Origin of the sequence: Streptomyces sp. NPDC052396 (assembly GCF_044593195.1) — a bacterium.
In the GTDB taxonomy this organism is placed as follows: Bacteria; Actinomycetota; Actinomycetes; order Streptomycetales; family Streptomycetaceae; genus Streptomyces.
On sequence record NZ_JBIUAW010000002.1, the window covers coordinates 462348 to 577690 of the forward strand.

Annotated in this window: 100 protein-coding genes, 5 tRNA genes and 1 riboswitch (2 of these 106 cut by a window edge); of the genes, 76 read left to right on the forward strand and 29 right to left on the reverse strand. The window is 71.1% G+C overall.

Features of this window, described 5'->3' with window-relative positions; translation table 11 throughout:
• The 3 genes in view from ACIHFE_RS07180 to ACIHFE_RS07190 are tightly spaced (each overlapping or abutting the next) and all read left to right on the forward strand, a layout consistent with a single transcriptional unit that may run on beyond the window.
• A protein-coding gene (locus ACIHFE_RS07180; protein ID WP_400104806.1) for an iron ABC transporter substrate-binding protein crosses the window boundary here: on the forward strand, positions 1-944 show its 3' portion. It extends 127 nt beyond the left edge of the window; the window shows 944 of its 1071 coding nt (coding positions 128-1071); its start codon lies beyond the left edge, outside the window; the stop codon is at positions 942-944.
• A complete protein-coding gene (locus ACIHFE_RS07185; RefSeq protein WP_400104807.1) occupies positions 941-2488 on the forward strand; it encodes an ABC transporter permease in 1548 nt (515 codons plus the stop codon). Before ACIHFE_RS07180 ends, ACIHFE_RS07185 begins: the two co-directional genes overlap by 4 nt.
• Positions 2485-3552, forward strand: coding sequence for an ABC transporter ATP-binding protein (locus ACIHFE_RS07190; RefSeq protein WP_400104808.1), 1068 nt, complete (start codon positions 2485-2487; stop codon positions 3550-3552). The genes ACIHFE_RS07185 and ACIHFE_RS07190 overlap by 4 nt, the downstream gene beginning before the upstream one ends.
• On the opposite strand, the gene ACIHFE_RS07195 is transcribed toward ACIHFE_RS07190, so the two are convergent.
• From ACIHFE_RS07195 to gcvT, 4 genes are all read right to left on the reverse strand, one after another.
• Positions 3539-4921 carry an L-serine ammonia-lyase gene (locus tag ACIHFE_RS07195; RefSeq protein WP_400104809.1) on the reverse strand — a complete coding sequence of 461 codons (1383 nt, stop codon included), beginning with the start codon at positions 4919-4921 and terminating at the stop codon, positions 3539-3541. The genes ACIHFE_RS07190 and ACIHFE_RS07195 overlap by 14 nt on opposite strands.
• Before the next feature lie 167 nt (positions 4922-5088).
• On the reverse strand, positions 5089-6351 hold the full coding sequence (gene glyA, locus ACIHFE_RS07200) for a serine hydroxymethyltransferase (protein ID WP_400104810.1): 1263 nt from the start codon (positions 6349-6351) through the stop codon (positions 5089-5091).
• 39 nt (positions 6352-6390) lie between these two features.
• Positions 6391-6768, reverse strand: a complete 378-nt coding sequence (gene gcvH, locus ACIHFE_RS07205; RefSeq protein ID WP_400104811.1) for a glycine cleavage system protein GcvH — start codon at positions 6766-6768, stop codon at positions 6391-6393.
• Positions 6769-6822: 54 nt separating this feature from the next.
• Positions 6823-7938, reverse strand: a complete 1116-nt coding sequence (gcvT, locus tag ACIHFE_RS07210; RefSeq protein ID WP_400104812.1) for a glycine cleavage system aminomethyltransferase GcvT — start codon at positions 7936-7938, stop codon at positions 6823-6825.
• 138 nt (positions 7939-8076) lie between these two features.
• Positions 8077-8168: riboswitch (glycine riboswitch) on the reverse strand.
• A 221-nt stretch (positions 8169-8389) separates the two neighbouring features.
• Here gcvT and ACIHFE_RS07215 point away from each other — a divergent pair.
• The 9 genes from ACIHFE_RS07215 to ACIHFE_RS07255 all read left to right on the forward strand — a co-directional run bounded on the left by ACIHFE_RS07215 (position 8390) and on the right by ACIHFE_RS07255 (position 18537).
• Positions 8390-9121: an enhanced serine sensitivity protein SseB gene (locus tag ACIHFE_RS07215; RefSeq protein WP_400104813.1), complete on the forward strand. Its 732-nt coding sequence runs from the start codon at positions 8390-8392 to the stop codon at positions 9119-9121.
• A 99-nt stretch (positions 9122-9220) separates the two neighbouring features.
• Positions 9221-10000, forward strand: a complete 780-nt coding sequence (locus ACIHFE_RS07220) for an enhanced serine sensitivity protein SseB C-terminal domain-containing protein (RefSeq protein WP_400104814.1) — start codon at positions 9221-9223, stop codon at positions 9998-10000.
• Between the two features lie 240 nt (positions 10001-10240).
• Positions 10241-11233, forward strand: coding sequence for an ABC transporter permease (locus tag ACIHFE_RS07225; protein ID WP_400104815.1), 993 nt, complete (start codon positions 10241-10243; stop codon positions 11231-11233).
• Between the two features lie 73 nt (positions 11234-11306).
• Complete coding sequence (locus ACIHFE_RS07230) at positions 11307-13076, forward strand: ABC transporter substrate-binding protein (RefSeq protein WP_400104816.1); 1770 nt, start codon at positions 11307-11309, stop codon at positions 13074-13076.
• 113 nt (positions 13077-13189) lie between these two features.
• A complete protein-coding gene (locus ACIHFE_RS07235) occupies positions 13190-14188 on the forward strand; it encodes an ABC transporter permease (RefSeq protein ID WP_400104817.1) in 999 nt (332 codons plus the stop codon).
• A complete protein-coding gene (locus tag ACIHFE_RS07240; protein WP_400104818.1) occupies positions 14185-15264 on the forward strand; it encodes an ABC transporter ATP-binding protein in 1080 nt (359 codons plus the stop codon). Before ACIHFE_RS07235 ends, ACIHFE_RS07240 begins: the two co-directional genes overlap by 4 nt.
• An 11-nt stretch (positions 15265-15275) precedes the next feature.
• Positions 15276-16307 carry an ABC transporter ATP-binding protein gene (locus tag ACIHFE_RS07245; protein WP_400104819.1) on the forward strand — a complete coding sequence of 344 codons (1032 nt, stop codon included), beginning with the start codon at positions 15276-15278 and terminating at the stop codon, positions 16305-16307.
• A gap of 75 nt (positions 16308-16382) precedes the next feature.
• On the forward strand, positions 16383-17810 hold the full coding sequence (locus tag ACIHFE_RS07250) for a M1 family metallopeptidase (protein WP_400104820.1): 1428 nt from the start codon (positions 16383-16385) through the stop codon (positions 17808-17810).
• Positions 17811-17871: 61 nt separating this feature from the next.
• Positions 17872-18537, forward strand: a complete 666-nt coding sequence (locus ACIHFE_RS07255) for a trimeric intracellular cation channel family protein (protein ID WP_400104821.1) — start codon at positions 17872-17874, stop codon at positions 18535-18537.
• A 34-nt stretch (positions 18538-18571) separates the two neighbouring features.
• Here ACIHFE_RS07255 and ACIHFE_RS07260 read toward each other — a convergent pair whose 3' ends face one another.
• A complete protein-coding gene (locus tag ACIHFE_RS07260) occupies positions 18572-19012 on the reverse strand; it encodes a carboxymuconolactone decarboxylase family protein (protein ID WP_400104822.1) in 441 nt (146 codons plus the stop codon).
• Between the two features lie 87 nt (positions 19013-19099).
• Here ACIHFE_RS07260 and ACIHFE_RS07265 point away from each other — a divergent pair, with 87 nt between their 5' ends.
• Positions 19100-20269: a cysteine desulfurase family protein gene (locus ACIHFE_RS07265; protein WP_400104823.1), complete on the forward strand. Its 1170-nt coding sequence runs from the start codon at positions 19100-19102 to the stop codon at positions 20267-20269.
• Positions 20270-20325: 56 nt separating this feature from the next.
• The gene (mnmA, locus tag ACIHFE_RS07270) at positions 20326-21480 is read left to right on the forward strand and encodes a tRNA 2-thiouridine(34) synthase MnmA (RefSeq protein ID WP_400104824.1); all 1155 of its coding nucleotides are present in this window, start codon (positions 20326-20328) and stop codon (positions 21478-21480) included.
• Between the two features lie 30 nt (positions 21481-21510).
• On the opposite strand, the gene ACIHFE_RS07275 is transcribed toward mnmA, so the two are convergent.
• The gene (locus ACIHFE_RS07275) at positions 21511-22071 is read right to left on the reverse strand and encodes a Uma2 family endonuclease (protein WP_400104825.1); all 561 of its coding nucleotides are present in this window, start codon (positions 22069-22071) and stop codon (positions 21511-21513) included.
• A gap of 274 nt (positions 22072-22345) precedes the next feature.
• On the opposite strand from ACIHFE_RS07275, the gene ACIHFE_RS07280 reads away from it, so the two are divergent.
• Both ACIHFE_RS07280 and ACIHFE_RS07285 read left to right on the forward strand, forming a co-directional pair.
• On the forward strand, positions 22346-23002 hold the full coding sequence (locus ACIHFE_RS07280; RefSeq protein ID WP_400104826.1) for a hypothetical protein: 657 nt from the start codon (positions 22346-22348) through the stop codon (positions 23000-23002).
• Positions 22995-23870, forward strand: coding sequence for a hypothetical protein (locus ACIHFE_RS07285; RefSeq protein ID WP_400104827.1), 876 nt, complete (start codon positions 22995-22997; stop codon positions 23868-23870). Before ACIHFE_RS07280 ends, ACIHFE_RS07285 begins: the two co-directional genes overlap by 8 nt.
• Before the next feature lie 60 nt (positions 23871-23930).
• Here the strand turns inward: ACIHFE_RS07285 and ACIHFE_RS07290 are convergent, their stop codons facing one another.
• Complete coding sequence (locus ACIHFE_RS07290; protein ID WP_400104828.1) at positions 23931-24329, reverse strand: nuclear transport factor 2 family protein; 399 nt, start codon at positions 24327-24329, stop codon at positions 23931-23933.
• A gap of 89 nt (positions 24330-24418) precedes the next feature.
• Here ACIHFE_RS07290 and ACIHFE_RS07295 point away from each other — a divergent pair, with 89 nt between their 5' ends.
• The 16 genes from ACIHFE_RS07295 to ACIHFE_RS07370 all read left to right on the forward strand — a co-directional run bounded on the left by ACIHFE_RS07295 (position 24419) and on the right by ACIHFE_RS07370 (position 44361).
• A complete protein-coding gene (locus ACIHFE_RS07295) occupies positions 24419-24952 on the forward strand; it encodes a TIGR00730 family Rossman fold protein (protein WP_400104829.1) in 534 nt (177 codons plus the stop codon).
• A gap of 60 nt (positions 24953-25012) precedes the next feature.
• Positions 25013-25702, forward strand: a complete 690-nt coding sequence (locus tag ACIHFE_RS07300) for an SDR family oxidoreductase (RefSeq protein ID WP_400104830.1) — start codon at positions 25013-25015, stop codon at positions 25700-25702.
• A 23-nt stretch (positions 25703-25725) separates the two neighbouring features.
• Positions 25726-26160: a MarR family winged helix-turn-helix transcriptional regulator gene (locus tag ACIHFE_RS07305; RefSeq protein ID WP_400104831.1), complete on the forward strand. Its 435-nt coding sequence runs from the start codon at positions 25726-25728 to the stop codon at positions 26158-26160.
• A gap of 116 nt (positions 26161-26276) precedes the next feature.
• A complete protein-coding gene (locus tag ACIHFE_RS07310) occupies positions 26277-27689 on the forward strand; it encodes a DHA2 family efflux MFS transporter permease subunit (RefSeq protein WP_400104832.1) in 1413 nt (470 codons plus the stop codon).
• A gap of 46 nt (positions 27690-27735) precedes the next feature.
• Positions 27736-28752, forward strand: a complete 1017-nt coding sequence (locus ACIHFE_RS07315; RefSeq protein WP_400104833.1) for a methionine synthase — start codon at positions 27736-27738, stop codon at positions 28750-28752.
• Positions 28753-28784: 32 nt separating this feature from the next.
• Complete coding sequence (gene ligA / locus ACIHFE_RS07320) at positions 28785-31007, forward strand: NAD-dependent DNA ligase LigA (protein ID WP_400104834.1); 2223 nt, start codon at positions 28785-28787, stop codon at positions 31005-31007.
• Positions 31008-31180: 173 nt separating this feature from the next.
• Positions 31181-33274 (forward strand): putative bifunctional diguanylate cyclase/phosphodiesterase, encoded by a 2094-nt coding sequence (locus ACIHFE_RS07325; RefSeq protein WP_400104835.1) that lies wholly within the window; start codon positions 31181-31183, stop codon positions 33272-33274.
• Between the two features lie 229 nt (positions 33275-33503).
• Positions 33504-33800: an Asp-tRNA(Asn)/Glu-tRNA(Gln) amidotransferase subunit GatC gene (gene gatC / locus ACIHFE_RS07330; protein ID WP_400104836.1), complete on the forward strand. Its 297-nt coding sequence runs from the start codon at positions 33504-33506 to the stop codon at positions 33798-33800.
• A gap of 2 nt (positions 33801-33802) precedes the next feature.
• Positions 33803-35299 carry an Asp-tRNA(Asn)/Glu-tRNA(Gln) amidotransferase subunit GatA gene (gene gatA, locus ACIHFE_RS07335; protein WP_400104837.1) on the forward strand — a complete coding sequence of 499 codons (1497 nt, stop codon included), beginning with the start codon at positions 33803-33805 and terminating at the stop codon, positions 35297-35299.
• The gene (locus ACIHFE_RS07340) at positions 35296-35535 is read left to right on the forward strand and encodes a hypothetical protein (protein ID WP_400104838.1); all 240 of its coding nucleotides are present in this window, start codon (positions 35296-35298) and stop codon (positions 35533-35535) included. Before gatA ends, ACIHFE_RS07340 begins: the two co-directional genes overlap by 4 nt.
• A gap of 25 nt (positions 35536-35560) precedes the next feature.
• The gene (gene gatB, locus ACIHFE_RS07345; RefSeq protein WP_400104839.1) at positions 35561-37069 is read left to right on the forward strand and encodes an Asp-tRNA(Asn)/Glu-tRNA(Gln) amidotransferase subunit GatB; all 1509 of its coding nucleotides are present in this window, start codon (positions 35561-35563) and stop codon (positions 37067-37069) included.
• 190 nt (positions 37070-37259) lie between these two features.
• Complete coding sequence (locus ACIHFE_RS07350; protein WP_400104840.1) at positions 37260-37841, forward strand: hypothetical protein; 582 nt, start codon at positions 37260-37262, stop codon at positions 37839-37841.
• Positions 37842-38085: 244 nt separating this feature from the next.
• Positions 38086-40269, forward strand: a complete 2184-nt coding sequence (locus ACIHFE_RS07355) for an MMPL family transporter (protein ID WP_400104841.1) — start codon at positions 38086-38088, stop codon at positions 40267-40269.
• Positions 40270-40490: 221 nt separating this feature from the next.
• Positions 40491-40670, forward strand: coding sequence for a hypothetical protein (locus tag ACIHFE_RS07360; protein ID WP_400104842.1), 180 nt, complete (start codon positions 40491-40493; stop codon positions 40668-40670).
• Positions 40671-43718, forward strand: a complete 3048-nt coding sequence (locus ACIHFE_RS07365; RefSeq protein ID WP_400104843.1) for an AAA family ATPase — start codon at positions 40671-40673, stop codon at positions 43716-43718.
• A gap of 46 nt (positions 43719-43764) precedes the next feature.
• Complete coding sequence (locus ACIHFE_RS07370) at positions 43765-44361, forward strand: DUF4865 family protein (RefSeq protein ID WP_400104844.1); 597 nt, start codon at positions 43765-43767, stop codon at positions 44359-44361.
• A 3-nt stretch (positions 44362-44364) separates the two neighbouring features.
• On the opposite strand, the gene ACIHFE_RS07375 is transcribed toward ACIHFE_RS07370, so the two are convergent.
• The gene (locus tag ACIHFE_RS07375; RefSeq protein WP_400104845.1) at positions 44365-45357 is read right to left on the reverse strand and encodes an aldo/keto reductase; all 993 of its coding nucleotides are present in this window, start codon (positions 45355-45357) and stop codon (positions 44365-44367) included.
• Positions 45358-45443: 86 nt separating this feature from the next.
• Here ACIHFE_RS07375 and ACIHFE_RS07380 point away from each other — a divergent pair, with 86 nt between their 5' ends.
• From ACIHFE_RS07380 to serA, 6 genes are all read left to right on the forward strand, one after another.
• Positions 45444-46421 carry a 2-hydroxyacid dehydrogenase gene (locus tag ACIHFE_RS07380; RefSeq protein WP_400104846.1) on the forward strand — a complete coding sequence of 326 codons (978 nt, stop codon included), beginning with the start codon at positions 45444-45446 and terminating at the stop codon, positions 46419-46421.
• Between the two features lie 306 nt (positions 46422-46727).
• A complete protein-coding gene (locus ACIHFE_RS07385) occupies positions 46728-49640 on the forward strand; it encodes a putative bifunctional diguanylate cyclase/phosphodiesterase (protein ID WP_400105030.1) in 2913 nt (970 codons plus the stop codon).
• A gap of 246 nt (positions 49641-49886) precedes the next feature.
• Positions 49887-51764 (forward strand): acetolactate synthase large subunit, encoded by a 1878-nt coding sequence (locus tag ACIHFE_RS07390; protein ID WP_400104847.1) that lies wholly within the window; start codon positions 49887-49889, stop codon positions 51762-51764.
• A gap of 20 nt (positions 51765-51784) precedes the next feature.
• Positions 51785-52309, forward strand: coding sequence for an acetolactate synthase small subunit (ilvN, locus tag ACIHFE_RS07395; RefSeq protein WP_109283424.1), 525 nt, complete (start codon positions 51785-51787; stop codon positions 52307-52309).
• 116 nt (positions 52310-52425) lie between these two features.
• Positions 52426-53427 carry a ketol-acid reductoisomerase gene (gene ilvC / locus ACIHFE_RS07400; RefSeq protein ID WP_400104848.1) on the forward strand — a complete coding sequence of 334 codons (1002 nt, stop codon included), beginning with the start codon at positions 52426-52428 and terminating at the stop codon, positions 53425-53427.
• A 257-nt stretch (positions 53428-53684) separates the two neighbouring features.
• Positions 53685-55289: a phosphoglycerate dehydrogenase gene (serA, locus tag ACIHFE_RS07405; RefSeq protein WP_400104849.1), complete on the forward strand. Its 1605-nt coding sequence runs from the start codon at positions 53685-53687 to the stop codon at positions 55287-55289.
• A 337-nt stretch (positions 55290-55626) separates the two neighbouring features.
• On the opposite strand, the gene ACIHFE_RS07410 is transcribed toward serA, so the two are convergent.
• On the reverse strand, positions 55627-56499 hold the full coding sequence (locus tag ACIHFE_RS07410) for a helix-turn-helix domain-containing protein (RefSeq protein ID WP_400104850.1): 873 nt from the start codon (positions 56497-56499) through the stop codon (positions 55627-55629).
• A gap of 192 nt (positions 56500-56691) precedes the next feature.
• Here ACIHFE_RS07410 and ACIHFE_RS07415 point away from each other — a divergent pair, with 192 nt between their 5' ends.
• The 3 genes from ACIHFE_RS07415 (at position 56692) to ACIHFE_RS07425 (ending at position 59673) form a co-directional block, all read left to right on the forward strand.
• Complete coding sequence (locus tag ACIHFE_RS07415) at positions 56692-57720, forward strand: aldo/keto reductase (protein WP_400104851.1); 1029 nt, start codon at positions 56692-56694, stop codon at positions 57718-57720.
• 94 nt (positions 57721-57814) lie between these two features.
• Positions 57815-59224, forward strand: coding sequence for an MFS transporter (locus tag ACIHFE_RS07420; RefSeq protein ID WP_400104852.1), 1410 nt, complete (start codon positions 57815-57817; stop codon positions 59222-59224).
• Positions 59221-59673: a MarR family winged helix-turn-helix transcriptional regulator gene (locus tag ACIHFE_RS07425; RefSeq protein ID WP_400104853.1), complete on the forward strand. Its 453-nt coding sequence runs from the start codon at positions 59221-59223 to the stop codon at positions 59671-59673. Before ACIHFE_RS07420 ends, ACIHFE_RS07425 begins: the two co-directional genes overlap by 4 nt.
• A 10-nt stretch (positions 59674-59683) precedes the next feature.
• Here ACIHFE_RS07425 and ACIHFE_RS07430 read toward each other — a convergent pair whose 3' ends face one another.
• Positions 59684-61264: an MFS transporter gene (locus ACIHFE_RS07430; protein ID WP_400104854.1), complete on the reverse strand. Its 1581-nt coding sequence runs from the start codon at positions 61262-61264 to the stop codon at positions 59684-59686.
• A 145-nt stretch (positions 61265-61409) separates the two neighbouring features.
• Between ACIHFE_RS07430 and ACIHFE_RS07435 the strand changes: the two genes are divergently transcribed.
• From ACIHFE_RS07435 to ACIHFE_RS07445, 3 genes are all read left to right on the forward strand, one after another.
• On the forward strand, positions 61410-62381 hold the full coding sequence (locus ACIHFE_RS07435; RefSeq protein ID WP_400104855.1) for a TetR/AcrR family transcriptional regulator C-terminal domain-containing protein: 972 nt from the start codon (positions 61410-61412) through the stop codon (positions 62379-62381).
• A 114-nt stretch (positions 62382-62495) separates the two neighbouring features.
• A complete protein-coding gene (locus ACIHFE_RS07440) occupies positions 62496-63716 on the forward strand; it encodes a cytochrome P450 (protein ID WP_400104856.1) in 1221 nt (406 codons plus the stop codon).
• 20 nt (positions 63717-63736) lie between these two features.
• Positions 63737-63931: a ferredoxin gene (locus tag ACIHFE_RS07445; protein WP_400104857.1), complete on the forward strand. Its 195-nt coding sequence runs from the start codon at positions 63737-63739 to the stop codon at positions 63929-63931.
• Here the strand turns inward: ACIHFE_RS07445 and ACIHFE_RS07450 are convergent.
• Positions 63928-65145 carry a PucR family transcriptional regulator gene (locus tag ACIHFE_RS07450; protein ID WP_400104858.1) on the reverse strand — a complete coding sequence of 406 codons (1218 nt, stop codon included), beginning with the start codon at positions 65143-65145 and terminating at the stop codon, positions 63928-63930. The genes ACIHFE_RS07445 and ACIHFE_RS07450 overlap by 4 nt on opposite strands.
• Before the next feature lie 178 nt (positions 65146-65323).
• On the opposite strand from ACIHFE_RS07450, the gene ACIHFE_RS07455 reads away from it, so the two are divergent.
• From ACIHFE_RS07455 to ACIHFE_RS07465, 3 genes are all read left to right on the forward strand, one after another.
• The gene (locus ACIHFE_RS07455) at positions 65324-66250 is read left to right on the forward strand and encodes a proline dehydrogenase family protein (RefSeq protein ID WP_400104859.1); all 927 of its coding nucleotides are present in this window, start codon (positions 65324-65326) and stop codon (positions 66248-66250) included.
• A gap of 165 nt (positions 66251-66415) precedes the next feature.
• Positions 66416-68047: an L-glutamate gamma-semialdehyde dehydrogenase gene (gene pruA / locus ACIHFE_RS07460; protein WP_400104860.1), complete on the forward strand. Its 1632-nt coding sequence runs from the start codon at positions 66416-66418 to the stop codon at positions 68045-68047.
• A gap of 317 nt (positions 68048-68364) precedes the next feature.
• Positions 68365-68508 (forward strand): hypothetical protein, encoded by a 144-nt coding sequence (locus ACIHFE_RS07465; RefSeq protein ID WP_400104861.1) that lies wholly within the window; start codon positions 68365-68367, stop codon positions 68506-68508.
• Positions 68509-68620: 112 nt separating this feature from the next.
• On the opposite strand, the gene ACIHFE_RS07470 is transcribed toward ACIHFE_RS07465, so the two are convergent.
• Positions 68621-70207 (reverse strand): purple acid phosphatase family protein, encoded by a 1587-nt coding sequence (locus ACIHFE_RS07470; RefSeq protein WP_400104862.1) that lies wholly within the window; start codon positions 70205-70207, stop codon positions 68621-68623.
• Positions 70208-70337: 130 nt separating this feature from the next.
• Between ACIHFE_RS07470 and ACIHFE_RS07475 the strand changes: the two genes are divergently transcribed.
• The 4 genes from ACIHFE_RS07475 to cimA all read left to right on the forward strand — a co-directional run bounded on the left by ACIHFE_RS07475 (position 70338) and on the right by cimA (position 75942).
• A complete protein-coding gene (locus ACIHFE_RS07475) occupies positions 70338-71378 on the forward strand; it encodes a 3-isopropylmalate dehydrogenase (RefSeq protein ID WP_400104863.1) in 1041 nt (346 codons plus the stop codon).
• Positions 71379-71539: 161 nt separating this feature from the next.
• Complete coding sequence (locus ACIHFE_RS07480) at positions 71540-72631, forward strand: branched-chain amino acid aminotransferase (RefSeq protein WP_400104864.1); 1092 nt, start codon at positions 71540-71542, stop codon at positions 72629-72631.
• A 101-nt stretch (positions 72632-72732) separates the two neighbouring features.
• Positions 72733-74043, forward strand: a complete 1311-nt coding sequence (locus tag ACIHFE_RS07485) for an MFS transporter (RefSeq protein WP_400104865.1) — start codon at positions 72733-72735, stop codon at positions 74041-74043.
• Between the two features lie 282 nt (positions 74044-74325).
• Positions 74326-75942 carry a citramalate synthase gene (cimA, locus tag ACIHFE_RS07490; protein WP_400104866.1) on the forward strand — a complete coding sequence of 539 codons (1617 nt, stop codon included), beginning with the start codon at positions 74326-74328 and terminating at the stop codon, positions 75940-75942.
• A gap of 1 nt (position 75943) precedes the next feature.
• Here the strand turns inward: cimA and ACIHFE_RS07495 are convergent, their stop codons facing one another.
• The gene (locus tag ACIHFE_RS07495; RefSeq protein ID WP_400104867.1) at positions 75944-76588 is read right to left on the reverse strand and encodes a TetR/AcrR family transcriptional regulator; all 645 of its coding nucleotides are present in this window, start codon (positions 76586-76588) and stop codon (positions 75944-75946) included.
• Between the two features lie 86 nt (positions 76589-76674).
• Between ACIHFE_RS07495 and ACIHFE_RS07500 the strand changes: the two genes are divergently transcribed.
• Entirely contained in the window at positions 76675-78135 is a 1461-nt protein-coding gene (locus ACIHFE_RS07500; protein WP_400104868.1) for an FAD-dependent monooxygenase, read from the forward strand.
• A gap of 14 nt (positions 78136-78149) precedes the next feature.
• Here the strand turns inward: ACIHFE_RS07500 and ACIHFE_RS07505 are convergent, their stop codons facing one another.
• On the reverse strand, positions 78150-78773 hold the full coding sequence (locus ACIHFE_RS07505; RefSeq protein ID WP_400104869.1) for a YceI family protein: 624 nt from the start codon (positions 78771-78773) through the stop codon (positions 78150-78152).
• A 180-nt stretch (positions 78774-78953) separates the two neighbouring features.
• Between ACIHFE_RS07505 and ACIHFE_RS07510 the strand changes: the two genes are divergently transcribed.
• The 3 genes from ACIHFE_RS07510 to ACIHFE_RS07520 all read left to right on the forward strand — a co-directional run bounded on the left by ACIHFE_RS07510 (position 78954) and on the right by ACIHFE_RS07520 (position 83339).
• The gene (locus ACIHFE_RS07510; RefSeq protein WP_400104870.1) at positions 78954-81302 is read left to right on the forward strand and encodes a polysaccharide lyase 8 family protein; all 2349 of its coding nucleotides are present in this window, start codon (positions 78954-78956) and stop codon (positions 81300-81302) included.
• A gap of 244 nt (positions 81303-81546) precedes the next feature.
• Positions 81547-83130 carry an acyl-CoA carboxylase subunit beta gene (locus ACIHFE_RS07515; protein ID WP_400104871.1) on the forward strand — a complete coding sequence of 528 codons (1584 nt, stop codon included), beginning with the start codon at positions 81547-81549 and terminating at the stop codon, positions 83128-83130.
• A 14-nt stretch (positions 83131-83144) separates the two neighbouring features.
• Positions 83145-83339 (forward strand): acyl-CoA carboxylase epsilon subunit, encoded by a 195-nt coding sequence (locus ACIHFE_RS07520; protein ID WP_400104872.1) that lies wholly within the window; start codon positions 83145-83147, stop codon positions 83337-83339.
• Positions 83340-83458: 119 nt separating this feature from the next.
• On the opposite strand, the gene ACIHFE_RS07525 is transcribed toward ACIHFE_RS07520, so the two are convergent.
• The 8 genes from ACIHFE_RS07525 to ACIHFE_RS07560 form a co-directional block, all read right to left on the reverse strand.
• Positions 83459-84040, reverse strand: a complete 582-nt coding sequence (locus ACIHFE_RS07525; RefSeq protein ID WP_400104873.1) for a GTP-binding protein — start codon at positions 84038-84040, stop codon at positions 83459-83461.
• Positions 84021-84578, reverse strand: coding sequence for a DUF742 domain-containing protein (locus ACIHFE_RS07530; RefSeq protein ID WP_400104874.1), 558 nt, complete (start codon positions 84576-84578; stop codon positions 84021-84023). Before ACIHFE_RS07530 ends, ACIHFE_RS07525 begins: the two co-directional genes overlap by 20 nt.
• A gap of 84 nt (positions 84579-84662) precedes the next feature.
• Positions 84663-85085, reverse strand: a complete 423-nt coding sequence (locus ACIHFE_RS07535) for a roadblock/LC7 domain-containing protein (protein ID WP_344031778.1) — start codon at positions 85083-85085, stop codon at positions 84663-84665.
• Position 85086: 1 nt separating this feature from the next.
• The gene (locus ACIHFE_RS07540; protein WP_400104875.1) at positions 85087-88104 is read right to left on the reverse strand and encodes a nitrate- and nitrite sensing domain-containing protein; all 3018 of its coding nucleotides are present in this window, start codon (positions 88102-88104) and stop codon (positions 85087-85089) included.
• Positions 88105-88422: 318 nt separating this feature from the next.
• Positions 88423-89004: a GTP-binding protein gene (locus tag ACIHFE_RS07545; protein WP_400104876.1), complete on the reverse strand. Its 582-nt coding sequence runs from the start codon at positions 89002-89004 to the stop codon at positions 88423-88425.
• Positions 88985-89392, reverse strand: a complete 408-nt coding sequence (locus tag ACIHFE_RS07550) for a DUF742 domain-containing protein (protein WP_400104877.1) — start codon at positions 89390-89392, stop codon at positions 88985-88987. Before ACIHFE_RS07550 ends, ACIHFE_RS07545 begins: the two co-directional genes overlap by 20 nt.
• A gap of 103 nt (positions 89393-89495) precedes the next feature.
• A complete protein-coding gene (locus ACIHFE_RS07555; RefSeq protein WP_400105031.1) occupies positions 89496-89909 on the reverse strand; it encodes a roadblock/LC7 domain-containing protein in 414 nt (137 codons plus the stop codon).
• A gap of 9 nt (positions 89910-89918) precedes the next feature.
• Complete coding sequence (locus ACIHFE_RS07560) at positions 89919-93698, reverse strand: nitrate- and nitrite sensing domain-containing protein (RefSeq protein ID WP_400104878.1); 3780 nt, start codon at positions 93696-93698, stop codon at positions 89919-89921.
• A 479-nt stretch (positions 93699-94177) separates the two neighbouring features.
• On the opposite strand from ACIHFE_RS07560, the gene ACIHFE_RS07565 reads away from it, so the two are divergent.
• From ACIHFE_RS07565 to ACIHFE_RS07605, 9 genes are all read left to right on the forward strand, one after another.
• A complete protein-coding gene (locus ACIHFE_RS07565) occupies positions 94178-94363 on the forward strand; it encodes a hypothetical protein (protein WP_400104879.1) in 186 nt (61 codons plus the stop codon).
• Positions 94364-94486: 123 nt separating this feature from the next.
• The gene (locus ACIHFE_RS07570; RefSeq protein ID WP_400104880.1) at positions 94487-95269 is read left to right on the forward strand and encodes a fumarylacetoacetate hydrolase family protein; all 783 of its coding nucleotides are present in this window, start codon (positions 94487-94489) and stop codon (positions 95267-95269) included.
• Entirely contained in the window at positions 95262-96734 is a 1473-nt protein-coding gene (gene gltX / locus ACIHFE_RS07575; RefSeq protein ID WP_400104881.1) for a glutamate--tRNA ligase, read from the forward strand. The genes ACIHFE_RS07570 and gltX overlap by 8 nt, the downstream gene beginning before the upstream one ends.
• A 294-nt stretch (positions 96735-97028) precedes the next feature.
• Positions 97029-97100 (forward strand) — tRNA-Gln (locus tag ACIHFE_RS07580).
• A 56-nt stretch (positions 97101-97156) separates the two neighbouring features.
• A tRNA-Glu gene (locus tag ACIHFE_RS07585) sits at positions 97157-97229 on the forward strand.
• Positions 97230-97288: 59 nt separating this feature from the next.
• Positions 97289-97361: transfer RNA gene (locus ACIHFE_RS07590), tRNA-Glu, on the forward strand.
• Between the two features lie 13 nt (positions 97362-97374).
• A tRNA-Gln gene (locus ACIHFE_RS07595) sits at positions 97375-97446 on the forward strand.
• 36 nt (positions 97447-97482) lie between these two features.
• Positions 97483-97555, forward strand: a tRNA-Glu gene (locus ACIHFE_RS07600).
• Positions 97556-97664: 109 nt separating this feature from the next.
• The gene (locus tag ACIHFE_RS07605; RefSeq protein ID WP_400104882.1) at positions 97665-98123 is read left to right on the forward strand and encodes an STAS domain-containing protein; all 459 of its coding nucleotides are present in this window, start codon (positions 97665-97667) and stop codon (positions 98121-98123) included.
• A 540-nt stretch (positions 98124-98663) separates the two neighbouring features.
• On the opposite strand, the gene ACIHFE_RS07610 is transcribed toward ACIHFE_RS07605, so the two are convergent.
• Entirely contained in the window at positions 98664-99314 is a 651-nt protein-coding gene (locus tag ACIHFE_RS07610) for a MerR family transcriptional regulator (protein ID WP_400104883.1), read from the reverse strand.
• Between the two features lie 76 nt (positions 99315-99390).
• On the opposite strand from ACIHFE_RS07610, the gene ACIHFE_RS07615 reads away from it, so the two are divergent.
• Positions 99391-99882: a DUF4188 domain-containing protein gene (locus ACIHFE_RS07615; RefSeq protein ID WP_400104884.1), complete on the forward strand. Its 492-nt coding sequence runs from the start codon at positions 99391-99393 to the stop codon at positions 99880-99882.
• A gap of 294 nt (positions 99883-100176) precedes the next feature.
• Here ACIHFE_RS07615 and ACIHFE_RS07620 read toward each other — a convergent pair whose 3' ends face one another.
• A complete protein-coding gene (locus ACIHFE_RS07620) occupies positions 100177-100905 on the reverse strand; it encodes an IclR family transcriptional regulator (RefSeq protein WP_400104885.1) in 729 nt (242 codons plus the stop codon).
• A gap of 106 nt (positions 100906-101011) precedes the next feature.
• Here ACIHFE_RS07620 and leuC point away from each other — a divergent pair, with 106 nt between their 5' ends.
• From leuC to ACIHFE_RS07640, 4 genes are all read left to right on the forward strand, one after another.
• Positions 101012-102433 carry a 3-isopropylmalate dehydratase large subunit gene (leuC, locus tag ACIHFE_RS07625; protein ID WP_400104886.1) on the forward strand — a complete coding sequence of 474 codons (1422 nt, stop codon included), beginning with the start codon at positions 101012-101014 and terminating at the stop codon, positions 102431-102433.
• Positions 102434-102494: 61 nt separating this feature from the next.
• Entirely contained in the window at positions 102495-103088 is a 594-nt protein-coding gene (gene leuD / locus ACIHFE_RS07630; RefSeq protein WP_400104887.1) for a 3-isopropylmalate dehydratase small subunit, read from the forward strand.
• 169 nt (positions 103089-103257) lie between these two features.
• Entirely contained in the window at positions 103258-103503 is a 246-nt protein-coding gene (locus tag ACIHFE_RS07635; protein ID WP_400104888.1) for a hypothetical protein, read from the forward strand.
• 121 nt (positions 103504-103624) lie between these two features.
• Positions 103625-104275, forward strand: coding sequence for an HU family DNA-binding protein (locus ACIHFE_RS07640; RefSeq protein ID WP_400104889.1), 651 nt, complete (start codon positions 103625-103627; stop codon positions 104273-104275).
• Positions 104276-104465: 190 nt separating this feature from the next.
• Here the strand turns inward: ACIHFE_RS07640 and ACIHFE_RS07645 are convergent, their stop codons facing one another.
• Both ACIHFE_RS07645 and cofC read right to left on the reverse strand, forming a co-directional pair.
• Positions 104466-104699 carry a hypothetical protein gene (locus ACIHFE_RS07645; RefSeq protein ID WP_400104890.1) on the reverse strand — a complete coding sequence of 78 codons (234 nt, stop codon included), beginning with the start codon at positions 104697-104699 and terminating at the stop codon, positions 104466-104468.
• 9 nt (positions 104700-104708) lie between these two features.
• A complete protein-coding gene (cofC, locus tag ACIHFE_RS07650; protein WP_400104891.1) occupies positions 104709-105335 on the reverse strand; it encodes a 2-phospho-L-lactate guanylyltransferase in 627 nt (208 codons plus the stop codon).
• Between the two features lie 174 nt (positions 105336-105509).
• Here cofC and ACIHFE_RS07655 point away from each other — a divergent pair, with 174 nt between their 5' ends.
• Genes ACIHFE_RS07655 through ACIHFE_RS07665 form a run of 3 tightly spaced genes read left to right on the forward strand, consistent with a single transcriptional unit; the run spans position 105510 to position 108452 of the window.
• Positions 105510-106271 (forward strand): lysophospholipid acyltransferase family protein, encoded by a 762-nt coding sequence (locus ACIHFE_RS07655; RefSeq protein ID WP_400104892.1) that lies wholly within the window; start codon positions 105510-105512, stop codon positions 106269-106271.
• Positions 106268-107269, forward strand: coding sequence for an NAD(P)H-dependent glycerol-3-phosphate dehydrogenase (locus tag ACIHFE_RS07660; RefSeq protein WP_400104893.1), 1002 nt, complete (start codon positions 106268-106270; stop codon positions 107267-107269). Before ACIHFE_RS07655 ends, ACIHFE_RS07660 begins: the two co-directional genes overlap by 4 nt.
• Before the next feature lie 34 nt (positions 107270-107303).
• Positions 107304-108452 (forward strand): D-alanine--D-alanine ligase family protein, encoded by a 1149-nt coding sequence (locus ACIHFE_RS07665; RefSeq protein WP_400104894.1) that lies wholly within the window; start codon positions 107304-107306, stop codon positions 108450-108452.
• Between the two features lie 14 nt (positions 108453-108466).
• Here ACIHFE_RS07665 and ACIHFE_RS07670 read toward each other — a convergent pair whose 3' ends face one another.
• Positions 108467-108955 carry a DUF3515 domain-containing protein gene (locus ACIHFE_RS07670; protein ID WP_400104895.1) on the reverse strand — a complete coding sequence of 163 codons (489 nt, stop codon included), beginning with the start codon at positions 108953-108955 and terminating at the stop codon, positions 108467-108469.
• Between the two features lie 20 nt (positions 108956-108975).
• On the reverse strand, positions 108976-109209 hold the full coding sequence (locus tag ACIHFE_RS07675) for an Lrp/AsnC ligand binding domain-containing protein (RefSeq protein ID WP_400104896.1): 234 nt from the start codon (positions 109207-109209) through the stop codon (positions 108976-108978).
• Between the two features lie 134 nt (positions 109210-109343).
• On the opposite strand from ACIHFE_RS07675, the gene ACIHFE_RS07680 reads away from it, so the two are divergent.
• Together ACIHFE_RS07680 and thiD are read left to right on the forward strand one after the other, a co-directional pair.
• Positions 109344-110315 (forward strand): thiamine-phosphate kinase, encoded by a 972-nt coding sequence (locus ACIHFE_RS07680; protein WP_400104897.1) that lies wholly within the window; start codon positions 109344-109346, stop codon positions 110313-110315.
• Positions 110316-110326: 11 nt separating this feature from the next.
• Positions 110327-111124: a bifunctional hydroxymethylpyrimidine kinase/phosphomethylpyrimidine kinase gene (gene thiD, locus ACIHFE_RS07685; RefSeq protein ID WP_400104898.1), complete on the forward strand. Its 798-nt coding sequence runs from the start codon at positions 110327-110329 to the stop codon at positions 111122-111124.
• Between the two features lie 108 nt (positions 111125-111232).
• On the opposite strand, the gene rpmB is transcribed toward thiD, so the two are convergent.
• Positions 111233-111418: a 50S ribosomal protein L28 gene (gene rpmB / locus ACIHFE_RS07690; RefSeq protein WP_400104899.1), complete on the reverse strand. Its 186-nt coding sequence runs from the start codon at positions 111416-111418 to the stop codon at positions 111233-111235.
• Positions 111419-111691: 273 nt separating this feature from the next.
• Between rpmB and ACIHFE_RS07695 the strand changes: the two genes are divergently transcribed.
• Both ACIHFE_RS07695 and recG read left to right on the forward strand, forming a co-directional pair.
• Positions 111692-113341, forward strand: a complete 1650-nt coding sequence (locus ACIHFE_RS07695) for a DAK2 domain-containing protein (protein ID WP_400104900.1) — start codon at positions 111692-111694, stop codon at positions 113339-113341.
• Positions 113342-113433: 92 nt separating this feature from the next.
• Positions 113434-115343, forward strand: the 5' portion of a protein-coding gene (recG, locus tag ACIHFE_RS07700) for an ATP-dependent DNA helicase RecG (RefSeq protein WP_400105032.1). The gene runs 226 nt beyond the window's last position; only the first 1910 of its 2136 coding nucleotides appear in the window; the start codon lies at positions 113434-113436; the stop codon falls past the right edge of the window.

Below are 115343 nucleotides of genomic sequence, written 5' to 3' on the forward strand. Positions count from 1 at the left end.
GCGGTTCGCTCAAGGGGCAGACCATCACCGTCTACAGCGGCCAGCACGAGCAGACCGTCAGCGCGCTGGTGAAGGACTTCAAGGCACGGACCGGGATCACCGCCAAGGTCCGCTCGGGCGACGAGGCGGAACTGGCCAACCAGCTGCTCACCGAGGGCCCGGCCTCCCCGGCGGATGTGTTCTTCGCGGAGAACCCGCCCGCGCTGACCACGCTGGAGGACAAGGGGCTGCTGGCCAAAACCGACACCCCCACCCTGTCCGCCGTGCCGGCCGAGGACAGCTCGGCCAAGGGTGACTGGGTGGGCGTCTCGGCACGCGAGGCCGCGTTCGTCTATGACACCGGCAAGCTCAAGGGCTCCCAAGTCCCGCAGTCCGTCAAGGACTTGGCCGACCCGGCCTGGAAGGGGAAGCTGGGCGTCGCGCCCAGCGAGACCGACTTCACCCCGATCGTCACCAGGATGATCAAGAGCCTGGGCAAGGACGGCGCCAAGAGCTGGCTCGAGGGCCTCAAGGCCAACAGCAAGGTCTACGGCAGCAATGAGGACCTGGTCGCCGCCGTGAACCGGGGCGAGGTCGAGGGCGGAGTCATCGACCACTACTACTGGTACCGGCTGCGCGACGAGCAGGGCGCCGCCAAGACCAGGAGCGCACTGGGCTACTTCAAGCAGGGCGACCCCGGCGCGCTGGTGGACGTCTCCGGCGCCGCGGCCCTCTCCCACAGCAAGCACAAGGCGGCGGCCCAGGCGTTCCTGTCCTACCTGGTCTCCAAGCCGGCCCAGCAGATCATCGCCGGCTCGGAGAGCTATGAGTACCCGCTCCTGGCCGGTGTGAAGAACACCAAGGTCAGCCGGGCGCTGGCGGACTCCGGCCCGGTCGCCCGGGCGGCCGAGCTCGGCGACGGCAAGGACGCGCTGGACCTGCTCAAGTCCACCGGCCTGCTGTGAGGCTCCCGCGCCGGTTCCCCGGCCCGCTGCCCCTGACGGCGGGCCTGATCGCCCTGCTGGTGGCCTCCCCGCTGGCGTTTGTGGCGCTCCAGGCCGCCCAGGCGGGCGGCGACACCCTGCACCGGCTGCTGGCCCGCCCCCTGGTGGGCACCCTGTTGTGGCACACCGTCGCCCTGACCACCATGGTCACCGCCATCACCCTGGTCCTTGGATTCACCGCCGCCTACCTGGTGGAACGCACCGACCTGCCCGGCCGCCGGGCCTGGACCGTGGCCCTGGCGATGCCGCTGGCGGTACCGGAGTTCGTCCACGGCTACTGCTGGGTCTCGCTCTTCCCCCAGGTGCAGGGCTACTGGGGCGCGGTGCTGGTGATGGCCTCCTCGCTCTACCCGCTGGTGTTCCTCCCGGTGGCCGCCGCCCTGCGGCACGGCGACGCCTCCGCCGAGGAGGTGGCCCGCAGCCTGGGCCGCGGCCGGGCGGCCATCCTGTGGCGGGTGACCCTGCCGCTGACCCGCCCCGCGCTGGCCGGCGGCGCCCTGCTGGTGTCGCTCTATCTGCTGGGCGAATACGGGGCGTTCGCCATGCTCCGCTACACCACCTTTGCCACCGCCGTGTTCACCGAGTACCAGACCAGCTTCGACATCGCCTCGGCCAGCCTGCTGACCCTGGTCCTGGTCGCCCTGGCACTGCTGCTCGTCACCCTGGACGCCCGGGCCGCCCGGCGCGGACGCGTGGTGCGCGAGGGCGACACCGGCCGCCGCTGCGCCCCGCTGGCCCTGGGCCGCTGGACGGCCCCCGCCCTGCTGGGGCTGGCCGCCATGGTGGGAGTGACGCTCGGGGTGCCGGTGTACGCCCTGGTCCACTGGCTGCTGGCCGGCAGCTCCAGCACCCTGCCCTCCGCATCCATCCTCGGCGCCACCGCCACCACCCTCGGCTATGCGCTGACCGCGGCGGCCGTGGCCACCGCGGTGGCGGTGCCGGTGGCCCTCTACTCCTGGCGGCGCCCCACCCGCACCGCCCGCGCCGTGGCCCACGCCGCCTATCTGACCCGGGCGCTGCCCGGCATCGCCGTCGCCCTGTCGGTGGTCTACTTCGCCATCCGCTACGCCCAACCCCTCTACCAGCAGCCGCCGTTGCTGGTGGCCGGCTATGTGGTGCTGTTCTTCCCGCTGGCCCTGACCTCGGTGCGCGCCTCACTCGCCCGGGTACCGCGGGGAGTCGAGGAGGCGGCGCGCTCCCTGGGCGTGCGCCGCGCTGCGGTACTGGCCCGGGTCACCCTGCCGCTGATCCTGCCCGGCCTGGGCGCGGCCTGCGCCATGGTCGCCCTGACCGCCAGCACCGAACTGACCGCCACCCTGCTGCTGCGCCCCACCGGCACCGAGACCCTGGCCACCCGCTTCTGGGCCTACACCACCGGCCTGTCCTACGGAGCCGCCGCCCCCTACGCCGCGGTGATGGTCGCCCTGTCGGTGCCCGCCGTGCTGATCCTCACCCGCCGCACCTTCGGCCCCCACCCCGCCAACAGCCACGGAGAGACCAGATGAGCGGCCAGCCGGGCCTGTCGATCGAGCAACTGCACGCGGTCCACGGCCGCACCCCGGTGCTGACCGGCCTCGACCTGACCGTCGAGGACGGGGCGCTGGCCTGTGTGCTGGGACCCTCCGGCTGCGGCAAGAGCACCCTGCTGCGGATCGTCGCCGGCTTCCATCCGGCCACCGGCGGCCGGGTCACCCTGCGCGGCCGGGTCCTGGACGACCAGCGCTCCCGGATCCCCGCCGAGCGCCGGCGCATCGGCTATGTGCCGCAGGACGGGGCGCTGTTCCCGCATCTGACCGTCGCCGCCAACATCGGCTTCGGCCTGCCCCGCCGCCAACGGCCGCAGCGCGTCCGGGAGATGCTGGCCCTGGTCGGGCTCGACGGGCTGGCCGACCGCCACCCGCACCAGCTCTCCGGCGGGCAGCAGCAGCGCGTCGCGCTGGCCCGCGCCCTGGCCCCCGAGCCCCAACTGCTGCTGCTGGACGAGCCCTTCGCCGCCCTGGACGCGGCGCTGCGCACCGAACTGCGCGCCGAGATAGCCGCCACCCTGCGCCGGGCGGGCGCCACCGCCGTCCTGGTCACCCATGATGTGGACGAGGCGCTGGCCTTCGCCGATGTGATCGCCGTGCTGCGGGACGGCCGGGTCGCCCAGGCCGGCACCCCGCACACCCTCTACCACCGGCCGGCCGACGCGGGCATCGCCCAGACCCTGGGCGAGGCCAATCTGCTGCCCGCCGAGTTCGCCGACGGGCACGCCAGCACCGCCTTCGGCCCGCTGCCGCTGACCGAGGAAACCGGCGCCACCGACCGGGGCACCGTGCTGCTGCGCCCCCACCAGCTGCGCCCGGCCGCCGGACCCGGGCCGCACACGGTACGGGCCCGGGTGCTCGCCAGCCGCTTCCGGGGCCATGACCACCGGGTGGAACTGGCCCCGGCCGAGGGCCGGGGCATGCCCGAACGCCTGGTGGTCTATCTGGCCACCACCCCGCCGCAGACCGGCGGTGACATCCACCTGGCCGCCCAGGGGCCGGCCCATCCGGTGGCCGGGGGCGGCGAGCTCAGCACTCGATGACGTTGACGGCCAGGCCGCCGCGCGCCGTCTCCTTGTACTTGACCTTCATATCGGCGCCGGTCTCCTTCATGGTCTTGATGACCTTGTCCAGGGAGACATGGTGGCGGCCGTCGCCGCGCAGGGCCATCCGGGCCGCGGTGACGGCCTTGGCGGCGGCCATGCCATTGCGCTCGATGCACGGGATCTGCACCAGGCCGCCGACCGGGTCGCAGGTCAGGCCCAGGTTGTGCTCCATGCCGATCTCGGCCGCGTTCTCCACCTGCTCCGGGGTGCCGCCGAGCACCTCGGCCAGGCCGCCGGAGGCCATCGAGCAGGCCGAGCCCACCTCGCCCTGGCAGCCGACCTCGGCGCCCGAGATGGAGGCGTTTTCCTTGAAGAGCATGCCGATGGCACCCGCGGCCAGCAGGAAGCGGACGATGCCGTCCTCGTCGGCGCCGGGCACAAAGTTCATGTAGTAGTGCAGCACGGCCGGGATGATGCCGGCGGCGCCATTGGTGGGGGCGGTCACCACCCGGCCGCCGGCCGCGTTCTCCTCGTTGACCGCCATGGCGTAGATGGTGATCCACTCCATGGCACGGGCCTGCGGGTCGCCCTCGGCGCGCAGCTGGCGGGCCGAAGTGGCCGCGCGGCGGCGGACCTTGAGGCCGCCGGGGAGGATGCCCTCGCGGGACATGCCGCGGGTGACACAGGCCTGCATCACGCGCCAGATCTCCAGCAGACCCTCGCGGATCTCGGTCTCGGTGCGCCAGGCCTTCTCGTTCTCCAGCATCAGCGCGGAGATCGACAGGCCGGTCTCCCGGGAGAGCCGCAGCAGCTCGTCACCGGTGCGGAAGGGGTACTTCAGGACGGTGTCGTCCAGGACGATGCGGTCCTGGCCCACCGCGTCCTCGTCGACCACGAAGCCGCCGCCGACCGAGTAGTAGGTCTTCTCCAGCAGGGGCGCGCCGGCCTCGTCGTAGGCGAACAGCGTCATGCCGTTGGCGTGGTACGGCAGGGCGCGGCGGCGGTGCAGGATCAGCTGGGTGGACTCATCGAAGTCGATCTCGTGGGCGGAGCCGATCTCGGTGCCCAGGAGCCGGAGGCGCTTGGTGGTGCGGATGCGCTCCACCTCGTCGTCGGCGGTCTCCACATCGACGGTGCGCGGGGAGTGGCCTTCCAGGCCCAGCAGCACGGCCTTGGGGGTGCCATGGCCGTGGCCGGTGGCGCCCAGCGAGCCGAAGAGCTCGGCGCGCACCGAGGCGGTGTGGGCCAGCAGGCCCTCGTTCTTCAGGCGTCCTACGAACATGCGCGCCGCCCGCATCGGACCCACCGTGTGGGAGCTGGACGGGCCTATGCCGATCGAGAACAGATCGAATACGGAGATGGCCACGGTGGCAGCTCCTTGCGAAATCGGGGGTGGTGCGGGGAGGGGAGGGAGTGCCCGCACTTCAGTGTGCGTGATGCGGGCGGATTTATGCCGTTGGGCGGCCGTGATACGGGGCACCCCGCCCACCTGTCAGTGTGCGTGATGCCCCGTACCGGAGGGTTAACCCGGGGTTACTTCAGGCCGGGGTACAGCGGGTGCTTGTCGGCCAGCGCCGTGACCCGGGCGCGCAGCGCCACCGCGTCATAGGCCGGCTTGAGCGCCTCGGCGATGATGTCGGCGACCTCGCGGAAGTCCTCCGCCTGGAAGCCGCGGGTGGCCAGCGCCGGGGTCCCGATGCGCAGACCCGAGGTGATCATCGGGGGGCGCGGGTCGTTGGGGATGGCGTTGCGGTTGACGGTGATGCCGACCTCGTGGAGGCGGTCCTCCGCCTGCTGGCCGTCCAGCTCGCTGTTGCGCAGGTCGACCAGGACCAGGTGGACGTCGGTGCCGCCGGACAGCACGGAGACGCCGGCCTCCTTGGCGTCGTCCTGGACCAGGCGCTCGGCCAGGATCCGGGCGCCCTCCAGGGTGCGGCGCTGGCGGTCCTTGAACTCCTCGGTGGCCGCGACCTTGAAGGCGACCGCCTTGGCGGCGATCACATGCTCCAGCGGACCACCCTGCTGACCGGGGAAGACCGCGGAGTTGATCTTCTTGGCCAGTTCGGCGGTGGACAGGATCACACCGCCGCGCGGGCCGCCCAGGGTCTTGTGGGTGGTGGTGGTCACCACATGGGCGTGCGGCACCGGGGAGGGGTGCAGCCCGGCGGCCACCAGACCCGCGAAGTGGGCCATGTCCACCATCAGGTAGGCGCCCACCTCGTCCGCGATCCGGCGGAAGGCGGCGAAGTCCAGCTGGCGCGGGTAGGCGGACCAGCCGGCCACGATCAGCTTCGGGCGGTGCTCCTTGGCGAGCCGCTCGACCTCCTCCATGTCGACCAGGTTGGTCTTCTCGTCCACGTGGTAGGCGACCACGTTGTAGAGCTTGCCGGAGAAGTTGATCTTCATGCCATGGGTGAGGTGCCCGCCGTGGGCGAGGTTCAGACCCAGGATGGTGTCACCGGGGGAGAGCAGGGCGAACATGGCGGCCGCGTTGGCCTGGGCGCCGGAGTGCGGCTGGACGTTCGCGTGCTCGGCGCCGAACAGCGCCTTGATCCGGTCGATGGCGATCTGCTCGACGACGTCGACGTGCTCGCAACCGCCGTAGTAGCGGCGGCCCGGGTAGCCCTCGGCGTACTTGTTGGTGAGGACCGAGCCCTGGGCCTCCATGACCGCGACCGGAGCGAAGTTCTCCGAGGCGATCATCTCGAGGGTGGACTGCTGGCGGTGGAGTTCGGCGTCGACAGCGGCGGCGACGTCGGGGTCGAGCTCATGGAGGGAGCTGTTCAGCAGAGACATGAGTTCTTCCTGGACTTCCTGGGCGGGAGGCGGACGGAATCAGCCGGCGAAGTCGGTGTACTCGTCGGCGGAGAGGAGGTCCGCCGGCTCGTCGGTGACCTTCACCTTGAACAGCCAGCCGCCCTCGAAGGGGGCGGAGTTCACCAGCGCCGGGTCGTCCACCACGTCCTGGTTGGCCGCGACCACCTCGCCCGTGACGGGGGAGTAGAGGTCGCTGACCGACTTGGTGGACTCCAGCTCGCCACAGGTCTCGCCCGCGGTGACCGTGTCGCCCACCGCGGGGAGCTGGGCGTAGACCACGTCACCGAGCGAGTTGGCCGCGAACTCGGTGATACCGACCGTGGCGACGCCGTTCTCGTCGGCGGCCGACAGCCACTCGTGCTCCTTGCTGTAGCGCAGCTGCTGGGGGTTGCTCATGGGTTGATTCTCCTGTACGTGCGGGTGTGCTGGTGAACGGGGCTTGGCCTGGGGTCAGCGCGAACGCTTGTAGAAGGGCAGGGCCACCACCTGGTACGGCTCGTGGCTGCCGCGGATGTCCACCGCCACGCCCTCGGTGCCGGGCGCCGCGTGGGCCGCGTCCACATAGGCGATGGCGATGGGCTTGCCGAGGGTGGGGGAGGGGGCGCCGGAGGTCACCTCACCGATGATCTCGCCGCCCGCGACTACCTGATATCCGGCGCGCGGAACGCGGCGGCCGTCCGCCACCAGGCCGACCAGCTTGCGCGGCGGGGCCGTCTCGGCCCGCTCGGCGGCCTCCTGGAGCGCCGCCCTGCCCACGAAGTCGCCGGGCTTGTCGAACTTCACCACCCGGCCCAGGCCCGCGTCGAAGGGCGTGGTGGCGGTGGTCAGCTCATTCCCGTACAGCGGCATGCCCGCCTCCAGGCGCAGGGTGTCCCGGCAGGACAGCCCGCAGGGCGCCAGACCGGCCTCGGCGCCCGCCTCGGTCAGTGCCTGCCAGAGCTTCTCGGCGTCGGCCGGGGAGACAAACAGCTCGAAGCCGTCCTCGCCGGTGTAGCCGGTGCGGGCGATCAGCGCGTCCACGCCCGCCACGGTGCCGGGCAGGCCCGCGTAGTACTTCAGGCCGTCCAGATCGGCGTCGGTGAGCGACTTGACGATGGCGGGGGAGGCCGGGCCCTGGACGGCGATCAGCGCGTAGTTCTCGCGGTCGTCACGGACAGCGGCGTCGAAGCCGGCGGCGCGCTCGGTGAGGGCGTCCAGCACGGTCTGGGCGTTGGAGGCGTTGGCCACCACCATGAACTCCTGCTCGCCCAGGCGGTAGACGATCAGGTCGTCCAGGATGCCGCCGCGCTCGTCGCAGATCATGGTGTAGCGGGCGCGGCCCACGGCCAGCACGGAGAGGTGGCCGACCAGGGCGTGATCCAGGGCCTCGCCGGCCTGCGGGCCGGTGAGGGTGATCTCGCCCATGTGCGAGAGGTCGAAGAGCCCGGCGCGGGTGCGTACCGCCTGGTGCTCATCGCGCTCGCTGCCGTAGCGCAGCGGCATCTCCCAGCCGGCGAAGTCGGTCATGGTGGCGCCCAGCGCGCGGTGCAGCGCGTCAAGGGCAGTGCGGCGGGGGACAGCGGTCATCATCGGGCTCCCGGGCAGACGTCGCGAGGATCGGCCTCCCCATCTGTCATCGGAACCTGAGAGGTTCACCAAGAGCCCGGGGGCCTCGGCTTGCACCTTGGGTGGGGCCGCGCAGGCGGCCCGCTTTTCAGATCTGCCTCATCGCACGCGGTACGGGGCCTGAGAGATTCAAGGGAGGGACTTGCTCCTTCGGCGCCCGGTGCGACCCGGGACTCTCCCGCGCGGATTCGAGCGGCCGGTATGCAGTTGTGCCGGTTGGCGCGCACATCATTGCACGTATGGGTGGCCCATGGATCGTCTGTGCGTTGTGAATTTGGCCGCGGGTGGGTGGGGCCGGCCGCGTCCACGCGGCGGAACCGCATGGTGCAGCCGTCCCGCGCCCCTTGGGGGGCGCGGCATCCGTTATCGTGCGGGCGTCTGAACGCAACAACGCGCACGGGGTGGGACAGCGATGACTTGGCCGGGGAACGAACTGGAGCGGACGTTCGCGGCAGCCGTCGGCGCGCCCGACGCCGGCCCGCGCATCGTCGACGCCCTCGGCCGCGCCCATCTGTGGATACCCCTGCCGGGCGGCGGCGGACCGGACAGCCGTGAACTGGACCTGCCCACCGTGGAACTCGGCGGTGCCGCCTTTGTCCCGGTGTTCAGCTCCGAGCAGGAGTTCCGGCGGGTGGCCGGTGAGCAGATGCCCTATGCGGTCGCCCCCGCCGTGGAGTTCGCCCGCGGGCTGCCCCCGCAGGTCGGCATCGTGGTCAATCACGAGGGAACGGTCACCGTGCCCCTGCCGCCGGCCGCCGTGGCCGAGCTGTGCCGGGCCGGCCGGGTACGGCTGCCCGGCGAGCCCAACGGCGGCCGGGTGCGGCTGCGCGAGCCCGACTGGCAGGAGGAGCCCACCGGCTTCCTGGCCGCCGCCGGGCTGGAGTTCGCCGGCATCCAGATGGTGCGCACCGCCCGCCGGGCGCTGGCCGAGGTCGAGTGCGAGGCGCCCGCGCTGTTCGTCGGCGTCGAACTCGACCTGCCCGACGACGCCTCCCGGGCCGCCGCCCTGGAGGCGGTGGGCCGGGCCCTGGGCGCGGCCCCGGTGCCCTGGCCGGTGCAACTGGTCTTTCTGGATGTGGCCCAGGACCCGGTCGCGGAGTGGCTGCTGGGCCGGGTCCGTCCGTTCTACGACCGTGACCGGTGACCGCGCCACAGGCAGCGCACGCCTCGTAAGCTGGAGGGACTCAACGGCCCGGACGGGGCCGAGGGACCCGGAAACGGCCGGAAGAAGAGGCGGAATCAGGTGAGCGCGGGCGCGGAGGGCGGCGTGGAGCAGGTGCTGCGCCAAGTGGCGCCCGGGCGGTACGAGACCTATGAGGCACTGCTGCACGCCATAGCCGAGGACCGGCTGTGGCTGCTGCTGTGGCACGGCCAGGCCGGCTCCCCGGACGCCCAGTACGGCAACATGGAGGTGGACGGCCTGGGTTACGCCCCCTGTGTCACCTCCGCCGCCGAACTGGCCGCCAGCGGCTGGAACCGCGCCCATGAGGTCGTCCCCGGCCGCCGGCTGGCCGCCTCGCTCTATCCCGGCCACTGGGGCCTGTGGCTCAACCCGCACGCCCCGGGCGGCGGAGTGGGCATCCCCTGGCTCGATCTGCGCCGTATCGCCGGCGGCCTGGACCGGCTGCCCGCCGGGCCGCTGCAGTTGAGCGAACCCACCACCGAGACCGGGGACGCCGGGCGGTTCTACGCCCTGCTCACCCAGCACGCCCAGCGCACCCCGGCGGTGCGGGCGCTGCGCCGCGCCTGGGTGCGTCCGGCGCTGGGCGCCCCGTACCTGGCCATTGGGCTGGATCTGTACGACGGCTCCCAAGCCACCGTGGAAGCCGTGCAGTTGATGATGCGTCAGGCGATTGACGCGGTGCCGGACGGGGTGCCGGTGTCCACCGTGGCGATGTCGGACGACTATGACCCGGTGGTGATGTGGATGCGGGTCAACGCCGCTCCCTTCTACGACCGGCAGGGGCACGGCGGAGCCGTGCCGGTGCCCGGTTATGGCTATCCGCACCAGCCTTCCCACTAGGACTTGTCCGGATAACGGAATCCCCTTCCGCACATCACGGTTGCGCATCCATTGGTTGCCGGGTCTGGCGGGTGATCGCTAACGCGTTGAAGACTCCCGCTCCAAGGACCCGTCGGTCCGGTACGACCTGCTCCGCGTGAACGTCCCGCACTACCGCACCACTTGCACCAGTGATGTGAACCAGCCGCTGTCAGCGGTCAGGCGTGCGCCGGCCCTGCGCCGGTTGAGAGGGGTCCCACGATGACGGCACCGTTGCCCGAGACCAGTCCGGCCGATCCGATGGACGTCGTCGGCGACGCACCCGCCAAGGCCATCGAGGGACGCTCTCCCTGGCGGATCTCCTGGATGCGCCTCAAGCGCGACAAATGGGCGCTGGGTGGCGGGGCGGTGGTCCTGCTGCTGATCCTGTTGGCGGTCTTCGCGCCGGTGATCGTGCATCTGCTGGGGCATCCGCCCAATGACTTCCACGAGGACCGGATCAACGCCTTCGACGGCATGCCCAAGGGCTCCTGGGGCGGTATCAACTCGGACTTCCTGTTCGGAGTTGAGCCCACCAACGGCCGGGATGTGTTCAGCCGGGTGGTCTACGGGGCGCGGGTCTCGCTGCTGGTGGCCTTTCTGTCCGCCGTGGTGGCGGTGGCCATCGGCACCGTCTTCGGCATCATCGCCGGCTACTTCGGCGGCTGGGTCGACTCGCTGATCAGCCGGGTGATGGACGCCCTGCTGGCCTTCCCCCAGCTGCTGTTCATCATCGCGCTGATCTCGGTGGTGCCCAACGAGCTGTGGGGGCTGAGCGGTTCGGGCGTGCGGATGGCCGTACTGATCGCGGTGATCGGTTTCTTCGGCTGGCCCTATGTGGGCCGCATTGTGCGCGGCCAGACCCTCTCGCTGCGGGAGCGCGAGTATGTGGAGGCGGCGCGCAGCCTGGGCGCGGGGCGGCGCTACATCCTCTTCCGGGAGCTGCTGCCCAACCTGGTGGCGCCGATCACCGTGTACGCCACCCTGATGATCCCCACCAATGTGCTCACCGAGGCCGCGCTGAGCTTCCTGGGCGCCGGGGTCAAGGCACCCACCGCCTCCTGGGGGCAGATGCTCTCCCGGGCCGTACAGACCTATGAGGGCGACCCCATGTTCATGATCATCCCGGGGGTCGCCATCTTCGTCACCGTGCTGGCGTTCAACCTCCTCGGCGACGGCATCCGCGATGCCCTGGACCCGAAGGGTTCCCGCTAGCCCCGCTGCGTACCAACTCACCCGTTTCCCCGGCCGATTTGATCGGCCAGGTCACCACGGAGGTCGCGACATCTTGGCAACGCAAGGAAACTCCAGGCGCAGACTGACCGCCACGGCGGCGCTGGTCGCGGCGGCACTGATCGGTGTCGCGGGCTGTGGCGGCGGCAAGGGCGGCAGCAAGAGCGACGGCAAGGCCCCCGGCTTCAACGCGGGCATCAACAAGATCGCCAGCCAGTCCACCAAGAAGGGCGGTGAGCTGAAGTTCATCTCCACCCAGGACGCCGACTCCTGGGACCCGCAGCGCGGCTACTACGGCTTTATGTGGGACTTCGCCCGCTTCTACACCCGCACCCTGATCACCCCCAAGACGGCGCCCGGTGCGGACAGCACCAATCTGGTGCCCGATATGGCCACCGACACCGGACAGGTCTCGGCCGACAAGAAGACCTACACCTTCCACTTGCGTGACGGTCTGACCTGGGAGGACGGCAAGCCCGTCACCGCCCAGGACATCAAGTACGGCATTGAGCGCACCTGGGCCCAGGACAAGATCTCCGGCGGCCCGACCTGGCTGATGCAGGTGCTGGACCCCGGCAAGGAGTACAAGGGGCCCTACAAGGACACCAGCAAGGACAAGCTGGGGCTGAAGCCCGTCGAGACGCCGGACGCCAAGACCGTCATCTTCCATCTGCCCAAGCCCAATGGTGACTTCCTGCAGATGCTGGCCCTGCCGGCGGCCGCGCCGGTGCGGCCGGACATGGACACCGGGGAGAAGTACGGACTGCACCCCTTCTCCAACGGGCCCTACAAGTTCTCCTCCTACCAGCCCAACAAGAACCTGGAGCTGGTCCGCAACGACAAGTGGAACCAGAGCTCCGACCCGCTGCGCAAGGCGCTTCCGGACAAGGTCAGCGTCAAGCTCACCACCAACGCCGATGACATGGACAGCCGTCTGATCAATGGCGAGTACGACCTGGACCTCGCCGCCACCGGCATGGGCTCGGCCGGCCGCCAGAAGGCCATGCAGTCCGACAAGGCCAACCTGGACAACCCGCAGACCGGCTTTATCCGCTTCGCCGCCTTCCCCAAGTCGGTGGCCCCCTTCGACAACGAGCACTGCCGCAAGGCGGTCATCTACGCCGCCGACCACACCTCGCTGCAGACCGCGCGCGGCGGCCCCGAGGCGGGCGGCGACATCGGCACCAGCATGCTGCCGCCGGCCGTCAAGGGCTATGAGGCGAGCTACGACCCGTACAACCTCAAGCAGGGCAAGCCCGATGAGGCCAAGGCCAAGGAGGAGCTCAAGGCCTGCGGCAAGGAGAACGGCTTCAAGACCACCATCGCGGTGCGCAACAACAAACAGCAGGAGATCAACACCGCCGAGTCGATGCAGGCCGCGCTGAAGAAGGTCGGCATCGACGCGCAGATCGACCAGTACGACGGCGCCCAGTCCACCGGCATCGTCGGCTCGCCCAAGAACGTCAAGGCCAAGAACTACGGCATCATCATCTTCGGCTGGGGCTCCGACTTCCCCAGCGGCCAGGGTTTCCTCCAGCCGCTGGCGGACGGCCGGTTCATCGAGCAGAGCGGCAACCAGAACTACCCCGAGCTCGACGACCCCGCGATCAACAAGCTCTTCGACCAGGGCATCGCGGAGAACGACCCGGTCAAGGCCGGGACGATCTACGAAGAGGCCAACAAGAAGGTGATGGAGGGCGCCTGGTACCTGCCCTTCACCTACGAGAAGAACATCATCTGGCGCAGCTCCCGGCTGACCAATGTCTACACGGCCGACTCCTACAACGGCCGCTATGACTATGTCTCGTTGGGCGTCACCAAGTGATCCTCCGTCCGCTCCAGGCGCACCCGCCGCTGAGCCCGAAGGGCAGGTGAGGGCCGAGTGCGGTGGCCCGGGGGGCCGCTCAAGGCACCCCGGGCCCCGCCGGGCCGACCGCAGTGTTCGCTTACATCGTCCGGCGGCTGTTCGCCGTCATCGTGATGCTGCTGGTGGTCACCCTGGTGACCTTCGGCATCTTCTTCGCCATCCCCAAGCTCACCGGATCCGATCCCGCCGCGCTCTATGTGGGCAAGCAGGCCGACCCGGCGACCATCGAGGGCATCCGGCAGAAACTCGGGCTCGGTGACCCGATCCTGGTGCAGTTCTGGCACTTTGTCTCCGGCATCTTCGCCGGCCGGGACTACACCGGCGGCGGGACCAGCGATCACTGCCCGGCTCCCTGCTTCGGCTACTCCTTCCGCACCGAACAGGCCGTCTGGCCGGTGCTCACCGACCGGCTGCCGGTCACCCTCTCGCTGGCCGGCGGCGCCTGTGTGATCTGGCTGCTGGCCGGAGTGAGCGCCGGGGTGGTCTCCGCGCTCAAGCGCGGCACCAAGATCGACCGGGCCGCCATGGTGACCGCGCTGGCCGGGGTCTCGCTGCCCATCTACTTCACCGCGCTGCTGGCGCTCGCCCTCTTCAACAACCAACTCGGCTGGACCAAGGCCGAGTACACCCCCTTCGGCGATGACCCGGGCGCCTGGTTCAGCGGGCTGATCCTGCCCTGGATCACCCTGGCCTTCCTCTATGCCGCCATGTACGCCCGGCTCACCCGGGCCACCATGCTGGAGGTGCTGGGCGAGGACTACATCCGCACCGCCCGCGCCAAGGGCCTCACCGAACGGGTGGTGATCGGCAAGCACGCCATGCGCTCCACCATGACCCCGGTGCTCACCATCCTGGGCATGGACCTGGGCGCCCTGGTCGGCGGCGCCATCCTCACCGAGACCGCCTTCAGCCTGCCGGGCCTGGGCCAGGCGGCGGTCACCGCCATCAGCAACCGGGACCTGCCGCTGATCCTGGGCGTGGTGCTGATCGCGGCCACCGCCGTGGTGGTCGCCAACCTGGTGGTGGACCTGCTGTACGCCGTGATCGACCCCCGAGTGAGGCTCTCGTGACCACGCCCGTGACCGACGCGGCCGAAGCCGCCGCCACCGCCTATCTGGACGTCCGCGACCTGCGCATCCACTTCCCCACCGACGACGGGCTGGTGAAGTCGGTGGACGGGCTCTCCTTCCAGCTGGACAAGGGCCGCACGCTGGGCATCGTCGGTGAGTCCGGCTCCGGGAAGTCGGTCAGCTCGCTGGGCATCATGGGCCTGCACACCGTCGGCCAGTACGGCCGGCGCAAGGCCCGGATCAGCGGTGAAATCCACTTCGACGGGCGGGAGTTGCTCACCGCGGACCCCGACGAGGTGCGGCGGCTGCGCGGCCGCGAGATGGCGATGATCTTCCAGGACCCGCTGTCCGCCATGCACCCCTACTTCACCATCGGCCACCAGATCGCCGAGGCGTACCGCACCCACCACCAGGTGGACAAGAAGGCGGCCCGCAAACGCGCCGTGGAGATGCTCGACCGGGTCGGCATCCCCCAGCCCGACCGCCGGGTGGACGACTACCCGCACCAGTTCTCCGGCGGGATGCGCCAGCGCGCCATGATCGCCATGGCGCTGGTCAACAACCCCAGCCTGCTGATCGCCGACGAGCCCACCACCGCCCTGGATGTCACCGTGCAGGCCCAGATCCTGGACCTGATCCGCGACCTGCAGAAGGAGTTCGGCTCCGCGGTCATCGTGATCACCCATGACCTGGGGGTGGTGGCCGAACTGGCCGATGACATCCTGGTGATGTACGGCGGCCGCTGCGCCGAGCGCGGGCCGGCCGAGCAGGTCTTCTACCAGCCCCAGCACCCCTACACCTGGGGGCTGCTGGGCTCCATGCCGCGCATCGACCGCGCGCAGACCGAACGGCTGATCCCGGTCAAGGGCTCCCCGCCCAGCCTGATCAATGTGCCCTCCGGCTGCGCCTTCAACCCCCGCTGCCCGTACGCCGACAAGCCGGAGGGCGGGGTGACCCGCACCCGCCGGCCCGAACTCGCCCCGGTGCCCGGCCAGGAGAAGCACTACTCCGCCTGCCACCTGCCGCACGAGGAGCGGACGCGGATCTGGACCGAAGAGATTGCGCCCAAGCTGTGAAGGATCAAGAGATGAGCGTCCCCCGGCAGCGGACCGAGACCCTTCTGAAAGTGGACGGCCTGGTCAAGCACTTCCCCATCCAGAAGGGGCTGTTGCGGCGCCAGGTGGGCGCGGTGCACGCCGTGGACGGACTGAGCTTCGACGTCCGCGCGGGGGAGACCCTGGGCGTGGTGGGCGAGTCCGGCTGCGGCAAGTCCACCATGGGCCGGCTGGTCACCCGGCTGCTGGAACCCACCGGCGGCACCGTGGAGTTCGAGGGCCGGGACATCTCCCATCTCGGCGTGGGCGCCATGCGGCCGCTGCGCCGCGACATCCAGATGATCTTCCAGGACCCCTACTCCTCGCTCAACCCCCGGCACACCGTGGGCACCATCGTCGGCGCCCCGTTCCGGCTGCAGGGCATCACCCCCGAGGGCGGGGTGAAACGGGAGGTACAGCGGCTGCTGGAGCTGGTGGGCCTCAACCCCGAGCACTACAACCGCTATCCGCACGAGTTCTCCGGCGGCCAGCGCCAGCGCATCGGCATCGCCCGCGCGCTGGCCCTCAAGCCCCGGCTGGTGGTGGCCGACGAACCGGTCTCCGCCCTGGATGTCTCCATCCAGGCCCAGGTGGTCAATCTGCTGGACGACCTCCAGGACGAACTCGGCCTGACCTATGTCATCATCGCCCACGACCTATCCGTGATCCGTCATGTCTCGGACCGCATCGCGGTGATGTACCTGGGCAAGCTGGTGGAACTGGCGGACCGCCAGGCGCTGTACGACAAGCCCATGCACCCCTACACCAAGGCACTGCTGTCCGCGGTGCCGGTGCCCGACCCCAGGCGGCGGGCCAAGCGGGAGCGCATTCTGCTCAAGGGCGATGTCCCCTCGCCGATCTCCCCGCCGGCCGGCTGCCGCTTCCACACCCGCTGCTGGAAGGCCACCGAGGTGTGCAAGCAGCAGGAGCCGCCGCTGCTCGCCCTGGCGGCGGGGCACCAGGTGGCCTGCCACCATCCGGAGAACGCGCCCCAGGCCAATTCCACCCCGGAGAAGGAGAGTTGAGAGGGACATGGGCATGAGGTGACGGGAGAGGGGGCAGATTCCGCACGTCCAACGAACGCCTTCGAAGGGACGTCGATGAGACCCGCACCCTCCCGTTCACCTGGATCGCGCTCCACCAGAATCCTGGCCATCGCCGTGGCGATGGCCTCGGCCTGTGTGATCTCGGCCGCCCCCGCCGGCCGCCACCATCCCACCCCCGGCGCGCCCGGCATCGGCGACTCCTACTTCCCCGGACTGGGCAACGGCGGCTTCAAGGTGGCCCACTACGACCTGGACATCGGCTACGCCCCCGACAGCGGGCGGCTGGACGGCCGCACCACCGTGCACGCCCGGGCCACCCAGGACCTGTCCGCCTTCGATCTGGACCTCCAGCAGCTGACCGTCAGCTCGGTCCAGGTGAACGGCCGGCGGGCTGACTTCACCCGCAAGGGAGACGAACTGCTCATCACCCCACGGCACTTCATCCCCAAGGGACGCTCCTTCACCACCACCGTCACCTATGGCGGCATACCCCAGCCGCTCAGCGGCCCCATTGTCTTCGGCTCCAAGTACGGCTGGATGAAGACCAGGACCGGCGTCTTCGTGGCCTGTGAGCCCAACGCCGCCTCCACCTGGTTCCCGTCCAGCGACCACCCTTCCGAGAAGGCCACCTTCGACATCACGGTCAAGGCGCCCAAGGGCCTGACCGCGGTCTCCAACGGACGGCTGGTCTCCACCCGGACCCGGGGCGCCAGTACCGTCACCCACTGGCGGGAGAGCCGGCCCATGGCCACGTACCTGGCCACCGCCACCATCGGCAAGCTGGATGTGCGCACCGGCCGCACCCCCGGCGGCATCCCGGTCTACACCGCCATCGACCCCACGCTGCCCAATAGGAACCACACCGATGTCTTCGCGCTGACCTCCGAGATCACCGACTACTGGTCCAAGGTCTTCGGCCCGTATCCCTTCGAGGAGACCGGCGCCATCGTCGATGACATGCCCGACGCGAGCTTCTCGCTGGAGGTCCAGTCCAAGCCGGTCTACTCGGCCATCCGGGGCGAGACCACCATCGCCCATGAGCTGGCCCACCAGTGGTTCGGCGACTCGGTCTCGGTGGCGCACTGGAAGGACATCTGGCTCAACGAGGGCTTCGCCACCTACGCCCAGTGGCTCTGGGACGAACACAAGGGCCGCCGCAGCGCCCATGATTCCTTCCGGCGTTACTACGACTCCGTCAAGTCGGACGATCCCTTCTGGAAGATCGATGTGGCCGACCCCCAGCGGGACACCATGTTCTCCGGCGCGGTCTACGGCCGTGGGGCCATGGCCCTGCAGGCGCTCCGGGAGCGGATCGGCGACCAGGCGTTCTTCCGGCTGCTGCCGGCGTGGACCAGCCGGCACCGTTATGGCAATGCGAGCGTCGGCCAGTTCATCGCGCTCGCCGAGCAGGTCTCCGGGCAGCGGCTGGGTGATCTCTTCCACACCTGGCTGTCCCAGCCCGGCAAGCCGGCGCTGAGCTAGGCGGGGCCCGGGCGGCCCCGGGCAGGACCTGAGGACTGTCCGCCACGCGTAAGAATGTCGGGTGCTCTCCGATCTGTTCAGTCCCTCCGTCCAGCACTGGCTCGACATCGCCGGGATCTTCGTCTTCGCCATGTCGGGCGCGCTGCTGGGCGTGCGCAAGAACTTCGATGTCTTCGGCATGGCGGTGCTGGCCGAGGTCACCGCGCTGGGCGGGGGGCTGTTCCGGGATCTGGTCATCGGCGCGGTGCCGCCGGCCGCCTTCAGTGACCTGGGTTACTTCCTCACCCCGCTGCTGGCCACCCTGATCGTTTTCTTTCTGCACCCCGAGGTGGAGCGGATCACCACCGCGGTGGGGGTCTTCGACGCGGCCGGCCTCGGCCTGTTCTGCGTCACCGGCACGGTCAAGGCGTACTCCCATGGCCTGGGCCTGACCCAGTCCGCCACCCTGGGGCTGGCCACCGCGGTGGGCGGCGGCGTACTGCGCGACGTCCTCGCCCATGAGGTCCCCTCGCTGCTGCGCTGGGACCGCGACCTGTATGCCGTGCCGGCCATGGTGGGCGCGGCCATCGCCGCGGTGATGATCCGCTTCCATGTCCTGCACGGGCCGACCAACGCCTTCCCCGTGCTGACCGCCTTCCTGCTGCGGCTGCTGGCCATGCGGTTCAACTGGCGGGCCCCCAGGGCCTGGCACCGGCGCAGCCGGGTGGTGGAGGTGGAGAAGGTCTGACCGGGGCGCCCGCCACCGGGCGCCCGCCCGGAGGTCACTTGCCGACCGGCAGCAGCCCCCGCTCCGCGAACACCTTCTTGGCCACAAAGGTGGCATTGAGCGCCTTGGGGATACCGCAGTAGACCGCCGAGTGCAGCAGGGCCTCCACGACCTCCTCCGGCGTCAGCCCCACATTCAGCGCCCCGTTCACATGCACCTCGACCTGCGGCTCGCACCCGCCCAGCGCCGTCAGCATGCCGAGGGTGACCAGCTGCCGGTCGCGCGGTGCCAGCCCGGGGCGGTCATAGATCTCGCCGAAGGCCCAGGAGATGATCTGGTTGCCCAGCTCCGGGTTGATATCGGCCATGGCGTCCACCACCCGCTGCCCGGCCTCCCCGTCCACCTGCCGGAGCACCTCCAGGCCACGCTCGAAGCGCGCCTGCCGGGCCTTGTCCAGGTCGTTGCTCAGGTCGTTCTCGTTGATCGCGTCGTTCATGGGAAAGACGCTAGGTGCTAGAGCTCACTCCAACGCAAACCCACCGGGGACTGGCCGGAGACACCGGCTCGTAGAATCGTGCGCACCATGGCCTACCTCGACCACGCCGCCACCACTCCGATGCTCCCGGAGGCGGTGCAGGCGATGACCGCCCAGCTCACCGTCGCCGGAAACGCCTCCTCCCTGCATGCCGCGGGGCGCCGGGCGCGCCGCACCGTCGAGGAGGCCCGCGAATCCCTCGCGGCCTCGCTCGGCGCCCGCCCCAGCGAGGTGGTGTTCACCGCGGGCGGCACCGAGGCGGACAACCTCGCCGTCAAGGGCCTGTACTGGGCACGGCGGGCCGCCGACCCGGCCCGCACCCGGGTGCTGGCCAGCCCGGTGGAGCACCACGCGGTGCTGGACGCGGTGCACTGGCTGGCCGAGCACGAGGGCGCCACGGTCGAGTACCTGCCCGTGGACGGCTACGGCCGGGTGCACCCGGACGCGCTGCGCGAGGCGGTCGAGCGCAACCCCGGCGATGTCGCCCTGATCACCGTGATGTGGGCCAACAACGAGATCGGCACCGTGCTGCCGGTGCGCCAACTCGCCGAGGTGGCCGCCGAGTTCGATATCCCGATGCACGCCGACGCGGTGCAGGCCGTCGGCCAGCTGGAGGTGGACTTCGCCGCCTCCGGCCTGGCCGCCATGACGGTCAGCGGCCATAAGATCGGCGGCCCCTATGGCATCGGCGCCCTGCTGCTGGGCCGGCAGTACGAGCCGGTGCCGCTGCTGCACGGCGGCGGCCAGGAGCGTCAGGTGCGCTCCGGCACCCTGGATGTGCCCGCCATCGCCGCCTTCGCGGTGGCCGGGGTGCTGGCCGCCGAGCGCCGCGCGGACTTCGCCCGGGAGATCGGGGCGCTGCGCGACCAACTGATCGAGGGCGTCCGGGCCGCGGTGCCCGACGCCGTGCTGGGCGGCGACCCGGACCCGGCCGGCCGGCTGCCCGCCAACGCCCACTTCTCCTTCCCCGGCTGTGAGGGCGACTCCCTGCTGTTGCTGCTGGACGCCCTGGGCATCGAGTGCTCCACCGGCTCCGCCTGCACCGCGGGCGTCGCCCAGCCCAGCCATGTGGTCCTGGCCACCGGCACCGACCGTGACCTGGCCCGGGGCACCCTGCGCTTCTCGCTGGGCCACACCTCCACCGAGGCGGACATACGGGCGGTGACCGAGGCCATCGGCCCGGTGGTGGAACGGGCCCGGGGCGCCGGCCTGAGCTGAGCGGCACCGGTGCCCCGCGGAACGCGGTCCGCGCGGCCCCGTACCCTGGAGGGACCATGACTGACTTCCCTGGTGCCCCCGACCCGCTGGCCCCCCGCGACGGGAAGCGGCTGCGCGTCCTCGCCGCCATGTCCGGCGGCGTCGACTCCGCCGTGGCCGCCGCCCGAGCGGTCGAAGCGGGCCATGAGGTGACCGGTGTCCACCTGGCCCTCTCCGCCAACCCGCAGTCCTTCCGCACCGGCGCCCGTGGCTGCTGCACCATCGAGGACTCCCGCGACGCGCGCCGCGCCGCCGATGTCATCGGCATCCCCTTCTACTGCTGGGACCTGGCGGACCGCTTCCGCGAGGACGTGGTGGAGGACTTCATCGCCGAGTACCAGGCCGGCCGCACCCCCAACCCCTGCCTGCGCTGCAACGAGAAGATCAAGTTCGCCGCGCTGCTGGACAAGGCGCTCGCGCTGGGCTTCGACGCGGTCTGCACCGGCCACTACGCCACCGTCGTGGTCAACGAGGACGGCACCCGAGAGCTGCACCGCGCCTCCGACATGGCCAAGGACCAGTCCTATGTGCTGGGCGTCCTGGACGAGAAGCAGCTGGCCCACGCCATGTTCCCGCTCGGCGACACCCTCACCACCAAGGAGGAGATCCGCGCGGAGGCGGAGCGCCGGGGCCTGGCGGTGGCCAAGAAGCCGGACAGCCACGACATCTGCTTTATCGCCGACGGCGACACCCAGGGCTTCCTGGCCAAGCGGCTGGGCAAGGCGGAGGGCGACATCGTCGACGAGTCCGGCACCAAGATCGGTACACATGAGGGCGCGTACGGCTTCACCATCGGCCAGCGCAAGGGCCTGCGGATCGGCCACCCGGCGCCGGACGGCAAGCCGCGCTATGTCCTGGACATCTCCCCGGTGAACAACACCGTCACCGTCGGCCCCGCCGAGTCGCTGAGCGTCTCCGGGCTGACCGCGATCCGGCCCCGCTGGTGCGGCGCGGCCCCCTCCGGTCCGGGCGAGTACACCGCGCAGCTGCGGGCCCATGGCGGCGAGACCGCGGTCACCGCCGAACTGACCGGCGACGAGCTGAAGGTCTCCTTCGCCGAGCCGGTGCGCGGGGTCGCCCCCGGCCAGGCGATCGTCCTCTACGACGGCACCCGGGTGGTCGGCTCGGCGACCATCTCGGCCACCGAGCGGGCGGGGGCCCTCAGCGGCTGACGGCCGGCCCGCCGCACCGCAGCGTGGGTTTCAGTAGGCGTAGAGCGCCGAGGTGTCGAGGGTGGTGTTGAGCGGTTCGCCGAGGGTGATGGGATCGCCGAACTTGCTTTCCACGCGGCCACGGTAGTGGTCGCCGCTGGGGAGCGAGTGGAGCAGGCATTCGCCCTTGAGAGGGTTGACGATCAGGTACAGCGGGATCCCGGCCTGGGCGTACTTCCGTAGTTTGCGGCGGGTGTCGTTTTCCGGATTGGACTCGGAGACGACCTCCACCATGAGGATGACTTCCTCGGCGGGGAACTGCCTGAGCTGATTGCCCCGGTAGGAGGGATCGGCGACGGAGATGTCGGGCCGGACGATCGTCTTGCCGCGCCAGCCCTCATACAGGGTGTCGACTTCTGTCATGACGCACCAGTGCGCCAGGAGTTGGGCACCGATGGCCATGACCATCTGTCCGTGCGCGCTGGTAACCACGGTCTCGAAGTAGACCTCTCCGTCGATCATCTCGGCGTGGTAGTCCGGGAAAGCCGCGTCGAGCTCCTCGAACTTCCGCATCTCCTCAGTCGTCACCGGGCGCTCCAGTTGCGTGGTCATGGTGTGCCCTCCCCTTGGGTCCTGGTCGCTGCCAGGTTAGCGACGGTGGGCCAAGCCTGACCTGATGTGCGGGCGGGCGGGCATGCTTTCGTGTTCGCGGCACTCGATGGGGTGACAGGCGCTCCGCGCCATACGCAACGCGGGCCCACCGAGCGCCGGGGGCGCGCGGCGGCCGGGTGCGCTCCAGTCGGCCCGGCCCAAGGTGGTGACTGCCCGAATTCGGGTTGAAACACTGGGGATTGTGAGCGTTGGTACCCGGCAGGAAGGGTTTGCCATGCCGCCCGCCATCCACCTCCCCCCGCCGCCGGACCGCCCGGGCCTGCCCGAGCTTCCGCCGGTCGTCCACCCCGTGATCCATGAACTGCCCGCGCCGACGGCCGAAGAGCTGCCGGTGGCGGTCCTGACCGACGCCCATCACCGGGAGGAGGCCGCGCAGGGGCCCGATCTGCTGGCCGTGCTCCTCGCGGACGAGCGGGTGCGTGGCGCGCTCCAGGGGCACCGGTACGCCTTCCTGGGCGCGAGCACCACCGATGACGGCAAGGGCGGCGCCGCGCCCGCCGGCATCCTCGCCCTGCTGTACGACTACACGGCCGGACACGCCCTCGAAGTCACGGTGCACCGTGCCGAGTTGACCGTGACCGCGATCGCGGCGGGGGCGGGGCAGCCCGCGCTGTCCACCGTGGAGACCGAGCGGGCCGTGGCCCTGGCCCGGGCGCACCCCGCGACCGCCCCGCGGCTGGCGGCCGGCTTCGTCCCCATGGTGCTGCTCACCAGCGATGTCGGGGAGGGCGACCGGCACCATGGCCGCCGCCGGGCCTATGTCGGCTTCGGACCGCCCGGTGAACGCCTGCCCCGGGTGCGGGTGATCGTGGATCTGGGCGAGGAGCGGGTGGTGGAGACGGACGCCGGGGGAGGGTGCTGCGATGAGTGAGTCAGGGCGGGTGTCCTGGCCCGCCGGCCGGCCGCTGTGGACCTTCGACTGGCGGCTGGCCGACGCGCCGGACGAGGAGGGGATCGTCATCTCGGGGGCCGCCTACCGGGGGCACCAGGTGTTCGCCAAGGCGAGCCTGCCGTCGCTGCGGGTGCAGTACGACCAGGACGCCTGCGGTCCGTACAAGGACCCGCTCAACTACGACAACTCCCATCCCACCCAGCGCTGTCCGGGCCGGCGGGTGTGTGTCTACTCCTACGCGGGCGGCGGGCAGCAGGCGCTGACCGTGGAGTCGTACCACACCATCGGCGCCTACCGGCTGACGCACCGGTGGGTGTTCTGGTCCAACGGGGTGGTGATGCCACGGCTGTTCAGCGCGGGGCTGCAGTGCCCCTTCGACCACCGCCACCACATCTACTGGCGGTTCGACTTCGACATCGACGGGCCGGCGCGCGATCTGCTCCTGGAGTACAACTCCTATGGCGCGGACGAGGGGTGGGGGCGCGGCTGGCATCCATTCCGCCAGGAGACCCGCCGGGTGAAGAACGCCCGGTCACGGCGCGCCTGGGCGGCCGTGGACATGGACAGCGGCCGCGGCTACTACCTGCTGCCCGGGCCCAACGACGGTACGGCGGACGCCTTTTCCACCGGGGATCTATGGCTGCTGCGCTACCACGCGGCGGAGGACCGGCACGGACGGCAGGGCAGCGCGGCGGGCGACGGGCTGGACGCGTATCTCAACGGGGAGGACGTCTATGGCCAGGACCTGGTGGCCTGGTACTGCGGCCACCTGTTCCACCGGGTGAACGACGCCGGGCACGACTGGCACGCGGTGGGGCCGGACCTGGTGCCGGTGGGGCCCTGGTGAGTGTGGGTACGCCCGGAGGGCCCGCGGCGGAACGGGTTCCGCCGCGGGCCGTGGCGCGGCTCAGGAGCCGCCGAAGGCGCGGGCCAGGGCGAGGCTGTCCTCATAGACCACATAGCGGGTGATCTTCCCGTCCACGACGGTGAAGCGGAAGGCGAAGGGGGAGTCGAAGACCAGCCCGTTGGCCTTCACCTTCTGCCGCATATGGCCGAGGGCCACGGCATCCTCCCCGTCGACGAATATCTTCGTCACGGTGAACTCCAGCGGTTCCAGGTACTTGGGCAGCGTCCGGAAGAACTCGACGGCCTCGGCCCCGGTCGAGCGCTTGCCGATCCAGGGCACATCCTCCGAGCCGTACACATCCAGGTCCACCTCGTCCGCGAACAGCTCACCGAGGCCGGCGATGTCGCCGTTGCCGACGCGGCGGTAGAACTCGTCTATGACGGTGCGGGTGTTGCTCATGGCACTCCTCGAACAGGCGGGACCGGTACGAGGGTGGGGAGCGCCGCGGAGGTGCCGGCTATTCCCCGTGGCCGCGTAACCTCACCCCCATGAACATCACCGTCTTCTGCTCCGCCGCCGACCTCGACGCCCGGTACACCGTCCCCGCCCGGGAGTTCGCCGGGATGATCGGCAAGGGCGGCCACACCATGGTGTGGGGCGGCTCGGAGAGCGGGCTGATGAAGGTGATGGCGGACGGCGTGCAGGCCAACGGCGGCCGTCTGGTGGGGGTTTCGGTGGAGTTCCTGCGGGACAAGGCCCGGGTGGACGCCGACGAGATGGTGATCGCCAGGGACTTGGCGGAACGTAAGGCGGAGCTGCTGGCGCGCGGGGACGCCATCGTGGTCATGGTGGGCGGCACCGGGACGCTGGACGAGGCGACCGAGATCCTGGAACTGAAGAAGCACGGGCTGCATGAGAAGCCGGTGGTGCTGCTGAACACGGCCGGGTTCTACGACGGTCTGCGGCAGCAGTTCCAGCGGATGGAGGCGGAGGGTTTCCTGCCGCGCCCGCTGGCCGAGCTGGTGTTCTTCGCGGAGGACGGGGCGGGGGCGCTGGCCTGGCTGGAGTCGGCCACGTCCTGACCGTCGCCCTCGTCCGGGGGCACCGCATCGCGCCCGGCAAGGTAGGGCAAGCTGTACCGCATGGCTACACATGTGATCACCGGAGCCGGATCCGGCATTGGGGAGGCGGTCGCCGAGCGGCTGCTGGAGCGCGGGGACGAGCTGTGGCTGTTCGCCCGGGACGCGGGGCGGGCCAAGGAGCTGGCGACGCGGTTCCCCGGGGCCCGTACGCTCGTCGCGGACCTGGGCAACCCGGACCGGCTGTCCTGGGCGCTGGGCCACCAGACGCTGCCCGAGCGGGTGGACTCGCTGCTGCATATCGCGGGGGTCGTGGACCTCGGCGGGGTGGGCGAGCTGACGCCCAGGACCTGGAACTCCACGCTGGCCGTCAACCTGGTCTCGCCGGCCGAGCTGACCCGGCTGCTGCTGCCGCAACTGCGGGTCTCGCGCGGGCATGTGGTGTTCGTCAACTCCGGTGCCGGACTGAACGCGGGCCCCAACTGGGGTGCTTACGCGGCCAGCAAGCACGGGCTGAAGGCGCTGGCCGACTCGCTGCGGGGCGAGGAGCATGCCAACGGGGTGCGGGTGACCAGTGTGTACCCGGGGCGCACGGCCACCGCCATGCAGGCCAAGGTGCACCAGCAGGAGGGCAGGGAGTACGACCCGGAGCGGTGGATCGACCCGCGGTCGGTGGCGTCGACCATTCTGCTGGCCATCGACCTGCCACGGGACGCCGAGATCAACGATATGACGGTCCGGCCGGGCCGCTGAACCGGCGACGTAGGCTGAGTGGCATGAGCAGCGCAACGGACACCGCCGCGGCGGGGACCTCGGTCCGGGACATCCGGCTCCTGGTCAATGAGCTGGGCAAGCGGATGGACGCGCACCGGCGCAGCCGGGTCGCCGAGTTCGATCTGACCCTCACCCAGGCCAACGCCCTGGAGGAGCTGGCGGATCCCAAGACGGCCCGGGAGCTGGCGGCGGTGCTCAGCTGCGAGCCGCCCAATGTGACCTATGTGATGGACAAGCTGGAGAAGCGCGGTCTGGTGGTGCGCGAGCCGCATCCGCAGGACCGGCGGGCCAAGCAGCTGGTACTGACCGAGGCGGGGCGCCGGTTGCGGCTGGAGCTGCTGAGGCGGATGGCGCAGGACTCGCCGCTGGACCACCTCTCCGGGGCGGACCTGGGGGAGTTGCGCGAGCGGCTGTTCAGGGCGCTGGCCGGATCCTGACGGCGGCGGCGTCCAAAGGCCCCCGGGGCATCGTCCCGGGGGCTTTTGCATAGCCTGAGTAAAGTTCGAGCTGTAACTATTGTTGCTGTAATCGATACAACTATAACTTCTTTTGCATGATCGCTGAGACCCGTACCCCGGTGGCCGACACCACCGCCGCCCCCGCACGCCTGGGGCTCCAACTCCCGGCGCTGGCCCTGGGCTTTGTGATGGCCACCCTGGACACCACCATCGCCAATGTGGCGGGCCCCTCGCTGCGCTCCGGCCTGGGCATGTCGCTCTCCGGGCTCACCTGGGTGATGAGCGGCTACGTCCTGGCCTTCGCCTCGCTGCTGCTGCTGGCCGGCTCGCTGGCCGGGCGCCATGGGGCGCGGCGGGTGTACCTGGCGGGGCTGGGGCTGTTCACCGCCGCCTCGGTGCTGTGCGCCGCGGCGCCGGTGGCCGGGGTGCTGGTCGCGGCGCGGCTGCTGCAGGGCGCGGGCGCCGCACTGTTCATGCCCAGCTCGCTGACGCTGCTGCTGGCGGCCTTCCCCGACAGCCGGGAGCGGGCCAGGGTGCTGGGACTGTGGTCGGCGATCGTGTCCACGGCGGCGGGCGTCGGCCCGGCGCTGGGCGGGGCGCTGGTCGGCGCCTTCGGCTGGCGGTCCATCTTCCTGATCAACCTGCCGGTGGGACTGGCCGGCCTGGTGCTGGCGCGCCGTCATGTGACCGAGGTGCCCGGCCGGCCCGGGGCGCTGGGGGTCGGCGGGCACGCGCTGGGCCTGCTCGCCCTGGCCGGCCTCAGCTATGGGCTGATCCAGGGCCCGGAGGCGGGCTGGACCTCCCCGGTGGTGCTGGGCTCGCTGGCGGTGGCGGTGCTGGCGGCGGTCGCCTTCGGGGCGCGGGAGCGCCGCTCGGCGCAGCGGATCGTGCCCGCCGAGCTGATCGCCGACTCCCGCTTCCGGGCGGCCGGTCTGATCGGGTTCCTGTTCAACTTCGCGCTCTACGGCGGGATGTTCGCGCTGGCGCTGTTCTTCCAGCAGGCGCGCGGCGCCGGCCCCGTGGTGGCGGGCCTGGAGCTGCTGCCCGCCCAACTGGTCTGGCTGGTGGGCAATGTGCTCTACTCCCGGCTGGGGCGCCGCCTGGGCAACCGCACCGCGCTCACCGCCTCGCTGGGCCTGGCCGCGGCCGGCATGCTGGTCCTGGCCCTGACCATCTCCCCGGCCATGCCCTACTGGGTGATCGCGGTGCTCCTCGCCGTGATCAACCTGGGCGTCGGGGTGGCCTCGCCGGCCATGACCGGTGCCCTGATGGAGGCGGCCGGGCCCGCCCACGCCGGCATCGCCGGCGCCTCGCTCAACGCCAACCGGCAGATCGGCTCCCTGGTCGGCATCGCCGTGATGAGCGCCGTACTGAGCGGGACGAGCGGCTGGTACCCGGGCATCGCGATGGTCTTCGCCCTGATGACCGCCGCCTATGCGGCCGGTTCGCTGACCGGCCGGCTGGGGCTGCGCGCCGGGCACCGGGCGTCCGGAGTTCCGGAGTCCTGAACCCCTGCACCACCTGGCGGGGCGCCGTCTCTCGTACCCTTCCCGGGTGAGTGAGAACGAGCTGAGCTGGGGCCCCGGCGTCGCCACGGGGGTCGGGTCGATGCCCGGGACGGATGCCCGGGAGGCCGTGAAGACCGTCGTGGGGTCGCTGGAGGCCCTGCCCTATCTGCCGGAACTGCCCGGGCGCGGCCCGGGCGCCGATATGACCGGACGGACCGCCGGACTGCTGGTGGAGGTCTTCGCCCACCTGGAACCCAGCGGCTGGCGGATCTCCGACCGGCCGGGCCGGGACACCCGGCGGGCCCGGTCCTGGCTGGGCGAGGACCTGGACGCGCTGGAGGAGTTCGCCCGGGACCACCAGGGGCCGCTGAAGGTGTCGGCGGTGGGCCCGTGGACCCTGGCCGCCGCCCTGGAACTGCGCGGTGGCGAGGCCGCGTTGAGCGATCCGGGCGCCTGCCGGGACCTGGCCGGCTCGCTCGCCGAGGGGCTGCGCGGCCACCTGGCCGAGGTGCGGCGCCGGGTGCCCGGTGCCCGGCTGGTGCTCCAGCTGGACGAGCCCTCGCTGCCGGCGGTGCTGGACGGACGGATCCGCTCCGCCAGCGGCTACCGGACCCACCGGGCCGTGGACCGGGGCGTGGTCGAGGGAGCGCTCCGGGAGATCGGGCAGGTGGTCCAGGAGGCCGAGGGGGCGCTCATCGTGCACTCCTGCGCTCCCCGGGTGCCCTTCGGTCTGCTGCGGCGGGCGGGCGCCCAGGGCATCTCGTTCGATTTCTCACTGCTCACCGAGCGTGAGGACGAGGCCATCGGCGAGGCGGTGGAGGCCGGTACCAGGCTGTTCGCGGGCGTGGTGCCGGGCACGGACAGCCGATTGTCCGACCCTGCCGGTAGCGTCATGGGGGTCAGGACGCTGTGGCGCAGGCTGGGGCTGGCACCGGGAATTCTCGCGGAGTCCGTGGTGGTCACCCCGTCGTGCGGACTGGCGGGTGCTTCGCCCGCATATGCCCGCGCGGCACTGGCGCACTGCGTCCGGGCGGCCGCATCGCTCGCGGACAACCCTGAGTGACGGCGCTCAACGGATAACGGGAGGAAAAGACGGTGGCTGTCGAACAGCACGGCGGCAAGCTCGCGGCAGGGGACTCGGTGCCCGCCGAGGCGCGGGAGGAGCACGCGCTGCTGGCCGAGCAGGTCGAGGAGCACCGCTTCCGGTACTACGTCAAGGACGCGCCGGTCATCAGTGACGCCGAGTTCGACCGGCTGCTGCGCTCGCTGGAGGCGCTGGAGGAGAAGCATCCGGAGCTGCGCACCCCGGACTCGCCCACCCAGAAGGTCGCCGGGTCCTATGCGACCGAGTTCACCTCGGTCGAGCACCGCGAGCGGATGCTCTCCCTGGACAACGCCTTCACCGACGAGGAGCTGGCCGGCTGGGCCGACCGTATCGTCAAGGAACTGGGCACCCAGGCCGGTTACCACTTCCTGTGCGAGCTGAAGGTGGACGGCCTGGCCGTCAACCTCACCTATGAACACGGCCGTCTGGTCCGCGCCGCCACCCGTGGCGACGGCCGCACCGGCGAGGACATCACCCCCAATGTCCGCACCATCGGGGAGATTCCCGACCGGCTCCAGGGCGACCGCGTCCCGCCGCTGGTGGAGGTGCGCGGCGAGGTCTACTTCCCGATGGCCGAGTTCGAGAAGCTCAACGCCCGTCTGGTGGAGGCCGGCAAGCCGCCGTTCGCCAACCCCCGCAACGCGGCGGCCGGTTCGCTGCGTCAGAAGGACCCCCGGGTGACCGCCACCCGCCCGCTGCACATGGTGGTGCACGGCGTGGGCGCCCGCGAGGGCTTCGCCATCGAGCGCCAGTCGCAGGCCTATGAGCTGCTGCGCGAATGGGGCCTGCCCACCGCCGCGCACGCCGAGGTGCTCGACTCCCTGGACGGGGTGCGCAGGTTCATCGCCCACTACGGCCAGCCCAAGGTGCGCCACTCCATGGAGCACGAGATCGACGGCGTGGTCGTCAAGCTCGACGAGGTGCCGTTGCAGGGCCGGCTGGGCTCCACCGCCCGCGCCCCGCGCTGGGCCATCGCCTGGAAGTACCCGCCGGAGGAGGTCAACACCAAGCTGCTGGACATCCGGGTGGGGGTGGGCCGCACCGGCCGGGTGACGCCGCAGGCGGTCTTCGAGCCGGTCACCGTGGCCGGTTCCGAGGTGGAGTTCGCCACCCTGCACAACCAGGAGGTGGTCAAGGCCAAGGGTGTGCTCATCGGTGACACCGTGGTCATCCGCAAGGCCGGCGATGTGATCCCCGAGGTCCTCGGCCCGGTGGTGGACCTGCGCGACGGCACCGAGCGGGAATTCGTGATGCCCGCCGAGTGCCCCGAGTGCGGCACCGCGCTGCGCCCCATGAAGGAGGGCGACATCGACCTGCGCTGCCCCAACGCCGAGAGCTGCCCGGGGCAGTTGCGCGAGCGCATCTACTACCTGGCCGGCCGCGAGTGCCTGGACATCGAGAACTTCGGCTATGTGGCGGCCTCCGCGCTCACCCAGCCGCTGGAGCCGTCGGCTCCGCCGCTGAAGAACGAGGGCGACCTGTTCGACCTGACCATCGAGCAGCTGCTGCCCATCAAGTCCTATGTGCGCGACCCCGACAGCGGACTGCCCAAGCGCGACACCAAAACCGGCGAGGAGAAGGTGGTCACCTTCTTCGCCAACCAGAAGGGCGAGCCCAAGAAGAACTCCCTGGCCATGCTGGAGAACATCCAGGCCGCCAAGGAGCGCCCGCTGGCCCGGATCATCAATGGGCTGTCCATCCGTCATGTGGGCCCGGTCGCCGCGGCCGCGCTGGCCCGGGAGTTCCGCTCCCTCGACCGGATCGCCGAGGCCACCGAGGAACAACTCGCCGCGGTGGACGGGGTGTCCACCACCATCGCGGCCGCCGTCCGGGAGTGGTTCGCCGAGGACTGGCACCGCGAGATCGTGGAGAAGTGGCGGGCCGCGGGCGTACGCATGGAAGAGGAGGGCGGCGAAGAGGAGGGGCCTCGTCCGCTTGCCGGGCTGACCGTGGTGGTCACCGGAACCCTCAGCTCGTACACCCGTGATGGAGCCAAGGAGGCCCTGCAGAGCCAGGGCGCCAAGGTGACCGGTTCGGTCTCCAAGAAGACCGACTTCGTGGTGGTGGGTGACAACCCCGGCTCCAAGTACGACAAGGCCATGCAGTTGAAGGTCCCGGTGCTGGAGGAGGACGGCTTCGCCGTGCTGCTCGCCGAAGGCCCGGACGCCGCCCGCGCGGCCGCCGTTCCACAGGAGGCCACCCCAGCGGAGTAATGCCCGCACAGGCAGTGGGCATTACCCCTACAGCGCTCAACAGAAGGCCGCGGAAGGCTGGATCCCGTTCGGGCAACCGCTGCCGATCGCTGCCCGTCGTAGCCTTCTGCGGCCTACTGTTGAGATGTGCGCCTGCCGTGGCGCGGGCACCGCCGGCTGTGAGAGGGACGGGCATGAAACCCACCGACAGCGCCGAACCGGTATCACGGCTGCGCCGGGATCCACCGCATGCGCTCCCGGTGATCTGTATCCCTCTGGCGGCGGTGGTGCTGGCCATCGGCATCGCCTGCGCCTTCACCGGCGGACGGGCGGTGTTTCCCGGCCACACCGTCGGCTGGTCGCTGGCCACCCTCACCGCGCTGATCGTCGCCCATCTGGTGGCGCTCGGCCGCGACCGGTGGTGGGGCGGCACCGGCTCCGGCGCCGCCCTCACCCTGGCCGTACTGCTGCTCTTCGGCTGGATCCCGGCCGCGCTGATCGGCATGGCGGTGGTCACCTTTGTGGCCATCGCCCGCCGCCACCGCTGGCGACAGGCGTTACTCCACTGCGCCGTCGACATCCTCGGAGTCGCGGCGGGCGGACTGGTCCTGAGCGGCTGGGGCACCGACGTCAGCGTGGAAAACCCCTGGCTGCCCGACCTGTGGCGACTGGGCGACGTACCCGAGATCGCCCTGACCGCCTTTGTCTATCTGGCCGTCACCCGCGCCCTGCTATGGCGCTATCTGGCCCCCAGAAACGGCCTGACCACCAACCTCGCCCGGGCCGCCCTGTGGCGGCAGGCCCTGGTCGGCGGCGCGCTGCTGGGCATCGCCCCGCTGATCGCCGTGGTCGCCGACCACGCCCCGCTGCTGCTCCCGCTGTTCGCGGTGCCACTGATCGCCCTGGACTCCACCCTGTGGATCGCCCACGCCCGCGCCGAGGAGCAGCTGCGCGACCCGCTCACCGGACTGCCCAACCGGCAGTGGCTGCTGGAGCGCACCTGGGCCGCGCTGGACGAGGCGGAGGAATCCGCCGACCGCACCGCACTGGTGCTGATCGATCTGGACCGCTTCCGGTCCGTCAATGACACGCTCGGGCATCTGGCCGGCGACCGGCTGCTGCTCCAGATCGCCGCCCGGCTGCGGCTGGCCCTGCCCCGCGACGCGGAGGCCGCCCGGCTGGGCGGCGATGAGTTCGCCGTGCTGCTGCCGGTCACCGACTCCCTCACCAGTGCCCAGCGGGTGGCCCGTTCCCTGGTGGCCGCGCTCGGCTCGCCGCTGGACCTGGACGGGCTGACGCTGGTGCTGGAGGCCAGCGCGGGCGTCGCCGTCTACCCCGACCACGCCCTGGACGCCGAAGGGCTGCTGCGGCGCGCCGATGTGGCGATGTACCAGGCCAAGCGGGACCGCAGCGGAGTGGAGGTCTACGAGGCCCGCCGGGACGGCAACACCCCCGACCGGCTGGGGCTGTTGGGAGACCTGCGCCGGGCGCTGGACGCCGGCGAGGTGGAGCTGCACTACCAGCCCAAGGTCGGCTTCGACGGACATGTCGAGGGCCTGGAGGCGCTGGTGCGCTGGGTGCACCCGGAGCGCGGCCGGATCTCCCCGGATGAGTTCATCGCCATCGCCGAGTCCTCCGGGCTGATGCCCCGGCTGACCGAGTATGTCCTGGAGACCGCGCTGGCCCAGGTCGCCCGCTGGCGGGCGATGGGCCTGGAGGTGCCGGTTGCCGTCAATGTCTCACCGCGCGATGTGCACACCCCCGGCTTCGCCGGCTCGGTGGCCGCCCGGCTGGCCCGGCACGGGGTGCCGCCGGGAGCGCTCCAGCTGGAGATAACCGAGCATGTCCTGCTGGAGGACCCGCAGCGGGCGGCCGACACACTGGCCGGGCTCACCGGGCACGGAGTGAAGATGTCCCTGGACGACTTCGGCACCGGTTACTCCTCCCTGGTGCATCTGCGGCGGCTGCCGGTGAGCGAGCTGAAGATCGACCGGTCCTTTGTGGCCCGGCTGGCCATCGACAACGAGGACGCGGAGATCGTCCGCTGCACGCTGGACCTGGCGCACTCGCTGGGGCTGCTGGTCGTCGCCGAGGGCGTCGAGGACGACGAGACCTGGGAGCGGCTGCGGGATCTGGGGTGCGATGCGGTGCAGGGGTGGCTGGTCGCGGCCGCCATGCCCGCCGATGAGACGACGGCCTGGCTGCGTCTGCGCAGCGAGAGCGGATGGCATCGGGAGGGGGCGGCGGGGGTCGTCCCGACGGTGGCGGAGGAGGACGTGGTCACATAGGGGCGGGGTGCGGTCTCGTTGCCGGGTACGTACGGAAAGGGGCGCGGGGCGGATTCATATGCGGCTCCGCCGCATGGGCGCGAGCGGCCGCAGACGGCCCGCACCCGGCGACGAAACCCGCGCGCACCCGAACCCTCCGCAAGCCGCGCAGCAAACCGTTTCGCGGCCATGGCGCTCCGAGCCATAGGATTGGGCGCGAAACCACCACACTCACCCTGAGGATCGCTGCATGCCTGGCATCACGCGCGAGGAGGTCGCCCACCTCGCCCGGCTGGCGCGCCTGGAGCTGCGGGACGAAGAGCTCGAGCACTTCGCCACCCAGCTCGACGACATCATCGGCGCGGTCGCCCGCGTCTCCGAGGTCGCCGAACAGGACGTACCGCCGACGTCGCACCCGCTGCCGCTGACCAATGTCATGCGCCCGGACGTGGTCCGTCCGTCGCTGACGCCCGAGCAGGCGCTCTCCGGCGCCCCGGCCCAGGAGCAGCAGCGTTTCAAGGTGCCGCAGATCCTGGGGGAGGAGTGACCATGACCACCGAGCTGATCAAGCTGACCGCCGCCGAGATCGCGGCGAAGATCGCCTCCGGCGAGGTCACCGCCGTCGAGGTGACCGAGGCCCACCTGGCCCGGATCGAGGCCGTGGACGAGAAGGTGCACGCCTTCCTGCACGTGGACCGCGAGGGCGCCCTCGCCCAGGCCCGTGCCGTGGACGCCAAGCGCGAGCGCGGCGAGAAGCTGGGCCCGCTGGCCGGTGTGCCGCTGGCGCTGAAGGACATCTTCACCACCAAGGGCGTGCCCACCACCGTTGGCTCCAAGATCCTCGAGGGCTGGATCCCGCCGTACGACGCGACGCTCACCAAGCGCCTCAAGGACGCCGACGTCGTCATCCTCGGCAAGACCAACATGGACGAGTTCGCCATGGGCTCCTCCACCGAGAACAGCGCCTTCGGCCCCACCGGCAACCCCTGGGACCTGACCAAGATCCCCGGCGGCTCCGGCGGCGGTTCCTCCGCCGCGCTGGCCTCCTACGAGGCCCCGCTGGCCATCGGCACCGACACCGGCGGCTCCATCCGCCAGCCGGCCTCCGTCACCGGTACCGTCGGCGTCAAGCCCACCTATGGCGCGGTCTCCCGCTACGGCATGGTGGCCTTCTCGTCCTCCCTGGACCAGGGCGGCCCCTGCGCCCGCACCGTGCTGGACGCGGCGCTGCTGCACGAGGTGATCGCCGGTCACGACCCGCTGGACTCCACCTCCATCGACGCCCCGGTCCCGCCGGTCGTCGAGGCGGCCCGCAACGGTTCCGTCCAGGGCATGCGCGTCGGCGTCGTCAAGCAGTTCCGCGGCGAGGGCTACCAGCCCGGCGTGGTGCAGCGCTTCGACGAGTCGGTGGAGCTGCTCAAGGAGCTGGGCGCCGAGATCGTCGAGCTGGACTGCCCGTCCTTCGACCTGGCGCTGGCCGCGTACTACCTGATCGCGCCCTCCGAGTGCTCCTCCAACCTGGCCCGCTTCGACGGCCTGCGCTACGGCCTGCGGACCGGTGACGACGGCAGCCGCTCGGCCGAGGAGGTCACCTCGCTGACCCGCGAGGCCGGCTTCGGCGCCGAGGTCAAGCGCCGGGTGATGCTCGGTACCTATGCGCTCAGCTCCGGCTACTACGACGCCTACTACGGCTCGGCGCAGAAGGTCCGGACCCTGATCACCCGGGACTTCGAGAAGGCCTTCGAGCAGGTCGACGTGATCGTCTCGCCGACCACCCCGACCACCGCCTTCGCGATCGGCGAGCGCGCCGACGACCCGATGGCGATGTACCTCGCGGACCTGTGCACCATCCCGACCAACCTGGCGGGCAACGCGGCCATGTCGCTGCCGTGCGGCCTCGCCCCGGAGGACGGGCTCCCCGTGGGGCTGCAGATCATCGCCCCGGCCATGAAGGACGACCGGCTCTACAAGGTCGGCGCGGCGGTCGAGGCCGCGTTCCACGACCGCTGGGGCCACCCGCTTCTGGAGGAGGCACCGCAGCTGTGAGTGCGATCAAGAAGGCCAAGGGCTTCAAGAAGTCCAAGGCAGGCACGTATCTGTCCATCGGCACCACGCTGTTCGGCGCGGTGAGCGTGGTCAAGCAGGCGAAGCAGGCCCGCGGCGAGCAGGACACGCTCCAGCTGGTCGACGCGGTGGTCTCCGCCGCAGCCATCGTCACCGGCGTCGCCCTGCTCGTTCGCGAGCTGCGCCGGCTGAACAGCGACGACGTCCTCGCGGGCTGAGCCGGGACTGAGAGGTTAGTTTTCCGTGACCGTCACTGAACTGGTGTCGTACGAGGACGCGCTGGCGTCCTACGACCCCGTCATGGGCCTGGAGGTCCATGTCGAGCTGGGCACCAAGACCAAGATGTTCTGCGGGTGTTCGACCGAGCTGGGCGCCGAGCCCAACTCGCAGACCTGCCCCACCTGCCTCGGCATGCCCGGCTCCCTCCCGGTGGTCAACGCCATGGGTGTGGAGTCCGCCATCAAGATCGGTCTCGCGCTCAACTGCGAGATCGCCGAATGGTGCCGCTTTGCCCGGAAGAACTACTTCTATCCGGACATGCCAAAGAACTTCCAGACCTCCCAGTACGACGAGCCCATCGCCTTCAACGGCTACCTCGATGTGCAGCTGGAGGACGGCGAGGTCTTCCGGGTGGAGATCGAGCGGGCCCATATGGAGGAGGACACCGGCAAGTCCACCCACGTGGGCGGCGCCACCGGCCGTATCCATGGCGCCCAGCACTCGCTGCTGGACTACAACCGGGCCGGCATCCCGCTGATCGAGATCGTCACCAAGCCGATCGAGGGCGCGGGCGAGCGGGCTCCCGAGGTCGCCAAGGCGTATGTCGCCGAACTGCGCGAGCTCATCAAGACGCTGGGCGTCTCCGAGGCCCGGATGGAGATGGGCCAGATGCGCTGCGACGTCAACCTGTCGCTGCGCCCCCATGGCACCGAGAAGTTCGGCACCCGCTCCGAGACCAAGAACGTCAACTCGCTGCGCAGCGTGGAGCGCGCGGTGCGGTTCGAGGTCCAGCGGCATGCCTCGGTGCTCTCCACGGGCGGCACCATCGTCCAGGAGACCCGGCACTTCCACGAGGAGGACGGCAGCACCACCTCGGGCCGGATCAAGGAAGAGGCCGAGGACTACCGCTACTTCCCGGAGCCGGACCTGGTGCCGGTGGCCCCCTCCCGCGAGTGGGTCGAGGAACTGCGGGCCGCCCTGCCGGAGTTGCCGCGGGTGCGCCGCAACCGGCTGCGCGAGGAGTGGGGTGTCTCGGAGCACGAGATGCAGTCCCTGCTCAACGCGGGCGCCATCGACCTGATCCTGGTCACCATCGACGCGGGCGCCGACGCGGCCTCCGCCCGTAAGTGGTGGATGGGCGAGCTGGCCCGCCGCGCCAACGAGGACGGCGTGGAGCTGTCCGCGCTGCCCATCACCCCCGCACAGGTCGCCCGGATCTCGGCGCTGGTCGCCGAGGGCTCCCTCAACGACAAGCTGGCCCGCCAGGTGATCGAGGGCGTGCTGGCCGGCGAGGGCGCGCCGGATGAGGTCGTGGAGAAGCGCGGCCTGAAGGTGGTCTCCGACGAGGGCGCGCTGGGCACGGCCGTGGACGAGGCCATCGCGGCCAACGCGGCCATCGCCGACAAGATCCGCAGCGGCAAGGTCGCGGCGGCCGGTGCGCTGGTCGGCGCGGTGATGAAGGCGACCCGCGGCCAGGCGGACGCGGCCCGGGTGCGCGAGCTGATCCTGGAGAAGCTCGGCGTCGAAGGCTGAGCCGGCCGGCCCGGTGACTGATGGCCGCCCCTCCGAATCGGAGGGGCGGCCATCGTCGTATAGGTGCTATAGGCGATCAGTCGCAGTTGGCCGGAATTGTTCGCTACCTCCCCCTGTGCCGGGAAGCGTCCGGCATGATCCGGTCGGACGGGCCGGTGGACGTGCCCGCACTCCACAGCTGGGGGTTGCAATGCGACGGTTGAGTACCGCGCTGGCCGCGTTTGCGCTGGCGGGCACCGGACTGACGGCGGCGACCGGGCCGGTGGCCGCCCACCAGGGGAGCGACAAGCCCGCCGCCTGCCAGGCCGTCGACTGGGGCAGCCGCCCCAAGGCCCGGGCCGAGGCCGACAACAAGCCGCTGACCGACATCAGGGTCGGCCGGCACGACTGCTTCGACCGCATGGTGTTCGATGTGCACACCCCCGGCGATCACCCGATCGGGTACCGGGTCCAGTACGTCGACAAGCTCTATCAGGACGGTTCGGGGTCGATGATCCCGGTGGGCCCCGGGGCGGTGCTGGAGATCCGGGTGGCCGCGCCCAGCTTCGACCTGGAGGCGGGCGGTCCCCGCTACCCCGGGCACGCCGGAAAGCTGCTGCCCGGAGTGGATCTCGGCGGTTTCCGGACCTTCCGGGAGGCCCGCTTCGGCGGCAGCTTCGAAGGGGACACCCAGGTCGGCCTGGGGGTACGCGCCCGGCTGCCGTTCCGGGTCTTCCAGCTGGGCAACCATCTGGTGGTGGATGTGGCGCACAGCTGGCGCGGACTCCGCTGAAACAGACCACCCATGAACAGCCCACCGAACAGACCACCGGACAGGACGCCTTGTGTGGCTTGAGCCACACTTGAGGCATAAAAGGTCAATTGATCTCTTTCGGCTGTCACAGTGAGGTGCTGTGCCCCGCCCACGCCTTGGCGCGCCTCTTCGGCGAGGGCATACCACCAGCTCACAGCGGTCGGAAGCCACCACGGATCAGTCCCGGCGACACGATGCGATCGCGAGACCCGGGAAGCGGCCCATGACCTCACTTGCCCGGTGGTGCCTGCGCCACCGCCTCGTCGTCATCGTGCTGTGGCTCCTCGCGCTGGCCGGCACCACGGCCGCCGCCACCCTCGCCGGCTCCGCCTACTCGGACGACTACCGCGTCCCGGGCACCGAGTCGTCCCGCGCCACCGCCCTGCTGGAACGGCAGTTCCCGGGCAAGGGCAGCGAGAACACCATCGTCTGGCACACCGACCAGGGCTCCGTACGCGCCACCCAGGTCAAGCGGACCATGACCGCGGTGCTGCACAAGACCGCCACCCTGCCCGGCGTCACCTCCGTCAGCGGCCCGTACACCGCCACCGGCGCGGGCCGGGTCAGCCAGGACGGACACACCGCCTATGCCTCCCTCGCCTTCCGCGGCGATGTGACCAAGGCACAGGTCCAGCGGGTGGTGGACACCGTGCGCGGGGCCGAGGGCGACGGCCTGCGGGTGGCGCTGGGCGGCGGGGACATCGCCAACACCGAGGGCAAGGGCGGCCACCTCAGCGAGATCATCGGCATCGCGGTGGCCGGTGTGGTGCTCTTTGTGGTCTTCGGCTCGCTGGCCGCCAGCCTGCTGCCCATCGCCACCGCGCTGGTCGGCGTGGGCACCGCCGCCATGGGCACCCAGCTGCTGGGCCATCTGCTGCCGGTGGCCGATTTCGCGCCCATGCTGGGCACCCTGATCGGGCTGGGCGTGGGCATCGACTACGCGCTGTTCATCGTCACCCGTCACCGCAAGGGGCTGCGCCAGGGCCTGCCGGTGGCGCTCGCCGCGCAACGGGCGGTGGCCACCACCGGCCGGGCCGTGGTGTTCGCCGGCGGCACCGTGTGCGTCGCCCTGCTGGGCATGCTCATCCTGGACCTGGGCTTCCTCACCGGGGTGGCCATCGCCGCCTCGCTCACCGTGGTGCTCACCGTCGCCGCCTCCATCACCCTGCTGCCCGCGCTGCTCGGCCTGATCGGCGAACGCGCCCTCAGCCGCCGCGAGCGCCGCCGGCTGGCCGTCTCCGGGCCCCGCCCGGACACCCCCACCTCGCTGGCCGCCCGCTGGTCCGCCTTTGTCGAGCGCCACCCCAAGGTGCTGGGCACCCTGGCCGCCGCCGTCATGCTGGTGCTGGCGCTGCCGGTGTGCTCGCTGCACCTGGGCACCTCCGACCAGGGCACCAACCCCGCCTCCAGCACCACCCGCCAGGCGTACGACATGCTGGCCCATGGCTTCGGCCCCGGCGTCAACGGCCCGCTGACCCTGGTGGCCGAGCTGGACGGGGCCGCCGACCGGCTGGCCTTCGACCGGCTGCCGGACCGGCTGCGGACCACCGAGGGCATCGCCGCCGTGGGGCACGCCACGCTCAGCGGCAATGGCTCCACCGGCGTGATCACCGTGGTGCCCGGCACCTCACCGCAGTCCACGGCCACCAGCGAACTGGTCGGCCGGCTGCGCGCCACGGTGCTGCCCCAGGCCGCCGAGGGCACCTCCATGAAGGTCCGGGTCGGCGGGGTGACCGCCAGCTACGACGACTTCGCCGGCGTCATCCTGGGCAAACTGCCGCTGTTCGTGGGCACCGTGGTGTCCCTGGGCTGCCTGCTGCTGCTCCTGGCCTTCCGCAGCGTGGGCATACCGCTGAAGGCGGCCCTGATGAACATCGCCGCGGTCGCCTCCTCCTTCGGCCTGATCGTGGCCGTCTTCCAATGGGGCTGGGGCAGCGAACGGCTGGGACTGGGCGCGGCCGGGCCCATAGAACCGTTCCTGCCGGTGGTGATGGTCTCGGTGCTGTTCGGGCTGTCCATGGACTACCAGGTGTTCCTGGTCAGCCGGATGTACGAGGAGTGGCTGGCCACCCGGGACAACCGCCGCGCGGTCCGGGTCGGCCTCACCGAGACCAGCCGGGTCATCAACTCCGCGGCCGTCATCATGATTTCGGTCTTCCTCGCCTTTGTCCTCAGCGGAGACCGGGTCATCGCCATGTTCGGCATCGGGCTGGCCGCGGCCGTCGCCCTGGACGCGTTCGTCCTGCGCACCCTGCTGGTCCCGGCGCTGATGCACTTGCTGGGCGGGGCCAACTGGTGGCTGCCGGCCTGGCTGGAACGGCGGCTGCCACGGATCAGCATCGAACCGCCGGAGTGCGGAGTGCCTGCGGCGCGTTCGGGGGTTGAGCCGAGCCCGACTGGGGTTTGACTTTCGGGTGCGGGCCGTCGGTGGCTCGTCGCGCCCACGCGGCGGAGCCGCATGACGCCGCCGCCCCGCGCCCCTAAGGGGGCGCCCCCCGTCCCCTAAGGCACCCCCGGCCCCAACATCCGGCACCCACCCGATGTGAGCCACCCCCCTTAGAGCGCAGGCTTATTTCCAGGGCCGGGAACGGCCCGGCGAAACCGCTCAACCCAAGGGGAAAAACCACCGTGTTCACCAACCTGCTGCACACCTTCCGCGCCCTGGAGCTCACCCGGGAGGCCGCCGACTACCGGCTGGCCGAGGCCGCCCGCCTGGCCGCCGCCGACACCGGGCAGCGCCCCGGAGGCACGGGAACCGTAGGGGAGGACGGCCGCCGGCTGCGCGTCTCCTACCGCACCGCCGCCTAGATGGCGCCGCCGGAGCCCTGTGCGATCCTCGGCGACGTGCACAAGAACTCCGTAAGCCCCGTATTCATCGGACGCGCCGAGGAACTCGGCATCCTCACCGACGCCCTGGCCCGCGCCGCCGCCGGCGAACCCCAGGCGCTGCTCATCGGCGGTGAGGCGGGCGTCGGCAAGACCCGTCTGATCGAGGAGTTCCTGTCCGCCGCCGCCGGGGCGGGGGCCGTCACCGCGCTGGGCGGCTGTGTGGAGATCGGATGCGAGGGTCTGCCCTTCGCCCCGGTCTCCACCGCCCTGCGCGCCCTGCACCGGCAGTTGGGCGGGGAACTGGCGCTGGCCGCCGCCGGGCAGGAGGGCGAGCTGGCCCGCCTGTTGCCCGAACTGGGGGAAACCGCCCGGGAGTCACACGACGAGGACGGCCGCGCCCGGCTCTTCGAGCTCACCGCCCGCATGCTGGAGCGGCTCACCACCGAACGCACCCTGGTGCTGGCCATCGAGGACCTGCACTGGGCCGACCGCTCCACCCGCGAACTGCTCGCCTATCTGCTGCGCTCCCTGCACACCGGGCGCCTGGTCATCGTCGCCTCCTACCGCTCCGACGACATCCACCGCCGCCACCCGCTGCGCCCCTTCCTCGCCGAGCTGGACCGGATGCGCAGCCTCACCCGCATCGAACTCTCCCGCTTCACCCGGGCCGAGGTCGGCGCCCAGCTCACCGGAATCAGCGGCACGGTGCCCGATGGCGCCCTGCTGGACCAGGTCTTCGCCCGCTCCGACGGCAACGCCTTCTTCGTCGAGGAACTGGCCGCCGCCATCGACGGAGGCTGCCGCACCGGCCTCCGGGACTCCCTGCGCGACCTGCTGCTGGTCCGGGTCGAGGCGCTGGCGGAGGACACCCAGCGGGTGGTGCGGCTCGCCGCCGAGGGCGGACCGGCCGTGGAGTACGAGCTGCTGCGCGCCGTCTCCGGCCTCGGCGAGGACGAGCTGATAGCCGCCCTGCGCCAGGCGGTCGGCGCCGGCGTCCTGCGGCCCGCCCTGGACGGCGACGGCTACCGCTTCCGGCACGCCCTGGTCCGTGAGGCGGTCACCGACGACCTGCTGCCCGGCGAGCGCTCCCGCCTCAACCGCCGCTACGCCCAGGTCCTGGAGGCCGAGCCGGCCCTGGTGCGCGCCGATGAGCTGGCCGCCCGGCTGGCCGCCTACTGGTACCACGCCCATGAGCCGGTCAAGGCACTGCCCGCGGTGCTGACCGCCTCGGTCCAGGCCCGCCGCCGCTACGCCTACGCCGAGCAACTGCGGCTGCTGGAACGCGCCCTGGAGCTGTGGGAGGACGTCCCGGCGGAAGTCCGCGAGCAGCAGCGGCCGTTCGACGCCGCCGACGCCTACCCGGCCTGTGGCTGCGCCGACGAGGCGCTGCGGCTGCTGGACCTGCTGGCCGAAATGGTCACCGCCGCCCATATGGCGGGCGAACGCGAACGCGCCCTGGCCGTCAGCAAGAAGGCGCTGCGGATGCTGGACGAGGACCGGGACCCCCTGCGCGCCGCCTGGTTCTGGACCCAGCGCAGCAAACTGATGGAGGCCCTGGTGCGCACCGACGGCTCGGCGGAGATCGCCCGCGCCCAGGAGCTGGTGCGCGGACTGCCGCCGTCCCCGGTGCACGCCGAAGTGGTGAGCCAGGCCGCCTCCTGGAGCGCCCTGCACACCCCCGGGCCGGAGAGCTACCGGCTCGCCGAACGGGCGGTGGAGCTGGCACATCTGGTGGGAGCGGAGGGCACCGAGCTCAACGCCCGGCTGACCCTGGCCGGACTCAAGATCGATTCAGGTGATGTGGAGACCGGCCTCGCCGAGATGCGCGCCGTCTGCGAACGGGTCGTCGAGCTGGGCCACGCCCATGTCGTCGGGCGCTGCTACATCAACCTGGCCTCCGCGTTGGAGGGCGTGGGGCGGTCGGCGCAGGCGGTGGCGGTCGTGGACGGAAGCGTCGCCCTGCTGGAGCGCTTCGGCCGCCGCGACGCCCAGGCCTGGGCACTGTCCAACAAGGCCAAGTCGCTGATGTCGCTGGGCCGTTGGGCGGAGGCCGAGCAGCTGGTGCCGGAGGTGCTGCGGCTGGCCCAGGGCCGCAAGCCCAGCGGCTTCGGCACCCACTGCCTGGCCCGGCTGGCCCTGGCCCGTGGCGACCTGGCCCAGGCGGAGCGGCAGCTGGCCGTGGTGCATGAGCACCATGGGGTGCGGGACCCGCAGCCGCAGATCGTCATCCCGCTCGCCCACACCGCCCTGGAACTGGCCGCCGCCCAGGGCCGGCCGGCCGACGCCCGGGCCGCGCTGGTGCCGGTCCTGGACGCCGGGCTGCCCCCGGGCGTCCAGCGGGACGCCTGGCCGTTGCTGGTCGCCGCGGCCGGGGTGGAGGCCGACGCGCGCGGGCTGCCCTCCGCCGAACCCGGCCGGGCCGGGATCCTCGCCCGGATCCGCGACGCGGCCAGACATCTGCCCCGGATCGTCCCGGTCTGGCAGGCGTACGGCGCCTTCCTGGACGCCGAACTGCTGCGCGCCGAGGGCGAGTGGGACCCGGACCGCTGGGCCGAGGCGGTGGCCGCCTTCGAACTCACCGACCGGCCCTATGACCTGGCCCGGGTGCGCCACCGCTGGGCCGAGGCGCTGCTGACCGCCGAGGGCGGGAGCGCGGCCGTGGAACGGGCCGCCGAGCTGCTGCCCGAGGTCCATGCCACCGCCGTCCGGCTGGACGCCCGGCCGCTGCGCGAGGCCGCCGAACTCCTGGCCAGACGCGCCCGGTTGCCGCTGCTGCGCCGGGAACACGCCCCGGCCCCGGCCGAGCCGGGCGCCCAGGCGCTGGGCCTGACCCCGCGTGAGCGCGATGTGCTGCGTCTGGTGGCCCAGGGCCGCAGCAACCGGCAGATCGCCGAGGAACTGTTCATCTCGCCCAAGACGGCCAGCGTGCATGTCTCCAACATCCTGGCCAAGCTGGGCGCTTCGGGCCGGGGCGAGGCGGCCGCCACCGCCCACCGGCTGCGGCTGTTCAGCCCCGAGGGGGTGTGACCGGCACCACCTGTTCTCTGTACCAACTGGTATGTACAGTGCTCGCATGGATGCGATGCAGTACGAAATCACCCTGCCCGCCGACTACGACATGGCGGTCATCCGCGACCGGGTGGCCGCCGCGGCCCACCTCCTGGACGACCGTGCCGGGCTCGGACTCAAGGCGTACCTGGTGCGTGAACGCGGCCGGGACGGCTCACCGGTCAACCAGTACGCGCCCTTCTACCTCTGGCAGGAGACCGGCGGCATGGCGGAGTTCCTGGTCGGCGGTGGCGGATTCCAGCGCATCATCGACTCCTTCGGACGCCCGGCCGTCCATCACTGGACCGGGCTGGCCGCCCTGGCCGGACCCGCCCGGGGCGCGGCGCCCCGGGCCGCCACCCGGCGGCTGACCCCCATCCCGGAACTCGCCGAACCGGGCGGCCTGGCCGCGCTGTTCGAGGAGGAGACCGCCCGGCTGCACACCACCGCCCGGCGCGAGGGAGTGCACACCACGGCGCTCGCCTTCGACCCCCGCCACTGGCAGCTGCTGCGCTTCACCCTGTGGGAGAGCGCCGCGCCGGCGGACGAGGACGCCACCGAGCGCTATGAGGTGCTGCACCTGTCCGCACCCCACCTGGAGGCCCTGCCCGGCGGCCGGTAGCCCTCAGTACCAGGACCCCAGCGCCCTGGGCAGCGCGGCTATCTCGGCCAAGTCCTCCTCGCTCAGCCGCAGTCGGGCAGCGGCAGCGTTCTGCACCGCCCACTCGGCCTTCTTGGTGCCCGGCACCGGCACCACATGGCGGCCCTGGGCCAGTACCCAGGCCAGGGCCACCTGGGCGGCGGAGGCGTCATGGCGCCGGCCGACCCGGCGCAGCCCGGCCACTATCGGCTGGTTGGCCGCCATCATCTCGGCGGTGAACCGTGGATGCCGGGCCCGGATGTCCTCGGGCTCGAAGCCCTGGCCGGGAGTGAGCGTCCCACTGAGGAAACCGTTCCCCAAGGGCATCGCGGCCAGCAGCCCCACCCCGCGCGAGGCGCACCAGGGCATCAGGGTGTCCAGCGCCTCACGCGACCAGACCGACAGCTCGGCCTGCACACAGCTGACCGGGAACACCTGCTGCACCCGCTCCAGTTGGCGCAGGGTGGCGTCGTACAGCCCCGCGCCGGAGCGCCGGTGGGTGTGGGCGCCGATCGCACACCACCCCAGGGCCCGTACCTTTCCGGCGGCCACCAGTTCCGCCATGGCGCCCCAGGTCTCCTCCACCGGCACCTCGGGGTCGGGCCGGTGCAGCTGGTACAGGTCGATCACATCGGTCTGCAGCCGCCGCAGCGAGGCGTCACAGGCACGCCTGACATAGCCGGGGCGGCCGTTGGCCACGATGTGCTGCTCGCCCACCAGCAGCCCGCACTTGGTGGAGACAAACGCCTCCGACCGCCGCTGGCGCAACACCCGCCCCACCAGTAGCTCGTTGGTGAACGGCCCGTACATATCCGCGGTGTCCAGCAGGCTGACCCCCGCGTCCAGCGCCGCGTGCACGGTGCGCAGCGCGCCCTCGCCGCTCCGCTGGGAGGCGGTGTAGGCCCAGTGCATGGGCATGCATCCCAGACCGACCGCCCCCACCGTGAGCGCCGTGGCACCGACTGTCCTGCGCTCCACCGGCCGTTTCCCTCCCCGTGCCCTGCTGATCGGCGCTCCCCCAACTTAACCTCTGCCGCACCGGCCTCTTCGCATAGCCTCCTGGCATGACTGCAGATCACGGCGGTGCCGACCGCCCCATGGCCTGGCTGCCCCTGCCCCCCGAGGAGATCGGGGACCTCCCCCAGGGGCTGGAGTACGCCTACTGGAACGGTGCGGAGGACTACCCGGCCGACCCCGCACGGTGCGTGTTCTATGCGGTGCCCTATGCCGTGAATCTCCGGCTGGCCGGGCCGGAGGTGTGCCTCCGCCCGCTGCCGGAGATGCGCGGGGTGCGGGTGGTGCAGGCGCTGACCGCCGGAGTCGACCATCTGCTGGCCGCCCTGCCGCTGCTGCCGCCGGGGGCGCTGCTGTGCAACGCCCGGGGGCTGCACGACGCCAGCACCGCGGAGCTGGCCCTGGCCCTCACCCTGGCCTCGCTCCGGGACATCCCGGGTTTCTCCCGGGCGCAGCAAGCGGGGGAGTGGCGCCCGGGCTTCCAGCCGGCGCTCGCCGACAAGTCCGTACTCATCGTCGGCTACGGCTCGATCGGCAGTGCCATTGAAGACCGGCTTGCGCCCTTTGAGTGCGCCCGGGTGGCGCGCGTCGCGCGCTCCCCGCGTACGACCTCGCGCGGGCCGGTGCACCCGGTCACCGATCTGCCCCGGCTGCTGCCCGAGGCCGATGTGGTGATCCTGGTGGCCCCGCTCACCGAACAGACCCGGGGGCTGATGGGCGCCGGCAACCTGGCCCGGATGAAGGACGGGGCGCTTCTGGTCAATGTGGCACGCGGGCCGGTGGTGGACACCGAGGCGCTGCTCGCCGAGTTGCGTACCGGCCGGCTACGGGCGGCACTTGATGTCACCGACCCCGAACCGCTGCCCGCAGACCACCCGTTGTGGACCGCTCCGGGCGTGCTGATCACCCCTCATGTGGGCGGCGCCTCATCGGCGTTCACCCCGCGCGCCCGGGCGCTGCTCCGCGGCCAGCTGGCCAGATTCGTTCTGGACGAGCCCCTGTTGAACGTCGTAGCCACTGCCCCCTGAAGCCACGTAGAGGTACCGTTCGACTGCACAGCGTGTCCATATGCCGTTCGCTAGTTACGCTATGTATATGAGCTATGTCCCTGAGTGACCAGTCTGGTGTATCGTCCGGACCGGGGGCTGCGCCGCGCACGGAAAGGCGCAGCGAAGCACCGGCACTCAAGGGGGGCGACGGGCGATGCACGGCCAATGGACGATCAACCCGACGCGGCTCATGCACCGGCCACTTGTGCACCGGCGGCGAGTTCACTGCACGGCGACCCTGCTGCTGTGGCTTCCGTGGGTCGCCTGGCTCAGGACGGCGGCGCGGTGAGCGCCCCCGGAGCGGCCCTGCCCCGGCGGCGGTCACCGGCCCAGGGGCCGGCCGGCACCACGGGCATGCTCGCCCAGCTGCTGCTCGCCCTGGTCTGCGGCGGCTATGCCACCGGCGCCGCCTTCGGCTGGGGCTCCTGCGAACTCGCCCTGGCCATGGGCGACTTCGGACTCAGCGGCGCGGCCGGGCTGGCCGCCGCCTCCTGCTTCTGGTACGCGCGCACCCACAGCACCCGCTTCCGGCCCGCCTGGCTGCTGTTCGCCGCCTCCTCCGGAATGGCCGGCTTCGGCAACGCGGTCTGGGGCTGGTACGAGGTGATCCTCGGCCGGCATGTGCCCAGCCCGTCCCCGGCCGACTTCTGCTTCCTGCTGTTCGCGCCGCCCGCCATCATCGGCCTGCTGGTGCTCGCCCGCCGTCCGGTCACCCGGGCCGGCTGGGTCTGCCTGGGGCTGGACTCCTGGCTGATCGGCGGCTCCCTGCTCACCCTCTCCTGGAGCCTGGCGCTCGCCCACACCGCGCACTTCGAGGGCGAGACGGTGGCGCACGCCGCCCTCAACCTGGCCTATCCGCTGCTGGACATCGTGCTGGTGTCCATGGTGCTGGCGCTGCACTTCCGCCGCTCCTCGGCCAACCGCTCGGCGATCAACACCGCCATCGCCGCGCTGGCCCTGACCGTGCTGTGCGACGCCCTGTTCACCTCGCCGCTGCTGCGCGAGAACTATCGCTCCGGCCAGATCCTGGACGCCGGCTGGTTCGCCGGCTACATGCTGATGGCCTACGCGCCCTGGGTGGCCCGCGAGGAGAGCGGCACCCCGCGCGGCGCCAAACACGCCGCCGCCCAGCCGCCCCGCCCCATCGCCGGCTCGCTGGCCGCCCTCACCCCGTACCTGGCCGCCGCCGTCTGCACCCTGGGGATCCTCTACAACGTGCTGGACGGCCACCGGGTGGACCGGGTGGTGCTGTTCACCGGCTGCACGGTGGTGCTGGCCCTGGTGGTCCGCCAGGGCATCATGCTGCTGGACAACATCTCCCTCACCCAGGAACTGGCCCAGACGGAGAACCACTTCCGTTCCCTGGTGCAGGGCTCCAGCGATGTCATCATGATCGCCGCGCCCACCGGGATCCTGCGCTATGTCAGCCCCGCCGCCGCGGGCGTCTACGGGCGCGACGCCGAGGAGCTGATCGGCTCCGAACTCGCCTCCCTGATCCACCCCGAGGACCTGGGCCGGGTGGTGCACGAGGTGCGCCGCTTCCTGGCCGCACCGCCCGCCGAGGAGCCCACCACCCGCATCGAGTGCCGCTTCCGCTCCGGCGACGGCGAGTGGCTCAATGTGGAGTCCACCGTCAACCGCCACCACGGGGGCCTCATCTTCAACAGCCGCGATGTCACCGAACGGGTACGCCTGCAGGCCCAGTTGCAGCACACCGCGGAGCATGACCCGCTCACCGACCTGCCCAACCGGGCGCTGTTCACCCGCCGCGTCCAGCAGGCCCTCACCGGCCGCAGAGTGACCGACGCGGGCACCGCGGTGCTCTTCATCGACCTCGACGGCTTCAAGGCCGTCAATGACACCGTCGGCCACCAGGCCGGCGACGAACTGCTGGTGCAGGCCGCCCGCCGGCTCCAGGAGTCGGTACGGGCCGGGGACTCCACCGCCCGCTTCGGGGGCGACGAGTTCGCGGCACTGATCCTCGGTGACGGCACCCGCGACCCGGCCGCCCGCGAGCGCCGCATCCGGGAGATCGCCGAACGGCTGCGGATCACCCTCTCCCAGCCCTATACGGTGGAGGGCGGCACCGAGGTCCGGGTCGCCGCCAGCATCGGCGTCGCCTTCGCCGACCCCGGCATCACCCCGGGCACCCTGATGCGCAACGCCGACCTGGCCATGTACCGGGCCAAGCAGGCCGGAAAGGGCCGGGTGGAGCTCTACGCCCCGCAGATGCAGGCCGATGTGGTCCGCCGTGCCGGGCTGGTCACCCGGCTGCGCACCGCCCTGCACGAGGGCGAGTTCGTACTGCTGCACCAGCCGGTGGTCGACCTGGGCACCGGCCGGATCACCGCGCTGGCCGCCCAGGCCCGCTGGCGCTCGCCCCAGGGCATCCTGTTCACCCCGGACGAATTCCTGTGCATGTCCGCCGACAGCCGCCGCGGTGCCGACGGCCGGTCCCGCGACGGTGCCCTGGGCGCCGAACTCGCCCGCTGGACCCTGGAGAAGGCCCTGGAACAGGCCGCCCAGCGCCGCCGCACCGGCCAGGGCGTCCCGGTGTACGTCCGGCTGTCCGCCGCCCGGCTGCTGGACAAATCACTGCCGCCCAGGCATCTGGAGTCCCTGCTGCTGCGCCATGCCCTGCCCGCCGGGTCGCTGGTCCTGGAGCTCACCGGTGACGACCTGCGGGTATCACTGGACGAACTGGAGCGCCGGCTGGTCTCGCTGCGCAGGTTCGGCGCCCGGGTCGCCCTGGACGGCTTCGGCACCGGCTTCGGCGCCATGAGTGCCCTGCGCCGGCTGCCCGTCGATGTACTCAGGCTGGACCGCACCCTGGTCGACGGGGTGGTGGAATCGGCCAGGCTGCACAAGATCACCGCGGGGCTGCTGCGGATCGCCGGCGACCTGGGCCTGCAGTCGGTGGCCGAAGGCGTGGACGACCCCGAGCAGGCCCGCGCCCTGCGCGCCATGGGCTGCACCCATGGCCAGGGCCTGGCCTTCTCCGGGGCGCTGGACGAGCAGCGCCTGCGCCATGACCTCCACCTGGGCTGCTATCCGGTGCCCAAGGAGGCGTGCGAGGGTGGCAAGCGGGTGCGGGTGGGCGGGGCGCTGCCGGTGCGTACCGCGGCGGTGGGCGGGGCGGCCGCGCTGGCACATGCTCCATTGCGCTCAAATAATGAGACGCCTGTCCCACCCACTTGACACCTCGCATGCACCAGAGGGAGGGTCAGTGTCATGCGCACCCGAATTCTCGTACTTGGACAGCGCGTCGGCTGAAGCAGGCCACCCGTCAACGCCTGCTGAACGCACCGGCGCGCTCCCCTCGCTTGCCTCCTGGCACGAGGGGTTTTTTGTTGCACCGGTACCCCGCCGACCGCCCCGTCCCGTCCGCCGCAGTTCCGAACCAGCAACCATCAACAGCAGTCGATCTCCGAGAAGAGAACGTCGATGACCGAGCAGGCCACCGGAGCCCATCATCCGCAGCCGCGCACCCGCGGCGCGGCGCAGCAGCCCACCATCGTCGAGCACGTCACGGGCGCGCAGTCGCTCATCCGCTCGCTGGAAGAGGTCGGGGCCGACACCGTATTCGGCATCCCCGGCGGAGCCATCCTCCCCGCCTACGACCCGATGCTGGACTCCGCCAAGGTCCGCCACATCCTGGTCCGCCACGAGCAGGGCGCGGGTCACGCCGCCACCGGCTACGCCCAGGCCACCGGCAAGGTCGGGGTGTGCATGGCCACTTCGGGCCCGGGCGCCACCAACCTGGTCACCCCCATCGCCGACGCGCATATGGACTCCGTGCCGCTGGTGGCCATCACCGGCCAGGTCTCCTCCAAGTCGATCGGCACGGACGCCTTCCAGGAAGCGGACATCTGCGGCATCACCATGCCGATCACCAAGCACAACTGGCTGGTCACCGACCCGGCCGAGATCCCCAGAACCATCGCCGAGGCATTCCATGTCGCCTCCACCGGCCGCCCCGGACCGGTGCTGGTGGACATCGCCAAGGACGCCCTCCAGGCACAGACCACCTTTGTCTGGCCGCCGCAGACCGACCTGCCCGGCTACCGGCCCGTCACCAAGCCGCACGCCAAGCAGATCCGGGAGGCCGCCAAGCTGATCACCCAGGCCCGGCGCCCGGTGCTCTATGTGGGCGGCGGAGTGCTCAAGGCCGGGGCCACCGACGAGCTGAAGGTCTTCGCCGAACTGACCGGTGCCCCGGTGACCACCACCCTGATGGCCCTGGGGGCCTTCCCCGACAGCCACCCCCAGCACATCGGCATGCCCGGCATGCACGGCGCGGTCACCGCGGTCACCGCCCTGCAGAAGGCCGACCTGATCGTGGCCCTGGGCGCCCGCTTCGACGACCGGGTCACCGGCCGGCTGGACTCCTTCGCCCCGCACGCCAAGGTGGTGCACGCCGATATCGACCCCGCCGAGATCGGCAAGAACCGGGCCGCCGATGTGCCGATCGTCGGCGACGCCCGGGAGGTGCTGGCCGACCTGATCGTGGCGGTCCAGGCCGAGCACACGGCCGGGCACATCGGCGATCACGCCGCCTGGTGGGACGACCTCAACCGGTGGCGGCGCACCTACCCGTTGGGCTACGAGGACCCCGCGGACGGCAGCCTCTCCCCGCAGCGGGTGATCCAGCGCATCGGCCAACTCGCCCCCCAGGACACGGTGTACGCGGCCGGGGTGGGCCAACACCAGATGTGGGCCGCCCACTTCATCGACTATGAGCGCCCCGCCAGCTGGCTCAACTCCGGGGGCGCGGGCACCATGGGCTACGCCGTCCCGGCCGCCATGGGCGCCAAGGTCGGGGTGCCGGACCGCACCGTGTGGGCCGTCGACGGCGACGGCTGCTTCCAGATGACCAACCAGGAACTGGTCACCTGCGCGCTCAACAACATCCCGATCAAGGTCGCCATCATCAACAACGGGGCGCTGGGCATGGTCCGCCAGTGGCAGACCCTGTTCTACAACGAGCGCTACTCCAACACCGTGCTGCACCAGGGCCCCGAGGTGCTCAACGGCGGCTCCGCCAAGGCCAACGGCAAGGAGCCCTGCACCGGCACCCGCGTCCCCGACTTCGTCAAACTCGCCGAGGCCATGGGCTGTGTGGGCCTGCGCTGCGAGGACCCGGCCCAGCTGGACGCCGTGATCGAGCAGGCCAACGCCATCAACGACCGCCCCGTGGTGGTGGACTTCATCGTCCACCAGGACGCCATGGTCTGGCCGATGGTGGCCGCCGGCACCTCCAACGACGAGATCCAGGCCGCGCGGGGCGTCCGCCCCGACTTCGACGACGTCGCCGACGACTGAGAGCAGGAGAGCGCACACCCATGACCAAGCACACCCTCTCCGTCCTGGTGGAGAACACCCCCGGCATCCTCGCCCGGATCGCCGCCCTGTTCTCCCGGCGCGGCTTCAACATCGACTCACTGGCCGTCGGGGTCACCGAACACCCCGACATCTCCAGGATCACCATCGTGGTCAACGTCGAGTCGCTGCCGCTGGAGCAGGTCACCAAGCAGCTCAACAAACTCGTCAATGTGCTGAAGATCGTCGAGCTGGAGGACGCCACCGCGGTCCAGCGCGAACTCGTTCTGGTGAAGGTGCGGGCCGACAACGAGACCCGCTCCCAGATCGTGGAGATCGTCAAGCTCTTCCGGGCCAAGACCGTCGACGTCTCCCCGGAGGCCGTCACCATCGAGGCCACCGGCAGCGGCGACAAGCTGGGCGCCATGCTCAGGATGCTGGAGCCGTTCGGCATCAAGGAACTGGTCCAGTCCGGCACCATCGCCATCGGGCGCGGCGCCCGCTCCATCACCGACCGCAGCCTGCGCGCCCTGGACCGCTCGGCCTGACCATCCCGCTGACGCCCCGTCCGACGCCCGACCCCCGGAATCCCGGACCCGACAACCTTCCCCACCCCGCCCGTCATACGGTGGGACGCACACCCGCGAACAAGGAGACACCTCACGTGGCCGCCGAGCTCTTCTACGACAACGACGCCGACCTCTCCCTCATCCAGCGCCGCAAGGTGGCGGTCCTGGGCTACGGCAGCCAGGGCCACGCCCATGCGCTGTCCCTGCGCGACTCGGGCGTGGACGTCCGGGTGGGCCTGCCGGAGGGCTCCAAGTCCAAGGTGAAGGCCGAGGAGCAGGGCCTGCGGGTGGTCACCCCCGCCGAGGCCGCCGCCGAGGCCGACGTGATCATGATCCTGGTGCCGGACCCCATCCAGGCCAAGGTCTACGAGGAGTCCGTCAAGGAGCACCTCAAGGACGGCGACGCCCTGTTCTTCGGCCATGGCTTCAACATCCGCTTCGGCTTCATCAAGGCCCCGGCCGGCGTGGATGTCTGCATGGTCGCCCCCAAGGGCCCGGGCCACCTGGTCCGCCGCCAGTACGAGGAGGGCCGCGGCGTGCCCTGCATCGCGGCCGTCGAGCAGGACGCCACCGGGGGCGGCTTCGCCCTGGCCCTGTCCTACGCCAAGGCCATCGGCGGCACCCGGGCCGGCGTCATCAAGACCACCTTCACCGAGGAGACCGAGACCGACCTCTTCGGCGAGCAGGCGGTGCTCTGCGGCGGCGCCTCCGCGCTGGTCAAGGCGGGCTTCGAGACCCTGGTCGAGGCCGGCTACCAGCCCGAGATCGCCTACTTCGAGTGCCTGCACGAGCTCAAGCTGATCGTGGACCTGATGTACGAGGGCGGCCTGGAGAAGATGCGCTGGTCGGTCTCCGAGACCGCCGAGTGGGGCGACTATGTCACCGGCCCGCGGATCGTCACCGAGCAGACCAAGGCCGAGATGAAGCAGGTCCTCTCCGAGATCCAGGACGGCACCTTCGCCAAGAACTGGATGAAGGAGTACCAGGACGGCCTGCCCAAGTACAACGAGTACAAGAAGGCCGACGCCGACCACCTGCTGGAGAGCACCGGCAAGAAGCTCCGCAAGCTGATGAGCTGGGTCGACGACAAGGAGTAGAAACCATGGACGGCGGGCCGCGGCGAGAGCCGCGGCCCGCCGTCCGTTCCGGCTGTCATTCCGGCTGTCCATTCCGGAAGAAACCGCCCCCATGATCCTTCCGTGAAGGCGGAAGACAGACCCTCGTCCGCCGATACACTTCTCCGCAACAAAGCGCGTCAGGCTCACAGCGTCGTGCGTCTTCCACGCGGCTGCGCCCCCTTCACCGCCTGCGGCCGTCGGGACGGCCGTCCGCCATGGACCAGTGAGGACCCCCCGTGAGCACTGCTTCGACTCGTAAGCCCGTCGTACTCATCGCCGAAGAACTGTCCCCGGCCACCGTGGACGCCCTCGGTCCCGACTTCGACATCCGGCACTGCAACGGAGCGGACCGGGCGGCGCTGCTGCCCGCCATCGCCGAGGTGGACGCCATCCTGGTGCGCTCCGCCACCCGGGTGGACGCCGAGGCCATCGCCGCCGCCAAACGGCTGCGGGTGATCGCCCGGGCCGGGGTCGGCCTGGACAACGTGGATGTCTCCGCCGCCACCAAGGCCGGTGTGATGGTGGTCAACGCCCCCACCTCCAACATCATCACCGCCGCCGAACTGGCCTGTGGCCTGCTGATCGCCACCGCCCGCAACATCCCGCAGGCCAACTCCGCGCTGAAGAACGGCGAGTGGAAGCGCTCGAAGTACACCGGAGTCGAACTCTCCGAGAAGACCCTGGGAGTTGTGGGCCTGGGCCGCATCGGGGTGCTGGTCGCCCAGCGGATGTCCGCCTTCGGTATGAAGGTGGTGGCCTATGACCCCTATGTCCAGCCCGCGCGTGCCGCGCAGATGGGCGTGCGGCTGCTCTCCCTGGACGAACTGCTGGAGATCTCCGACTTCATCACCGTCCACCTGCCCAAGACCCCGGAGACCCTCGGGCTGATCGGCGACGAGGCACTGCACAAGGTCAAGCCCTCGGTGCGCATCGTCAATGCCGCACGCGGTGGCATCGTGGACGAGGTGGCGCTGGCCTCGGCGCTCAAGGAGGGCCGGGTGGCGGGCGCCGGACTGGACGTCTACGCCTCCGAACCGTGCACCGACTCCCCGCTGTTCGAGTTCGACAATGTGGTGGCCACCCCGCACCTGGGCGCCTCCACCGGAGAGGCCCAGGAGAAGGCGGGCATCGCGGTCGCCAAGTCCGTCCGGCTGGCGCTCGCCGGTGAACTGGTCCCGGACGCCGTCAATGTGCAGGGCGGCGTCATCGCCGAAGACGTCAAGCCCGCGCTGCCGCTGGCCGAGAAGCTGGGCCGGATCTTCACCGCGCTGGCCGGCGAGGTGGCGGTCCGCCTGGACGTCGAGGTGTACGGCGAGCTCACCCAGCATGACGTCAAGGTGCTCGAACTCTCCGCGCTCAAGGGCGTGTTCGAGGACATCGTCGATGAGACCGTCTCCTATGTGAACGCCCCCCTGTTCGCCCAGGAGCGCGGCGTGGAGGTGCGCCTCACCACCGGCTCGGAGTCCACCGACCACCGCAATGTGGTCACCGTGCGCGGCACCCTGTCCGGCGGCGACGAGGTCGCCATCTCCGGCACCCTGGCCGGTCCCAAGCACCTCCAGAAGATTGTCGCGGTGGGCGAGCACGATGTGGACCTGGCGCTCGCCGACCACATGGCCTTCCTGCGCTATGGCGACCGCCCCGGTGTGGTGGGCACGGTGGGCCGCATCCTCGGCGAGGCCGGCATCAACATCGCCGGGATGCAGGTGTCGCGTGCGGTGGAGGGTGGCGAGGCGCTGGTCGCCCTGACGGTCGACGAATCCATCGCCGCCCCGGTGCTGGCCGAGATCGCCGAGGAAATCGGCGCGGCCTCGGCCCGGGCGGTCGACCTGACGGACTGACCCCCCGACGGCCCGCCGCCAACGGCGCTCAGCCCCAGCCGGAATAGCCCAACCCACCGGACAACGGCAAGAGGTGGTGCGCGGGTGGGGCAGCCCGCCGCAGGCGGAATCGGCGGGTCACCCGCCAACGAACAGCGGCCCGGCGCACCCTTCGGCACCGCACCGGGCCGCCCGGCACCGGAAACGGCTCACCGGGCACCGGTACCGGCACCGAGTCGGGCCCACCCGGCACCGGAACCGGTGAACCGGAAACGACACCGGAACCGGCACCGGAACCGGCGAGCCGGAAAAGACACCGGACCGGTGAACCGGAACCGGCATCACAACCGCACCCGGTTCACCGGAATATCCGCTCGCTCCGCCGCACAGCCGCACGACCGTCCGCGGCACCCGCCCCCAACCCCGCCAGCAACCGCAGCGAAGTCTCCGAGTCGGAACCCGCGGCAGCCGTATAGGTCACCAGCATCTGCTCGGGATCATCGGGCAGCTGGAGCGTCTCGTACTCCAGCCTGAACTCGCCCACCGCCGGATGCCGGATCACCTTGGAGCCATGGGCCTTCTCCCGGATGGTGAACCCCGACCAGAGCCTGGTGAACTCCACGCTCCCCAGTGAGAGTTCGCCGATCAGCGTGGCCATGGCGGGGTCGTCCGGGTGACGCCCGGCATAGGAGCGGAGGTTGCCCACCACCTCCTTGGCCACCGCCTCGAACTCCGGATAGCGCTCCGGGCCGTCGTGGAGGAAGACCAGCCGGGCGATGTTGCGGTCCGCCGGGGGCAGCCGGTCGAAGTCGGCCACCACCAGCCTGGCGAGCGGGTTCCAGGCCAGGACGTCCATCCGGCGGCCGAGCACAAAGGCCGGGACATCATGGGCGCACTCCAGCAGCCGGCGCAGCCCGGGCCGCACCCGCTGGGGGCGTGGCGTATGCCGCTTGCGGGGCGCGGGCCGGGCCAGGTTGCGCAGATAGACGCGCTCGTCAGGGCCCAGCTGCAGGGCGTCGGCCACGGCCTCCAGCACCTCGTCGGACACATTGCGGGTGCGGCCCTGCTCCAGCCGTACGTAGTAGTCGATGCTGATCCCCGCGAGCAGGGCCAGCTCCTCCCGGCGCAGCCCGGGAACCCGGCGGCGGGCGGCCGGACCGGCCAACAGGCCATAGTCCTCGGGCCGGATGGCGGCACGGCGGGTGCGCAGGAATTCCCCCAGTTCAGACATGCCCTCAGTATCCGCCGAGCAAGCCGATCGTTCCTGGTACCGCTGGTACCAGGAACGCCGTTCCCTCTGAACAAGCGTGCCTGGCAGCACCAAGTCGCCGGGCGGACAGTGGTGTTGTCCAGGGCCGCCGCCAGGGCGGTATCCGAAGCAATGAAGCGGTATCCGAAGCAATGAAGCGGAACGGAGCAAGAGATGCGCACCACCACTCTCGGCCGCACCGGCATCACCGTCAGCCGGATCGCCCTCGGCACGATGATGCTGGGCAAATGGGGCAACGCCGACCATGACGAGGCCGTACGCCTGGTGCACACCGCGCTGGAGGGCGGGGTGAACTTCATCGACACCGCCGATATGTACTCGGAGGGTGAGTCGGAGGTGATCGTCGGCAAGGCCCTCAAGGGGCGCCGGGACGAGGTGATCCTGGCGACCAAGGCGCACTTCCCCATGGGGGACGACCCCAACCGCCGTGGAAACTCACGGCGTTGGATCAAGAAGGCGGTGGAGGAAAGCCTGCGCCGGCTGGGTACCGACTACATCGATCTCTACCAGATCCACCGGCCGGATCCGGCCACCGATATCGATGAGACCCTCTCCGCGCTCTCCGATCTGGTGCGCGAGGGCAAGGTGATGGCCATCGGCTCCTCGGACTTCGCCGCCGAGCAGCTGGTCGAGGCCCGCTGGACGGCCGAACGGCGCGGCCATGTGCCCTTCCACACCGAGCAGCCGCCCTACTCCATCTTTATGCGAGGCATTGAGCGCTCCGTGCTGCCGACGGCGGAGCGCTATGGGATAGGGGTGCTCACCTGGAGCCCGCTGGCCAGCGGCTGGCTGACCGGGAAGTACCGCAAGACGCGGGCGCTGGAGCTGAATGACTTCCGGCGTTCCTGGATCTCCCACAAGTTCGATCAGCAACTGCCCGGCAATGTGCGCAAGTACGAGGTGGTCGAGGAGCTGGCCAAGCTCGCCGAGGAGGCGGGGATGTCCTTGACGCATCTCGCCCTGGCCTTTGTGCTCAGCCACCGGGCGGTGGACAGTGCCATCATCGGCCCGCGCACCGTGGAGCAGCTCGGCGACCTCCTCGCCGCCTCCGAACTCACCCTGGATGACGCGGTGTTGGACCGCATCGACGAGCTGGTGCCGCCGGGCACCGACCTCAACCCTTCGGATGCCGACTACACCCCGCCGCACCTGACCGATGCCTCGCTCCGGCGCAGGGGATGATCTGGCCCGGTTAATTAGTTGTACGATTTAAATGATTGGAGTTACCTAACTAACTGAGCCAGCTGAGTCGACCAAGCCAACCGAGGTGCGCCGTATGCCCGAGCTCTCCCGTCAACGCCGACTGCTGGTGCTGGGCATCTGTTGCTCGGCCCTGCTGATCGTCAGCCTTGACAACACCATCCTCAATGTCGCCCTGCCCTCGCTGCGGAAGGACCTGCACGCCTCCGTCTCCGGGCTGCAGTGGACCATCGACGCCTATGTGGTCGTCCTGGCCTCGCTGCTGATGCTGGCCGGATCGACGGCCGACCGGATAGGGCGCCGGCGGACCTTCCAGACCGGCCTGGCCCTGTTCACCCTCGGCTCCGCGCTGTGCAGCCTGGCCCCCGGCCTCAACTGGCTGATCGCCTTCCGCATGGTGCAGGCCGTGGGCGGGTGCATGCTCAATCCGGTGGCCATGTCGATCATCACCAACACCTTTACCGACCCCAGGGAGCGGGCGCGGGCGATAGGTGTGTGGGGTGGAGTGGTGGGCATCAGCATGGCCGCCGGGCCGATCGTGGGCGGAGCGCTGGTCCAGTCCGTCGGCTGGCGCTCCATTTTCTGGATCAATGTGCCGGTGGGCCTGGCCGCCCTGGTGCTGACCGCGCGCTATGTGCCGGAGTCCCGTGCGCCCAAGCCGCGCCGGATGGACCCCGTGGGCCAGACGCTGATGATTGTGATGCTGGGTTCGGTGGCCTACGGGATCATCGAGGGCCGGCCCGCCGGCTGGACCTCGCCGCAGATCGTCGGGTGCTTTGCGCTCGGACTCTGCGCCCTGCTGGGGCTGGTCGCCTATGAGAACCGGCGGGTGGAACCACTGATAGAACCGCGGCTGTTCCGCAGCGCCCCGTTCGCCGGCGCCACCGCCCTGGCCGTGTGCGCCTTCGCCGCCCTGGCCGGCTTCCTCTTCCTCAATATGCTCTATCTCCAGGAGAACCGGCGGATGTCGGCACTGGAGGCAGGGCTGCACCTGCTGCCCATGGCGGCGATGTGCATGGTCTTCGCTCCGTTGTCCGGACGGCTGGTGGGCTCGCGCGGGCCCCGGTTGCCGCTGGTGCTGGCCGGAGTGGCCATGACGGCGAGCGGTGTGCTGTTCGCCGCCTTCGACGCGGAGACCTCCGACCCGCTGCTCTTCACCGGCTATGTGCTGTTCGGCATCGGCTTCGGCCTGGTGAACGCGCCCATCACCAACACGGCCATCTCCGGGATGCCACGGGACCGGGCCGGGGTGGCAGCCGCGGTGGCCTCCACCAGCCGGCAGGTCGGCACCTCACTGGGGGTCGCGGTGATCGGCGCGGCGGTGGCGGCCGGGGCGACCGTCACCGCCTGGTGGATCATCACCGGCTGTGGGCTGGCCGTGCTGGCCCTGGGTACCATCACCACCGGTCGCTGGGCAGCCGGGACCGCCGAACGGGCCGCGGCCCGCATCCAGACCGATCAGAGCAGGATCCCGGTGACGACATGACCACACACGACGAGGCGGCACTCAGGGCCTGGAGCAACCTCCGGGAGCTGGTCCTGGGCGGGAATGAGCGGCGCAAGGAGGTCGTCGAGGCGCTGGGGATGAGCTTCTTCCGGATCAAGGCGCTGCGCAGGGTCGCCAAGGGGCCGATAGCCCTCTGCGATCTGGCGGACGAACTGCTCACCGACCGGCCATACACCACGCTGGTCGTCGATGACCTCACCCAGCGAGGGCTGGTCCAGCGCACCGCCAACCCGGCCGACCGCCGCTCCAAGATTGTGACGGTCACCGAGGCGGGCCGCGAGGCCGCCCAGCGTGCCGAGAGCATTCTCTGCGCTCCTCCGCCCGCCCTGCTCGCCCTTCCCGAGGAGGAGTTGGCGGAGCTGGAACGGATCTCGGCCCGGCTGGTGGGCACTTCGGCGCCAACGCCGCTCTCTCCCCCCGGGGAGTGAGGGCAGTCGGTCAGCACACCGGTGTGGTCTCCGGCGCGGTTGCCTGGCTCGGCTCAGCCGGCTGGGTTGGCTCGGCCGGTGCCGAAGTGAGGCCGCGCAGCCGGGTGATGGCGAGGCCGGAGGCGAGCAGCATCACCACGGTGGCGCCGACCGCCGCCGCATGCATGCCCTGGACGAAGGAGTCACGGGCGGTGTGGACCAGTGCGGAACCGGCACGGTTGGGGAGCCGGTCCGCGATGGCCAGGGCGTTGCCCAGCGTCTGACGGATGGAGTGCAGCGCGCCGCCCGGCAGGCCGGCGGGGGCCGAGTCCGTCACCTCCCGGCGGTAGACCCCCGCACCAATGGAGCCCAGCACCGCGGTGCCCAGCGCGGCGCCGAACTCCTGCCCGGTCTCCAGCAGCGCCGAGGCCGCACCCGCACTCTGGGGCGGCACCACGCCCAGGGCCAGGTCGGTGATCTGGGTCATCACCATCACTATGCCGATCGCCGCCAGCCCGCAGGCGAGCAGGATGACCCAGATGCCCGAGTCGGCGGTGGCGCCCAGAGAGACCGCATAACCGGCCGCGGCGAGGGCGAAGGCGCCGCCCATGATGTAGGCCCGGTCGACTCCGCGCTGGGCCATGGCGGTTGCGGCCGGTGCGGCGCCGCCCACCAGGGCTGCGGGGATCAGCGACCACAGCGCGGCGTCCAAGGCGCTCTTGCCGAGTACCAGTTGCAGATATTGCGTGCTGAAGACGGTGAAGCCGGCCATGGCAAACATGGCCGCCGCGTTGAGGCCGATGGCCGGGCCGAAGCCGCGGCCATGGAACAGCGTGGGGCTGATCATCGGGTGCGCGGACGTCCGCTGGCGCCGGACGAAGGCCGCGCCGAAGCCGAGTCCGGTGACGATCGCCAGTGTGGGCAGGGTGGCGAAGCCGTCGGTGGCGGTGCGCTTGAGGCCGTAGACCACGGGCAGCACCGAGGCCAGGGAGAGTGCGGAGCCAAGCAGGTCGAAGCGGTGGCCGGCGGAGGAGCCCTTGAACTCCGGTACCAGGAAGGGGGCGAGGACCAGCAGCAGAACCATGGCGGGCAGGTTGACCAGGAAGACCGAGCCCCACCAGAAGTGGTTCAGCAGAAACCCGCTGAGCACCGGTCCCAGCGCCACGCCGCCGGTCAGCGTCCCGGACCAGATGGCCACCGCGGTGCCGCGCTGCCGCTCGTCGGGGAACATATTGCGCACCAGAGCCAGGGTGGACGGCATCAGGGTGGCGCCGCCCACCCCCAGCAACGCCCTTGCCGCGATCAGTGTTTCGGCGTTGTGGGCGTACGCCGCGGCGGTCGAGGCCGCGCCGAAGGCCGCGGCGCCCAGCAACAGCAGTTTGCGGCGGCCGATGCGATCGCCGAGCGCGCCCATGGTGAGCAGGAGTCCGGACAGGACGAAGCCATAGATGTCGAAGATCCACAGCTGTTGGGCGGCGGTCGGGTGCAGATCGCGGCTGATGAAAGGGACGGCGAAGTAGAGCACCGAGACGTCCATGGAGACCAGCAGCAGTGGCAGCAGCAGAACGGCCAGCGCGGTCCACTCCCTGCGCCCGGCCTGTTGCGCGGTCATACGGTTCCCCCTGAGGATGAGATGTGTACGCCGTACGTCGGCTGCCGGGAACGGTAGGCAGGTCGGCGTCAAGGTCACAACTTTCCTGGTGCCGAGGGTGGTTCACGCACTAGTGCACCCAAGGTGGCGGCGCTACCATCCCGGCATGAGTGCACTAGGACAGTCCGCGGGGCCGCCCTATCTCCGGATAGCCGCCGAGCTGCGCGATCGGATCGCCTCCGGTGAGCTGGGGGCGGGGGAGAAGATCCCTTCCACCCGGGGGATCACCCGGGAGTGGGGGGTGGCGATGGCCACCGCCACCAAGGCATTGGCGGTGCTGCGGCAGGAGGGGCTGGTGCGGGCCGTGCCCGGTGTCGGCACGGTGGTCGCCCCTCGGGTGGCGCCGCCGCCCCGGCCGCCGCGCCCGGCTGTGCACGGCGGCCGGGCGCGATCCCGGCCGGGGGAGCCCGCCGTCATGCGGGAACGCATCGTGGCCACGGCCGTCGCCATCGCCGACCGGCAGGGTTCGGCGGCGCTGTCCCTGCGGGCCATCGCCGCCGAACTCGGGCTCTCCACCATGGCCTTGTACCGGCATGTGTCGGGCAAGGGTGAGCTGGTGGAGTTGATGATGGACGCCGTCTTCGCCGGCCCGCTTCCGGAGCCGGCGCCCGCGCACTGGCGGGCCCGGCTGGAGGCGGGCGCCCGCCGCCAGTGGGCGCTGCACCGCGGACATCCCTGGCTGGCCAAGGCGATGTCCTTCACCCGGCCGCCGATGTCCCCGCACGCCATGGCCCATATGGAGTGGTCGATGGCCCCGCTGGTCGAACTCGGCCTGGACGTCGTCACCTTGCTGCATATCGCCGTCACGGTGGCGGGTTCGGTGCGGGCGGCGGCGATGGACCTGGAGGACGAGGTGCTGGCCCGGCAGGACACCGGGATGACCAGTGACGAGTGGATGACCGGCCGGATGGCCGAGTTCGATGCCCTGCTCTCCGGCGGGGACTTCCCGATGTACGGCCGGGTCGCCCAGGAGAAGGGGGATTTCTTCGGTCCCGACTCGATGTTTGAGTTCATGCTGGCCCGGCTGCTGGACGGCCTGGAGCCGCTGGTCGCCGAGCGGCGCCGGGGCCGCAGGTGAAGTCCCGGGCGAATCAGGGGGGTTGGCTGGTTTTGATGGGGCCTACTGGACGGCAGGGGCACCCCTCGTTCTACGGTTGCCTGAGGACACCAGTCCGTTTTCTGGGAGGTCGCCATGACCGAAACCGTCGCCTCTCCTACTTCCCTCACGCATCCGGCTCCCCAATGGCCGCAGGATCGCGGCTGTCCTTACCACCCGCCCACCGCCTACCCGCGTCCCGACGCCCAGCGCCCGATGACACGGGTGGCGCTCTGGGACGGCAGCCTGGTGTGGTTTGTCACCGGGCACGCCGAGGCCCGGGCGCTGCTGGCCGACCCACGGCTGTCCTCCGACCGCCATCGCCCGGAGTTCCCGGTGGTGATGGCCCGGCTGGCGGACCAGCGCACCGTTGAGCTGCCCCTGCTGGGGGTGGACGATCCCGAGCACAACCGCCAGCGCCGGATGCTGATCCCGCGCTTCGGCCTCAAGCAGATCACCGCTATGCGCCCGCGCATCCAGCAGATCGTGGACACCCTGATCGACCGGATGCTGGCCGGCGAGGGACGGGCCGACCTGGTCCCGGAGTTCGCCCTGCCGGTGCCGTCGATGGTGATCTGCGAACTGCTCGGAGTGCCCTATGCCGACCACGAGTTCTTCGAGTCCCGCTCCCGGGTGATGCTCAACGCGGACAGCCTCGAGGAGATCCGCACCGCCCGCGAGGACGTCAAGGCATACCTCCAGCGGCTGGTGGACGCCAAGCAGGCCGAGCCGGGACAGGGCCTGCTGGACGAACTGATCGCGGAACGGCTGGCCGAGGGCGCGCTGGACCGCGAGGAACTGGTCATGCTGGCCATGATCCTGCTGATCGCCGGTCATGAGACCACCGCCAACATGATCTCCCTGGGCACCTTCACCCTGCTGCAACACCCGGAGCAGCTGGCCGAGTTGCGGCAGCGTCCGGAGATCGTCCCGGGTGCCGTCGAGGAGTTGCTGCGCTATCTGTCCATCGCCGATGGAATGGTACGGGTGGCCACCGAGGACCTGGAGGTCGGCGGCGAGACGATCCGGGCCGGTGAGGGCGTGCTGATCGGCACCTCCGTGATCAACCGGGACCCGGCCGCGTACCAGGACCCGGACCGCCTCGATGTGCACCGCTCGGCCCGGCACCATGTGGCCTTCGGCTATGGCATACACCAATGCCTTGGCCAGAACCTCGCCCGGGTGGAGCTGGAAATAGCACTCTCCACGCTTTTCGCCCGTATCCCCACGCTCCGCCTGGCCGTTGCCCCCGATGAGGTGCCCGCCAAGCCCGGCGGCAGCATCCAAGGACTCTTCGCCCTCCCGGTCACCTGGTGACCGCAGAACGGAGCACCACCATGTCCCTGAGCATCGATTCCGGCCTCTGCATCGGTTCCGGCCAGTGCGCGCTGACCGCGCCCGCCGTCTTCGAGACGGACGACGACGGCTTCGGCGCCGTCCGCCCCGGCAAGGAGGACGGCGCCGGCGACCCCATGGTCAAGGAGGCGGTCCGGGCCTGCCCGGTGCGGGCCATCTCCTTCGAGGAGGGCTAGGACAGCCGGGCCGCCTTGAGCGTCATATGGAGCAGCAGCCGGTCCTCGCCATTGTCCAGATCGAGGCCGGTGAGCTGCTCCACCCGGGAGAGGCGGTAGTAGAGGGTCTGCCGGTGAATGCCCAGGGCCGCCGCCGCCCGGCCCGCCTGGCCCGCGCAGTCCAGATAGACCTCGGCGGTGCGGGCCAGTTCGGTGTGCGCCGTGGCCAGCAGCGGCCGTACCACCGGGTCGGCGGCGCGCTCGGCCGGCAGGGAGGTCAGCACCCGGTACGGGCCGATGGCCGACCATTCGGCCACCGGGCCCAGTCGGCGCTCCGCGCCCGCGGCCCGGGCGGCCGCCAGCGCCTCGCCCCAGGCGTCCGGCAGTTCGGCCAGGCCGCGGCGGGGACCGCCGATCCCGGCCGCCGCGAAGCCCGGTCCGGCCGCGGCCCGGGGCGAGTGCAGCAGCCGGTCGGCGGCCGCCCGGGCCGCCGCCGGGGAACTCAGCGCACGCAGCCGCACCAGGGCGGCCAGCGCCGCCGCGCCCCCGGGCAGACAGTCCGGGACCGCGCACAGGGCGGCCACCCCGGCCTGGGCCGCCACCGCCGAAGCCGGGCTCTCCGTGGTCTGCTGCTCCTCGGGGTCCTCCAGCTGCCAGGGGGCCACCGCCACCAGCGCCAGCGGTCCCTCGGCCGCCGTGCCGAGCGCCTCGCGCAGCGCGTCGCGCGCTGTCTCACGCCCGGCCGGGCGCGCGGTCAGCAGCTCGCGCAGCAGCTCACCCAGTTCCGCACCGGCCCGGGCCTCCGCCGCCAGCAGCGCGCCGATCCGGGCCGCCGTCTCCATGGCCTGGGTCACCCGGGGATCGGTGTCCGCCGGCCCCAGCTCCAGACCGGCCAGCTGCTCGTCGTCCAGCAGCCAGACATAGCCGTACACCACCCCCCGGTGCCGCACCGGCAGACAGATCCGGCCCTTGAACACCCCTGCCGCCGGGTCCGGCGGAATACGCAGCGGGGCCTGGGCCCGGGCGATGCCGAAGGCCTCGAACCAGGCCCGGACCGCCGCCGTCGACCGCCGCTGGAGGATGGAGCGGGTCCGCACCGGATCCATCGTCAGCTCCAGGTCCTCCCCGCCGTGCGCCCCGAAGGCGATCAGCCCGAAGTCCCGGTCCTCCAGCGTGGCGGGGGCGCCGAGCGTCGCCGAGATCTCGTCCACGAGTTGCTGGTACTCACCCCGCATACGCGCTCTTCTCCTTTCCGCCATCCTGCGCCGACCATTGTCATACAGATGTCTGAGATCCCGGCCACGGATGCGTGACAGCTGTCGATGGCTGGAAGGAGGGACGAATCCTAAGTTTCACGATGAGTTACGTATGCCGTCTTCCCCCGTGGAGCGGCCGTCATCGTGGAGGTGCCCAGTGCTGGGTCCCGTGCTGCTCGCCGCTTCGCGCAGCGATGCCATCCGCCGTATCGTTTCGGCCGCGCCGGTCACCCGGCCGGTGGTGGACCGTTTCGTCGCCGGCGAGGTCCTGGACGAGTCCATGGCCGCCGTGCGCTCGCTGAACGAGCGCGGCCTGGAGGTCACCCTCGACCACCTGGGCGAGGACATCACCGATGCCGCCGAGGCGCTGCGCACCCGCGATGCCTACCTCAAGCTCGCCGAGGCGCTGAAGACCGAGGGCCTGGGGGTGCGCGCCGAGATGTCGGTGAAGCTCTCCGCCTTCGGCCAGGCGCTGCCCGGCGGCCATGACCTGGCGCTGGCCAATGTCACCCCGGTCGTGGAGGCCGCCGCCGAGGCCGGCACCACGGTGACCCTGGACATGGAGGACCACACCACGGTCGACTCCACGCTGGCCATCCTGGCCGAGCTGCGCAAGCGCTTCCCGCAGACCGGCGCCGTGCTGCAGTCGTACCTGTTCCGCACCGAGGACGACTGCCACGCGCTGTCCGGCGAGGGCTCCCGGGTGCGGCTGGTCAAGGGCGCCTACAAGGAGCCCGCCTCGGTCGCCTACCAGGACAAGCGCGAGGTCGACCTGGCCTATGTCCGCTGCCTGAAGATCCTGATGGCCGGCCAGGGCTACCCGATGATCGGCTCCCATGACCCCCGCATGGTGGCCATCGCACAGGAGCTCGGCCGCCGCCACGGGCGCAAACTGGATGAGTACGAGTTCCAGATGCTGTACGGCATCCGCGAGGCCGAGCAGCAGCGGCTCGTCGCCGAGGGCCACCGCATGCGGGTGTACATCCCGTACGGCACCGACTGGTACGGCTACTTCATGCGGCGCCTGGCGGAGCGCCCGGCCAACCTGGCGTTCTTCCTGCGGTCCCTGGTGACGCGCGGCTGAGCATGTCGGTTGCCGCAACGGCACCGCCATTACGGCCGTGACTCCGCCCCTATGGGGCTCTTCACTCGGCTGAGAGACAACCTCATGACGGACAAGCCCTGCCCGATGCCAATCGCGGCACACACTCAACGTAGCAGGGGCGTCGCTCTGGAGAAGGAGAAATAAATGGATGCCGTGACCCAGGTCCCCGCGCCGGTCAACGAGCCGGTGCACACCTACGCCCCCGGTTCCCCGGAGCGCGCCCGCCTCGAGGCCAAGCTCAAGGAGCTGGCCGGCAACCCCATCGACCTGCCGATGACCATCGGCGGCGTCAAGCGCATGGGCGGCGGCGCCGAGTTCCAGGTGGTGCAGCCGCACAACCACCGCGCCGTGCTGGGCACCTACCGCAACGCCACACAGCAGGACGCCCAGGACGCCATTGACGCGGCGCTGGCCGCCGCCCCGGCCTGGCGGGCGATGTCCTTCGACGACCGCGCCGCGATCATCCTGCGGGCCGCCGAGCTGCTGGCCGGCCCCTGGCGCGAGACCATGGCCGCCTCCACCATGCTGGGCCAGTCCAAGACCGCCCAGCAGGCCGAGATCGACACCCCCTGTGAGCTGGTCGACTTCTGGCGGTTCAATGTCCACTTCGCCCGCCAGATCCTGGCCGAGCAGCCGGTGGCCAACTCCGCCGGGGTGTGGAACCGCAGCGACCACCGTCCGCTGGAGGGCTTTGTCTACGCGATCACGCCCTTCAACTTCACCGCCATCGCGGGCAACCTGCCCACCGCCCCGGCCCTGATGGGCAATGTGGTGGTCTGGAAGCCGTCCCCGACCCAGACCCACTCCGCGGTGCTGCTGATGCAGCTGCTGGAGGAGGCCGGACTGCCCAAGGGCGTCATCAACCTGGTGACCGGTGACGGCCTCGAGGTCTCCGAAGTGGCCCTGAACCACCCGGAGCTGGCGGGCATCCACTTCACCGGCTCGACCAAGACCTTCCAGTACCTGTGGAAGACGGTCGGCAACAACATCGAGAAGTACCGCTCCTACCCGCGCCTGGTCGGCGAGACCGGCGGCAAGGACTTCGTGGTGGCGCACCCCAGCGCCGACCCGGCGGTGCTCAAGACCGCGCTGACCCGGGGCTCCTTCGAGTTCCAGGGCCAGAAGTGTTCGGCCTCCTCCCGCGCCTACGTCCCGCGCTCCATCTGGGAGAACGGCTTCAAGGAGGAGTTCTGCGCCGAGGTCGACGGCATCACCATGGGCGATGTCAGCGACCTGTCGCACTTCATCGGCGCCGTGATCGACGAGCGGGCCTTCGCCAAGAACAAGGCGGCCATCGACCGCGCCAAGGCGGACCCGTCCTGCGAGATCATCGCCGGCGGCACCTATGACGACTCGGTCGGCTACTTCGTCCGCCCGACCGTCATCGAGTGCACCGACCCGGCCAACGAGGTGTTCACCACCGAGTACTTCGGCCCGATCCTGGCCGTCCACGTCTACGAGGACGCCGACTTCGAGGCCATGCTGGCCCAGATGGAGTCCGTCTCGGCCTATGCGCTGACCGGTTCCGTCATCGCCAAGGACCGGGCGGCGGCCGCCGACGCCATGGCCAAGCTGCGGTTCGCCGCGGGCAACTTCTACATCAACGACAAGTCGACCGGTGCCGTGGTCGGCCAGCAGCCCTTCGGTGGCGGCCGGGCCTCCGGCACCAACGACAAGGCCGGTGCGGCGTCCAACCTGACGCGCTGGATCTCCACCCGCTCCATCAAGGAGACGCTGGTCCCGCCGACCGACTACGGCTACCCGCACATGGGCTGATCCCGGCCCCGTGTGAGCCCCGCCCCCGACCGGTTTCCCAGCCGGCCGGGGGCGGCGTCGTTTCCGGCGGTCCCCTCCGTCTGCCGTCTCAGATAGTAGGAAGTCCCACTAAAAAGCGAGACAGCGGCGAGGCGCTGGCTTAGCGTGGAAGGAGCCGAAGCCCCCGCTCCATCGAGCGCCGGCGGTCGAGGCCGGGCACATCTGTGCAGGTGACCCCTGCGGAGCCCGGGCCCCCGCCCCCCTTCTCGGCTGTCACCCCCACTTCATCTCCACCTCGCACCGACCCCTTCACGGAGCCCAGCAAGAGGAGACCAGCCATGGCCGAGACCGCCGTCCGCAGGACCCGCCGCGCCGCCCGCCGGGCCGACAACGCCCAGCGCCAGGCCGACCGGGTGAACGCCGCCGAGGCACTCCAGCGCGCCCTCGACCGCCGCGACAACGGCGGCGCCACCGGTCACTGAGCGACTACCGCCCGGGGCGGGTCACCGCACGGTGCTGGCTCTTCGAGGTTCCGCTCCGCGTCACCTCACGGTGCTAGCTCTTCGAAGTTCCGCTCCGCGTCACCTCACGGTGCTAGTTCTTCGAGGTTCCGCTCCGCGTCACCTCGAAGTGATCGATCCGCTCCCCGCTCTCCGCCAGCGCCGTCACCCGCAGCCGTGGGTGGCGGCCCGGCTCGGCCTCCACGGCCAGGAACGAGTAGCCGGTGTAGCGCACCCGGGACCACTCCACCTTCTCGGTGCTCTTCTCACCACTCTTGGTCCAGTGGTAGGTGGTGACGCTCTCCTGGTCCTTGACGTGGCCCTCATAGCTGTCCGGGGCCGGGAAGTCATAGAGCGACTTGCCCGCGCCGCCCGCGGTGACATAGACGATGCCGTCCCTGGAGGAGTCCAGGGAGGCGCCGATGGGCACCTTGCGGCTGACCCGGCGGCCCTTGATGGCGTCGGTGCGCTCATAGACGTGGTTGTGGCCGTTGATGACCAGGTCCACCTTGTACTTCTCGAACAGGGGCACCCACAGGTCCTGCACTCCTCCGTCGGAGGCATGACCGTTGGTGGTGGAGAAGGCGCAGTGGTGGAAGAACACCACGATGAAGTCGATGCCCTTGCGGGACCGCAGCTCCCGCAGCCGCCGGTCCAGCCAGGCGGTCTGCCGGCCATGGCTGTAGCCGGTGTTGGCGGTGATCTCGTAGGAGACGTCATTGGCGTCCAGCGAGACCACGGCGACATTGCCGTAGGTGAAGGAGTAGACGCCCGGCGAGTGCTTGGCGTCGAAGCCGTTGTCCGGCAGCGTCCAGCGGGCCAGTTGGCCGCCGTAGCCGTCGGGGGAGTACCAGGCCTCCATGTCGTGGTTGCCGGTGGCGATCATCCATGGCACCGACTTGGCCACCGACTCGGTCTGGGCCAGGAAGTTGTCCCACTTACGGGCGTCGTAGGCATCGTCGGGCTTGCCCGCGCCGTCGTCGTCGGCGTAGCAGATGTCGCCCGCGTGCAGATGGAAGGCCGGGTTCTGGCCCAGGATCAACTGGTCGTTGGCCAGCGCATGGTAGCTGACGCCCTGGTCGCCGAAGGCGGTGAAGGTGAACTTCTCGGCCTGGGTGGGCGCCGTGCGGAAGGTGCCTATGGTGCCGAAGTGGCGCGGGTCGGCCGGGTCGAAGCCGGCGTGGCCGACCCCGTAGTAATAGGTCTGCCCGGGGCGGAGGTTGTCCAGGGCGGCGTGCAGGTAGTACTGCTCCACGCTCGGCAGCTTCTTGGTGAGCGCGGGGGTGTGCAGGTGCCGCACCTCGGCGTCGATCCGGTGGCTGAGGTCCCAGGGCTTCAACCCCACCCGGACATAGGGCTTCTTGACCGCGAAGGGCACCTGCCAGGAGATGCGCATCTGGGTCCTGGGGTCGGCGCCGAAGGCCAGGTGGCGGCCGAACGGCGCCACCAGCGAACCGTCCACTCTGCTGGTGGCGGCGGAGCCGATCAGCGTGGGGGAAAGCGGCTGTGCGTAGGCCCCGTTGCCGGCCAGCAGGCCGGAGCCGGCCGCCGCGGTCGCGGTGACGGCCCCGGCGCGCAGCATGCCGCGGCGGGTGAACTTGCCGCGCAGGTACTCGTGTTGCTCGGCCATCGTCATCCGGGCGGCGAGCCGGTCGGGAATGCCCACTCGTGGTGTGTCCATGCGGCGAAACGTGCCAGGAAACGACGACCGGGTCACATACTCCAGTTGAACGGCGGCTGACCGAATGGCAACGTGTCCGAATAATGGACGGTGCGTGTCATCCAGCGGGACGGGAGAGTACGGTCCGGTTATGTCTCGCAGCATTCGTCTCGCAGTGATCCCCGGTGACGGCATCGGCCCCGAAGTCGTGGCCCAGGGACTCAAGGTCCTGACCGCGGTCCTCCCCCCGGACATCAAGCTGGAGACCCGGGAGTACGACCTGGGCGCCCGGCGCTGGCACGCCACCGGCGAGACCCTGCCGGATGCCGAACTGGAGTCGCTGCGTGGGCACGACGCCATCCTGCTGGGCGCCGTCGGCGACCCCTCGGTGCCCTCCGGGGTGCTGGAGCGCGGGCTGCTGCTCAAGCTGCGGTTCGCCTTCGACCACTACGTCAACCTGCGCCCGTCCAGGCTCTACCCCGGCACCGCCTCCCCGCTGGCCGGACGGCCGGAGATCGACTTCGTGGTGGTCCGGGAGGGCACCGAGGGCCCGTACACCGGCAATGGCGGCTCGCTGCGCACCGGCACCCCCGCCGAGGTGGCCACCGAGGTGAGCGTCAACACGGCCTTCGGGGTGGAGCGGGTGGTGCGCGACGCCTATGCCCGCGCCCAGGCCCGGCCCCGCAAGAAGCTCACCCTGGTGCACAAGAACAATGTCCTGGTGCACGCCGGGCATCTGTGGAAGAACGTCTTCGACCGGGTGGGCCGGGAGTTCCCCGAGGTCTCCACCGACTATCTGCATGTGGACGCGGCCACCATCTTCCTGGTCACCCAGCCCGAGCGGTTCGATGTGATCGTCACCGACAACCTCTTCGGTGACATCCTCACCGACCTGGCCGCCGCCGTCTCCGGCGGCATCGGCACCGCCGCCTCTGGCAACATCAACCCCGAGGGCACCTTCCCCTCCATGTTCGAGCCGGTGCACGGCTCGGCGCCGGATATCGCGGGCACCGGGCAGGCCGACCCGACCGCCACCGTGCTCTCGGTGGCACTGCTCCTGCGCCACCTGGGACTGAAGGCGGAGGCCGGGCGGATCGAGTCGGCGGTGGCGGCCGATCTGGCCGGGCGCGGCCAGGCGGTACGGACCACCGACCAGATCGGGGACGCCCTGGCCACGGCGGCCGCCCGCTGACCGCTCGCGCACAGGTTTCCCCACACGTTTCCCAAGGTGTGCCCCGCGAGCAATAATCGAACGCGAGGCCGCCAGCGAGGCACGCTCGAAGTCCCCGGGCGTCCGAAGGGAACGCAAGCGAGCGCGGTCCGCCGCACACCGAAGCCGAAGGACACGCATCCATGACGACGCCGCTCACCATCGAGCTCAAGCCCACCTCGCAGCCGCTGCCGGACGCGGCCCGCCAGGGGATCCTCGCCGACCCCGGCTTCGGCCGGCACTTCACCGACCACATGGTCACCGTCAAGTGGACCGAGGGCCGGGGCTGGCACGACGCCGAGCTGGTGCCCTACGCTCCGCTGTCGCTGGACCCGGCGAACATGACCCTGCACTACGGGCAGGGGATCTTCGAGGGGCTCAAGGCGTACCGTCAGCCCGACGGCTCGATCGCCACCTTCCGCCCGGAGGAGAACGCCAAGCGCTTCCAGGCCTCCGCCCGCCGGCTGGCCATGCCGGAGCTGCCGGTGGAGACCTTCATCGCGGCCTGCGACGCCCTGGTCAAGCAGGACAAGGCCTGGGTGCCGGCTTCCGGTGAGGCGTCCCTCTACCTGCGCCCGTTCATGATCGCCACCGAGGTGGGGCTGGGTGTCCGGCCGTCCAACGAGTACCTCTTCGTGGTGATCGCCTCGCCGGCCGGCGCCTACTTCTCCGGTGGCGTCAGGCCGGTCTCGGTGTGGCTCTCCGAGGAGTACGTCCGGGCCGCCCCCGGCGGCACCGGCGCCGCCAAGTGCGCCGGGAACTACGCCGCTTCCCTGGTCGCCCAGGCGCAGGCCATGGAGCACGGCTGCGACCAGGTGGTCTGGCTGGACGCCGTGGAGCGCCGCTGGATCGAGGAGATGGGCGGGATGAACCTGTACTTTGTGCACGGCGACCGCATCGTCACCCCCGAGCTCACCGGCTCACTGCTGCCCGGCATCACCCGCGCCTCGCTGCTGCGGATCGCCGAGGACCTGGGCTATGAGGTCAGCGAGGGCCGGATCTCGGTGGACGACTGGAAGAACGGCAACGCCGACGGCTCGCTGACCGAGGTGTTCGCCTGCGGCACCGCCGCCGTGATCACTCCGGTCGGTTCGGTGAAGTCCGCCCGGGGCGGCTGGACCATCGGTGACGGGCAGCCCGGCGAGGTCACCATGAAGCTGCGCAAGGCACTGCTGGAGATCCAGACCGGTGCGGCCGAGGACACCCACGGCTGGATGCACCGCCTGGGCCGGTAACGCCCGTAGCAGCGCGCGCCGACCGCAACGCACGCAAGTACGCTTGATCGTTGCCGTCTTTCCCCTTGCCGTGCGGGTCGCCGTCCACGACGGTGATCCGCATGGACGCGCACTGGAAGAAGATCTTGATCGGGTCGGCCGGCAACATGGTCGAGTGGTTCGACTGGTTCGTCTACGCCGTCTTCGCGAGCTACTTCGCCAACTCCTTCTTCCCCAAGGGAAATGACACCGCCAACCTGATGAACACCGCCGGCATCTTCGCCGTCGGATTCTTTATGCGCCCGGTGGGCGGCTGGCTGCTGGGGCGGGTCGGGGACCGGCGGGGCCGCAAGGCGGCGCTGACGCTGACCGTCAGCCTGATGTCCGCCTCCGCGGTGCTGATCGCCGCCGCCCCCACCTATGCGGTGGCCGGCTACGGCGGGGTGGCGGTGCTGCTGCTGGCCCGGCTGCTGCAAGGGCTGTCGGTGGGCGGGGAGTACGCGGCCAGCGCCACCTATCTCACCGAGGCATCCGCCCCCGGCCGCCGCGGCTTCGCCTCCAGCTTCCAGTACGTCTCCATGACCGCGGGCCAGATCCTGGGCCTGGGCCTGCAGATCCTCTTCCAGCACACCCTGACCAAGTCCCAGCTGAACGACTGGGGTTGGCGGATCCCCTTTGTGGTGGGCGCGGCCGGCGCGGCCGTCATCTTCTATCTGCGGCGCAACATGCTGGAGACCGAGGCGTACCAGGAGAGCGGCGCCACCGAGGACGAACGGGGCACCATCCGGGCGCTGTTGCGGCACAAGCGGGAGGCGCTGCTGGTGGTCGCACTCACCATGGGCGGCACGGTGGCGTACTACACCTACACCACCTACCTCACCAAGTACCTCTCCAACAGCGCCGGGATGGCCAAGCCGACCGCCAGCCTGGTGAGCTTCTGCGCCCTGGTGGTCTTCGCCGCGCTGCAGCCGCTGGCGGGCGCGCTCTCGGACCGGATCGGCCGCCGCCCGCTGCTGATCACCTTCGCGGTGGGCGCCACCTTCCTCACCGTGCCGGTCATGACCCTGCTGAAGCACGCCGGCAGCTTCTGGCCGGCCCTGGGGCTCTCCCTGCTGGGGCTGGTGATCGTCACCGGCTACACCTCGATCAACGCCTGTGTGAAGGCCGAGCTGTTCCCCACCGGGGTGCGGGCGCTGGGCGTCGCCCTGCCCTATGCGCTGGCCACCGCGCTGTTCGGCGGGACGGCCGAATATGTGGCGCTGTGGTTCAAGAAGGCCGGCCTGGAGTCCGGTTACTACTGGTATGTGGCGGGCTGTGCGGCCGTCTCCCTGGTGGTCTACCTCACCATGCGGGAGACCCGGGACATCGACCTCACCCATGTGGGGCGGGATGAGACCGGGGCGGCCCAGCCGGACGCGGTGCCCGCATCGTGAGACGGCTCGCCACGCGGGCGGCCGCTCATGGCAGCATGCCGCTCATGCTCCGGCTGGCCATGATTATCGGCAGCAGGCGCGCCGGTCCGCAGTGACCGCCCCGTACCACCCGTAACGGCGCGGACACCGTGTCCCACGACCCGCGCGCAGACCTCTCGCACCCGCGAGAGGTCTTCTTGTTTCCCGGCCCACCAGGCGGGGGAACGGAGCGCGCGAGGTCACCGGGGGACGGTGGAACCGGTTATTCCGGTAGACCGAGATCCCGACAGGAGTCACAGCGAGATGACCCAGGCACCGCAGGGGCCCGCCCCCGCTGACGAGGGCTTCCACATCTTCGACACCACCCTGCGCGACGGCGCCCAGCGCGAGGGGATCAACCTCACCGTCGCGGACAAGCTGACCATCGCCCGGCACCTGGACGACTTCGGCGTGGGCTATATCGAGGGCGGCTGGCCCGGGGCCAACCCCAGGGACACCGAGTTCTTCCAACGGGCCCGAAAAGAGATCGACTTCCGGCACGCCCGGCTGGTCGCCTTCGGCGCCACCCGCCGGGCCGGGGTACGGGCCGAGGACGACCCCCAGGTGACCGCGCTGCTCCGGTCCGGGGCGCCGGTCATCACCCTGGTCGCCAAGTCCCATGACCGGCATGTGGAACTCGCGCTGCGCACCACGCTGGAGGAGAACCTGGCCATGGTGCGCGACACCGTGGCGTACCTGAGGGCGCAGGGGCGGCGGGTGTTCGTGGACTGCGAGCACTTCTTCGACGGCTACCGCGCCAACCCCGGCTATGCCGCCCAGGTGGTGCGCACCGCGGCCGAGGCCGGTGCCGAGGTGGTGGTGCTCTGCGACACCAACGGCGGCATGCTGCCCGCCCAGGTGGGCGCCGTGGTGCGCACGGTGCTCGCCGACACCGGCGCCCGGCTGGGCATCCACGCCCAGGACGACACCGGCTGCGCGGTGGCCAACACCCTGGCCGCGGTGGACGCCGGAGCCACCCATGTGCAGTGCACCGCCAATGGCTACGGCGAACGGGTCGGCAACGCCAACCTGTTCCCGGTGGTCGCCGCGCTGGAGCTGAAGTACGGCCGACGGGTGCTGCCCCAGGGCGCGTTGACGGAGATGACCCGCATCTCGCACGCCATCGCCGAGGTCGTCAACCTCACGCCCTCCACCCACCAGCCCTATGTGGGGGTGTCCGCCTTCGCACACAAGGCCGGGCTGCACGCCTCCGCGATCAAGGTGGACCCGGACCTGTACCAGCACATCGCCCCCGAACTGGTCGGCAACACCATGCGGATGCTGGTCTCCGACATGGCCGGCCGGGCCTCGGTGGAGCTCAAGGGCAAGGAGCTGGGCGTCGAGCTGGGCGGCGACCGGGAGCTGATCGGCCGGGTGGTGGAGCGCGTCAAGGAGCGGGAGGCGCGCGGCTACACCTATGAGGCGGCCGACGCCTCCTTCGAACTGCTGCTGCGCGAGGAGGCGACCGGGCGGGCGCTGCGCTACTACCAGGTGGAGTCCTGGCGGGCGATCGTCGAGGACCGCCCGGACGGCACCCACGCCAATGAGGCCACCGTCAAGCTCTGGGCCAAGGGCGAGCGGATCGTGGCCACGGCGGAGGGCAACGGTCCGGTCAACGCCCTGGACCGGGCGCTGCGTTCGGCGCTGGAGCGGATCTATCCCCAGCTGGCCGCGCTGCGGCTGACCGACTACAAGGTGCGCATCCTGGAGGGCTCGATGGGCACCGGCTCCATCACCCGGGTGCTGGTCTCCACCGGGGACGAGAACGGCGAGTGGTCCACGGTGGGGGTCGCCGAGAATGTGATCGCCGCCTCCTGGCAGGCGCTGGACGACGCCTATGCCTATGGGCTGTGGCGGGCGGGGGCCGAGCCACAGGAGTGACTCAGCGAAGCTGCCGGGACAGGCCGCTCTCCAGCAGACCGAAGGCGGCGTCCGCCTCCCGGTGGGCTTCGCGCAGCATCTCCTCGCGGCTCCGGCTCCCGGACAGCCGCCGCCAGTTGTCCCGGGCCAGCAGGTGCTGCACCGCGATGATCTGGACGGCCGCCAGCCGGGCGGTCAGCTCATCGGCGCCCGCGGTCTGCCACAGCGCCTCGGCCAGGGCCTGTTCGTCCACGGCGGTGTAGGCGGGCAGCCGGGCGACCAGGGCGGGGGTGGTGTAGAGCATGTCCCGGAAGGCCGCCACGGCCGGGATGTCGCACAGTCCGGTGACCGGCTCCCAGTTGTCGAGCCCGGCGTGGAAGTGGGCGCGCAGGGCGGCGACCGCCGGCTGGTCCGGGGCCCGTTCGCGCACCACCTGGGCCGCCTCGCCCTGGTGGTCGGCGATGCGGTGCAGGACGAGGTCCTCCTTGCTGGGGAAGTAGCGGAACAGGGTCGGCTTGGACACCTCCGCCGCGGCCGCCACATCCGCCACCGACACCCGGTCGAAGCCATGCTCCAGGAAGAGCGCGATGGCGGTCTCCGACAGCGTCTGCCGGGTACGGCGCTTCTTGCGCTCGCGCAGTCCCTCGGTGATCGGTCCCTCCGTCATGGGGCCGACCTTATCAGACACACCTTAACTGGGAAACTTTTGTTACCGAGTTGCTTTTTTGGTCCGGGGTGGTCTTCGATGGGCTCATGACTTCCTCCACCGTGCTCATCGTGGGTGCCGGACCCACCGGACTCACCCTCGCCTGTACGCTCGCCCGCTCCGGGGCGGCCGTCCGGATCATCGACAAGTCGCCCTCGTTCCACCGCACTTCCCGCGCCAAGGGCCCCAACCAGCGCAGCCGCGAGATCTTCGCGGACCTGGGCGTGGGGGAGGCGCTGGACGCGGCGGGCAGCACCCGCATGGTGCTGCGCAAGTACCGCGGCGGGGTCGCGCTCCATGACGCCGACATCAACGCCGGCCCGCCGCCCGGCCCCGGCGTCCCGTACCCGACCGGACTGGGCATCCCCCAGTGGAAGGTCGAGGAGATCCTGCGCGAGAAGCTGGCCTCGTACGGTGTGCGGGTCGAACTCGGCTGTGAACTGGCCGGGTTGGCGCAGGACCGGGAAGGGGTGCTGGTCACCCTCGCGGACGGGCGGCGCATCGAGGCCGGGTACGCGGTGGGCTGCGACGGCGGCCACAGCCCGGTGCGCAAGGCGCTCGGGGTGGGCTTCGAGGGCAGCAGCGGGCCGGAGGAGGTGATGTGGTGCGGGGATGTGGAGGCCGACGGGCTGGACCGGGGCTACTGGCACCAGTGGTTCGACGAGGACGGGGCCATGCTGCTGTGGCCCATACCCGGCACCACCTCCTGGCAGCTGCAGAGCTCGCTGGAGCGGGACGAGGCGGGCCGCCCGATGGCCCCGTCCATGGCGGGGTTCCAGCGGCTGTTCGACCGGCATGCCCGGGTGCCCGGCGTCCGGCTGGCCAATCCGACCTGGCTGTCCACCTACCGGGTCAGTGTGCGGATGGCCGAGCGCTTCCGCGAGGGGCGGGTCTTCCTGGCGGGCGACGCGGCCCATGTCCAGCCCATCGCGGGCGGCCTGGGCATGAACACCGGCATCCAGGACGCCTTCAACCTCGGCTGGAAGCTGGCCCTGGTGGCGCGCGGGGAGGCCGGGGAGGCGCTGCTGGACACCTATGACGAGGAGCGGCGGCCGGTGGCCGCCTGGACGCTCAAGCTCACCGGCGAGCGGCTGCGGGCGGCCCTGGAGGGGACCCGGACGGCGGGCGTCGGCACCGAGGTGGTGCTCACCGAGGACACCACCACCCTGGGGGTCGGCTACGGCTGGAGCTCGCTCGCCTGGGGCGGCCGGGGCGCGGGGGAGCGGGCGCCGGACGGGACCGGTGCGGACGGGCGGCTCTTCGGACTCTTCGCCGGGCCGCACTTCACCCTGCTGGGCTTCGGCGCGGGCAGCGCACCGGCGCTGGCCGAAGTGGCCGGCCGTTTCCCGGAGTTGGTGCGGGCGCACCGGGCCGACGGGGCGGGTGCGGCATACGGCGTCGAGGGGGAGGGGCTGGTGCTGGTGCGCCCCGACCACCACATCGCACTGAGCACGGGCGCCGACCGGGGTGCCGAGGTCGTCGACCGCCTGCGGCACCTCGGTCGTTAGCGCGGCCCACCGGCTCAGGCCTGGGGCGCGTTCTTCACGGCGGAGATGTCGAAGGTCAGCTTCACCTTGTCGCTGACCATGACCCCGCCGGCCTCCAGGGCGGCGTTCCAGGTCAGGCCCCAGTCGGAGCGCAGGATCTCGGCGCTGCCCTCGAAGCCCACCCGCTCGCTGCCGTAGACGTCGGTGGCCGAGCCGTTGAACTCCAGGTCGATGGCGAGCGGGCGGGTGACGTCCTTGATGGTCAGGTCGCCGGTGAGGCGGTAGCGGTCGCCGCCCAGGTGCTCGGCGGCGGTGGAACGGAAGGTCATCAGCGGGAAGCGCTCCGCGGCGAAGAAGTCCTCGCCCAGCAGGTGGGCGTCCCGGTCCTTGATGCCGGTGTCCACGCTGGCGATGGTGACCTCGATGGCGGCGGTGGAGCGGGAGGGGTCGGCGCCGTCCAGGTGGAGGCTGCCCTGGTGCCCGGTGAAGGTGCCGCGGACATTGGTGACCATGGCGTGCCGGACGGTGAAGCCGATGCTGCTGTGGCTGGGGTCGATGGTGTAGTCGCCGGTCAGGGCGGCCAGCGCGGGGTTGGGCTCCAGAACGGCGGCGGCGGAGGCGGCGGGGGCGGTGCTGTTCTTGCGGCTGAAGAAGGCCATGACATTGCTCCTTGTCGGTCCGAAGAAGTTGTTCAAACTTCAACTAGAAACGACGGTAGCGGGATCTAGTTCAACTTTCAACATGTTGGGCCGAGGAATTTCCCGCACCGCTCATTGCGGCCTTCACCGCCCCGTGCCACGGTGTGCTGCCCCGCCCGCCGCCACCACCCGGAGGCCGTCGTGCCCTGGACCCGTCGCGCCCTGCTCACCACCGTGCTGGCCCTGGCCGCCGCCCCGCGCCCGGCGGCGGCCGCCGCCGAGGAGCCCTACCCGGCACTGCGGCGGCGCTGGCGGGAGCTGGTCCTGGGCACCGGCTACGACCCCGCCGCCGAGCCCTATGCCACCGTGCTGCGCCGCACCGGTGTCGCCGCCCGGGGCTGGCGGGCGGCCATGCGGCCGGCCGCCGGATCGCTCTGGCCGGACGCCCCCTTCGACCCGCCCGCAGGGATCACCCAGAGCTGCGCCCGGCTGCTCACCATGGCCATGGCCCATGCCCAGCCCGGCACCGGGCTGACCGGGGACCAGGGCCTGGCCGAGGACACCCTGGCCGGACTCGACCACCTCCATGACCGCGTCTACCGCCCCGGCACCAAGCCCTACGGCAACTGGTGGGAGTGGCGGATCGGCAGCCCCCGCCTGCTGCTGGACACCCTGACGCTGCTGTACGAGGCGGCGGGGGCGGCCCGGCGCACCCGGCTGCTGGCCGCCGTCGACCACTTCGTCCCCGACTCCGCACTGGGCTCCTACACCGGCACCAGCACCGGGGCCAACCGGGTGGACCTGTGCCGGGTGGTGGCCCTGCGCGGGGTGCTGGGCGCCGCCCCGGCCAAGCTGGCGCTGGCCCGCGACGCGCTCTCCCCGGTGTTCCCCTGGGTGGCCCGGGGCGACGGGCTGTATGCCGACGGCTCCTTTGTCCAGCACCTGTGGGTTCCCTACACCGGCACCTATGGGCAGGTGCTGCTGGACGGGCTGGGCAGGCTGTTCGCCCTGCTGCGCGGTTCCCCCTGGGAGATCACCGACCCACGCCGGCAGATCGTGCTGGACAGCGTGGCCCGGGCCTATGCCCCGCTGATCCATGACGGGCTGGTGATGGACGGCGTCTCGGGCCGGGCCATCAGCCGGGGGCTGGTCGCCGGCGGGGGAGTGCCGCAGAGCGATCACCAGCGCGGGCACGCGCTGATCGCCGCCATCGCGCTGCTCGGCGAGTCCGCCGGCCGGGACGAACGGACCCGCTGGCACGGCATGATCAAGGGCTGGGCGGCCCGGGACACCGTCAGCCCGCTGCCCACCGACCCCCAGTTCGGCACCGCCGAGCTGGCCCGGCTGGCGGCGGTGCTGGCCTCCCCCGTGCCGGCCGCCGCCGAGCCGGTGGGCCACCGGCTGTTCCCCGCCATGGACCGGGCCGTGCACCGGCGCCCCGGCTGGACCGCCCACCTGGCCATGGCCTCCGACCGCATCACCCACTACGAGAACGGCAACGGGGAGAACCCGCGCGGCTGGCACACCGGGGCGGGGATGCTCAGCTGGTGGACGGCCGGGCGCGGCGGCCAGTACACCGACGGCTTCTGGCCCACCGTGGACCCCTACCGGCTGCCCGGCACCACCGTCTCCACCAAGCGCCTGGCCGACAACGAGGGCGGCGGCTGGGGCGCGCCCAGACCGGACGCGCGCTGGGTGGGCGGGGTGAGCGACGGCGAGTTCGCCGCCGTGGGGCAGCACCTGAGAGGGCTGTCCTCGACGCTCCAGGCCCGCAAGTCCTGGTTCTTCGCGGCGGACGCCGTGGTCTGCCTGGGCGCCGGCATCGACGCCCGGGACGGCGTACCGGTGGAGACCGTGATCGACAGCCGCCGGCTGGAGACGGCCGAGGACGGCGCGCTGCTGGTGGACGGGCGTCGCCATGGCGGCCGCGGGGACTGGTCGCGGACCTTCGGCCGGGCCCGCTGGGCGCATCTGGCGGGCCACGGCGGCTGGGTTCTCCCGGGCGGCGCCCCCGTCACCGCGTTGTGCCGGGCCCGCAGCGGAGCCTGGCGGGACATCAACCAGGACGGCAGCCCCGAGCCGCTCACCCGCCGCCACCTCACCCTGTACCAGCCGCATGGCACCGACCCCCAGGGCGCCGTCCACCGCTGGCTGCTGATGCCCGGCGCCGGCCCGGAGGCGGTGGCGGCCCGCGCGGCGGACCCGCACTGGCTGACCGTGCTCGCCAACTCCCGCGCCTGCCAGGCCGTCCGGCTGCGCGCACCGGCGATACTGGCGGCGAACTTCTGGCAGGCGAGCACCGTGGGGCCGCTGACCGTGACCGCCCCGTGCAGCGTCCTGATGGTCCGCCGTGGCCCCGTAGCCACCGTGCACCTGGCCGACCCACTGCGCGCCGGGCGCACCGTCGACCTCCGCTGGGACCGCCCGGTGCGCCGGGTGATCGCCCACGACCCCTCGGTACGGATCCTGGGCACCGGCGGCTCGCTGCGGCTGCGGGTGGCGGCGGGCACCGACTGTGCCCCGCACGGCTGCACCGTCGAACCGGACTGAGGCATGGCCCGGCCGTGCGCGGAGCGAGCCCGGACGGGGTCGCGCTCGACCCCTGGCACAGGCTGCCTGGACAGCCCCGGTGACATGCGGCTTTGTGGAGTGCTCACAGCCGGGATGAGCTTGGTCACCTCGGAGAAGTGACAAGGACCCGGTGCGATTCTGTACTCCTTGCCCACCAAATCACTCCCTACCTTGTGAGGAGTCGACATGATGCTGGGAGGGCCTTGCCACGTACCGTCTATCCATGAGCAATCTCGAAGGTGCGCCCGTAGAGGCGAGTGACGTCCGTGGGCGCGTCGCCGAGCTGCACGCCATCCGCGAGCAGGTACGGCGAGGTCCGAGCGACCGGGCTACCGAGGCGCAGAAGGCCAAGGGGAAGCTGACGGCTCGGGAGCGAATCGATCTTCTGCTGGACGAGGGCTCTTTCAACGAGGTGGAGCCGCTGCGGCGGCACCGGGCCACCGGCTTCGGCCTGGAGGCCAAGCGCCCGTACACCGATGGTGTGATCACCGGCTGGGGAACCGTCCACGGCCGGACCGTATTCGTCTACGCCCATGACTTCCGGATCTTCGGCGGTGCGCTGGGCGAGGCCCATGCCACCAAGATCCACAAGATCATGGACATGGCCATCGCGGCCGGGGCCCCGCTGGTCTCGCTCAACGACGGCGCCGGCGCCCGCATCCAGGAGGGTGTCTCCGCGCTGGCCGGCTATGGCGGGATCTTCCAGCGCAACACCAAGGCATCGGGAGTGATCCCGCAGATCAGTGTGATGCTCGGCCCGTGTGCCGGTGGCGCGGCCTACAGCCCGGCGCTGACCGACTTTGTCTTTATGGTCCGGGACACCTCCCAGATGTTCATCACCGGCCCCGATGTGGTGCGCGCGGTGACCGGTGAGGAGATCACCCAGAACGGCCTGGGCGGCGCCGATGTGCACGCCGAGACCTCGGGCGTGGCGCACTTCGCCTACGACGACGAGGAATCCTGCCTGGAGGAGGTCCGCTACCTCCTCTCCCTGCTGCCGCAGAACAACCGGGAGAACCCGCCCCGGGTGGACAGCGCGGACCCGGCCGACCGCGTGGGCGACGCCCTGCTGGACATCGTCCCGGCGGACGGCAACCGGCCGTACGACATGCGCAAGGTGATCGAGGAGATCGTCGACGACGGCGACTTCCTGGAGGTCCATGAGCGCTGGGCGACCAACATCATCGTGGCGCTGGCCCGGCTGGACGGCCAGGTCGTCGGCGTGATCGCCAACCAGCCGCAGTACCTGGCCGGTGTGCTGGACATCGAGGCCTCCGAGAAGGCGGCCCGGTTCGTTCAGATGTGCGATGCCTTCAACATCCCGATCATCACCCTTTTGGACGTACCCGGCTTCCTGCCCGGCGTGGACCAGGAGCACGGTGGGATCATCCGGCATGGCGCCAAGCTGCTCTACGCCTACTGCAATGCCACCGTGCCGAGGATCTCGGTGATCCTGCGCAAGGCGTACGGGGGTGCGTACATCGTGATGGACTCGCAGTCGATCGGTGCGGACCTCACCTATGCCTGGCCGACCAATGAGATCGCGGTCATGGGCGCCGAGGGTGCGGCCAATGTGGTCTTCCGCCGGCAGATCGCCGAGGCCGACGACCCGGATGCCATGCGGGCCCGCATGGTCAAGGAATACAAGGCCGAGCTGATGCACCCGTACTACGCCGCCGAGCGGGGTCTGGTCGACGATGTGATCGACCCGGCCGAGACCCGGCAGGTGCTCATCCGGTCGCTGGCGATGCTCGCCACCAAGCACGCGGACCTGCCGTCCCGCAAGCACGGCAACCCGCCCCAGTAGAAAGCACATTGATCATGGCTGACACTCTTGTCCGGGTGGAGAAGGGCACGGCCGGCGCCGAGGAGCTCGCCGCCGTGACCGCCGTCCTGCTCGCCCGCGCCGCCGCCGCGACGGACGCCGCCCCGGCCCGTCCGCGCCGCACCCCGGCCCGCTGGCGCCGCCTGGAGCGCGCCAACGGCTTCACCGCGCCGCACAGTTGGCAGGGCTGAGCCGCAACGGCCGTACACCACAAGGGCCCCCGCACTCGATGAGTGCGGGGGCCCTTCGCGTTTCGCCCGAAAGCCCTCGGCCCGGCCGCGCACAGCGTGGCCGGGCCGTCAGGTCATGCTCAGCGCAGCCGGGCCATCAGGGCGTGCTCGACCAGGGTGATCAGTGCGCTCTTGGCCTCGTTGCGGTGGCGGGCGTCGGTGGTGATGATCGGTGCGTCGGGGCCGATCTGCAGCGCCTCGCGGACATCGTCCGGAGTGTAGGGCTGGTGCCCGTCAAAGCCGTTGAGGGCGATGACAAAGGGCAGGCCGCTGTTCTCGAAGTAGTCGACCGCCGGGAAGCAGTCGGCCAGGCGGCGGGTGTCGACCAGCACGACCGCACCGATGGCACCGCGGACCAGGTCGTCCCACATAAACCAGAACCGGTCCTGTCCGGGCGTGCCGAACAGGTAGAGGATCAGGTCCTGGTCCAGGGTGATACGGCCGAAGTCCATCGCCACGGTCGTCGTGGTCTTGTCCGGCGCGTGCGTGAGGTCGTCAATACCCGCCGACGCGGAGGTCATGACGGCTTCGGTGCGCAGCGGGTTGATCTCCGAGACCGCGCCGACGAACGTGGTCTTGCCCACGCCGAAACCACCGGCCACCACGATCTTCGCGGAGGTGGTGGAGCGGGCTGCCTCGCCGCTAGAGGTTCCGAAGTCCACTGAGCACCCTTTCGAGCAGTGTCACGTCAGGCTGGCCGCCGGCGGACGCGTCGCCGCCGGGCTGATGGATGGCGACAAGCCCGGCCTCGGCCAAGTCGGCGACGAGGATTCGGGCGACGCCGAGCGGGATGGACAGAAGTGCCGAGATCTCGGCGACCGATTTGATCTCACGGCACAGATGGCAGATGCGCTGGTGTTCCGGCAACTGCCCGTTCAACTGGGCCGGCTGGGCCGTGGTGTGCACCAGCGCCTCGATGGCGAGCTGGTAGCGCGGCCGGGTCCGGCCACCGGTCATGGCATAGGGACGGACCAGCGGATTGTGCTTGCCGCCCCTGGCGCCCGGCGCACCGGCACCGGACTGGCGCCGGTGCTGCTGAGGCACCTGCGGTGCCTGCTGCGGATAGCCGGGCTCCGGCTGAGGATACCCGGGCTCCGGCTGGGCCCGGGGAGCTGGCGCGGAGGGGAAGTTGTAGTGGTTCAACGGCGGCCGCGCCTGCTGCTCATTGCCATACGGGTAGCCGCCTGGGGGCGTTGCCACGTTTCCTCCTCCGGACTTGCTGTCTGCTGCTGGTCGCGCCACCGCACCCTATGGCGCGGTGGCGCGAAACGCACTGCCTCTTTGCTAGTTGAGAAGGCTCCCCTGCAGTTCGGCGCGGAGGTCGGGCGTCAGCACATTGCCCGCGCGGTCGACCAGCAGGGCCATCTCATAGCCCACCAGGCCGATGTCGCACTCCGGGTGCGCGAGGACGGCCAGCGAGGAGCCGTCCGAGATGGACATGATGAAGAGGAAGCCGCGCTCCATCTCCACCACCGTCTGGTTGACCGCGCCGCCCTCGAAGATCCGGGAGGCGCCCGCGGTCAGCGAGGTCAGCCCGGAGGCCACGGCCGCCAACTGGTCGGCGCGGTCGCGCGGAAAGCCTTCGGACATCGCCAGAAGGAGTCCGTCGGCGGAGACCACGACGGTGTGGGACACCCCTGGGGTGCTCTCCACGAAACTGGTGATCAACCAGTTCAGGTTCTGCGCCGCCTGGCTCATCGGGCTCACACTAACGCTCCTGATCGTAGGTGCCGCCGGGGCCGAAGCCCTGGTCGTGTTGCTGATGCTGCTGATGTCCGGGGTTCACGGGGAACTCCGAGGTGTCCGACCCCGCGCTGCGTCCCTGCTGGACGCCGCGACGCAGGTTGGCGAGCCGGCCACGGACGTCCTCCGGGGCCCGGGATATCTGGGGGCCGTCCTGCGCGGTCTCCACGGCCTTGCCCTCGACCAGATTGGCCTTGGGCACCCGGCGCGGGAGGCCCGAGGAGGTCACTCCATCGGCCTTCGGCACCTTGAGGCGCTCGGCACGCTGCCAGCGCTCGTCGTTGGCCGACTGCCCGGGCTCCTCCATGAGACGGGACTGCCGCCCGGTCTCATGCTGGGGCTGCTGGAATTCACCGCCGTCCCTTGTGGCCTCCTCGCCCGTCTCGGGTTGCTGCCACTGCTTCTCGCGACGCGGCAGACCGGACCCGGTCAGCGAGGGGGAGCCGCTCGAGGCGGGGCCCGGACGGTCGAACTCTACGCGCTCCGGCTGCACCGTGTCAGCGGTCGGCGAGGATTCCGGTTGCCCCGGGTAACCCGCCATGTGCTCCTGCTGGTACGGACCTGCCTGGGGCGCGGAATCGGCCCACTCGCCTTGGTACGCAGGCGCGTTGTAGTCGCCGTAGGTCTGCTGGTCGGTGAAGACCGGCTCCTGGTAGGCGCCTTCCGTATAGGACTGCTGCGGGGCGAAGGGCTGCTGCGCCGTCTGCTGCGGGTGCTCGGAGGGGAACGCCGTTGCGTCGTAGGCGCTTTGCGCCTCCTCCAGCGCCGCGCGCCGCTCCTCGCGCAGCCGGCTGCGGTTCAGCGGGTCCGGTCCGCCGGCGTCCCCGGTGGGCTGGGCCTCATACCGGGAGTCGTCGAAGCCGAGTTCGGCGGCGGTGCGCAGGCGGCCGGCGTCGGCCGCCTGCTGCTCGGGAACGATCCGGGAGACCGTGAAGTCATCGCCGGTCATCTGGTCCTCGCCACCGCCACCGTGGGTGATGGCGTCCGGCAGCATCACCAGCGAGGTGGTGCCCGCCTGCTCCCCGGAGGGACGCAGCTGGACCCGGATGCCGTGCCGCATGGCCAGCCGGCCGACCACGAACAGACCCATGCGCTGCGAGATCGTGGCGTCCACCGTCGGCGGGTTGGCCAGCTTGTGGTTGATGTCCGCGAAGTCCTCGGCGGTCAGGCCGATGCCCTTGTCGTGGATCTCCACCATCACCCGGCCGTCCGGCAGCCGGGTCGCGTTGACCCGGACCTTGGTGTGCGGGGAGGAGAAGGAGGTGGCGTTCTCCAGCAGCTCGGCCAGCAGGTGCACCAGGTCGGTGACGGCCAGGCCGTGGATGTCGGCCTCGGGGATGCCGGCCAGCTCGATGCGCTCATACGCCTCCACCTCGGAGGAGGCCGCGCGCAGCACGTCGACCAGCGGGATGGGCTGGTCCCAGCGGCGGCCGGGCTCCTCGCCGGCGAGGATGAGCAGGTTCTCGCCGTTGCGGCGCATACGGGTGGCCAGGTGGTCCAGCCGGAAGAGGTTCTCCAGCTGGTCCGGGTCGGCCTCGTTGTTCTCCAGCGAGGTGATCAGGTCCAACTGGCCCTCGATCAGACCCTGGTTGCGCCGGGAGAGGTTGGTAAAGATCGCGTTGACGTTGCCCCGCAGCAGGGCCTGCTCGGCGGCCAGCCGCACGGCCTCGCGGTGCACCTGGTCGAAGGCGCGGGCGACCTCGCCGATCTCGTCCTTGGTGGTGATCGGGATGGCTTCCACCCGGGTGTCCACCCGGCCGGGATCGGTCCGCGAGAGCTGGTCGACCAGCGCCGGCAGGCGCTGCTCGGCCACCTCGAAGGCGGCACCGCGCAGGCGGCGCATGCTGCGGCTCATGGAGCGGGCCATCCGGCCGGCCACCACGAAGGCGACGACCAGGGCGACCACCACGACGCCACCGTTGATGAAGGCGTCCTGCTGGGCGCTGGCGGAGATCTGCTCCACGTCGTTCACCGCGGTGTCCGCCAGGTGCTGTTCCACCGAGCGGTAGGCGTTGAACTTGCCGGTGGCGGTGGTGAACCAGGTCTCGGCGGTGATGCCCTTGGCCCGCAGCTGGGCCGGGGTGTCACCGGCCATGATGGCGGCCACCATGCCGTTGAGCTTGTCCGTGTCCGCCTTGGCCAGGGCGCTGCTCATCCGCTGCTGGTCGGCCGGCGAGCCGCCCATCTTGTACTCGTCCATGGCCACGTACTCCAGGAACTGGTACGAGGAGAACGAGGTCAGCAGCGTGGTGCGGTCCTTGATGGTGAGCTCCTTGCCCAGCATCAGGTGCACGCCGATGGAACGCTGCAGCGACTCGGCGGCCTTGGCCAGCGAGACGGCGTAGAGAGTACGGCCGTAGGAACCGGCCGCACTGCCGGTGCCCAGGCCCAGTTCGTTGTCGAAGGCCATCAGCGGACGCTGGATGGAGCCGTAGGCGTCCTCGGTCTTGATGTCCTTGAACGCACTGGCGCGGATGGCGCCCAGCTTGGTCTCGGCGTCCCGCACGGTCTTCAGCCGGCGTTCCAGGCTGTCGGTGTGCGGCATGCTCTTGGCCGCGTCGTCGAAGTCCGCGCGGGCCGCATCGGTGGCGGCCCGGGAGCTCTTGATCGCCGAGTCCTCGGTGTCGCCCTTGAGCAGCGGTATCGCGGTGACGTCACGCTCGTAGATCAGCGCATGGGCGTAGGCCGCGGCGGCCTTCACCAGCCGGGCGGTTTTGGCGGCGTCCTCCGCCTCCGTCCAGGTGTCCACGGACTTCTTGACGTCCAGGCCACCGAAGACCAGGGCGACGAGCACCGGGATGAGCAGAATGACGTTCAGCCGGGTGGCCACCCGCCAGTTGCGGGCGGAGAACCAGCCGCCGCTGCTCTGGGGCACGGCGGGCGTCTGGGGCTCGGAGGCCGGCACCTCGGCACGCGACGGCGGCGTGAAGTTGCCCCGCGCGTCGGTCGCCTGCTGCGCGGCGCCTGTCTTTCTTCGCCTCACTCGTCCAACAACCTCTCGGCGTCGGCACTTCAACTGCGTGCCGTCTTTCGGCTGAGCCGTCACTGCTCAGGTTCGGGAAATTCCAGCATGCCGGGCAGGCGCGTTCCAAACACCGGACGGAGCCGGGGCCCGGCGCAAAACAGCCGACATAAAACGGGCATTAAGCGCGACGGCGTTCAAAAGGCGGGCGAATTGTGTGCACAGTGAAACCGGCCGAACGCGATCGGTGGTCGCGTCCGGCCAATTCAACTGTCGAAACGTTATGAACCCCAAGCCGTCCCGTGTTCAATCACACAGCCTTCGGCCGCCTCCGGGGCCCTACTTGAGCCGGGCCATCAGGGCGTGCTCGACCAGGGTGATCAGTGCGCTCTTGGCCTCGTTGCGGTGGCGGGCGTCGGTGGTGATGATCGGTGCGTCGGGGCCGATCTGCAGCGCCTCGCGGACATCGTCCGGGGAGTAAGGCTGCTGTCCGTTAAAGCCGTTGAGGGCGATGACGAAGGGCAGGCCGCTGTTCTCGAAGTAGTCGACCGCCGGGAAGCAGTCGGCCAGCCGGCGGGTGTCGACCAGCACGACCGCGCCGATGGCGCCCCGCACCAGGTCGTCCCACATAAACCAGAACCGGTCCTGTCCGGGCGTGCCGAACAGATAGAGGATCAGGTCGTCATCGAGCGTGATGCGGCCGAAGTCCATGGCCACGGTGGTCGTGGTCTTGTCCTGGACGTGGCTCAAGTCGTCGATGCCCGCCGACGCGGAGGTCATAACGGCCTCGGTGCGCAGCGGAGAGATCTCCGAAACCGCGCCCACAAAGGTCGTCTTGCCCACGCCGAAGCCACCGGCCACCACGATCTTCGCGGAGGTGGTGGCACGGCCGACGCTCTGACTAGAGCTTCCGAAGTCCACTGAGCACCCTTTCGAGCAGTGTCACATCCGGCGTTCCGCCGGATTCGCCGCCGCCGCCCGGCTGGTGGATGGCCACCATGCCGGCCTCAGCCAGGTCCGCGACCAGGATCCGCGCCACGCCCAGAGGCATGTTCAGCAGCGCGGAGACCTCCGCCACCGACTTCACCTCACGGCACAGGTGGCAGATCCGCTGGTGTTCGGGCAGCAGGTTCCCCAGGTGCGCCGGGTCGGCGGTCGAGCTGACCAGCGCCTCGATGGCGAGCTGGTAGCGCGGCCGGGTCCGGCCACCGGTCATGGCGTAGGGGCGCACCAACGGCTGGTCGCCTTCACTCCCGTACGGCGTGTGGTGATCGGCGCCGTACGGGCCGGGCGATGCGGGCGGGGTCATAAATCCTCCGGGCGGGACAGCAGGAAGGCAATGATGCCGTCGAGCGGGGGCCGGTGGGAGCTTTCGGCCGTACGGTCGGACGGGATGTGCGGTGTGTGTACGGTCAGATCAGCAGGCTGCCCTGCAGTTCGGCGCGCAGATCGGGCGTCAGCACATTGCCCGCGCGGTCGACCAGCAGGGTCATCTCATAGCCGACCAGGCCGATGTCGCACTCCGGGTGCGCCAGCACGGCCAGCGAGGAGCCGTCCGAGATGGACATGATGAAGAGGAAACCGCGCTCCATCTCCACCACGGTCTGGGTGACCGCACCGCCCTCAAAGATCCGGGAGGCACCGGCCGTCAGCGAGGTCAGCCCGGAGGCCACCGCCGCCAACTGGTCGGCGCGGTCACGCGGAAAGCCTTCGGACATCGCCAGCAGCAGGCCGTCGGCGGAAACCACCACCGTGTGGGACACCCCGGGGGTGTTGTCCACGAAGTTGGTGATCAACCAGTTCAGATTCTGCGCCGCCTGGCTCATCGGACTCAACTAACGCTCCTGCTGGTAGGTGGGGCCAACGTGGTGGCTGCCGGTGGACGAGCCGCTGCCGGCCTGACGTCCCTGCTGGATGCCCCGGCGGAGGTTGGTCAGCCGGCCGCGTACGTCATCGGGCGCACGCGAGACCTGCGGAGCACCCGGCTGGGACTGCTGCTGCTGGGCGGTGCCCTCGACGAGGTTGGCGCGCGGCACCCGCCGGGGCAGACCAGAGATGGTGGTGCCGCCGGACGCCGGCTCGCGGACCTGCTCGGCCCGGCGCCAGCGCTCGTCGTTGGGGGACTGGCGCCAGTTGTCCTGCGCGGCCTGGGGGGCCTGCGGGGCCGCCGGCGGCTGGGCCGAACCGGGGTCCCGGCGCGGCAGGCGCGGGGCCGGCTCGGGCTGCTGCCCGCCGCCGGCCGCACCGCGGAACCAGTTGGACTCCAGCTCCTCGAACAGCGGCGTGCGTCCGTCGCCCGGGCCGGCCGCGGGCAGCGAGCCCGCCGCTTCCGGCGCGGCCATGGAGCCGTCGCCGCCCGGCAGGGCGAACTGGCCGGTGGTGGCCGGGTCGTTGGTGCCGGGCACCGGGAACTGGCCGGTGGCGGCGGGGCCGTGCTGGTCACCGCTGACCGGGCGCGGGTACTGGCCGGTGGTGCCGGACTGCTCCGGGGCGCCCGGCAGCTGCGGGAAGGCACCGGTGTCACCGGGGCCGCCGGCCGCCGGGGCGGCGAACTGCCCGGTGCGGGACGCGGCGTTGTCGCCCGGGACCGGGAACTGGCCGGTGGTGCCGGAGTGGTCGTTGCCGCCGGGCAGCGCGAACTGGCCGGTGGTGGACGGGGCGTTGGTGCCGGGCACCGGGAACTGGCCGGTGGTACCGGACTGGTCGTTGCGGCCGGGCAGCTGCGGGAACTCCGCGGTGTCGCCGGGGCCGTTGGTGCCAGGCGCCGGGAACTGGCCCGTGCCGCCGTTGTCGGGGGTGGGCACCGAGGCCAGGCGCGGGTAGCCGGTGGCGGAGTCGCCGCCGTCCCGCGCACCGCCGCCGGGCAGCGCGAACTGGCCCGTGCTGTTGTCGCCCGGCTCACGCACCGGCGACAGCTGCGGGAACGAGGCGGTGTCGCCGGCGCCGCCGGGGCGCGGGGCCTCCACGTCCTCGTGACCGCGCGGGGCGTCCTGGCCGGCGCGCGGCGCACCGTCCGACGCCAGCGGCCAGTCGTCCACCGGCGCGGGCTTCTTGGGCGTGGCCGGGGGCTGGTCGTTGCCCCAGCTGGGCGCGGGGCGGCCGGGCTGCTCGCCACGGGTGGGCAGTTGCGGACGGCCGGCGCCCTTGCCGCCCTTGTTGCCCACCGGACGGATCGCGGCCGGGCCCTTCTTGCCGCCACGCGGCGGCAGCGGCGGACGGCCCTCGGGACCGGGAGCGCCCGGTGCCGGGGGGTTGTTGCCGGCCCGCTGCGGCGGGGCTTCGAAGAGGCTGGGACCGCCCGGCGCGGCGGGGGCACCCTGGCCGGGACCACCGCCCACCGGACGGGTGGGCAGGCCGCTGCTGGTGGTGCCGGCGCGGCCGGGCAGCGCCGGGCGCGGGCCCGAGGGCGGCATCTGGCGCCGGCTGGGCGCGGCGCCCAGCGCACCCGCGCCGCCCGGCGCACCGGCGCCGGGAACGGCCGGGGCGGGCTTGGCGCCGCCGGGGATGCCGGGGGCACCGGCGCCGGGGGCACCGGGCACGCCCGGGGCCGGCTTCTTGCCGCCCTGGGCGACGTCCACCGGCAGCATGACCAGGGCGGTGGTGCCGCCGGAGTCGGAGGGGCGCAGCTGGATACGGATGCCGTGTCGCAGGGACAGGCGGCCGACCACGAACAGACCCATGCGGCGGGAGACCGAGACGTCCACGGTGGGCGGGCTGGCCAGCCGCTCGTTGATCGCGGCCAGGTCCTCGGGGGACAGACCGATACCGGTGTCGTGGATCTCCACCAGGACCCGGCCGTCCGGCAGCGCATGGCCGGTGACCTTGACCTTGGTCTGCGGGGAGGAGAACGAGGTGGCGTTCTCCAGCAGCTCGGCGAGCAGGTGGACGAGGTCGTTGACCACGCGGCCGGCGACCTCGGTGGGCGGCACACCGGTCAGCTCGATGCGCTCGTACTGCTCCACCTCGGACGCGGCGGCACGGAGCACGTCCACCAGCGGGACCGGGCGGGTCCACCGGCGGCCCGGCTCCTCACCCGCGAGGACCAGGAGGTTTTCGCCGTTACGGCGCATACGGGTGGCGAGGTGGTCCAGCTTGAACAGCGAGGACAGCTGGTCGGGGTCGGCCTCGCGGCTCTCCAGCTCGGAGATGAGCGAGAGCTGGCGCTGGATCAGACCCTGGCTCCGGCGCGAGAGGTTGGTAAACATCGCGTTGACGTTGCCCCGCAGCAGGGCCTGCTCGGCGGCCAGACGGACCGCCTCGCGGTGCACCTCGTCGAAGGCCGCGGCCACCTTGCCGATCTCGTCACGGCTGTGCACACCGACGGACTCCACCGAGGTGTCCACGTCCTGCGGGTCGCTCTCGGAGAGCTGCTTGACCAGCTCGGGGAGGCGTTCCTGGGCGACCCGCTGGGCGGTGTCCTGCAGCCGGCGCAGCGAGCGCACCATGGTGCGGGCCACGAAGAAGGCGCCGACCAGCGAGATGCCGAGGACCAGGATGATCAGGGCACCGTTGAGGATGGCCTCCTGCTGGGCGTCGTCGCGCAGCTGCTGGGCCTTCTGGTCCATCTCGGAGAGCAAGGTCTTCTCGATCTTGCTCATCTCGTTGATCTTGTTGGTGTCGCGGTCGTACCAGTCGCGGTAGGACAGCGGGTCGCTCTTGATGGCGCCCTGCTTGTCCAGCACGCGCTTGGCGTAGGTGTTGGCGGAGGCGATCTCCATCACGCCGCCGTTGAGCGCCTGCATCAGCTCGCCGTCGCCGCCGTCGCCGCGGATGGCGGTGAAGCGCTTGGTGGCCTCGTCCTCGTTGTCCATCGCGACCTGGCCGTACTGGCGGTCGTTCTCGGACAGCTGGGGGCCGTTGGGGTTGGCGAGGCCGGCACTGATGACGGCGCGCTGGATGGAGGCGTACTCCTTGGCGTTGGCGAACGCGGCCAGCGCGCGGGTCGCGGCGATCATGTCGCTGTTACTGGTGGCCTGGGCCATGTCCTGGGACAGCGAGAGCAGCGAGCCGATCAGGCCGTTGTAGGCGTTGACCGTCTTGGCGATGTAGACGTGGTCGTCATACGCCTTGTCGCGGACGTCCTTGATCTTGCGGAGCTGCTTGGTGATGTCGACCAGGGTGGTGTTGACGCCGACCATCGTCGGGTCGTTGGCGTCCACCTTGGCGGTGACGTCCCCGAAGGCCTTGATGGCGTTGTCGGTGTGCTCGCGGGGGGCGACGATGTCGTCGTCCTTGTCCCGGCCCTGGGTCAGCGGGCCGGCCGAGCGGTCCCGCTCCTCCTGGAGGGCGTCGGCCAGGTCGGTCGCCTTACCCGTGAGCTCGGTGAGGAGCTTCATGTGGTCGAGCTGGTCGACGTTGGTCAGCGAGTCCTGAATGCGCAGACCACCCAGGGTCGTCGCGGCGACGACCGGGAGCGCCAGCAGGGAGACCAGTCGGGTGCTGATGCGCCAGTTGCGCAGGGCTATTCGTGTGCCTGGCCCGCTGGGGCCCTTCGCCTTCGGCCGTTCGGCGTTCTCGCCGCCGTTCGGCGCGTCGGCAGGCGTGCCGCGGTCGGCCGCAGCGCGCGGCTCCGGCTCCGCCGCAGCGCTGCTATCCCTCTTGAAACGTCCCTGCACTAGCGTCGCAACCTCTGGACCAGGCGTCCCACCTGAGCGGAGGGACGGTGTCGAGTCGTGGGGGGACCGCGGTGCCCCCCTGGCGGTCCGTGGAATTCCAGCACAGTGCCTGATCTCCCAACAAGGCCGGTGCGGTCAAGCCCTTTCCGGTGGACGCATTGTGCCCGTCCGGATACACAGCGTGGAATCCAGCTCCCGCAATATCGGGCATACACGGATGAGTTGACCGAGAGGTCGAGGTGGTCGCGTCATGTCCCAGTCGCCATGATCGGGAGCGGAACGTCAGGTTCAGCCCTGCAATGTCCGTTTCGCGGTGCTAGGTTGGCTGTCCGTTATGCGGCATTTATCGGCAAGTTCGTGAGCAAAATCACAGCAGAACCCGTGCTTCCCCGACATCCCGGCGGGGAATGGCGTCGCCTAGCCTTGATTACTTGCCCCACAGAGCACCGACGACGCACCACTACGGATACGAGGCACCAGTGAAGACGACGACGCCCTCCCGGAAGACCGCCAACCCGCGCCGCACCACGCTCGCGCAGCGCACGGACACCGAGGGCCTCTTCGCGGCCGAGCGCCCCGAGTACGCCGCCGAGCTGCCGACCGTCACCGCCAACCCGCGCCGCACCATCCTGATGACCGCCCCCGTGGTGCAGCCCCAGGACTGACTCCGGGACCGGCCTTCCGGGCCGCCCCAGGGGTGAACGAAATGCGCACGGGGCGCCCGCGGTCCCCGCGATAGCCTGGAGTGTCAGACTCCGGCAGATCAGACAAAGGGAAAGCAGTCACCCGTGCGCATCGCCAGATTCTCCCTGGACGGCAACGTCGCCTTCGGCGTCGTGGAAGGGGACGCCTCCACCGAAGGCGGCCCCGTCCTCGACATCATCAAGGGACATCCCTTCGCCGAATTCGAGCGCTCCGGGCAGAAGATCCCGCTGAGCAAGGTGCGGCTGCTGCCGCCCGTGCTGCCCAACAAGGTGGTGGCCATCGGCCGCAACTACGCCGAGCACGCGGCGGAACTGGGCAACGAGGTCCCCGAGGTCCCGGTGACCTTCTTCAAGCCGTCCACCTCCGTGATCGGCCCCGGCGACGCCATCGCCTACCCCTCCTTCACCGAGGAACTGCACCACGAGGCCGAACTGGCCGTGGTCATCGGCCGGATGTGCCGTGAGGTCCCCCGCGAGCGGGTCAAGGACGTCATCCTCGGCTACACCTGCGCCAACGACGTCACCGCGCGCGACGTCCAGCAGCGCGAGAAGCAGTGGGCCCGGGCCAAGGGCTTCGACACCTCCTGCCCGCTGGGCCCCTGGGTGGAGACCGAGCTCGACCCGAGCGACCTCACCATCCAGTGCACCGTCAACGGCGAACAGCGCCAGCTCGGCCGCACCGCGGAGATGGTGCGCTCCATCGAGGACCTGATCGTCCACATCACCGAGGCCATGACGCTGCTCCCGGGCGACGTCGTGCTCACCGGCACCCCGGCCGGGGTCGGACCCCTGAACGTCGGCGACGAGGTCGCCGTCACCATCGAAGGCATCGGCACTCTCACCAACAAGGTGATCAAGCGTGGCTAACGCGACCCCCCGCGTACGTTTCTGTCCCTCGCCGACCGGCAACCCCCATGTGGGCCTGGTCCGCACCGCCCTGTTCAACTGGGCGTTCGCCCGGCACCACGGCGGCACCATGGTGTTCCGTATCGAGGACACCGACGCCGCCCGCGACTCGGAGGAGTCGTACCAGCAGCTGCTGGACGCCATGCGCTGGCTGGGCCTGGACTGGGACGAGGGCCCCGAGGTCGGCGGCCCGCACGCGCCCTACCGGCAGTCCCAGCGCATGGACCTCTACCGGGAGGTGGCCGACAAGCTGCTCCAGGGCGGCTACGCCTACAAGTGCTACTGCACCACCGAGGAGCTGGACGAGCGCCGCGAGGCGGCGCGCGCCGCGGGCAAGCCCTCCGGCTACGACGGCCAGTGCCGGGTGCTGACCGCCGAGCAGGTGGCCGGCTACCAGGACGAGGGCCGCACCCCCATCGTCCGCTTCCGGATGCCGGACGAGCCCATCACCTTCACCGACCTGGTGCGCGGCGAGCTGACCTTCACCCCGGAGAACGTGCCGGACTTCGGCATCGTCCGGGCCAATGGCGCCCCGCTGTACACCCTGGTCAACCCGGTCGACGACGCGCTGATGGAGATCACCCATGTGCTGCGCGGCGAGGACCTGCTGTCCTCCACCCCGCGGCAGATCGCCCTGTACCGGGCGCTGATGGAGCTGGGCATCGCCAAGGGCGTCCCGGAGTTCGGCCACCTGCCGTATGTCATGGGCGAGGGCAACAAGAAGCTCTCCAAGCGCGACCCGCAGGCCTCCCTCAACCTCTACCGGGAGCGCGGCTTCCTGCCGCACGGACTGCTCAACTACCTGTCGCTGCTGGGCTGGTCGCTCTCCGGCGACCAGGACATCTTCGCCATGGACGAGATGGTGGCGGCCTTCGACATCAAGGACGTCAACGCCAACCCGGCCCGTTTCGACCTCAAGAAGGCCGAGGCGATCAACGCCGAGCACATCCGCCGGCTCGAGGTGAAGGACTTCGTCGCGGCCTGTGAGCCCTGGCTGCACGCGCCGTTCGCCCCCTGGGCCCCGGAGGACTTCGACCGGGAGCGGTTCGAGGCCATCGCCCCGCACGCCCAGACCCGGCTGACCGTGCTGTCCGACATCACGGCCAATGTCGACTTCCTCTTCCTGGAGCGGCCGGCCGAGGACGAGGCGTCCTGGAGCAAGGCGATGAAGGAGGGCTCGGACGCCCTGCTGCGCACCGCCCGGGCCAAGCTCGCCGAGACCGCGTGGAACGCCGAGGACATCAAGGCCGCGGTGGTGGCCGCGGGCGAGGAGCACGGTCTGAAGCTGGGCAAGGCCCAGGCACCGGTCCGGGTGGCGGTCACCGGCCGCACGGTCGGCCTGCCGCTGTTCGAGTCCCTGGAGGTGCTCGGCCGCGAGCGCACCCTGGAGCGCGTCGACGCGGCGCTGGCCAGGCTGGCGGCCTGACGCCGGACGCCCGGCGCCCGGCCGGACCCGAAGGCCCGCTCCCGCGGTATGCGACCGCGGAGCGGGCCTTCGGGCGTTCGCGGGCGTTCCCAGGGCGCTCTTGGGGCGCTCGTCGGGTGCTCTCCGGGCCTGTCGGGCGGCCCGCACGGCCTCTTCGCCGGAGGCATCGGCTTATCGATTTTGGAGCCCCGTCCACCTTCGGGTAATGTTCTTCCTGCGCCGCCCGGGCGGGCCGAGAGGCCGGAGCGGGAGGCGTCAGCCGAGCAAGACCCCTTCAGGGGGGTCGAGTTCTGGTGGGGTATGGTGTAATTGGCAGCACGAGTGATTCTGGTTCACTTAGTCTAGGTTCGAGTCCTGGTACCCCAGCAAGAGAATTCACTGAATTTCTTTCGGATATATTCTCTTGGCAAATGCAGTGACTAGCCCCCGTTGTGTAGCGGCCTAGCACGCCGCCCTCTCAAGGCGGTAGCGCCGGTTCGAATCCGGTCGGGGGTACAGATCCTGAATCGGCCACCATCCGTTGAATTGCGGAGGCGGCTTGACGGATCGCTAGGGCCCCCGTTGTGTAGCGGCCTAGCACGCCGCCCTCTCAAGGCGGTAGCGCCGGTTCGAATCCGGTCGGGGGTACTGGTTAACACCATGGGCTATGGTGTAATTGGCAGCACGAGTGATTCTGGTTCATTTAGTCTAGGTTCGAGTCCTGGTAGCCCAGCGCCGACTTCTGAAGTCTGCAGAAAACAACATACTTGCCCCCGTTGTGTAGCGGCCTAGCACGCCGCCCTCTCAAGGCGGTAGCGCCGGTTCGAATCCGGTCGGGGGTACAAGACGAAAAAATGCCTTTCGCTGAGCGGAGGGCATTTTTTCGTGCTGTCTTCACATGCGCTCCCCGCGCCCTTCTGCGCGGGCCGCGGCGCCGCCATAATTCCGCGCATGGTCCCTCCCGTGCCGCCGAGCCGGTTACGGCGCCAAACCGCCCCGCCCGCCCCCGAGTTGGGCCCACGACAGGTGCCGGACGCCGGTGCATGGGCCGACCCCGGGAGCGCCGAAGCGGATCCGCCCCGCCATACGGCCCGCCTGGTCGTGGTCCGTACCCACCGCCCGCCGGGGCTGCGCCTGCGGGGCACCATGGACGAGCCGGCCCTGCGGCAGCTCAGGGACGCCCTGCGGTCGCTGGCGGCCGTCCGGGGCGAGGTGTGCCTGGAGATGTCCGGGGTGGACTTCCTGGACCTGGCCGGGCTGCGGCTGCTGATGACCTTCGCCAGGGCCCGCGCCGCCCGGCACCGCACCGTGCGGCTGGCCGGGGTGCCACCGCATCTGATGCAAGTGATCACCCTCATCGGCTGGGACCGGACCCCCGGTCTGCGGCTGGGGGCGGCGCACGCGGGCTGACGGCGGCGAGGGGCGGGGCGCCTGGCGCCGGGGAGCAGGTGTCGGCCGCCACCGTGCCGGGGAATCCGACGCGGCTGGGGGCACCCCGGGCTGGGGTGCGGGCCCTGGGGCCATCGAGACCGCCCGGTGTCCGGCCTCCGAACCGGTGGAGCGGTTCCCGGCCTTCCTGCGCCCTTGCCAGGGCCGGGTGCGGCCCCGGGCGGCCTGCGCGACGTACGTGGCGGTACTGCGGCCCCATGCGGCCCCGGTGACGGCCCTGCGCGGCGCGCACCGGGCCCCGGTGGCCGGGCGGCCCTGTTACGGGCTTCTGCGCGGGCCTGGGTGGCGCCGGCCGGGTCGGCGGTCCCATGAGGCGGCGGGGTATCTGCCGGCCGCCGACGGCGCATAGATCGCGCGGCGCTCCGGCGTGAGCCGGGGCGCCGGCGCCGTACACGCCGCCGGTGCTCCTTCGCGGCCTTCAGCCCGCCGGGCAACGCACCCAGCGCTGGGGACGGCCCCTGGCCGGCCCGCACAGCCTCAGCGGGCGCGTGACGGGGCGGCTCAGGGCGTCCGGCCGGCGAACCGGCGGGCGGACTCCTCGGCGTGCGCCAGCCGGCGCAGGCTCAGCAGCACCGGTTCGTAGAGCACCGTCAGCGCCACCGCCGCCTCGATCTGCCCGTCCGGGGTCGGCTGTTCCTGCACCGTGTCCAGGTCGGCGACGGCCAGCTCGGCCGCCAGCCGCCCGTACGGCAGCAGGTGCTCCAGGTCGCAGGGGTAGCCCAGCCGGTTCAGCGCGGCCACCGAGTCGACCAGGGTGCGGTAGGCGGGGGAGTACTCCGCCAGTGCGCCCTCATAGCGCCAGCCCAGCCGGTCCAGCAGGGCCTCCACCGCCGCGCGGGCCGCCTGGTGGGTGGCGTCCTCGTCTCCGGTCCCGGGCGCTTCCGGCAGCGCCCAGGTGGCCGCCCCCAGCCGCATGTGGTGGTCCAGCGACTCGTCCTCGGTGGCCGTGATCACCTCCCGGGCGGTGGCCACCGGCATCCTGCCGATCTGGATCAGCGCCCGCACCAGGCGCAGTCTGCGCAGGTGCGCCTCGCCGTACTCGGCCTGGGTCGCGGAAGTCCGGTGGCCGGGCTGGAGCAGTCCCTCCCGCAGGTAGTACTTGATCGTCGCGGTGGACACCCCGCTGCGTTCGCTGAGTTCGGCCAGTCGCACGGCTCTTGCACCCTTCCTTGGAGACTGGCACCATCCAAACATTGGATAGCGGCACTATCCAACAGAGGGGAGAGCCATGTCCGCACAGCCCATCGCAGAACGGATCACCGCCACGGCCGAGGGGGAGGTGGTGGTCTTCCTGATCGGGATGCGGGTCAACCGCTGGCGGGCGGTGCGACATTGGCTGCCCGTGATGACCGCCATGCCGCGGATGCTCAAGGAACTGTCCCGGGATCCGGACAGCGGTCTGCTGGGCTACCAGCTGCTCAGCGGCGGGCCGCGCGTCTACACCGCGGTGCAGTACTGGCGCTCGCGCGAGGAACTGCTCGCCTTCGCCGCCGATCCCGCACGCCAACACCGCCCGGCCTGGGCGGAGTTCAACCGCAGGGTGCGGCGCGGGGCGGGCAAGGTCGGTATCTGGCACGAGACTTACACGGTCCCGGCCGGGTCGTATGAGTCGATCTACAGCGGGATGCCGCCGTGGGGGCTGGGCGCGGCCTATGGCGTGGAGCCGGTGGCGCGGCGCGGCGAACGGGCCGCGCAGCGGCTCCGGTCCGGCGCGGCCTAGAGCCCGCCCGGCGGCTCCTGGCCGCCCGCCCGGCGGGCCGGATCACGGTGCCGTGCGGCGCTTCGCGAAGTGCGCCGGGGCGCCGCGTCAGGGGCGCGGGGCGGCTGCGTCATGCGGTTGCGTCATGCGGCTCTGCCGCGTGCGCGCGACCGGGCCACCGGCGACCCGCATCTGAAACCCGACGGGCGGGCCCCTGCGATTCGGGTGTGGATCGTCCGCGGTCGGGCGCTCCCACGCGGCGAGGCCGCACATGGCGGCCGCGCGCCCCATGCGGGGCGCGCGGGGCGCCCCGGACTAGCCGTTGCGCCGCAGGGCCTCCGTGAGGCGGGCCGCCGCGTCCAGTACCGCCTGGGCGTGCATCCGGCCCGGGTGGCGGGTCAGCCGCTCGATCGGTCCGGAGACCGAGACGGCGGCGACCACCCGGTTGGACGGGCCGCGGACCGGGGCGGAGACCGAGGCCACACCGGGCTCCCGCTCGCCGATGGACTGCGCCCAGCCCCGGCGCCGCACCCCGGAGAGCGCGGTCGCGGTGAAACGGGCGCCCTGCAGGCCGCGGTGCAGCCGCTCCGGCTCCTCCCAGGCCATCAGCACCTGGGCGGCCGAGCCGGCCTTCATCGGCAGGGTGGAGCCCACCGGCACCGTGTCCCGCAATCCGGACAGCCGTTCCGCGGCGGCCACGCAGATGCGCATATCGCCCTGGCGCCGGTAGAGCTGGGCGCTCTCGCCGGTCACATCCCGCAGGTGGGTCAGGACCGGTCCGGCGGTCGCCAGCAGCCGGTCCTCGCCCGCGGCCGCGGCCAGCTCACTCAGCCGGGGGCCCAGGATGAACCGGCCCTGCATGTCGCGCGCCACTATCCGGTGGTGCTCCAGCGCCACCGCCAGCCGGTGGGCCGTGGGCCGCGCCAGCCCGGTCGCCGTGACCAGCCCGGCCAGCGTCGCCGGACCGGCCTCCAGGGCGCTGAGCACCAGAGCCGCCTTGTCGAGAACACCCACTCCGCTGGAGCCGCCGCCAGAATTGTCCATGTCAGGATCCTCGCGTCTCAGAGTGTGAAACGCAAGTCCAAATCCCGGCGAGAGACGCCAACCTGGTACGGACAGCACTCACTCCAACGGACATCGAGGGACAGCGATGGGACGGACACTGGCGGAGAAGGTCTGGGACGACCACGTCGTCACACGCGCCGAGGGCGAGCCCGATCTCCTCTACATCGATCTGCACCTGCTGCACGAGGTCACCAGCCCGCAGGCGTTCGACGGGCTGCGCAAGTCCGGGCGCAAGGTCCGCCGCCTCGACCTGACCCTCGCCACCGAGGACCACAACACCCCCACCCTGGACATCGACAAGCCCATCGCGGACCCGGTCTCCCGCGTCCAGTTGGAGACGCTGCGCGCCAACTGCGCGGAGTTCGGGGTGCGTCTGCACCCGCTGGGCGATGTGGAGCAGGGTGTGGTCCACGTGGTGGGACCGCAACTGGGACTGACCCAGCCGGGTACCACGGTGGTCTGCGGCGACAGTCACACCTCCACCCATGGCGCGTTCGGCGCGCTGGCCTTCGGCATCGGCACCAGCCAGGTCGAACATGTGCTGGCCACCCAGACGCTGCCGCTGGCCCCGTTCAAGACCATGGCGGTCACCGTGCGGGGTGAACTGCCCGCAGGCGTCACGGCGAAGGACCTGATCCTGGCGGTGATCGCCCGCATCGGCACCGGCGGCGGCCAGGGGCATGTGATCGAGTACCGCGGTCCGGCCATCGAGAAGCTGTCGATGGAGGCGCGGATGACCGTGTGCAACATGTCCATCGAGGCGGGCGCCCGGGCCGGCATGATCGCCCCGGACGAGACCACCTTCGCCTACCTCAAGGACCGCCCGCACGCTCCCAAGGGGGCCGACTGGGACGCGGCGGTGGCCTACTGGCGCACCCTGCGCACCGACGAGGACGCCGTCTTCGACCGGGAAGTGGTCATCGACGCCGCGGAGCTCTCCCCGTTCGTCACCTGGGGCACCAATCCCGGCCAGGGCGCGCCGCTGTCCGCCGCCGTCCCCGACCCCGCCTCGTACACCGACCCCTCCGAGCGCCAGGCGGCCGAACGAGCCCTGGAATACATGGGATTGACGGCTGGTCAGAAACTGCGGGATATCGCGGTGGACACCGTCTTCGTGGGCTCGTGCACCAACGGCCGGATCGAGGACCTGCGGGCCGCGGCCGAGGTGCTGCGCGGCCGCTCGGTCGCCGGGGGAGTGCGGATGCTGGTGGTGCCCGGCTCGGTACGAGTGGCGCTGCAGGCCGTGGCGGAGGGCCTGGACAAGGTGTTCACCGAGTCCGGCGCCGAGTGGCGGCACGCCGGCTGCTCGATGTGCCTGGGTATGAACCCCGACCAACTCGCCCCGGGCGAGCGGTCGGCGTCCACCTCCAACCGCAACTTCGAGGGCCGGCAGGGCAAGGGCGGCCGTACCCACCTGGTCTCGCCCCAGGTCGCCGCCGCCACCGCGGTGCTCGGCCGGCTGGCCTCGCCCGCCGACCTGACCACCGGCCCGGCCCTGGCCGCCTGACCGCGACCACGCGCCTTACCGCGGCCCCCGGGGCCGCGAAGAGGGAAGGAAGACCGAGGACATGGAAACTTTCACCACCCACACCGGCCGGGCCGTACCGCTGCGCCGCAGCAATGTGGACACCGACCAGATCATCCCGGCGCACTGGCTGAAAAAGGTGACCCGGGACGGCTTCGAGGACGGACTCTTCGAGGCCTGGCGCAAGGACGAGCAGTTCGTGCTCAACCGGCCGGAACGCGCGGGCGCCACGGTACTGGTGGCCGGTCCCGACTTCGGCACCGGCTCGTCCCGGGAGCATGCCGTCTGGGCGCTGCAGAACTACGGCTTCAAGGCGGTGATCTCCTCCCGTTTCGCCGATATCTTCCGCGGCAACTCGCTGAAGAACGGCCTGCTGACGGTGGTCCTGCCGCAGGAGACCGTGGAGCGGCTGTGGACGCTCACCGAGGCCGACCCCACCGTGGAGATCACCGTGGACCTGCTCGCCCGCCAGGTGCGCGCCGGCAGCATCTCGGCTGGTTTCGACCTTGACGAGAACGCCCGATGGCGGCTCCTGGAAGGACTGGACGACATCGACCTGACCCTCAGGAGGGAGGCCGACATCGCCGCCCACGAGGTGCGGCGGCCGTCCTTCAAACCCTCCACCGCCCAGGACTGAAGCGGGTTTTCACCCCCGTTCGGCCCAGTCCGGCTTGCTGGATCCGACCCCTGATTTTCGCTGCTCGCCCAGGGTTTGGCATGATGCGCCCCCTGTCTTCGGACAGGGGGCGCAGCGCTTGTTGAGGCCCTGTGAGGCGACAACTCGCCTCAGATGGCACAATCGGTGCATGGAACGCGACAGCCAACTCGAGCTCTACCGGCTCGTCGCGGACCGGCTCAAGGAAGCGCACTCCCGAGTGCGCGCACTGCAAGTCCCGGAGGGCGTACGGATGGCGCTGTCCCGGAAGCTGTTGGTCATCACGGCCGCGGCGAAGCACGATCTCTCAGGCGCGGCAAGGCGTCTGGACCGGCTGATGAACGACCTCGACGAGGGCCGTTTCCCTTCCGAGCGCGACACCGACGGAACTCCGTGATGGGTCGGATTCGTTGCGGCACAAGGGTGATTAGACCGTTTCGTGTTTGATTTGCGGTATATATCTGCCTAACGTGCGAAAACGCTGGAACAATTCCAGCAAAGTCTCCGAAGGGGAAGACGTGAACAAGGCGCAGCTCGTTGAAGCGATTGCCGACAAGGTCGGTGGCCGGCAGCAGGCCTCCGACGCCGTCGACGCCGTACTCGACGCGATTGTCCGGGCCGTTGTGGCCGGCGACCGCGTATCGGTCACCGGTTTCGGCTCGTTCGAGAAGGTCGACCGCCCGGCCCGCTACGCCCGCAACCCGCAGACCGGTGAGCGCGTGCGGGTCAAGAAGACCTCGGTGCCCCGCTTCCGCGCGGGCCAGGGCTTCAAGGACCTGGTCGCCGGCACCAAGAAGCTCCCCAAGGGCGACGAGGTGGCCGTCAAGAAGGCGCCCAAGGGCAGCCTTTCCGGCGCCAAGCCGACCGTGAAGAAGGCCGCCGCCAAGAAGGCCACCGCCAAGAAGGCCGCTGCCAAGAAGGCCGCTCCGGCGAAGAAGGTCACCGCGAAGAAGGTCACCGCGAAGAAGACCACCGCCAAGAAGGCCGCGCCGGCGAAGAAGGCCGCCGCCACGAAGGCCACCGCGAAGAAGGCCGCCCCGGCGAAGAAGGCCGCTGCCGTCAAGAAGGCCGCCGTCAAGAAGACGGCGGCGGCGAAGAAGACGGCGCCGGCCAAGAAGACCACCGCGCGCAAGACGACCGCCAAGAAGACGGCGGCCCGCAAGAAGTAAGCGGCTGCGCGGCGGCGTACACACGCCGGGCCGGGCTCCCCTCGGGGAGCCCGGCCCGCGGTGTTTGTACCCGGTGTTCCCGCCCGCCGCCCCGGTGTTCCCAGCCGGCGCCGTGGTGCCGGGGCGCCCGCAAAGGCCGTTGGACGGCCCGTGACGGACCTCAGCCGCCCTCAGCGGGCTCTGGCGGGCCCTAGAAGGTCTGCAGCGTCACCAGCGTCACCCGGCGCCCGGACGGGCCGTCCGCGGCCGCCTCAGGCGTTCCGGGGGCTTCGGCGCACTCGATGCGCACCCGCTGCCCGGGGCGGAGCAGGAGCAGGCCGCCCGCGTCGAAGGCCGCCGCGTCGAAGGACAGCGGGCTGCCGTCGTCCAGCAGCACGCTGCCGGTGCGGGTTTCGGGGTCGAAGGTGTACGCGGTGGCCTGCATGGCAGCAGCTTAGGCGAGGGTGGCGGTGACGGCCGCGGTGCGCGGGCCCACCCCCAGGCCCAGGGCGGTGCGCAAATCCGCCTCGGTGTCCACATCCTGGCGCACCGATTCGACTCCGGCCAGCTCGATTTCCCGGGCGCCGGAAGCCCGGTGACGCTGCCGGGAGTGGCCCTCGAAGGCCGGTTCCAAAGTGTTTCCGGGGCCCGCCGCCAGCAAGGTCGTCCCGATTCCGGCGGCATCGGCGAGAAATGCACGCGGGAATTCGGCGGCACAATCGAGCACCCGGCCGAGTTCTGCCGGGCGCAGCGCCGGCAGATCGGCGTTGAGCGTGGCGACGGCGGAATGCGGCCGCCGTGCGCGAACGGCGCGCGCCCCGTGCGCCAGCGCCGCGTTGAGCCCGCCGCCGGGCGGCTCGGCCACCGTCCAGGCGCCGATCGCGGCCAGTTCCGCGGCCGCCCGCTCGTCGCCCGTGACCACCGCCACATCCCGTACCGCGCCACAGGCCAGCGCCGCCGCCACGGTGTCCAGGGCGAAGGCCAGGGCCAGGGCGGACCGCGGCGCGGGGCCCGCGGTGTGTGCGAGGCGGCTCTTGGCCAGGGCCAGCGGTTTCAGCGGCACCACCAAGCTCCAGGCCACATCCGCCCCCTCTCCTCGTGTCGGCCCCATTGTCCCCTGCCGCCGCAGCCGCCAGGGGAGCACGGGGTTACGGTGTTCTCGACAGACCGGGTACCTGGGGCGACACTTGTCCGGCCCCCCGGGTGAGCCGCAGACCCGCGGAAGCTCCCAGGTCCCAAAGAGAAGGGTGTCCGAGTGTCCCGCCACAGAATCGGCTTCTGGTACCGCTTTGCCGCGGTGTTGGCAAAACCGCCGCTCGTGGTTCTCTTCAAGCGGGACTGGCGGGGAATGGAGCACATTCCGGCCGACGGCGGATTCATTACCGCGGTCAACCACAACTCCTATCTGGACCCGCTCTCCTACGCCCACTACCAGTACAACACCGGCCGGGTGCCCCGCTTCCTGGCCAAGGCCGGCCTGTTCAAGGGCAGCTTTGTGGGCACCATGCTGCGCGGCACCGGACAGATCCCCGTCTACCGCGAGACCACCGACGCCGCCAATGCCTTCCGGGCCGCCGTGGACGCCATCAACAAGGGTGAGTGCGTGGCCTTCTACCCGGAGGGCACCCTGACCCGCGACCCGGAGATGTGGCCCATGGAGGGCAAGACGGGCGCCGCCCGGGTCGCCCTGCTGACCCGGGCACCGGTGATCCCCGTCGCCCAGTGGGGCGCCAACGAGGCCATGCCGCCGTACGCCAAGGAGAAGAAGCTGCGGCTCTTCCCGCGCAAAACCCTGAAGGTACTGGCCGGTCCGCCGGTGGACCTGAGCGCGTACTACGGCAAGGAACCCACCGCCGAGGTGCTGCGCGAGGCCACCGAGCAGATCATGGCGGCGATCACCGCGCTGCTCGCCGAACTCCGCGGCGAGCCCGTGCCCGCGGAACCGTACAACCACCGCAAGGCCGTCGCCGCCGCCCGCAAGAAGGCCGGCGGGAAGGCCGAGGAGGACACCAAGTGACGCGCTGCGCCGTCTTCGGCACCGGTTCCTGGGGCACGGCCTTCGCGATGATCCTCGCGGACGCCGGCTGTCAGGTGACCATGTGGGGCCGCCGCGCCGAGGTGGTCGAGGCCGTCAACACCGGCCGGAGCAACCCCGACTACCTGCCGGGCGTCGAACTGCCCCCGGCCGTACGGGCCACCACCGATCCCGGCGAGGCGGCCGCCGGCGCCGACTTCACCGTGCTCGCCGTCCCCTCGCAGACCCTGCGGCAGAACCTCACCGACTGGGTGCCGCTGCTGGCCCCGGACACCGTGCTGGTCTCGCTGATGAAGGGCATCGAACTCGGCACCGCCAAGCGGATGAGCGAGGTCATCGAGGAGGTCGCCAAGGTCACACCGGACCGGGTGGCGGTGCTCACCGGCCCCAACCTGGCCAAGGAGATCGCGGCCCGGCAGCCGGCCGCCGCGGTGGTGGCCAGTACCGATGAGTCGGTGGCCACCAGGCTCCAGGCGGCCTGCCACACCGCGTACTTCCGCCCGTACACCAACACCGATGTGGTGGGCTGCGAACTCGGCGGCGCGGTCAAGAACGTGATCGCGCTGGCGGTGGGCATCGCCGACGGCATGGGGCTGGGCGACAACGCCAAGGCCTCGCTGATCACCCGGGGACTGGCCGAGACCACCCGGCTGGGACTGGCCATGGGCGCCGACGCGCACACCTTCGCGGGACTGGCGGGCATGGGCGACCTGGTCGCCACTTGCTCCTCGCCGCTGTCCCGCAACCACACCTTCGGCGCCAACCTCGGCCGCGGCATGAGCCTTCAGGAGACCATCGCGGTCACCCGGCAGACCGCCGAGGGCGTCAAGTCCTGTGAATCCGTGCTGGATCTGGGCAGAAGGCACCATGTCGACATGCCGATCACCGAGACCGTGGTGGGCATCGTGCACGAGGGCAAGCCGCCGATGGTGGCGCTCAAGGAGCTGATGTCGCGCAGCGCCAAGCCCGAGCGGCACTGAAACACCCTCCGGCGCAAGGTACTCTCAACGCGATATGAGCAGCGAGACCTTCCCCCAGAGCCCCGAGCGGAAGCCGCGCGTCGCGGTGGTCTTCGGCGGCCGCAGTTCCGAGCACGCGATCTCCGTGGTCACCGCGGGTGCCGTGCTGAGCGCCATTGACCGGTCCAAGTACGACGTGCTGCCGATCGGCATTACCAGCGACGGGCGTTGGGCGCTGACCGCCGACGCGCCCGAGCGGATGGCCATCGCCGACCGGGCGTTGCCCAGCGTCGAGCAGCTCGCCGAGTCGCCCGAGGGTGAAGTGCTGCTGCCCGTCGCCCCGTCCAGCCGCGAGGTCGTCTACTCCGAACCCGGCGCCGTGCCCAAGGCGCTGGGCGAGGTGGACGTCGTCTTCCCGATGCTGCACGGCCCCTACGGCGAGGACGGCACCGTGCAGGGCATGCTGGAACTGGCCGGCATCCCCTACGTCGGTGCCGGGGTGCTCGCCTCGGCGGTCGGCCAGGACAAGGAGTACATGAAGCGGATCTTCATCTCCTACGGGCTGCCGGTCGGCCCGTACGAGGTGATCCGCCCGCGCGAGTGGCAAAACGATCCGTCGGCTGCCCGCCGCAAGATCGTGGACTTCGCCGGCGAGCACGGCTGGCCGCTGTTCATCAAGCCCGCCCGCGCCGGCTCGTCCATCGGCATCACCAAGGTCGACGACCTCTCCGGCCTGGACGAGGCCATCGCCGAGGCCCAGCGCCATGACCCCAAGATCATCGTCGAGGCACTGGTGCGCGGCCGTGAAATCGAGTGCGGGGTGCTGGAGTTCGAGGACGGGCCGCGGGCCAGCGTGCCGGCCGAGATCCCGTCGGTGGCCGCCCACGACTTCTACGACTTCGAGGCCAAGTACATCGACTCCGCCCCCGGCATCGTGCCCGCCCCGCTGAGAGAGGAGGAGACCCGCCGGGTACAGGAGTTGGCGGTGCACGCCTTCGAGGCCACCTCCTGCGAGGGCCTGGTGCGCGCCGACTTCTTCCTTACCGGGGAAGGCGAGTTCGTGATCAACGAGATCAACACCATGCCCGGTTTCACCCCGATCTCCATGTACCCGCGCATGTGGCAGGAGAGCGGCGTGAGTTACCCCGAGCTGGTGGACCGGCTGATCCAGGCGGCGCTGCGCCGCTCCACCGGGCTGCGCTGAGCCCGGCCGGTATCTCAGCCGGTACTGTCGGCGGGAACCGTCTTGTTGACGGCGGCGGCGAGGTCGATCAGGGCACTCATGTCGCCGCCGGCACCGGTGATCTTCTTCGGCAGGGTGACCTCGATGTACACCGGCCGCAGGGACGTGGTGCAGCGCACCGAGCCGTCGGAGAGCTTCTCGGGGGCCCAGTCCACGCCCTCGATCTCCGCGGACTGGGTGGTCACCTTGTCGAACATGGCCGGCCGCGGCACCCCGCAGCGCAGGGTGATCACCGGTCCGTCGCCCCAGGCCGCGGTGAAGTCCGAGGCCGGGTCGGTGGGCCGCCGCTTGAGGCCGCCCACGGTGCCGGGCAGCGCCCGGTGCAGGTCCCGGCAGAGCGCGGCCTGGTGGCCGGTGGGGGACGGGACCGCCGGGCTCGCCCCGTCCTTCGACGAGCACCCGGCGGCCGCGGACAGCAGGGCGGCGGCGAACAGGCCGAGAGGCCGGCGGAGCGAAGACTTCACCGGCCGAGCATACGGGGGAGCTAGATGTGGACCACCGGGCAGGTCAGTGTCCGGGTGATGCCCTCGACCTGCTGGACCCTGGCCACCACCATGCGGCCCAGCTCGTCCACGGTGTCGGCCTGGGCCCGCACGATGACGTCATAGGGACCGGTGACATCCTCGGCCTGCAGGACGCCCGCGATCTTCGAGATGACTTCTGCCACGGTCGACGCCTTGCCGACCTCGGTCTGGATCAGGATGTACGCCTGTACCACGGAACCTCCAGGGCGGCTACGAGGATCATGTGGGGAGAAGAGACGCCACCGTACCGCGCCACCCCATGGCACGGGGAGACCCGCGCTGCCTGTGGCGCGGCAGAGCGCAAACCGAGACTCCGAGGAGGAGCGCAGTGAAAGGCACCGTCGGCGAGCTGGGGGAGTTCGGCCTCATCAAGGAGCTGACCTCCCGGCTCACCACCACCCCGGCGGTCCGGCTGGGGCCGGGGGACGACGCGGCGGTTGTCGCGGCGCCCGACCGAAGGGTCGTGGCCAGCACTGATGTGCTCCTGGAGGGGCGGCACTTCCGCCGCGACTGGTCCACCGCCTATGACGTCGGCCGCAAGGCCGCCGCGCAGAACCTGGCGGACATCGCCGCCATGGGGGCAGTGCCCACCGCCGTGCTGCTGGCCCTGGTGGTGCCCGCCGAACTGCCCGCCACCTGGCCGGTGGAACTGATGGACGGCATCCGCGACGAATGCCAGGTCGCCGGCGCCGCGGTGGTCGGCGGGGACGTGGTGCGCGGGGACACCATCACCGTCTCCATCACGGCCCTGGGCGACCTGCGCAACCATGAGCCGGTCACCCGGGCCGGGGCCCAGCCCGGCGATGTGGTGGCGGTAACCGGCTGGCTGGGCTGGTCCGCGGCGGGCCTGGCGGTGCTCTCCCGGGGCTTCCGCTCGCCACGCGCCTTTGTCGAGGCCCACCGGCGCCCCGAGCCGCCGTACCACGCCGGACCGGCCGCCGCCTCGCTGGGCGCCACCGCCATGACCGACGTCAGCGACGGGCTCATCGCCGACCTGGGCCATATCGCCGAGGCCAGCAAGGTCCGTATCGACCTGCGCACCGCGGCCATAGATGTGCCGACCCAGATGTCGGACATCGGCCAGGCGGTCGGCGTCGACCCCATGCAGTGGGTGCTCACCGGCGGCGAGGACCACGCCATCGTGGCCACCTTCCCCGCCGATGTGAAGCTCCCCGCGCGCTGGAAGGTGATCGGCGAGGTGGTCAACCCCTCCGCGCTGCCCCAGGTGACGGTGGACGGGGCGCCCTGGGACCGCGCGGGCGGCTGGGACCACTTCGGGGACCAGGAGCCCGAGGAGTAGGGTCGGCGGCCGTGCGTACTCCCCCCACCGTGCTGACCGTCGCCGGATCCGACTCCGGCGGCGGCGCCGGCATCCAGGCCGACCTGAAGACCATGCTGGCGCTGGGGGTGCACGGCATGAGCGTGCTCACCGCCGTCACCGCCCAGAACTCGCTGGGCGTCCAGGACACTTGGCCGCTGCCCGCCGAGGCGGTACGGGCCCAGTTCCGCAGCGTGGTGGACGACATCGGGGTCCGGGCCGTCAAGACCGGCATGCTGGCCTCCACCGAGCTGGTCCGCACCGTGGCCGCCCTGCTGGCGGAGACGGAAGCGCCCGCGGTGGTCGACCCGGTGGGCATCTCCAAACACGGAAACGCCCTGCTGGCCGCCTCGGCCCGGGCGGCCGTGTGCGGCGAGCTGCTGCCCCGGGCGACGGTGGCCACCCCCAATCTGGACGAGGTCGCCTGGCTGACCGGGGTGCGGGTGCGCACCGAGGAGGAGCTGCCCGCGGCCGCCGAGGCGGTGCTGGCCTGCGGACCGCGCTGGGTGCTGGTCAAGGGCGGTCATCTGGCCGGGGACCAGGACGCGGTCGATCTGCTGACCGACGGCACCGAACGCCACTGGCTGCGCGCCCCGCGGCTGGCCAACCGGCACACCCATGGCACCGGCTGCACCCTGGCCAGCGCCATCGCCGCCGGGCTGGCCCTGGGGCACACGGTCCCGGAGGCGGTCACGGCGGCCAAGGAGTACGTCACCGGCGCCATCGCCGGGGGATTCGCGCTCGGCGAGGGCATCGGGCCGGTGGATCACGGGTGGCGCTGGCGTACCTGATTCCCGCGCCGGGCCGCCCTCTGGTTACGAGGGTCCTGCATGGGAACGCAACAAAGCCGGTTCACCCTGAGGTGAACCGGCTTTCGCAACCGGAGGCTGCGCTACGCGTTAGCGCGAGACCTTGCCGGCCTTGATGCACGAGGTGCAGACGTTGAGCCGCTTCGGCGTCGCACCGACCATCGCGCGCACCCGCTGAATGTTGGGGTTCCAACGGCGGGAGGTACGGCGGTGCGAGTGCGAAATGCTGTTGCCGAAGCCCGGCCCCTTGCCGCAGACGTCGCAGTTGGCAGCCACGGGTTACTCCAAAGACGGGTCACCCCCGCTCACGCGGAGACGACAGGCACGTACGGTGAATCCCTGCCTACCGAGATCTCAGTGAGGTAACCGGCATTGTCAGGGGGATTGTCCTGACTTTCGTCAGGCAACCGGAGCAGCATACAACGACCGCTCCAGGACAACGAAATTACCATGACCGGCCCCGATCCCGCCCGCCCGCCCCCCGGCGGACCCCGGCACGGCTACTGTGCCCCCATCGCCCCCGGCCCCGACCGTCCTAGGAGGACCCACGTGCCGCACCCCCTGGACGCCGTCGCGGTACGCACCTGGTGCGCCCTGGCGCTGCGGGCGCTGGGCCGGGCCCGGGAGGAGATCGACGCGATCAACGTCTACCCGGTGGCGGACGGGGACACCGGGACCAATCTCTGTCTGACCGTGGAGTCCGCCGCCCGCGCCGTGGACGCCGTCTTCGAGGGCCGGGCCACCGGCGGGCCCGCTGGCCGTCCCGACCTGGCGGAGGCGGTACGCGCCATGGCGCACGGCGCCCTGATAGGCGCGCGCGGCAACTCCGGCACCATCCTGGCCCAGCTGCTGCGCGGCATGGCGCAGGTGCTGGGCACGGCCGGCGCCCGGGCCCCGGGCGGGCCGGCGGGCGGCGCCCTGCTGGGGCGGGCCCTGGAGCGGGCGGTGGAGTCGGCCTATGAGGGCGTGGCCCGGCCGGTGGAGGGCACCATCCTGACCGTCGCGACGGCGGCCGCGGAGGCGGCCAGAGCCCCCGGGGACATCGAGGCGGTGGCGCACGCGGCCTGCCGCGGCGCGCGCGCCGCCCTGGAGGCCACCCCCGGCCAGCTCGAGGTGCTCAGCCGGGCCGGCGTGGTGGACGCCGGCGGCAAGGGCCTGGTGGAGGTGCTGGGCGCGCTCTGTGCCGCCCTGTCCGGAACCACCGGAGCGGCGCCCGGCGCGGAGCCGGCCGCGCCCCGCTGGCGGGCCGAGCTCTGCCCCGCCGATCTGAGGGGCGGACCCGGCGACGGCCCCGCCTTCGAGGTGATCTACCTGCTGGAGGCCCAGGACGCGGCGGTCGCCCAACTGCGGGCCCGGCTGGACGCGCTGGGCGAGTCGCTGGTGGTGGTCGGCGGGGACGGGCTGTGGAACGTCCATGTGCATGTGGACGACGCCGGGGCCGCCGTGGAGGCGGGCGTGGAGGCCGGACGCCCGCACCGCATCCGCATCACCCACTTCGGGGCTGCCACCGAGGAGCACACCCGGGTGCGCGAGCGGGTGCAGCGGGCCGTGGTGGCGGCGGTGCCCGGCGAGGGGCTGGCCCGGCTGTGCGCCGAGGCGGGCGCCACCGTGGTGGCCGTACGCCCCGGGGAGCCGCCGGCCGCCGGTGAACTGGCCGAGGCCATCCGCCGGGCGCACGCCCATGAGGTGGTGCTGCTGCCCAACGACCCGGAACTGCGGCACACCGCGGCCGCCGCCGCCGAGCAGGCCCGCGCCGAGGGCGTCCGGGTCGCCCTGATCCCCACCCGCTCCCCGGTCCAGGGCATCGCCGCGCTCGCCGTCCATGAGCCCGGCCGGCGCTTCGACGAGGACGTGGTGGCCATGACCGCCGCGGCCGGCGCCACCCGCTACGCGGAACTGGCCGTCGCCGAGCGGCAGTCCTGGACCATGGCGGGCGTCTGCCAGGCCGGCGATGTGCTCGGCCTGATCGACGGCGATGTGGCGGTCATCGGCCGGGAGCTGGCGGCCACCGCCGGGACCGTGCTGGACCGGATGCTGGCGGCGGGCGGCGAGATGGTCACCCTGGTGCTGGGCCAGGGCGTCCCCGACGCCGTGGCCCAGCGCCTGGAGCGCCATGTGCGCGGCGGCCACCTGGCCGTGGACACCGTGGTCTACCGGGGCGGCCAGCAGTCGCCGCTGCTGATCCTCGGCATCGAATAGCCCCGGCTGTCGGTGGCCTGGTGTGCAATGGTGACGTGCCCGCGCTCGAAGAACCACTGAAGAAGATCCTCGGCGGCAACACCGCGAAGGTGATGGCCGAGCACCTCGGCCTGCACACCGCCGGCGACCTGCTGCACCACTACCCGCGCCGCTACGCCGAGCGCGGGGAGCTCACCCGCCTCGCCGACCTGCCGCTGGACGAGCACGTCACGGTGGTCGCCCAGGTGGCCAAGGCAGCCATGAAGACCTTCAACCAGGGCCGCGGCGTGCGCCTGGAGGTGGTGGTCACCGATGGCAGCGGCGCGCTGACCCTGGTCTTCTTCGGGCGCGGGGCCTATGCGCGGGAGAAGGAGCTCATCCCCGGGCGGCGCGGGATGTTCGCCGGGAAGGTGTCCGTCTTCAACCGGACCCGCCAGCTGCTGCACCCCGACTACGAGCTGCTGGACGGCGACAGCACGGCGGCCGCCGCCGAGGAGTTCGCCGGCCGGCTGCTGCCCATCTACCCGGCCTGCAAGCAGTTCCAGTCCTGGAAGCTGGCCAAGGCCGCCGGCACCCTGCTGGATCTCTTCGAGGCCGACGGCTGGCAGGGCCTGGTGGACCCGCTGCCGCCCGCGCTGCGCGAGGGACGCGGCCTGGCCGAACTGGCGGACGCCTTCCGCCAGGTGCACCGGCCGCGCGCCAAGGCCGATATCGAGCAGGCCCGGGCCCGGCTGAAGTGGGACGAGGCCTTCGTCCTCCAGGTCGCCCTGGCCCGCCGCCGCCACGCGGACGGCCAGCTGCCCGCGGTGGCCCGCAAGCCGGTGGCCGGCGGCCTGCTGGACGCCTTCGACGCCCGGCTGCCGTTCACCCTGACCGAGGGACAGCGCAAGGTCTCCGCCGAGATCTTCGACGACCTGGCCACCGAGCACCCCATGCACCGGCTGCTGCAGGGCGAGGTGGGCTCGGGCAAGACCATGGTCGCGCTGCGCGCCATGCTGGGCGTGGTGGACGCCGGCGGCCAGGCGGCCATGCTGGCGCCCACCGAGGTCCTCGCCCAGCAGCACCACCGCTCCATCACCGAGATGATGGGCGACCTGGCCGAGGGCGGCATGCTGGGCGGGTCCGACCTGGGCACCAAGGTGGTGCTGCTCACCGGCTCCATGGGCGCCGCCGCCCGGCGCCAGGCGCTGCTCGACCTGGTCACCGGCGAGGCAGGCATCGTGGTCGGCACCCACGCGCTGATCGAGGACAAGGTGCAGTTCCACGATCTGGGCCTGGTGGTGGTGGACGAGCAGCACCGGTTCGGCGTGGAACAGCGGGACGCGCTGCGCTCCAAGGGGAAGCAGCCCCCGCACCTGCTGGTGATGACCGCCACCCCGATCCCGCGCACCGTCGCCATGACCGTCTTCGGCGACCTGGAGACCTCGGTGCTGGACCAGTTGCCGGCCGGGCGGTCCCCGATCGCCACCCATGTGGTGCCCGCCAGGGACAAGCCGCACTTCCTGGCCCGGGCCTGGGAGCGAGTGCGCGAGGAGGTGGCCGCCGGGCACCAGGCGTATGTGGTCTGCCCGCGCATCGGCGACGAGGAGGACCAGCCGAAGAAGGCCGCCGGGGACGACCCGGATCCGGAGAAGCGGCCGCCGCTGGCGGTGCTGGACATCGCCGGGCAGCTGGGCGGCGGGCCGCTGGCCGGGCTGCGGGTGGCGGTGCTGCACGGCAGGATGCAGCCGGAGCCCAAGGACGAGGTGATGCGCCGCTTCGCGGCCGGCGAACTGGACGTCCTGGTCGCCACCACCGTGATCGAGGTCGGTGTGAACGTGCCCAACTCCACCGCGATGGTGATCATGGACGCGGACCGGTTCGGCGTCTCCCAGCTGCACCAGCTGCGCGGCCGGGTCGGCCGTGGCTCGGCCCCGGGCCTGTGCCTGCTGGTCAGCGAGGCACCGGAGGGCAGCCCGGCCCGGGCCCGGCTGGCCGCCGTGGCCGGGACGCTGGACGGCTTCGAGCTGTCCCGGATCGATCT

Excerpts from the sequence above, each read along its gene's own strand:
- ACIHFE_RS07495 (WP_400104867.1), bottom strand. The coding sequence starts at position 76,588 with ATGACGGAGGGACCGATCACCGAGGGACTGCGCGAGCGCAAGAAGCGC.
- ACIHFE_RS07445 (WP_400104857.1), top strand. The coding sequence starts at position 63,737 with ATGTCCCTGAGCATCGATTCCGGCCTCTGCATCGGTTCCGGCCAGTGC.
- ACIHFE_RS07645 (WP_400104890.1), bottom strand. The coding sequence starts at position 104,699 with ATGCAGGCCACCGCGTACACCTTCGACCCCGAAACCCGCACCGGCAGC.
- ACIHFE_RS07295 (WP_400104829.1), top strand. The coding sequence starts at position 24,419 with ATGAACATCACCGTCTTCTGCTCCGCCGCCGACCTCGACGCCCGGTAC.
- ACIHFE_RS07430 (WP_400104854.1), bottom strand. The coding sequence starts at position 61,264 with ATGACCGCGCAACAGGCCGGGCGCAGGGAGTGGACCGCGCTGGCCGTT.
- ACIHFE_RS07605 (WP_400104882.1), top strand. The coding sequence starts at position 97,665 with ATGGTCCCTCCCGTGCCGCCGAGCCGGTTACGGCGCCAAACCGCCCCG.
- ACIHFE_RS07520 (WP_400104872.1), top strand. The coding sequence starts at position 83,145 with ATGGCTGACACTCTTGTCCGGGTGGAGAAGGGCACGGCCGGCGCCGAG.
- ACIHFE_RS07380 (WP_400104846.1), top strand. The coding sequence starts at position 45,444 with ATGACTGCAGATCACGGCGGTGCCGACCGCCCCATGGCCTGGCTGCCC.
- ACIHFE_RS07285 (WP_400104827.1), top strand. The coding sequence starts at position 22,995 with ATGAGTGAGTCAGGGCGGGTGTCCTGGCCCGCCGGCCGGCCGCTGTGG.
- ACIHFE_RS07435 (WP_400104855.1), top strand. The coding sequence starts at position 61,410 with ATGAGTGCACTAGGACAGTCCGCGGGGCCGCCCTATCTCCGGATAGCC.
- ACIHFE_RS07500 (WP_400104868.1), top strand. The coding sequence starts at position 76,675 with ATGACTTCCTCCACCGTGCTCATCGTGGGTGCCGGACCCACCGGACTC.
- ACIHFE_RS07515 (WP_400104871.1), top strand. The coding sequence starts at position 81,547 with ATGAGCAATCTCGAAGGTGCGCCCGTAGAGGCGAGTGACGTCCGTGGG.
- gatC (WP_400104836.1), top strand. The coding sequence starts at position 33,504 with ATGCCTGGCATCACGCGCGAGGAGGTCGCCCACCTCGCCCGGCTGGCG.
- ACIHFE_RS07470 (WP_400104862.1), bottom strand. The coding sequence starts at position 70,207 with ATGGACACACCACGAGTGGGCATTCCCGACCGGCTCGCCGCCCGGATG.
- ACIHFE_RS07420 (WP_400104852.1), top strand. The coding sequence starts at position 57,815 with ATGCCCGAGCTCTCCCGTCAACGCCGACTGCTGGTGCTGGGCATCTGT.
- ACIHFE_RS07310 (WP_400104832.1), top strand. The coding sequence starts at position 26,277 with ATGATCGCTGAGACCCGTACCCCGGTGGCCGACACCACCGCCGCCCCC.
- ACIHFE_RS07265 (WP_400104823.1), top strand. The coding sequence starts at position 19,100 with ATGGCCTACCTCGACCACGCCGCCACCACTCCGATGCTCCCGGAGGCG.
- ACIHFE_RS07620 (WP_400104885.1), bottom strand. The coding sequence starts at position 100,905 with ATGGACAATTCTGGCGGCGGCTCCAGCGGAGTGGGTGTTCTCGACAAG.
- ACIHFE_RS07370 (WP_400104844.1), top strand. The coding sequence starts at position 43,765 with ATGGATGCGATGCAGTACGAAATCACCCTGCCCGCCGACTACGACATG.
- ACIHFE_RS07555 (WP_400105031.1), bottom strand. The coding sequence starts at position 89,909 with ATGAGCCAGGCGGCGCAGAATCTGAACTGGTTGATCACCAACTTCGTG.
- ilvN (WP_109283424.1), top strand. The coding sequence starts at position 51,785 with ATGACCAAGCACACCCTCTCCGTCCTGGTGGAGAACACCCCCGGCATC.
- ACIHFE_RS07355 (WP_400104841.1), top strand. The coding sequence starts at position 38,086 with ATGACCTCACTTGCCCGGTGGTGCCTGCGCCACCGCCTCGTCGTCATC.
- ACIHFE_RS07300 (WP_400104830.1), top strand. The coding sequence starts at position 25,013 with ATGGCTACACATGTGATCACCGGAGCCGGATCCGGCATTGGGGAGGCG.
- ACIHFE_RS07450 (WP_400104858.1), bottom strand. The coding sequence starts at position 65,145 with ATGCGGGGTGAGTACCAGCAACTCGTGGACGAGATCTCGGCGACGCTC.
- ACIHFE_RS07485 (WP_400104865.1), top strand. The coding sequence starts at position 72,733 with ATGGACGCGCACTGGAAGAAGATCTTGATCGGGTCGGCCGGCAACATG.
- ACIHFE_RS07245 (WP_400104819.1), top strand. The coding sequence starts at position 15,276 with ATGAGCGTCCCCCGGCAGCGGACCGAGACCCTTCTGAAAGTGGACGGC.
- ACIHFE_RS07290 (WP_400104828.1), bottom strand. The coding sequence starts at position 24,329 with ATGAGCAACACCCGCACCGTCATAGACGAGTTCTACCGCCGCGTCGGC.
- ACIHFE_RS07280 (WP_400104826.1), top strand. The coding sequence starts at position 22,346 with ATGCCGCCCGCCATCCACCTCCCCCCGCCGCCGGACCGCCCGGGCCTG.
- ACIHFE_RS07250 (WP_400104820.1), top strand. The coding sequence starts at position 16,383 with ATGAGACCCGCACCCTCCCGTTCACCTGGATCGCGCTCCACCAGAATC.
- ACIHFE_RS07260 (WP_400104822.1), bottom strand. The coding sequence starts at position 19,012 with ATGAACGACGCGATCAACGAGAACGACCTGAGCAACGACCTGGACAAG.
- ACIHFE_RS07325 (WP_400104835.1), top strand. The coding sequence starts at position 31,181 with ATGAAACCCACCGACAGCGCCGAACCGGTATCACGGCTGCGCCGGGAT.
- ACIHFE_RS07665 (WP_400104894.1), top strand. The coding sequence starts at position 107,304 with ATGAGCAGCGAGACCTTCCCCCAGAGCCCCGAGCGGAAGCCGCGCGTC.
- ACIHFE_RS07480 (WP_400104864.1), top strand. The coding sequence starts at position 71,540 with ATGACGACGCCGCTCACCATCGAGCTCAAGCCCACCTCGCAGCCGCTG.
- glyA (WP_400104810.1), bottom strand. The coding sequence starts at position 6,351 with ATGTCTCTGCTGAACAGCTCCCTCCATGAGCTCGACCCCGACGTCGCC.
- ACIHFE_RS07550 (WP_400104877.1), bottom strand. The coding sequence starts at position 89,392 with ATGACCCCGCCCGCATCGCCCGGCCCGTACGGCGCCGATCACCACACG.
- gcvH (WP_400104811.1), bottom strand. The coding sequence starts at position 6,768 with ATGAGCAACCCCCAGCAGCTGCGCTACAGCAAGGAGCACGAGTGGCTG.
- ACIHFE_RS07225 (WP_400104815.1), top strand. The coding sequence starts at position 10,241 with ATGACGGCACCGTTGCCCGAGACCAGTCCGGCCGATCCGATGGACGTC.
- pruA (WP_400104860.1), top strand. The coding sequence starts at position 66,416 with ATGGATGCCGTGACCCAGGTCCCCGCGCCGGTCAACGAGCCGGTGCAC.
- leuC (WP_400104886.1), top strand. The coding sequence starts at position 101,012 with ATGGGACGGACACTGGCGGAGAAGGTCTGGGACGACCACGTCGTCACA.
- ACIHFE_RS07615 (WP_400104884.1), top strand. The coding sequence starts at position 99,391 with ATGTCCGCACAGCCCATCGCAGAACGGATCACCGCCACGGCCGAGGGG.
- ACIHFE_RS07350 (WP_400104840.1), top strand. The coding sequence starts at position 37,260 with ATGCGACGGTTGAGTACCGCGCTGGCCGCGTTTGCGCTGGCGGGCACC.
- ACIHFE_RS07440 (WP_400104856.1), top strand. The coding sequence starts at position 62,496 with ATGACCGAAACCGTCGCCTCTCCTACTTCCCTCACGCATCCGGCTCCC.
- ACIHFE_RS07215 (WP_400104813.1), top strand. The coding sequence starts at position 8,390 with ATGACTTGGCCGGGGAACGAACTGGAGCGGACGTTCGCGGCAGCCGTC.
- ACIHFE_RS07365 (WP_400104843.1), top strand. The coding sequence starts at position 40,671 with ATGGCGCCGCCGGAGCCCTGTGCGATCCTCGGCGACGTGCACAAGAAC.
- ACIHFE_RS07475 (WP_400104863.1), top strand. The coding sequence starts at position 70,338 with ATGTCTCGCAGCATTCGTCTCGCAGTGATCCCCGGTGACGGCATCGGC.
- ACIHFE_RS07190 (WP_400104808.1), top strand. The coding sequence starts at position 2,485 with ATGAGCGGCCAGCCGGGCCTGTCGATCGAGCAACTGCACGCGGTCCAC.
- ACIHFE_RS07415 (WP_400104851.1), top strand. The coding sequence starts at position 56,692 with ATGCGCACCACCACTCTCGGCCGCACCGGCATCACCGTCAGCCGGATC.
- ACIHFE_RS07465 (WP_400104861.1), top strand. The coding sequence starts at position 68,365 with ATGGCCGAGACCGCCGTCCGCAGGACCCGCCGCGCCGCCCGCCGGGCC.
- ACIHFE_RS07275 (WP_400104825.1), bottom strand. The coding sequence starts at position 22,071 with ATGACCACGCAACTGGAGCGCCCGGTGACGACTGAGGAGATGCGGAAG.
- leuD (WP_400104887.1), top strand. The coding sequence starts at position 102,495 with ATGGAAACTTTCACCACCCACACCGGCCGGGCCGTACCGCTGCGCCGC.
- ACIHFE_RS07425 (WP_400104853.1), top strand. The coding sequence starts at position 59,221 with ATGACCACACACGACGAGGCGGCACTCAGGGCCTGGAGCAACCTCCGG.
- ACIHFE_RS07410 (WP_400104850.1), bottom strand. The coding sequence starts at position 56,499 with ATGTCTGAACTGGGGGAATTCCTGCGCACCCGCCGTGCCGCCATCCGG.
- ACIHFE_RS07305 (WP_400104831.1), top strand. The coding sequence starts at position 25,726 with ATGAGCAGCGCAACGGACACCGCCGCGGCGGGGACCTCGGTCCGGGAC.
- ACIHFE_RS07390 (WP_400104847.1), top strand. The coding sequence starts at position 49,887 with ATGACCGAGCAGGCCACCGGAGCCCATCATCCGCAGCCGCGCACCCGC.
- gcvT (WP_400104812.1), bottom strand. The coding sequence starts at position 7,938 with ATGACCGCTGTCCCCCGCCGCACTGCCCTTGACGCGCTGCACCGCGCG.
- mnmA (WP_400104824.1), top strand. The coding sequence starts at position 20,326 with ATGACTGACTTCCCTGGTGCCCCCGACCCGCTGGCCCCCCGCGACGGG.
- gatA (WP_400104837.1), top strand. The coding sequence starts at position 33,803 with ATGACCACCGAGCTGATCAAGCTGACCGCCGCCGAGATCGCGGCGAAG.
- ACIHFE_RS07635 (WP_400104888.1), top strand. The coding sequence starts at position 103,258 with ATGGAACGCGACAGCCAACTCGAGCTCTACCGGCTCGTCGCGGACCGG.
- cimA (WP_400104866.1), top strand. The coding sequence starts at position 74,326 with ATGACCCAGGCACCGCAGGGGCCCGCCCCCGCTGACGAGGGCTTCCAC.
- ACIHFE_RS07505 (WP_400104869.1), bottom strand. The coding sequence starts at position 78,773 with ATGGCCTTCTTCAGCCGCAAGAACAGCACCGCCCCCGCCGCCTCCGCC.